This window comes from Pseudomonas sp. TSO6, assembly GCF_056098905.1.
Map to the genome: position 1 here is coordinate 1 of NZ_JBLZWV010000055.1, position 90,824 is coordinate 90,824.

Below are 90,824 nucleotides of genomic sequence, written 5' to 3' on the forward strand. Positions count from 1 at the left end.
GGCCCCAGCGATGCTAGCTGAGTGGCTGAAATCCTGGGGCCGCTATGCGGCCCTATCGCGACACAAGGCCGCTCCCACAGGCGCCAGCCTCAGACCAGGCGAGAGAGCATGTCCTCGGCTTCCTGGCGCTGGGTGTCGTCGCCGTCCTTGACTACTTCATCAAGGATGTCGCGCGCGCCCTGGTTGTCGCCCATGTCGATGTAGGCGCGAGCCAGGTCGAGCTTGGTGGCTACTTCGTCACTGCCGGAGAAGAAGTCGAAGTCCAGGTCGTCCAAGGGCTCCGGCTCAGGCTGCGCAACCGCGTCCTCGCTGGTGAAGTGCGGCTCCAGCGATGGCGATTCGAGGCTCTGCGACAGCTTGTCCAGCTCGGCGTTGACGTCGTCCAGCTCCGAGGCAAAGCTTTTGGCGGCCGGCGAATCGTCGTCCAGCGACAGTGACAGGTCGAAGTCCGACGGCATGTCGAACTCGGAAACCGGGTCAAACTCCGGCACGCTGTCGAAGACAGCCAGTTCAGCGGCGATGTCCACGGGGGCCTCTTCCACCGCTTGCGGGGCGGCCGGGGCAACCGGCTCAGTGACATCGAGGTCGAAATCGGACAGGTCCACGGCAGGCTGTGGCTCTGCCTGGGCCAGCATGGCCTCGAAATCAGCGTCGGCGTCGGCTTGCAGTTCGGCATCCACGGCAAACGGCTGCTCTTCTGGCTGAGCCTCTTCCAGCGCTGGCTCATCCAGCACAGGCTCGGCAATTACCAGCTCGTCGGGTACAGGTTCCTGTGCCGCCGGCTCGTCCAGCAACGGCGCTGCCAGCGGATCTTCTTCCGGCAGGTCTTCACCCAGGCTCAGGTCAAAGTCGCTGTCCAGGTCCGGTTCATCCAGACCCGGTGCATCAAGGATTGGCACTTCTTCGAAGGCGTCCAGCTCGGCTTCAGGCTCTGCTTGCGCCAAAACCTCCGGCTCAGCGTCTGCCTCTGGCGCGAACTCAGGCACCTCGTCAGGCACCACATCGGCAACCACCGGCGCCTCAGGCTCGTCGTGCAGCAGCTCCTGCACGTACTGCTCATCCATTTCGGCAGCCAGTGCCGCCGCACCCAGGCCGGCCGCGGCCAGGCCAAGCATGGCCGGGTAGCGCTCTTTCAGGTCGGCAACCTGGGCAGTGTTCTGCTCGCTGGCCGGCAGCTTGCGCTCCTGTTCGGCGAACGCGCTCTGGTCACCCTGGCGGGCGTACACATCCATCAGTTTCAGGCGCAGGTCGTCACGCTCTGGCGCGGCGGCCACAGCGGGCTCCAGCAGTTCGGTGGCGCGGTTCAGACGGCCCTCGGCCAGGCATTGATCGACTTCGGCCAACAGCGCGGCGTGCGGGTCTGCGTACGGCTCGATCTCGAGTTCTGCCTCGGCGGCTGGGGCTGCCATTTTCTCCGCAGCAACAGCAGCGGCAGCCGAAGCTGCGACCACAGCTGGCGACAGGGTCACGCTCGGCTCCGAGACTTCGACGCCGTCGAGGCTCTCGGTATCGGTGTCAAAACCTGGGGCTTGCTCTTCTTCCAGCGCCCGCGCCATGCGCAGGTGCTTTTCAGCTTCTTGCTGGGCCTTGCGCTTGCGCGCCAGCAACCACAGCAGCAACGCCAGCACCAGGATGCTGGAGCCGGCAATCAGCCAAAGCAGCCACGGGTTGCCCATGATCTGGTCGAGTGCACTGCCCGGCTGGCTGGCTGGCGCTTGATTGGCGGCTGGCTCCGGCTCGGGCGCGGTATCGACCGCAGCTGGTGCAGGCTCGACCGCGGGCCGAGCGGCTGCCGCCGGCTGGGCCGGAGCAGCACCAGCCACCGCCGGGGCGGTTGCACCCTGGGCTTCAAGGCGCGCCAGCTGGTCATTCTTCAGCTCGATCAGACGCTGCAGCTTGTCCAGCTGGCTCTGCAGGTCGGTCATGCGGCTTTTCAGTTCGTCGTTGTCGCGGCGGCTGGTGTCCAGGCTTTCCTGGGCCACGGCCAGCTTGTCGTTGAGTGCCTTGGCCTGGCCGGCAGCGGTCTGGTTACCCGGGCTTACCAGGCGCAGGTTGTCACCCTGGGCGATGCGCGCCGGGGCAGCTTCGGCGGCGCCACGGCGGGTAGCGTCGAGCTGGCGGGCACGCGGGCCCAGGCGGCGGCCTTCACGCCAGGCGGCATACTGTTCGGCCACCTCGCTGTTTGCCTCGCCCTGGGCAATGTTCTGGATCTGCTGCTGGTCGGGCAGGCGCAGTACCTGGCCAACTTTCAGCTGGTTGATGTTGTTGCCGATGAAGGCGTCGGGGTTCAGCGCCTGGATCGCGATCATGGTCTGCTGGATCGAGCCACCCTGGGTGTTGCGCGCCGCAATCTGCCACAGGGTGTCGCGGCGCTGGGTGGTGTAGCTGCTGGCACCGGTTGTGGCCGGTGTGACATTGCCTGCTGCTGGCTTGTCGCCCTGGGCCTTGGCCTGGTCAAGCAGCACGCTGTAGTCGCGCAGCAGGCGGCCCTGCGGCCACATCACCTGGACCAGGAACTTGACCACTGGCCCCGGCAGCGGCTGGCTGGAGGTAACCCGCAGCACGCTCTTGCCGTTGGGGTTGATCACCGGTGTGAAGGTCAGGTCTTCGAGGTAGGTCGGAAACGCCACCCCGGCCTTGCTGAACTCTTCCGGTGGCGCCAGGCTTGGCGCCACTTCGGCGGCCTTGAGGTCGCGCACGTCGAGCAATTCGATCTCGGCGTCCAGCGGCTGATTCTGTGCCGACTTCAGGGTCAGCTCCCCCAGGCCCAGCGCATTCGCCATGCCAGACGACAGCGCGGATGCTGCAGCCATGGCCAGAACCAGTTTGCGAATTCGAAGCATGACCTCTTCCCTTGTATGAATCGTCCCGAAACCTGCAAGCAGAGCAGGACAAAAGTGCTCGCCAGTATCTTTTACGGCATCTGTTTAATCAACAATTGTGCCACTTGCACGGCGTTGAGCGCGGCGCCTTTGCGCACGTTGTCGGTGGTCAGCCAGAGGTTGAGCTGCTGGTCTTCATCAACACCGTGACGTACACGACCAACATAGACCACGTCTTGGCCCACTGCGTCACCGACCGGGGTCGGATAATCATCACGTTCCACCAGTTCGACACTATCAGCTGCCTCCAGTGCCTGGTTGACCGCTGCCAGGTCGACCGGGCGACGGCTCTGCACGGCCACACTGAAGCTATCGCCGAAAAACACCGGGACTTGAACGCAGCTCACGGAGATCTTCAATTCAGGCATGCCCAGCAGCACGCGCAACTCGCTGACCAGGCGGCGCTCCGGCGCTGTATGGCCTTGCTCATCGGCGGCCCCCACCTGGGCCAGCAGGTTGAATGCCACCTGGCGGTCGAAGAAACGCGGCTCCAGTGGCCGGGCATTGAGCAGTTCGGCCGTTTGCCGGGCCAGTTCGCTGACCGCTTCGCGGCCTTGCGCGGACACCGCCAGCGACGCCATCACCTGCACCCGTTCAATGTCCAGCAGACCCTTGAGCGGTGCCAGCGCAACCGCCACGGCAACCGCGGCCGAGCATGGGCTGACGATGCGCGCCGGCAGCGTCAGGCCGGCCAGGCGCTCTGCGTTGGCCTCAGGCACCAGGGCCAGGGCGTCGTCCAGGCCACCAGACAGGTCGATGACCGTGCAGCCCGCCTGCAGCGCCTTGCTGGCGAAGCTGCGGCTGACTGCGGCGCCAGTGGCGAAGAAGGCCAGCTTGACCTGGGCAAAGTCGAAGCTGTCCACTTCACGCACCTTGAGCTTCTTGCCGGCGAACATCACGCTGCTGCCTGCCGACTCCATGCTGGCCAGCAGGTGCAATGTGCCGACCGGGAACGCCAGTTCTTCGAGGATCTGCACCAAGGCTTCACCGACGCTGCCGGTGGCGCCGACGACGGCGATGTCCAAAGGGTGTGTCATGGTAGGGATCCTCTTGCAGAAAACGGCGGGGGCGGCACTTTACTCGGATTGTAGGAGTTTGTCTGTGCTGGCCGTATCTTCGTCGCTGTGGGTTGCGTGAGGGCTAGCGGGGATGGCTTGGGATTTGCCGTGTTTGTGAGATCGAGCGCCGCCCGCGCGGCGCATCGCGACGCAAGGCCGCTCCCACATTTGTTTTGGGCCAGTTATTCCTGTGGGATTCGCGCGCGTACGCCTTGGCGCATGCATCGATATCGCGTCGTACATACAAGGCGGTCGCGCGCGCCTGGCGCAGGATGGACTGGCCCGAAACAAATGTGGGAGCGGCCTTGCGTCGCGATGCGCCGCGCGGGCGGCGCTCGATCTCACCGGCACTAAAAATGCTGTGGCGAACACTCAAAAAAAACCCGCGCTGTCGCCAGCGCGGGTTTTTAGTCAAAGCAGAACGATCAACGCTCCAGCAGAATCCGCAGCATGCGGCGCAGCGGTTCGGCAGCGCCCCACAGCAGCTGGTCACCCACGGTGAAAGCGCCCAGGTACTGCGAGCCCATGTTCAGCTTGCGCAGGCGGCCAACCGGAATGTTCAGGGTGCCGGTGACCTTGGTTGGGGTCAGTTCCTGCATGCTGATTTCACGCTGGTTCGGCACCAGTTTCACCCAAGGGTTGTGCTGGCTGATCATGCCTTCGATGTCGGCAATCGGCACATCCTTGTTCAGCTTGATGGTCAACGCCTGGCTGTGGCAACGCATGGCGCCGATGCGCACGCAGATGCCGTCGACCGGGATCGGGCTCTTGAAGCGGCCGAGGATCTTGTTGGTCTCGGCCTGGGCCTTCCACTCTTCACGGCTCTGGCCGTTCGGCAGTTCCTTGTCGATCCACGGGATCAGGCTGCCCGCCAGTGGCACGCCAAAGTTCTCGGTCGGGAAGGCTTCGCTGCGCATGGCCTCGGCAACCTTGCGGTCGATGTCGAGGATGGCGCTGGCCGGGTTGGCCAGGTCATCGGCAACGGCAGCGTGGGTGGCACCCATCTGCTTGATCAGCTCGCGCATGTTCTGCGCGCCGGCACCCGAGGCTGCCTGGTAGGTCATGGCGCTCATCCACTCCACCAGGCCGGCTTCGAACAGGCCACCCAGGCCCATCAGCATCAGGCTGACGGTGCAGTTGCCGCCGATGTAGTTCTTGGTACCGGCGTCCAGCTGCTGGTCGATGACCTTGCGGTTGACCGGGTCGAGGACGATCACGGCGTCATCCTGCATACGCAGGGACGAGGCAGCATCGATCCAGTAACCCTGCCAGCCGGCTTCGCGCAGCTTGGGGAAGACCTCGTTGGTATAGTCGCCGCCCTGGCAGGTCAGGATAACGTCGAGGGTCTTGAGTTCTTCAATCGAATACGCGTCCTTGAGCGGCGCTGTATCCTTGCCCACGTTCGGGCCTTGACCACCCACGTTGGAAGTAGTGAAGAACACCGGCTCGATAAGGTCGAAATCCTGCTCCTCCAGCATCCGCTGCATGAGCACGGAACCGACCATACCGCGCCAACCGATCAGACCTACACGTTTCATCGCAACTACACCTTTGCTAAAAGTGGGCCGCCACCGGGAATTGTGGGTGGCGGGCCAGAGAGATTACAGATTCCGCAGCGCTGCGACTACTGCGTCGCCCATTTCCTGCGTACCAACTTTACGGCAGCCTTCAGAGAAGATGTCGCCGGTGCGAAGGCCCTGGTCCAGAACCAGGCTCACCGCCTTCTCGATCGCTTCGGCGGCGACCGACTGATTGAAGCTGTAACGCAGCATCATCGACACCGACAGGATGGTCGCCAGCGGGTTGGCGATACCAAGGCCGGCGATGTCCGGCGCCGAGCCGTGGCACGGCTCGTACATGCCCTTGTTGTCAGCATCCAGCGACGCAGAAGGCAGCATGCCGATGGAACCGGTCAGCATGGAAGCTTCATCCGACAGAATGTCACCGAACATGTTGTCGGTCACCATCACGTCGAACTGCTTGGGTGCACGTACCAGTTGCATGGCAGCGTTGTCGACGTACATGTGGCTCAGTTCGACATCCGGGTAGTCCTTGGCCACGTCTTCGACCACTTCACGCCACAGCTGGCTGGACGCCAGGACGTTGGCCTTGTCCACCGAGCACAGCTTCTTGCCACGCACGCGGGCCATGTCGAAGCCGACACGGGCGATGCGGCGCACTTCGCTTTCACTGTACGGCAGGGTGTCGTAGGCCTGGCGCTCGCCACCTTCCAGCTCGCGCTGGCCACGTGGGGCACCGAAGTAGATGCCACCGGTCAGCTCACGGACGATGAGGATGTCCAGGCCCGAAACGATTTCCGGCTTCAGCGACGAGGCATCGGCCAGTTGCGGGTAGAGGATGGCCGGGCGCAGGTTGGCGAACAGGCCCAGTTGCGAACGGATTTTCAGCAGGCCGCGCTCCGGGCGGATGTCACGCTCGATCTTGTCCCACTTCGGGCCACCCACGGCGCCCAGCAGCACGGCATCGGCCTTGCGCGCACGCTCCAGGGTTTCGTCGGCCAGCGGCACGCCGTGCTTGTCGATGGCCGCGCCACCGATCACGTCGTGCTCCAGGCTGAAGCCGAGCTGGAACTTATCGTTGGCCAGTTCCAGCACCTTGACCGCTTCGGCCATGATTTCCGGGCCGATACCGTCACCTGGGAGAATCAGAATCTGCTTGCTCATGCTTTCCTCTATCCATTCACGCGGTGCGGCCAGACGGGCCCCACCGAAAAGTGCTTAACGCTCGGCCCACAACACCAGCACATCGGTGCTGAACGAGCCATCGGCCTCTATCTGGTAATACTGCCGTACTTCTTCACCCATGGCTTGCTGCAATTGGCGGATGGCCACGCGCATCGGCTCGGGGGTGCGCATGCGCTCGACCCAGCTGGTGAACTCCAGGCGCAGCGGCTGGCGCGTGTGGCTGCGCACATGCAGGCCGGCTTCGCTGACCTGGCGCTGCCATTCGGCGGCGGAGTAATCGCGCACATGGCTGGTGTCGCGCAGCACTTCGACCGTTTGCAGGTAGGTGTCGAGCAGCGGGCTGCCCGGCGACATCACATCGATGAACGCTGCCACGCCGCCTGGCTTGAGCACCCGGCGTACTTCGCGCAGGGCCAGGCCCAGGTCGCTCCAGTGGTGGGCCGAGTAGCGGCTGAAGACGAAGTCGAACGAGGCATCGGCGAACGGCAGGCGTTCGGCGGCGCCGCGCTCGGTGGTGATATTGGCCAGGCCGCGATCGGCGGCGGCGCTGGCGACCACGTCGAGCATGGATTGCGAAAGGTCGTAGGCGACCACTTCGGCAACCAGCGGGGCGACGTGGAAACTGACATGACCGGCACCGCAGCCCAGGTCCAGCACACGGGCATGGGCCTGCCCTGCCAGCTCGGCCTGCAGCAGGGCGAATTCACTGCCCTGGGCGTGCACGGCGCTGCTGAGGTAGGCGCTGGCCTGTTCGCCGAACTGGCGCTGGACCACGTCCGTATGTTGGGTGCTGGTCATGTCTGGATCCTTTAGGTTTTGGGTTAGCTCTACTGACCCTATCGCCGGCAAGCCAGCTCCTACAGGAAACCCACAGTATTCAGACCTGCGGTGACCCTGTGGGAGCTGGCTTGCCGGCGATGAGGCCAGCAAACTCACCTACATCACTCAGGCATCACGGAACAGCCAAGGCTGCCCGGCGCGGTGCTTGCCTTCGAAGGCCTTGATCGCATCGCTGTCCTGCAGGGTCAGGCCGATATCGTCCAGGCCGTTGAGCAGGCAGTGCTTGCGGAATGCATCGATTTCGAAGTGCAGCACCTTGCCATCCGGGCGGGTCACCGCTTGCGCCTGCAAGTCGATGGTCAGCTGGTAACCCGGGTTGGCTTCAACCTGCTTGAACAGCTCGTCCACTTCTTCATCGCTGAGGATGATCGGCAACAGGCCGTTCTTGAAGCTGTTGTTGAAGAAGATGTCGGCAAAGCTCGGCGCAATGATGCTGCGGAAGCCGTACTCATCCAGTGCCCACGGGGCGTGCTCACGGCTGGAGCCGCAACCGAAGTTCTCCCGCGCCAGCAACACGCTGGCCCCCTGGTAGCGTTCGTGGTTGAGCACGAAATCCTGGTTGACCGGGCGCTTGCTGTTGTCCTGGTACGGCTGGCCCACGTCCAGGTAACGCCATTCGTCGAACAGATTGGGGCCAAAACCTGTGCGCTTAATCGACTTCAAGAACTGCTTGGGGATGATCTGGTCGGTGTCGACGTTGGCACGGTCCAACGGCGCGACGAGGCCAGTGTGCTGGGTAAAGGCTTTCATGCTGCGCTCCCTTGGATCAACTCGCGGACATCGATGAAGTGGCCGGTCACCGCGGCAGCGGCCGCCATGGCCGGGCTGACCAGGTGGGTACGACCACCGGCGCCCTGACGGCCTTCGAAGTTGCGGTTGGAGGTGGACGCGCAGTGCTCGCCGCTCTCCAGGCGGTCCGGGTTCATCGCCAGGCACATCGAACAGCCTGGCTCACGCCATTCGAAACCGGCTTCGACGAAGATCTTGTCCAGGCCTTCGCGCTCGGCCTGGGCCTTGACCAGGCCCGAGCCCGGCACGACGATGGCCTGCTTGACGGTAGCGGCTACCTTGCGGCCCTTGGCGATTTCGGCTGCGGCGCGCAGGTCTTCGATACGCGAGTTGGTGCACGAGCCGATGAACACGCGGTCCAGCTGGATATCGGTGATCGCCTGGTTGGCGGTCAGGCCCATGTACTTCAAGGCACGCTCGATCGAACCACGCTTGACCAGGTCGGCTTCGGCAGCCGGGTCCGGCACGCGCTGGTCGACGGCCAACACCATCTCGGGCGAGGTGCCCCAGCTGACTTGTGGCTTGATCTGGCTGGCATCCAGCTCGACCACGGTGTCGAACACTGCATCGTCATCCGACACCAGGTCTTTCCACGACTCGACCGCTTGCTTCCACTGCTCGCCCTTCGGCGCATACGGGCGGCCTTCGACATAGGCAACGGTGGTGGCGTCAGTGGCCACCAGGCCCACACGGGCGCCCGCCTCGATGGACATGTTGCAGATGGTCATGCGGCCTTCCATCGACAATTCGCGGATGGCGCTGCCGGCGAACTCCATGGCGTGGCCGTTGCCACCGGCGGTGCCAATCTTGCCGATCACGGCCAGGACGATGTCCTTGGCGGTAACGCCGGCAGGCAATTGGCCTTCCACGCGCACCAGCATGTTCTTCATCTTCTTGGCGACCAGGCACTGGGTGGCGAGCACGTGCTCGACCTCGGAGGTGCCAATGCCGTGGGCCAAGGCACCGAAGGCGCCATGGGTAGAAGTGTGCGAGTCGCCACAGACCACGGTCATGCCAGGCAAGGTGGCACCCTGCTCCGGGCTGATGACGTGGACGATGCCCTGGCGTTCGTCATTCATCTTGAATTCGACGATGCCGTATTCGTCACAGTTTTCGTCAAGGGTCTGCACCTGCAGGCGCGACACCTGGTCGACGATGGCCTCGATACCGCCCTTGCGCTCTGGCGTGGTCGGCACGTTGTGGTCGGGGGTGGCGATGTTGGTGTCGATGCGCCACGGTTTGCGGTTGGCCAGGCGCAGGCCTTCGAAGGCCTGGGGCGACGTCACTTCGTGGATGATGTGGCGGTCGATGTAGATCAAGGACGAGCCGTCATCACGGCGCTTGACCTCATGGGCTTCCCAGAGTTTGTCGTAGAGCGTTTTGCCAGCCATCAGACTGTTCCTCATCAGCGTCTTTCTATGCCAAAGACCCCTTGGCTTGTACGGACGATGCTAGGGGGTTAGATTGAATAACTCAAATTCATAATTTTTATGCTTTGGATAACCCAAAGGAATAGGACTACATGGACCTGGCCAACCTCAGTGCCTTTATCGCCATTGCCGAAACCGGCAGCTTTTCCGGGGCCGCAGAACGGCTGTTCCTGACCCAGCCGGCCATCAGCAAACGCATCGCCGGGCTGGAGCAGCAACTGGGTGTAAGGCTGTTCGACCGCCTGGGCCGCGAGGTGACTTTGACCGAGGCTGGGCGCGCCCTGCTGCCACGGGCCTACCAGATCCTCAATGTCCTTGATGATACCCGACGGGCGCTGACCAATCTGACCGGGGCCGTGAGCGGTCGTCTGACCCTGGCCACCAGCCACCACATCGGCCTGCACCGCCTGCCGCCGCTGCTGCGGGCGTTCACCCGCCAGTACCCGGCCGTGGCGCTGGATATTCAGTTTCTGGATTCCGAACAGGCCTACGACGAAATTCTGCATGGCCGCGCCGAAATTGCCGTGATCACCCTGGCGCCCGACCCGCATCACCTGGTCAAAGCCGTGCCGGTGTGGGACGACGCCCTGGACTTCGTCGCCGCCCCCGAGCACCCGCTGGCCAACAACCATGAGGTCAGCCTGGCGGATGTCGCCCGCCACCCGGCGGTATTCCCTGGCGGCAACACCTTCACCCACCATATCGTCCAGCGCCTGTTCGAAAGCCAGGGCCTGACGCCGAACATCGCCATGAGCACCAACTACCTGGAAACCATCAAGATGATGGTGTCGATCGGCCTGGCCTGGAGCGTATTGCCGCGCACCATGCTCGACGAACAGGTTGCACCCATCGCATTGCCCGGCATACAGCTGTCGCGCCAGCTAGGCTACATTCTGCATACGGAGCGAACGCTATCGAACGCGGCCAGGGCATTCATGGCCCTGCTCGACAGCCACGCAGGGCCCGCCTGACCCGCCGTCAGCCCGGTACTTCCAATTCAAGGACGCGTCATACGCCAAAGGTCTGGTACCGATGCCCAAATCAGCAAACCGCTTTTTGCGCCTGCCGCGTATCCCAGCGGCCGATCCCCAAGAGTCGGAACAGGCCTGGCAAAACGCCCCACAACTGCTGGCCGCGCTCAACGGCGCGCGCCTGGGGGCGTGGCTATGGGATATCGAAAGCGGCCGGGTAAGCTGGTCACGGGGCACCCAGGCCCTGTTCGGCTTCGACCCGCAGCGGCCGTTGCCCGCCGATGTCGACTACCTCGACCTGCTGCCCGAGGAAGACCGCGCACGCACGCGCCAGGTATTCCAGGCGGTATTCAACGGCGAGCCGGTGGAACAGGCCATGCGCCACCGTATTCGCTGGCCGGACGGTAGCCTGCACTGGCTGGAGATCAACGGTAGCCTGACCCACGACCAGCATGGCCGGCCACAAATGATCGGGGTGATCCGCGAAATCACCCGCCAGCGCGAACGGGAAACAGCGCTGATCAATTCGGAAAAGCGCTTCGCCACCCTGTTCCACCTCAGCCCCAACGCCATTCTTCTCACCCGCCGCCACGACGGCATGATCTTCGAGGTCAACCAGCACTTCGAAGACATGTTCGGCTGGCCGGGCAGCCAGGTAATAGGCAAGACCAGCCTCGAGCTGGGCCTGTGGGTCAACCCCGAACAGCGCCACCAGGTGATGGAGTCGACCCGCGCCAGCGGCGGCCCGCTGATCATGGAGGTGCAGTTCCGTGCCTCCAGCGGCAAGGTGCACGACGGCATCCTGTGCACCCAGGGCATCGAACTGGAGGGCGTCACCTTCCTGATCAGCACCTTTGTCGACACCACCGAACGCAAGCGCGCCGAGCAGGCGCTGAAGGACAGCCAGGAGCGCTTGGACCTGGCCCTGGACTCGGCGCAGCTGGGCACCTGGGACTGGCACATCCCCAGCGGCATGCTCTACGGCTCGGCCCGCGCCGCGCAGCTGCACGGCCTGCCGCCCACCCCTTTTCACGAATCGTTCGATGCGTTTTTCGAGGGGGTGCCAGAGCAGGAACGCAACTCGATGCGCCAGGCCTACCGCAGCCTGCGCGAAGGGCCCGCCGGCAACTACCAGATCACCTACCGGGTCCAGCTGGAAAGCGGCATTTCGCGTTACATCGAAAGCCGTGCACGGCTGTACCGCGACGAGCAGGGCAACCCGCTGCGCATGGCCGGCACCCTGCTCGACATCACCGACCAGGTAGAGCGCGAGCAGCGCCTGAGCGCCTCGGAAGAGAAGTTTGCCAGCCTGTTCCAGGTCAGCCCCGACCCGATCTGCGTGACCCGCCAGGACACCGGCCAGTTCATCGAGATCAACCCGGCGTTCAGCCAGACCTTTGGCTGGGACAGCGGCCAGGTGATCGGCCGCACCGCCGAGGAAATCGGCCTGTGGGCCGAGTCCATCGAGCGTGCGCAACGTATCGAGCGGGTGATCCGCGAACAGGCCTTGAGCAACGTCGCCGTGGTGGTCAACCACCGCAACGGCGCGCCGTTGACCTGCGTGATCTCCAGCCGCCTGATCACCGTTGACGACCAGCCCTGCAGCGTTACCACCCTGCGCGACATCACCCAGCAGCAACGCGCCGAGGCGGCGCTCAAATCCAGCGAAGAGAAGTTTGCCAAGGCCTTCCACTCCAGCCCCGACGCCATCACCATCACCGAACGCCACAGCGGCCGTTACCTGGAAATCAACGACGGCTTCTGCCGCCTGACCGGCTACAGCGCCGCGGATGTGGTCGGCCACACGGTGTACGAAATCGGTATCTGGGCCGACGACAAGCAGCGCAGCGCGTTGCTGGCCGAATTGCGCGACCGCGGCCGGGTGCATCACCGGGAAATGCTCGGCCGTAACAAGCGCGGCGATATCCTCACCGTTGAAGTCTCTGTCGAGCCGATCACCCTCAACGAAGTCGACTGCCTGCTATTGACTGCCCGCGACGTCAGCCAGCTGAAGAACGCCCAGGCGCAGATCCGCCACCTGGCCTATCACGACCCGTTGACCAACCTGCCCAACCGCGCCCTGCTGATGGACCGCCTGAGCCAGCAGATCGCCCTGCTCAAGCGCCATAACCTGCGCGGCGCCCTGCTGTTCCTCGACCTCGACCACTTCAAGCACATCAACGACTCACTGGGCCACCCGGTGGGCGACACGGTGCTGAAGATCATCACCGCCCGCCTGGAAGCCAGTGTGCGCCTGGAGGACACCGTGGCCCGCCTGGGTGGCGACGAGTTCGTGGTACTGCTCAGCGGCCTGGAGGGCAGCCGTGAGCTGGTGGAGGAAAAAGTCCGTGAACTGGCCGACACCCTGCGTGAACTGCTCGCCGAACCGATGTCGCTGGATGGCCAGCGCCTGCAGGTAACGCCCAGCATCGGCGTGGCGCTGATCCCCGACCACGGCACCACCCCGGCCGATCTGCTCAAGCGTGCCGATATCGCCCTGTACCGGGCCAAGGACTCCGGGCGCAACACCACCCAGCTGTTCCACACCACCATGCAGAAAGCTGCCAGCGAGCGCCTGCGCATGGAAAACGACCTGCGCCTTGCCCTGGCCCGTGGCGAACTGGCGCTGCACTTCCAGCCGCAGGTGGATGCCCGCGACAACCGTATCGTCGGCGCCGAAGTGCTGCTGCGCTGGCACCACCCGCAACTGGGCCAGCAGCCGCCCGCACAGTTCATTCAGGTGCTGGAGGAAAGCGGCCTGATCCTGGAAGTTGGCAGCTGGATCCTGGATGAAGCCTGCGATGCTTGTGCACGCATGCTGACCGACGGCCTGATCGATGCGGATGATTTCAGCCTGTGCGTGAACATCAGCCCGCGACAGTTCCGCCAGAACAACTTTGTCGAGCGCGTGCTGCGCAGCCTGGACGATTACCGGCTGCCTCGGCACATGCTCAAGCTGGAGATCACCGAAGGCATCGTCATCCAGAACCTGGAAGACACCATCAGCAAGATGCGCGAACTGAAGCGTTACGGGGTAAGTTTCGCCATGGACGACTTTGGCACTGGCTATTCGTCGCTGACTTACCTCAAGCGCCTGCCGGTCGATGCGCTGAAGATCGACCAGACCTTCGTGCGCGATGCACCGATCGACCCCAACGACGCCGAAATCGTCCGCGCCATTGTCGCCATGGCCCGCAGCCTGGACCTGGCAGTGATTGCCGAGGGGGTGGAGCTGACCGAGCAACTTGAGTTTCTCGAACAGCTGGGCTGTCACCTGTACCAGGGTTACCTGCACAGCCGGCCGTTGCCGTTGCCGGAGTTTCGCAAACTGTTGCTGGAGGCGCCGGCAGACTACTGAAGCAGATGCAGCCGAGCACAAAAAAGGGCACCCGAGGGTGCCCTTCTTCATTGCAGCGTGATCAGTTCAGCGCTGGCTTGTCGCCATTGATCGGGATGCGCTTGGCCTTGGCTTCTTCAGGCACGATGCGCAGCAGGTCGATGCTGAGCAGGCCGTTGGCCAGGCCGGCGGCTTTCACTTCGATATGGTCGGCCAGGCGGAACGACAGCTTGAAGGCGCGTTGCGCGATACCCTGATGCAGGTAAGTCACTTCCGCCGCACCGTTGTCGCGCTTGCCACCGGTCACGGTCAGGACACCTTTCTCGACCTGCAGGTCGAGGTCCTGCTCCTGGAATCCAGCTGCTGCAACTACGATGCGGTAGTGGTCCTCACCATGCTTCTCCACGTTGTAGGGCGGGTAGCTGCTACCGGCCTCATTACGTGCCGCGGATTCGAACAGGTCGTTGAAACGGTCGAAACCAACGGAATGGCGGAACAGTGGAGCAAGAGAGAAAGCGGTAGTCATGGTCATAAACTCCTGAGATTCAGCAAGTAAGTCATTGCGCGACCCGACTTCGGCATCGCGTACTCAAGAGATATGGCCATGGGAAAAGCTTTCAAGGGGAGATTTAAAAAAATCTTCTTTTTCGCACGGGGTCTGATGGCCTCTTCGCGGGTAAACCCGCTCCTACAGGGCTGTGCATTACCTGTGGGAGCGGGTTCACCCGCGAAGAGGTCGGTTCAGGCAACACAAGCCTCGAATGTAGCCGCCTCAACCCCCAACAACCGGCTGATCCGCGCGCAGTCATCTTCCCGGCGCAACTCGGCAAACAACACCACCGCCTCGGGGTAACTGCGGGTCAGCATCGCCAACCACTGCTTCATCCGCCCCGGCGCATAGCGCGGTGACAGTTTGGCCTGGGCCTGACGCCAGAACTCGCGCAACAACGGCAGCAGGTCATCCCAGCTCATCGGCTGATAGTCGCGCCCGTCACGCGCGGCGGCAATCTGCAGGCCCAGGTCAGGGCGCGATACCAGCCCTCGGCCCAGCATGATGTCTTCGGCCCCACTGACCTCGCGGCAGCGGCGCCAGTCATCGACGGTCCAGATCTCGCCATTGGCGAATACCGGTACCTTGACCACATCCTGCACCCGCGCCACCCACTCCCAATGCGCCGGCGGCTTGTAGCCTTCGACCTTGGTCCGCGCATGCACCACCAGGTGCGCCGAGCCGCCCTCTGCCAGGGCCGTGGCACACTCCAGCGCGCCGTCCGGGCTGTCGAAGCCCAGGCGCATCTTCGAGGTTACCGGGATATGCGCCGGCACCGCGCGGCGCACCTCACGCACGATGGCGTGCAGCAACTCCGGCTCTTTGAGCAGCACGGCACCACCCCGTGACTTGTTCACGGTCTTGGCCGGGCAGCCAAAGTTCAGGTCGATCACGGGCGCACCCAGCTCACAGGCCAGCGCCGCGTTTTCCGCCAGGCATACCGGGTCCGAACCCAGCAACTGCACGCGCATGGGCACCCCGGCGGCCGTGCGCGCACCCTGGCGCAACTCGGGCGCCAGCTTGTCGAACGAGGACGCCGGCAGCAGGCGGTCGCACACGCGAATGAACTCGGTGACGCACCAGTCGATACCGCCCACGCGGGTCAATACGTCGCGCAGGATGTTGTCAACCAGCCCCTCCATGGGGGCCAGGGCAATTTGCATGTCGGGGTCTCGGCGGAAAAGCCGGCAGTCTAACAAAAATTGCCGGCGATTCAGGCGCCGATCAGCGCCGGACCGTAACCTTCGACGAATTCCGCCGGCATGCGCTTGGGCTTGCCACTGGACAGCTCGATGCAGGCAAAGGTGGTTTGCGCGCGCAGCAGGGTTACGCCGTCACGCGGGCGCTTGAGCTGGAAGCGCCGGGTCATGCGCAGGCGCTGGTCCCAGTCGATGATCCAGGTGGCCAGTTGCAGTTCGTCGTCCTCATAGGCGGCGGCCAGGTAGTCGATTTCGTGGCGCACCACAGCCATCGCCCGGTCCAGGCGCCGATACTCGGCCAGGTCCAGGCCTAACCGTTGGGAGTGACGCCAGGCGCACCGCTCCAGCCAGGTGACGTACACCGCGTTGTTTGCGTGGCCGAGGCCGTCGATGTCCTCGCTGCCGACGCGCAGGTCGATGACGAAGGGTGTTGCCAGGTCCCAGCTCATGTTCGCTTCCTTGGCAAAAAAGTCGATTTAGCAGCGACCTACGGGGCAATGTCCAGCCCCTGCGCAAGATTTACCGGCCTCATCGCCGGCAAGCCAGCTCCCACAAAAACGGCGCAGGACTCAAGCTTTGCGCCGTATCTGTGGGAGCTGGCTTGCCGGCGATGAGGCCAGTTCAGGCAACACCATCAGGCGGTTTGTCGCGCTGGCACGTCAGCCCGCCCCAGCAATTCGAGCACGGCCTCACCCAGCCGCGGATCGGACAGCACCCGCTGGTGCCCACCCTCCTCCAACAGCATCAGGCGGCTATCGAACCAGGCCTTGTGAATAACCTGGGCTTCATCGGCGGCCACCAGGGCATCATCGGCGGCATGCACCACCAACCCCGGCAGCTCCAGCTGGTAACCGGTCACATCCAGCCGCGCAATCTGCATGCCCACATCCCGCTCTACCTGGCGAATGAACGCCGCCCGCGCACGCGCCGGCATCCCCAGATGATGAGCAAAACCGCGCAGCACGCCCAGCAGCCGCGCCGGGGCAGCAATACTGACTGCTGCCTCTGTGCGCAGCCCCATCTGCAGGGCCAGCAATACACTGGCACCGCCCATGGAGTGGCCAATCACCGCCCGCAGCGGCGGCAGCTCGGCAGCGGCCTCCAGCAGCGCCCGGGCGAACAGCACCACATTGGCCTGTTCACCAGGCGAGCGGCCATGGCCCGGCCCCTCCAGCGACACCACCGTGTGCCCGGCCTGGACCAAGGTTTCGATCAAGGCGGCAAACTGGGTCGGGCGCCCTTCCCAACCATGCATCAGCAGCACCGTCGGCCCCTTCCCCCAGCGCAAGGCAGACAACCCGAAGCGCAGGGTGATGCGCTCGGCGCTGGCCAACACGGGCAGCTCCCAATCCCGAGGCGGCAGATTGCGCGGGGTCATGAAGGCACGGCGCATCTTGCCCGCGACATGCTCGGGGGCCAGGCGGCCCAGGGTGCCATTGACACCACGAATCCAGCTCAGGGTAGTCATCGCCATGCTCCAGGGTTAAAGCACCGCCGATTTGGCGGCGCGCAGAATACGGTCAGACAGCTCGCTGGCGCCCAAGGCGCGGGCCAAGGCAAGGCCACCGACCATGAGCGCCAGGTCGGCCAGGGCCTTGTCGGCATCTTCAGGGCGGTCGACCATGGCTGCAGTCATCAGCTCGATGTGCTCGGCCAATACCTCGCGGAAAACCTCCGGAAGGCGCTGCATCTCGCCCAGCGAGTTGGGCAGCGGGCAGGCATGCACCTCGGCATCTCGGTGTTTGCGCGACAGGTAGAAGGCACTGGCCAGCGCCCGGCGGCCCGCACCATCGAGGTTGGGGTCGATCTGGGCGAGCAAGGCGCGGCGCTCACCCAACAGCTGGCGGAAGGCTTCGAGCATCAGCTCGTCCTTGCTGTCGAAGTGGGCATAGAAACCGCCGACGGTCAGCCCTGCCGCCCCCATCACCTGGCTGACGCTGGGCTCGGCCGGGCCGTGCTGGATCAGCGCGCTGCGTGCCGCTTCCAGAATTCGCTCGCGGGTTCTGCTCTTCTTGTCGCTCATCAGGCACTCGCCATTCGAAATATGATGAACGAAATATTATCAATATCATATTTTTTGACAAGGGAAATTTCACGCCGCTTGTCAGCTGCGAAATGTTCGGGAGGGAGAAAAAACAAAAGGCTCATTCAATAAGCGAATGAGCCTTTAAAGTCCCGCAAAACGCGGGTAAATATGGCGTCCCCTAGGGGACTCGAACCCCTGTTACCGCCGTGAAAGGGCGGTGTCCTAGGCCACTAGACGAAGGGGACGTAACCTTCGCAAAGATTCACTTGCGTGAACCCTGGCAGAAATGGTGGAGCTAAGCGGGATCGAACCGCTGACCTCCTGCATGCCATGCAGGCGCTCTCCCAGCTGAGCTATAGCCCCGAAACAAAAGGCTCATCAATAATCGACGAGCCTTTTTAAGCCCTGCAAAACGCAGGAAAAAGTGGCGTCCCCTAGGGGACTCGAACCCCTGTTACCGCCGTGAAAGGGCGGTGTCCTAGGCCACTAGACGAAGGGGACGTAACCTTCGTGCCGGCCCGCTTACGCGAACCGCGGCAAAATTGGTGGAGCTAAGCGGGATCGAACCGCTGACCTCCTGCATGCCATGCAGGCGCTCTCCCAGCTGAGCTATAGCCCCGGATTTTTAGCCTCGCGGCCCAGCGACATAATGAAACATCGCTTGTGTAAAACTGGCGTCCCCTAGGGGACTCGAACCCCTGTTACCGCCGTGAAAGGGCGGTGTCCTAGGCCACTAGACGAAGGGGACGAACCTTCTTACCTTCAAGACCCGGTTACTGGACCCGGTCTTGCTTGCCAGCCGTGACTGACAAGCGGAATTTGGTGGAGCTAAGCGGGATCGAACCGCTGACCTCCTGCATGCCATGCAGGCGCTCTCCCAGCTGAGCTATAGCCCCACAATGTCGCCTTGAACTGAATCGCTGGCTGGGTGGCTGGCGTTTCGTTTTCGTTCATCGCTGTGGACGGGGCGCATATTAAGATCGGATTGCAGGGCTGTCAAACGAAATTTTGAAAATATTCAAAAGTTTTTTCACAGATAACAATCACTTACCGCCCTGCCCCAGTAAAACCTGAACAGTAAACCCTGTGGGAGCGGGTTTACCCGCGAATACGGTGATGCATGCCACATCGTATTCGCGGGTGAACCCGCTCCCACAGGTTCGACTATAGGCGCGGGAACGCGGTCAGCCGATCGAAGCCAGCAGCTTTTCCCACTCTTTGTTTTCTTTCTTCGACACACCACCCAGCAGGTCCAGGGCCTGGCGCAGGCGATAGCGGGTCAGGTCCGGGCCGAGGATTTCCATGGCGTCCAGTACCGACACCGAGCTAGCCTGGCCGGTAATGGCGGCGAACATCAGCGGCATGGCATCACGCAACTTCAATTCCAGCGCCTCGACCACGGCCTGGATGCAGCCGGTGATGCGCTCTTTTTCCCACTGGCGCAGGCTTTCGAGCTTCCACAGGATCAGCTGGATCACCTGGCGCACCTGGTCGGCCGACAGTTTCTTGCTTTCGAACAGCTTGGCATCCAGCTTCAGCGCACCTTCGAAGAAGAACCCGCCCAGCGGGGCAACCTGGCTGAAGGTCTCGACCCGGCCCTGCACGTGCGGGGCAATCTTCATCATGTAGTCGCTGTTGAATGCCCACTTCTGCAGGCGTGTGGCGAATTCCTCGACCGGCAGTTCGCGCAGCCACTGGCCGTTGAGCCAGGACAGCTTCTCGATGTCGAAGATCGGGCCACCCAGCGAAATACGCGACAGGTCGAAGTGCTCGACCATCTCGTCCAGCGAGAACTTCTCGCGCTCGTCCGGCATCGACCAGCCCATGCGGCCCAGGTAGTTGAGCATCGCCTCCGGCATGAAGCCCATGCGCTCGTAGAAGGTCACCGAGGTCGGGTTCTTGCGCTTGGACAGCTTGGACTTGTCCGGGTTACGCAGCAGCGGCATGTAGCACAGCTTGGGCTGCTCCCAGCCGAAGTATTCGTACAGCTTGATCAGCTTGGGCGCCGACGGCAGCCACTCTTCGCCACGCAGGACGTGGGTGATGCCCATCAGGTGGTCGTCGACCACGTTGGCCAGAAAGTACGTCGGCAGGCCGTCGTTCTTCATCAGCACCTGCATGTCCATGCGGTCCCACGGGATTTCGACATCGCCACGCAGCATGTCCGGCACCACGCAGATACCTTCGCTCGGCACCTTCATGCGGATCACGTGTGGCTCGCCAGCGTCCAGGCGGCGCTGCACTTCCTCGGCGCTCAGCAGCAGTGCGCGGCCGTCGTAGCGCGGGGTTTCACCGCGGGCCTGTTGCTCGGCACGCATCTGCTCCAGCTCTTCGGCGGTGCAGAAGCAATAGAAGGCGTGGCCGGCGTCAACCAGCTCCTTGGCATACTTCGCGTAGATCTCGCCACGCTCGCTCTGCCGGTACGGGCCGTGCGGGCCGCCCACATCCGGGCCTTCGTTCCATTCGATGCCGAGCCAGCGCAGGGCGTCGAAGATCTGCTGTTCCGACTCGCGCGTGGAGCGCAGCTGGTCGGTGTCTTCGATGCGCAGGATGAACTCACCGCCGTGCTGCTTGGCAAAGCAGTAGTTGAACAGGGCGATGTAGGCAGTGCCGACATGGGGGTCGCCGGTAGGCGATGGCGCGATACGCGTGCGTACGGTGGTCATGGAAGGTCTCGAACTGAAGATGAAACAAAGGCGGGATGTTAGCAGGAGGCAGGCACCGGGCTCCAGCAATGGCGCGAACGTCACTTGTCGACAGACCCTGCGGCACTGTTAAATTTGCTTACATTTCTGGATCGATAGTCCCCATGCCTGCCCAACTCAAACGCCGCCTAGCGATCTTCTTCACCCTGGTGGCCATCATCGCCCTCGCCTTCCTGGCCCACTGGTACTTCAAGGGCCGCTTCTACGAGAGCACCGACAACGCCTATGTACAGGGCGAGATCACCCGTATTTCCAGCCAGCTGGGCGCACGTATCGACGCGGTGCCGGTCGAGGACAACCAGCACGTCAACAAAGGTGACCTGCTGGTACGCCTGGAAGCGGCAGACTTTGACCTGGCGGTTGACCGCGCCCGCGCCACCCTGGCCACCCGTGAAGCGGAATACGCACAGGCACAAAGCCGCCTGACCCAGCAAGGTAGCCTGATCGCCGCCGGGCAGGCTCAGGTGGCTGCTAACCAGGCCACGTTCGACCGTTCTCGGGTGGACCTGAGCCGTGCCGAAAAGCTGCGCAAGCCAGGTTTCATATCCGAGGAACGGGTCACCACCCTGTCGGCAGACAGCCATGTTGCCGGCTCTCAGGTCGACAAGGCCCGCGCCGACCTGCAAAGCCAGCGCCAGCAGGTGAATGCCCTGAACGCCGACCTCAAACGCCTCAATGCACAAATCGCCAACGCACGCGCCGACCTGGCCCAGGCCAAGCTGAACCTGACCCGTTGCGAAATCCGCGCGCCGATCAGCGGCACCATCGGCCAGCGCAATGCGCGCAATGGCCAGGTGGTGCAGGCCGGTGCCTACCTGCTGTCGATCGTGCCCGACGAAGACATCTGGGTGCAGGCCAACTTCAAGGAAACCCAGATCGGCCACATGCAGCCCGGCCAGCGCGCCGAGCTGCTGTTCGACAGCTACCCGGACACCCCCATCGAAGGCCGGGTAAACAGTGTGTTCGCGGCCTCGGGGGCGCAGTTCAGCCTGCTGCCACCCGATAACGCCACCGGCAACTTCACCAAGGTGGTGCAGCGCATCCCGGTCAAGATCACCTTCAGCGCCGACAACCCGCTGCATGGGCGCATCCGCCCCGGCATGTCGGTGACCGCCACCATAGACCTGCGCAGCGAGAGCGAAGGCCACGATGGCCGGTGACCAACTGCTCAGGCCCAGCGACGAGCCTACCCGGCGCGACTGGATCGCGGTGATGAGGGTGATGCTCGGCGCGTTCATGGCGGTGCTGGACATCCAGATCACCAACTCGTCACTGAAGGACATTCAGGGTGCCCTGTCGGCAACCCTGGAAGAAGGCTCGTGGATTTCCACCTCGTACCTGGTGGCGGAAATCATCATGATTCCGCTGACCGCCTGGCTGGTGCAGCTGCTGTCTGCCCGACGCCTGGCCGTGTGGGTTTCCGGGGGCTTTCTGTTGTCGTCACTGCTGTGCTCGATGGCCTGGAACCTGGAGAGCATGAACCTGTTCCGCGCCCTGCAAGGCTTTACCGGCGGCGCGCTGATCCCACTGGCGTTTACCCTCACCCTGATCAAGCTGCCCGAACGCCACCGCGCCAAAGGCATGGCGATGTTCGCCATGACCGCCACGTTTGCCCCCTCCATCGGCCCCACCCTGGGCGGCTGGCTGACCGAGAACTGGGGCTGGGAGTACATTTTCTACATCAACATCCCGCCGGGCCTGGTGATGATTGCCGGCCTGCTGTACGGGCTGGAGAAGAAAGACGCGCACTGGGAACTGCTGAAAAGCACCGATTACGCAGGCATCGTCACCCTGGGCCTGGGGTTGGGCTGCCTGCAGGTGTTTCTTGAAGAGGGGCACCGCAAGGACTGGCTGGAGTCGCACCTGATCGTCGGCCTGGGCAGCGTCGCCTTGGTCAGCCTGATCAGCTTCGTCATCCTGCAGTTCTCCAAGCCACACCCGCTGATCAACCTGCGCATCCTCGGTAACCGCAATTTCGGCCTGTCGAGCATCGCCAGCCTGGGCATGGGCGTAGGCCTGTACGGGTCGATCTACCTGCTGCCGCTGTACCTGGCTCAGGTGCAGGGCTACAACGCCTTGCAGATCGGCGAGGTGATCATGTGGATGGGGGTGCCGCAGCTGTTTCTGATCCCGCTGGTACCACAGCTGATGAAAGTGGTGTCGCCCAAGCTGCTGTGCGCCCTGGGGTTCTGCCTGTTCGGCGCCGCGAGTTTCGGCTCGGGGGTGCTCAACCCGGACTTTGCCGGGCCGCAGTTCAACCATATCCAGATCATCCGCGCCCTTGGCCAGCCGATGATCATGGTGACCATTTCGCTGATCGCCACGGCTTACATCCAGCCGCAGGACGCGGGGTCGGCATCGAGCCTGTTCAATATCCTGCGTAACCTGGGCGGTGCGATTGGCATCGCCTTGCTGGCCACACTACTGGATGCGCGGACCAAGGTGTATTTCGACTACCTGCGCGAAGCGGTGGTGCCGAGCAACCCGCAGGTAGCGGAACGGCTGGCGCAACTGGCCGAGCGGCTGGGCAATGACAATGCGGCGCTGGGCAAGTTGAGCGAGATCACCCACCAGCAGGCCATGATCATGGCCTACAACGACGCGTTCCACTTTGTCGGGATCGGGTTGGCGGTGAGCATGGTGGCAGTGTTGCTCACCCGCAAGCTGCCGGCGGGGTTGAAGGCTGGGGAAGCTCATTGAGGCAACTCAGGGTGATACGCGGTACTTGTGGGAGCGGCCTTGTGTCGCGAAGGGGCCGCACAGCGGCCCCAGCAATTTGTGCCGTGACGCTGAAGTCCTGGGGCCGCTGCGCGGCCCTTTTCGCGACACAAGGCCGCTCCCACAGAGGGCTCAGCAGGCTTCAGCTGGTAATCAACCGCTCGCGCAGCTGGGTAATCTCGTCGCGCAGCTGCGCCGCAGCTTCGAACTCCAGGTCGCGGGCGAACTGCATCATCTTCTCTTCAAGCTGCTTGATACGCTTGGTGATCTCGCCCGGCGTACGCAGCTCGGCCTCGTAACGGGCGCTCTCTTCTGCCGCCTTGGCCATGCCCTTGCGCTTTTTGCTGCGCGCGCCAGGCACGGTGGCGCCTTCCATGATGTCGGTGATGTCCTTGACCACGCCCTTGGGCACGATACCGTTGGCTTCGTTGAAGGCGACCTGCTTTTCACGGCGTCGCTCGGTTTCGTCAATTGCCCGCTGCATCGAGCCGGTGATGTTGTCGGCGTACAGGATGGCCCGGCCATTGAGGTTACGCGCAGCGCGGCCGATGGTCTGGATCAGCGAGCGCTCCGATCGCAGGAAGCCTTCCTTGTCGGCATCGAGGATCGCCACCAGCGAAACCTCCGGCATGTCCAGGCCTTCGCGCAGCAGGTTGATGCCCACCAGCACGTCGAAGGTGCCCAGGCGCAGGTCGCGGATGATCTCTACCCGCTCCACCGTGTCGATGTCCGAGTGCAGGTAGCGCACCCGCACATCGTGGTCGGCCAGGTAATCAGAGAGGTCCTCGGCCATGCGCTTGGTCAGCGTAGTGGCCAGCACCCGCTCACCCAGCGCCACGCGCTTGCGGATTTCCGACAGCAAGTCATCCACCTGGGTCAGTGCCGGGCGTATCTCGACCTGCGGGTCTACCAGGCCGGTCGGACGCACCACCTGCTCCACCACGCGCCCGGAATGCTCGGCTTCGTAGGGGCCCGGGGTCGCGGACACGAAGATGGTCTGCGGGCTGACATCCTCCCATTCGTCGAAGCGCATCGGCCGGTTGTCCAGTGCCGAGGGCATGCGGAAGCCGTATTCGACCAGTGTTTCCTTGCGTGAACGGTCGCCCTTGTACATGGCACCGACCTGCGGAACGCTGACGTGTGATTCGTCGATCACCAGCAGTGCATCGGCTGGCAGGTAGTCGTACAGAGTGGGCGGTGGCGCACCGGCCGGGCGCCCGGACAGGTAGCGCGAGTAGTTCTCGATGCCGTTGCAGTAACCCAGCTCCATGATCATTTCCAGATCGAAACGGGTGCGCTGTTCCAGGCGCTGTGCTTCTACCAGCTTGTTGGCCTTGTGCAGGTACTCCAGGCGCTCCTTCAACTCTTCCTTGATGCCCTCCACGGCCTCCAGCAGGGTTTCCCGCGGGGTAACGTAGTGGCTCTTGGGGTAGAAGGTGAAGCGTGGCAACTTGCGGAAAACCTCGCCGGTGAGCGGGTCGAAGGCGGCGATGTTCTCCACCTCGTCATCGAACAGTTCGATGCGGATGGCTTCAAGGTCCGACTCGGCCGGGAAGATGTCGATCACATCACCGCGCACGCGGAAGGTGGCACGGGCAAAGTCCATTTCGTTGCGGGTGTACTGCAGGTCGGCCAGCCGGCGCAGCAGTGCGCGCTGATCGAGCTTGTCGCCGCGGTCCACATGCAGGACCATTTTCAGGTAGGACTCGGGGCTGCCCAGGCCATAGATGCACGACACGGTGGTGACGATGATTGCATCGCGCCGCTCCAGCAGCGCCTTGGTCGCCGACAGGCGCATCTGCTCGATATGGTCGTTGATCGAGGCGTCCTTCTCGATGAAGGTGTCCGACGACGGCACGTAGGCCTCGGGCTGGTAGTAGTCGTAGTAGGAAACGAAATACTCCACCGCGTTATTGGGGAAGAACGCCTTGAATTCGCCGTACAACTGCGCGGCCAGGGTCTTGTTCGGCGCCAGCACCAGGGTCGGGCGCTGCACCTGCGCGATGACGTTGGCGATGCTGAAGGTCTTGCCCGAACCGGTCACGCCGAGCAGCGTCTGGTGCGACAGCCCCGCCTCGATGCCTTCGACCATCTGGCGGATGGCCTCGGGCTGGTCGCCGGCCGGCTGAAAACGGGTGACGAGCTGGAACTCGGACATGTTTGACCTCGCGGTGTTGCAGCAACTGTAAATTTAGCCAGTAGTCTATACCCAAATGCGGCTATCCGGGGGCGCTTTCAAGGCCGGGCTGTGAGCGCTTGTTACAGTGGACACGGCAATTAGACCAATGGTCGAAAAATATTTGCGCAAATAGCTGGAAAAGCTGTGCCAGAGTGTCGCAGTGACCGGGCGGTATCACTATACTGACTCCCCGTTTGTGCACCGCTTCAGTGCATTCGGCTGGAGCGTGTACGCCCTATCACTCTCCAATCAGAGCCAAGGTAACAATGAGCCTGTTTTCCGCTGTCGAGCTGGCACCCCGCGACCCTATCCTGGGCCTCAACGAAGCATTCAACGCCGACCCACGTACCGACAAGGTCAACCTGGGCGTGGGCGTTTACTGCAATGAGGAAGGCCGCATTCCGCTGCTGCGCGCCGTGATCGAAGCCGAAACCCAGCGTGCCGCCCAGCACGCCTCGCGCGGCTACCTGCCGATCGACGGCATCGCCACTTACGACCAGGCCGTGCAAAAACTGATCTTCGGCGCCGAGTCGCCACTGCTGGCCGCTGGCCGCGTGGTCACCGTGCAGGCCGTTGGCGGCACCGGCGCGCTGAAGATCGGCGCCGACTTCCTCAAGCGCCTGTCGCCCAATGCCGTGGTTGCCATCAGCGACCCGAGCTGGGAAAACCACCGCGCACTGTTCGAGACCGCCGGTTTCCCGGTACAGAACTACCGCTACTACGACGCGCCTAGCAACGACGTCAACCGTGCCGGCATGCTCGAAGACCTGAACAACCTGCCGTCCGGCTCGATCGTCGTGCTGCATGCCTGCTGCCACAACCCGACTGGCGTCGACCTGGGCCTGGACGACTGGAAAAACGTCCTGGAAGTGGTCAAGGCCAAGGGCCATGTCCCGTTCCTCGACATGGCCTACCAAGGCTTTGGTGACGGCATCGCCGAAGACGCCTTCGCCGTGCGCCTGTTCGCCGAGTCGGGCCTGGACTTCTTCGTTTCCAGCTCGTTCTCCAAGTCGTTCTCGCTGTACGGCGAGCGCGTTGGCGCACTGTCGATCGTCACCGGCAACAAAGACGAAAGCACTCGCGTGCTGTCGCAGGTCAAGCGCGTAATCCGCACCACCTACTCCAACCCGCCGACCCACGGCGCGACCATCGTCGCTACCGTGCTGAACAGCGACGAACTGCGCCAGATGTGGGAAGCCGAGCTGGGCGAGATGCGCCAGCGCATCCACGGCATGCGCCAGCAAATGGTCAGCCTGCTGGCTGAATATGGCGCCAAGCGCGACTTCAGCTTCGTTGGCCGCCAGGCGGGCATGTTCTCCTACTCGGGCCTTACCGTTGAACAAGTGGCGCGCCTGAAGAACGATTTTGGCATCTACGCGCTGGACACCGGCCGCATCGCGGTTGCCGCGCTGAACCAGAGCAACATCCACGTGGTGACCAAGGCCATCGTCGAAGTGCTGTAACCTATTGATTTGCCTGGGAGAGGCTTGACATCTCCCGGGCAATCAGTAAGATATGGCGCAGATTCCGCGATAGCTCAGTCGGTAGAGCAAATGACTGTTAATCATTGGGTCCCTGGTTCGAGTCCAGGTCGCGGAGCCAAACATTGAAAAGCCCCCGGGTGCGCAAGCAACCGGGGGCTTTTTCGTTGTTCACCGGAAGCATGTCAGCGCTTGGTAAATCGAGCGCCGCGCGGGCGGCGCTCGATCTACCAGGCAGCACAAAACTCAAGACATGCGCCTTCCAGCCCCAGAGCCCTCAACTAATGCGCCCAATCGGGTAAAACTCCCCCCGGCTCCATACGCCCAACCATTCCTCCCCCTCGATCACATGTGGCACCGCCAGTTCCACCAGCTGGTAAAACACATTGCGATTTATCAGCGCTTCCAGGTTGCTGCGCATCAGCACATAGGGCGATGGCTCCTGCGTCACCGGGTCGATCACTACCCGCAGGGGATTATCCGGCCCGGCGTCAACCTGGTCCTCGACATTGCTGGTGAAGCGCAGCACCTGCTGCTCCCCCTCCCCCAGCACCTCCAGCGCCACTGCCACGAATGGGGCATCGTCGACGCGGATGCCAACCTTTTCTACCGGGGTAATCAGGAAGTAGTCATCGCCATCGCGGCGAATGATCGTGGAAAACAACCGCACCATCGGCTTGCGCCCAATCGGCGTACCCAGGTAATACCAGGTGCCATCGCGGGCAATGCGCATGTCGATGTCACCGCAAAAATCCGGGTTCCACAGATGCACCGGCGGCAGGCCCTTGGCCTTGGGGATCTGTGCCAGAAGATCATTGGCCTTGCCGGAATCACTCATCACGCCTGCCTCATTCGCTCATACCCAGAAGGCTACGAGCGTACTCGCGCATCGGCGCACCAAGCAAATCCTCCGGGGTGTTGTCGTGGAACGTCAACAAACCGCCACGGCTCTTGATGCGTGCGGTGTCGATCAGGTAGCGGGTATTGGTTTCGATCAACATCATCTGCACCACGCCAGTGTCCCACCCCAGCCGGTCGACGGCCTGTTCGTCATACCACTCATCGCCATTGCCGATGCGGTCGTCGGTACGGGCGAAGCGGGTGTACAGGACGTAGTCGGCACCCACCGAGCGGGCCTGAGCAATGGCGTCTTCCAGGCCCAATGGGCCTTGGGCGCGGCGCACCAACGGGAAATACTCGACAAAGCTCTTGAATGCCTCGTCAGCCACCGCGTTCTGCCGTGGCACCGGCCCCTTGCCCGGCGGCACGAATGCGCCCTGGCCGATGAAGATGAACGAGTCGGGCTGCAGGCGGATCGACAGGGTACGCCGGGTATCGCTGTGGTCCAGCAGACCGGCATCGCTCATGTGATAGCGGACGCCTTCGCCCATATCGCTGACATTCATGCAGCCGCCCAGCGCCATCAGCGCCAGCAGCAAGACCAGGCTACGCATCTTTCCTCCAGTGGCCGGCGACGAAAAACCGGCGAATAGCCGGCGGATGCAGCTTTTGCGCCAGCTTCAGCCGCCAATCACCTTCATCACCATCACATCACCGGAAAACGCCAGGTCCTGCTTGTCTGCCAGCGCCTTGACCAACAGGCGTTGCAGGGCCGGCAGGGCCTGATGACGCGGCTTTTCCAGCAGGTCACCGACGAAGTGGCGATTGCCCGAAGACAGGCAGCCATGCAACCAGCCCGTGGAGGAAAGGCGCAAGCGCGAGCAGGTACGGCAAAACGGCACGCTCTCGTTGGCGATGATACCAAAGTGGCCAATGCCCGGGACTTCATAGCGCAGGGCTGTGGCGTCCAGCGGCGCATCGACCTGGACATAGGTATATTTGCCGCCGATCAGCGCCAGCAACTGGTCGAGCCCGACGAACTGCTGCACAAAGGCATTGTGCTCACGGGCCAGGTGGCCCATGCGCATGAGTTCTATGAAGCGCAACTCGAAGCCGCGCTCCAGGCAGTAATCCAGCAGCGGCAATACCTGGTCGAGGTTGTGCCCGCGCATTGGCACCATGTTCACCTTGATTCGCATGCCCAGCGCACTGGCCTGCTCCATACCCGCCAGCACACTGGCCAGGTCGCCGCCCCGGGCAATGCGGCGGAAGGCCTGGGGGTCGAGAGTGTCGAGGGAAACATTCAGGCGTCGGATACCCGCCGCTTGCAGCTGAGGCAGCTTGCGCGCCAACAGCTGGCCATTGGTGGTCAGCGAGATATCGTCGAGGTCGAGCTTGGCCACGGCGGCCAGAAAGGCATCCAGGCGCGGGCTGACCAGCGGCTCACCCCCTGTGATGCGCAGGCGCTCGATACCAGCCGCTTCGATCAGGTAAGCCACGCCGCGGGCCAGGGCATCTGCCGAGAGTTCGTCTTGCGCCGCCACCAGGCGTTTGCCGTCGGGCACGCAGTAGGTGCAGGCATAATTGCAAGCAGCCGTCAGGCTGACACGCAGGTTGCGAAAGCGCCTGCCTTGACGATCGACAATCATGAATGACTCCGGCATGGGTGATAAGGGGCAGGCGAAACCTGACTCATAAATCAGGTTTTTGCAAGCCCCCGCACCCTGCCGGCTTCAGCGTTAAATGACGGAACGCTTCAGTTGGTCGGTTCCGGGTCACGTTTGCGCTTGTTGCCCATGCGCACACCGATGTCCATCAGGAACTGGAAGAAACCTTCCTGATCCTCAAGCACATTGCTCCAGAACGGCGAGTGGTACAGCGCAACGGCGCCGTGCACCAGCGCCCAGGCGGCGCAGTAATGGAAATACGGCGGTACGTCTTCGAGCTTGCCTTCGCTGATGCGGCCCTTGATCAGCTGAGTCAGGCGATCGAAGTTAGAGGCACGGATACTGTGCAGTTGCTCGACCATTTCCGGCACCTGGTTGCCCTTGACCACCTTCTCTTCCAGGCGGTCGAACAGCCGGTAACGTTGCGGGTCGCGCATGCGGAACTCGAAGTAGGCGCGTGACAGGGCTTCCTTGTCACGGTCGACGTCGGCCGAGTGCAACAGTTCGTTCAGGTCGCGCTCATAGTCGAGCATCAGGCGCAGGTAGATTTCCGCCTTTGACTTGAAATGCTTGTAGATCGTGCCTTTGCCGATACCCACGGCGTCGGCGATCATTTCGACAGTGACGCTGTCCTCACCCTGTTCGAGAAACAGCTTGAGCGCGGTGTCGAGGATTTCCTGTTCGCGACGGCGAAACTCACGGACCTTACGAGGTTCTTTCTGCATGGGAAGGACTGGATGACAATCGAAGCGGTTTATTATGCCTAACTTGCAAGAAATTGCACGGATCATCCACGCATGTCTGTGTTTCACCATGCTTACTGCCATGCGCTGCGGGAGGATTGAAACCTCGGCGTATTCCAAATTTGTTTAAAAAACGACCAATATAGGCTGGCACTGCGCCAAAGCTGACCAATACTTGAAGTGTTGGCGCGGCGCATCCCCCCCCAAGTGGCGCGCCGATAAAGGTGCTCAGGGACCGCGTACCTTTGTTTTACTCCTAATGGTCTTAACCCGGATTCCCCCCCCAGAACCCGGGTTTTTTTTGAGTGTTTGCAGAGGAAGGGATTTTTCGGAGGAGCATGAGGGCTGACAGGAGCCGGTCTCAAGTTTTGCAGCGCCTGTGAGCGCCAGCGCCGCGCGGGCGGCGCTCGATATAACAGGCGCTGAGAATGCTATGGCAGGCACATTGCGGCCCTCACACAACTCCAGTCGCCGAGAATCAAGCCACCCGCGCCAACGGGAACAACCGCTTGAAGTTGGCAGTGGTCTGCTCAGCCAGTTGCTCATAACTGGCGCCCCGCAACGAAGCCACATACTCCGCCACTTCCCGCACATACTGCGGCAAATTCGGCTTGCCACGGTGCGGAATGGGCGCCAGGTACGGCGAATCGGTCTCGACCAGCAAACGATCGACCGGCACCTGCCGAGCCACTTCGCGCAGGGCATCGGCATTGCGGAAGGTAACGATGCCAGACAGCGATATGTAATACCCCAGGTCCAGCGCGGCCTTGGCCATCTCCCAATCTTCGGTAAAGCAATGCAGCACGCCGGCCTGCGGCAGGTTGGCCTCACGCAGCAGTGCCAGGGTATCGGCACGTGCCGCCCGGGTGTGCACGATGACCGGCTTGTCGGTCTGCCGCGAGGCTTCCAGGTGCAGGCGGAACGAAGCCTGCTGCAGCTCGGCAGCTTCCGGCTCATAGTGGTAGTCAAGCCCGGTTTCGCCAATCGCCACCACATGGGGGTGGGCCAGCTCGCGCAGCAGCCATTCCAGCGCAGGGGTTTCACCCGGTGCCAGGTCCAACGGGTGCACACCCACCGAGCAATCGACGTCGGCATACTGGTCGCTCAACGCCTTCACCGCACCGGCGTTTTCGGCACTGACGCCAATACACAGGAAATGCCCGACCCCACGTTCACGGGCCGCCTGCAAGGCAGCATCGAGGGAGCCCTGGTGGGCGCTCAGGTCAAGACGGTCGAGGTGGCAATGGGAATCTACGAGCATGGGATAACGGCACACATGAAAAAATGAAAATCAGCGGGTACCCGGCAGTTGCAGCCAGTGAGCCAGCAGCGATTCGAGCAGCAGGGCACGGTTGAGGTTGGCCTTGCCCAGCACCTTCTGGCGCTGCTCCAGGATCCAGGCCTGCACCTCCAGCACCTTGGCCTGGCGGCTCTTCTGCGCCAGGTATTGCACCACCTTGCGCATATCGGCCAAGCCTAACCCCTCCTCGTCCTGGGTCAACTGGTAGCGCAGGATCAGATGCGACCAATCGCAGAACCAGTCGAACAGCAACAGCAGTGGCACGCCGTTCCAGGCATCGGCCAGCTGGCTGGGCGATTGCTGCTGCTTGATCAGCTTCTTCACCCCGTCAGTAACCAGCGCACGTTGCTCGCGCACACCTTGTGCCTGCAGGCTGACCGCCATCAATGGCGAACCGGCGGCCAGCGTCAGTAGCTCGTCACGCTCGGCCTCGTCACTGTCAGGCAACGCAGCGGCCAGCCAGGCCTGGCTCTGGGCCAGGCTTGGCTGCGGGCACGCCACCTGCTGGCAGCGGCTCTTGATGGTCGGCAACAAGCGGCTGGGCTGGTGCGTGACCAGCAGCAGCACCGTATCGCCAGATGGCTCTTCGAGGCTTTTGAGCAGCGCGTTGGAGGCGTTGACGTTCATCGCCTCGACAGGCTCGATCAGCACCACCTTGCGCCCACCCAATTGCGCGGTTTGCACCACGAATGCCACCAGCTCGCGCACCTGGTCGACCTTGATCGGCTTGTCGGCCTCTTCAGGCTCGAGCACAAAGTTGTCCGGGTGGCTACCGGCCTTTAGCAACAGGCAGGACTTGCACCCGCCGCAGGCATCCAGCCCTTGGGGCTGCTGGCACAGCAGGCGGGCCATCAGGCGCTCGGCCATGGCCCGCTTGCCGATACCCTGCGGCCCGTGCAGCAGGTAGGCGTGCGCGTGCTGGCTGCGGCCGGCCAGCTGCTGCCAGAGGGCCTGCTGCCAGGGGTAGGCGTCAGCCACGGCAACGCTCCACAATCGCCGGCAGCAGCGCATCGATGGCGCGCTGCACGGCTTCCAGCGTTTGCGCGGCATCGAGCAGGCTGTAGCGCTGCGGCTCGCGCTGGGCGCGCTGCAGGTATGCCTGGCGCACCGCTTCGAAAAACGCCTGGCCTTCTTGCTCGAAACGGTCCAGGCGGCCGCGGGCGGCAGCACGGGCCAAGCCCACTTCCACTGGCAGGTCGAAGACCAAGGTCAGGTCCGGGCGCAGGTCACCCTGGACAAATTGCTCCAGGGTGGCGATACGCTCGACCGACAAACCACGCCCACCGCCCTGATAGGCATAGGTGGCGTCGGTAAAACGGTCACACAGCACAACGGCCCCGCGCGCCAGCGCCGGGCGGATTACCTGCGCCAGGTGCTGGGCGCGCGCAGCGAACACCAGCAGCAGCTCGGTGTCGGCCGCCATGCTTTCATCGCTGGGCGCCAGCAGCAGCTCGCGGACCTTTTCGGCCAGCGGCGTACCGCCAGGTTCACGGGTCAGCACTACATCCAGGCCCTGCTCGCGCAAGCGCGCAGCCAGGTAGTCGCGGTTGGTGCTCTTGCCCGCGCCTTCGGGGCCTTCCAGCGTAATAAACAAGCCGCTCACAGGCAGTCCTTAATGTTGTTCGTCAGGCGTCGGCCGTTCGGCCGCTTGCGCGCCGCCAGCAGGGGCGTCCTGCACAGGCGGCTCTTCGGGTAAGGGCTGTGCAGCCGGCTCTTCGGGCAAGGGCTGTGCAGCCGGCTCGTCCGCTGCAGGCACCTGGGGCTGGGCGTCGTCAGCACCCGGCTCTACCTCTTGCTGCGGCGCGGGGCTGGAGCGGTAGCCTGCACGCCGCTTGAGCTGGAACTCGCGCACCGCCGAGTTATGGTCGTCGAGGTCGTCGGAGAACACATGGCTGCCATCGCCGCGGGCGACGAAGTACAGGCTGGTGCCATTGGACGGGTTGAGCGCTGCGTGAATCGCTTCGCGCCCGACCATGGCAATCGGCGTGGGTGGCAGCCCCGTCATGGTATAGGTGTTGTAGGGCGTCGGTTCGCGCAAGTCGGCGCGGGTGATCTTGCCGTTGTAGCGCTCACCCATGCCGTAGATCACCGTCGGGTCGGTCTGCAGCATCATGCCCAGGCGCAGGCGCCGTACAAATACGCCGGCAATCTGCCCACGCTCCTGGGGGATACCGGTTTCCTTTTCCACCAGCGACGCCATGATCAACGCCTGGTACGGGTCGCGATATGGCAGGTCGGTGGTGCGCACGGCCCATTCCTTTGCCAGCACTTCGTCCAGACGCATGTAGGCTTGCTGCAGCAACTCGACATCGCTCATGCCGCGCACAAAGCGGTAAGTGTCCGGGAAAAACCGCCCTTCGGGGAATACGCCAGTATGGCCGAGCTTGTCCATCACTTCGGAATCCGACAGGCCGTCCAGGGTGTGCTTGATCTTTTCATGCTTGGCCACAGCCGAGCGCACCTGACGGAAGGTCCAGCCTTCGACCAGGGTGAGGTTGTACTGCACCACATCGGCCCGGCGCCATGCGTCGAACAACTGTTCGACCGTCATGCCAGGGGTGAGGCGGTATTCGCCGGTGTGCAGGGCGGTGCCAGCCATGTTGAAGCGCCAGTACAAGCGCAACCAGACAGCATCGTCGAGCAACCCTTCTTGTTGCATGCGGTAGAACATGCGGTTGGGGTTGGTGCCATTGGGCACGTCGAGCAGGCGCTCCTGCGTCACGTGCAAGGGCTGCTCCAGCACCGAGTTGACCTTCCAGGCCGACCAGCCAAGTGCCAGCCCGGCAAGTATCAAGCCCATTTCCAGCAGTAGCAGGAATTTACGTCTCACGAATTCAGGTTTCCAGTAACGTACGGGCAACGGCCTGCAGTTTACGGGTGAGCGGGCCAGGCGACCAGTTTAGCGCGGCTACGCCCCGCACGGGCCAGATGCCGTAAACACTATTGCAAACAAATACTTCATCTGCCTGCTCCAGCGCGTCAAACGGCAGGTCAGCGACCTGCGCAGGGATGCCCAGCAGCGCGACCTGTTCCAGCAATGCAGCACGCATTACCCCGGCCACACCACAACGGCTGAGGTCGGCAGTGAGCAGCACGCCATCGCGCACCAGGAACAGATTGCTGTACACGCCTTCGATCACCCTGCCCTGCCCGTCACGCATCAGGCCTTCGGCATGCTCGCTGTCCTGCCATTCGGCACGCGCCAGCACCTGCTCCAGGCGGTTGAGGTGTTTGAGGCCGGCCAGCAGCGGTTGTTCCCCAAGCCGGGTCTGGCAAGGAAACAAGCGCACGCCGTGCTCGGCATGGTCCACAGGATAGCTGGGTAACGGGCTGCCCTGCAGGATTCGCCGTGGCACGGCACCGGCAACTGGCGCATAGCCACGCTGGCTGTCACCACGGGTAAGGATGAGTTTGGCTACACCTTCACCGAGCTGGCTGGCATAGCGCAGGAGCTCGTCGCGCACCAGCGCCATGTCGGCACTGATCGCCAGGCGCTGACAACCCAGCGCCAGGCGTGCGAGGTGGCCGTCCAGCAAGCTGGGCTGGCCACCGCGCACGGCAATGGTCTCGAACAGGCCATCGCCGTAGGCCAGGCCGCGGTTCTGCAGGTTGACTGCAACCGAGGGCTGGCCATCGACCCAGCTGTGCATCAACCGGCGAACCGGCGGAACACCAGCGAGCCGTTGGTGCCGCCAAAGCCGAACGAGTTGGACAACACCACGTCGATCGGCATGCTGCGCGCCTGGTGCGGCACGAAGTCGAGGTCGCAACCTTCGTCCGGTTCGTCCAGGTTGATGGTGGGCGGGGCCATCTGGCTGTTGATCGCCAGCACACTGAAGATCGCTTCCACCGCGCCCGCGGCACCCAGCAGGTGGCCGGTCATCGACTTGGTCGAACTGACAGCCAGCTTGTAGGCATGCTCGCCGAACACGCGCTTGATCGCGGCCACCTCGGCCACGTCGCCCGCAGGGGTCGAGGTACCGTGGGCGTTGATGTAGCTGACCTCTTCCGGCTGGATACCGGCATCGCGCAAGGCATTGGCCATGCAGCGGGCAGCGCCCTCGCCGGTGTCGGGTGGCGAAGTCATGTGGTAGGCGTCGCCGCTCATGCCAAAGCCAACCAGCTCGGCATAGATGGTCGCACCACGGGCCTTGGCGTGCTCCAGCTCTTCGAGCACCAGGGCACCGGCACCGTCGGACAATACAAAGCCGTCACGGCCCTTGTCCCATGGGCGGCTGGCCCGGCTTGGCTCGTCGTTGCGGGTGGACAGCGCACGCGAGGCACCGAAGCCGCCCATGCCCAGGCCACAGGCAGCCATCTCCGCGCCACCTGCAATCATCACGTCAGCTTCACCGTAGGCGATATTGCGCGCGGCCATGCCGATACAATGGGTGCCAGTGGTGCACGCAGTGGCAATGGCGTAGTTCGGCCCCTGCAGGCCCAGGTGGATCGACAGGAACCCGGAGATCATGTTGATGATCGAGCCCGGCACAAAGAACGGGGAAATGCGACGCGGCCCCGAATCGTGCAGCGTACGGCTGGTTTCCTCGATGTTGGTAAGGCCGCCGATCCCCGAGCCCATGGCCACGCCAATGCGCTCACGGTTGGCGTCGGTGACCTCCAGGCCGGCATTACGCACCGCCTGGAAACCGGCCGCCAGGCCGTACTGGATGAACAGGTCAAGCTTGCGGGCCTCTTTGGCCGACAGGTATTGCTCGACCTCGAAGCCTTTCACCGAGCCGCCAAAACGGGTGGAGTAGGCAGACAGGTCCGTGTGTTCGATCGGACCAATGCCACTGCGGCCAGCCAGAATGCCCTGCCAGGTGCTCGGTACATCGGTACCCAGTGGCGACAGCATACCCATACCGGTGACCACGACGCGTCTACGCGACACAGTACTCTCCTTTTCTAATAACAGAGTCTCTTGCGATTACATTCAAGCGCAGGAATGGAATGGCAACAGGCTCTTGGTGCGCGGTGAGCGAAGCCGGCTCGCCAAAAAGCAGCACGTTCGCAAAGAAAAAACCGCACGCCGGCAAAGGCAGTGCGGTTTTTCTCGTCAAGAAGCGACGACTACAGCGTCTTACGCCTTGTGGTTGTTGACGTAGTCGATAGCGGCTTGAACGGTAGTGATTTTCTCGGCTTCTTCGTCAGGGATTTCGGTCTCGAATTCCTCTTCCAGAGCCATCACCAGCTCAACGGTGTCAAGCGAATCGGCACCCAGGTCATCGACGAAGGACTTATCGTTGGTCACTTCATCTTCCTTCACGCCCAGTTGCTCGGCGACGATTTTCTTGACGCGTTCTTCGATGGTGCTCATACCTAGTTTTCACTCCTAATGGATATATGTCAGGCAGCTGGCCGGTGGCTAATTTTATAGAAAGACGTTCGCTTTTCAAGCGAAACACACCTTCGGGCAGTCACCGCACCCGCTGCCTGGAATCTGATTGCAGCTTTATAACGGATTTTAGGCTCGCAGTATGACTCTTTTTTTACGAAATCCGTCACATTGAGTTGCAGTGTTACATGTACATCCCGCCGTTGACCGGCACGGTAGCGCCGGTCACGTAGGCTGCACCGTCGGATGCCAGGAACGAAACCACCTTGGCAATTTCGTCGGCCTGGCCCAGGCGGCCCAGCGGAATCTGGGTTTGCAGGGCTTCACGCTGCGCTTCTGGAAGCTCGCGGGTCATGTCGGTGTCGATAAAGCCCGGAGTCACCGAGTTGACGGTGATGCCACGCGAGCCCACTTCACGCGCGAGGGCGCGGCTGAAGCCTTCCAGGCCAGCCTTGGCGGCGGCGTAGTTGGCCTGGCCAGCGTTACCCATTGCACCGACGACCGAGCCGATGCTGATGATACGACCCCAACGTGCCTTGGTCATGCCACGCAGCACGCCCTTGGACAGACGGTAGAGGCTGTTCAGGTTGGTGTCGATCACGTCGAACCACTCGTCGTCCTTCATGCGCAGCATGAGGTTGTCGCGAGTGATACCGGCGTTGTTGACCAGGATGGCCGGCGCGCCAAACTGTTCGGCGATGGCACCCAGAACAGCTTCAACGGATTCGGCGCTGGTCACGTTCAGCTCCATCCCGGTGCCGGTGATACCGTGCTCTTTCAGGGTGGCAGCAATGCGCTCGGCGCCGGAGGCCGAAGTGGCGGTACCGATCACGGTCGCGCCCTGGCGGCCCAGCTCGAGGGCGATGGCCTGGCCAATGCCACGGCTGGCGCCGGTGACCAGTGCAACTTTACCTTGCAGGCTCATGCAAGCTTCTCCAAATCAGGCCAGTGCCGCGCGGGTGGCGGCAACGGCGTCAGGGGTATTGAGGTTGTAGGTGGTCACGCCGTCGGCGCAACGCTTGTTCAGGCCAGCCAGGACCTTGCCCGGGCCGCACTCGACCAGGTTGACTGCACCGTTGGCAGCCAGGGTTTGCACGCACTCGACCCAACGCACAGGCTGGTACAGCTGGGCCAGCAGGTCATGCTTGAGGGCATCGAGGTCGGCGGCAATGGCAGCAGTGACGTTCTGCACCACCGGAATTTGCGGCGCCTTCCATTCGATGGCATTGACCGATTCGGCAAAGCGCTCGGCGGCCGGCTTCATCAGGGCACAGTGCGACGGGACGCTGACCGCCAGCGGCAGGGCGCGCTTGGCACCTTTGGCCTTGCACAGCTCCATGGCGCGATCTACCGCAGCCTTGTTACCGGCGATGACCACCTGGCCAGGCGAGTTGAAGTTGACGGCGCTGACCACTTGGTCTTCTGCCGCTTCGGCGCAGATTTCTACGACCACGGCGTCGTCCAGGCCAAGGATTGCAGCCATGGCACCGTGACCTGCCGGCACGGCCTCCTGCATCAACTGACCACGGCGCTCGACCAGGCGAACGGCGTCTTTCAGGCTGATGCTGCCAGCGGCAACCAAGGCGCTGTATTCACCCAGGCTGTGACCGGAAACGAAGGCCGGCTTGGCGCCACCCTCCTCCAGCCACAGGCGCCACAGCGCGATGGACGCGGTGAGGATGGCCGGCTGGGTCTTGTCGGTCTGGTTGAGTTGCTCTTCCGGGCCTTCCTGGATCAGCTTCCACAGGTCGTAACCGAGTGCGTCGGAAGCTTCCTTGAAGGTTTCGATGATCACTGGCTTCTCGGCGCCGAGCTCGGCGAGCATGCCCAGCGACTGGGAACCTTGACCGGGAAAGACAAATGCGAGGGATGCAGACATTGAACAAGCCCTTATGATCTTGTCGTCGGATAGGGTGCGCCAGGCCGCAGGCCAGGCGCGGAATCTGAAAACTTGGATGGAAACGCAGACCAAGCGGTCACATTTAAGCACTTCATCGCCGAAATGCCTAAGGCAACAGGTCTTCAAGGCGGCCATGCAGGCGCTGCGGCAGGTTTTCCTGAATTTCGATCAACGCCCGCTGGATGGCGCTCTGGAAGCCCTGCACGCCTGCCGAGCCATGGCTCTTGATGACGATACCCTGCAACCCCAGAAAGCTCGCACCGTTGTGCCGTGCCGGCGCCAGGTCGGCCTGCAGGCGCTTGAGCAGCGGCATCGCCACGGCCCCGGCAACGCGAGCAAATGCACCGCCCTTGAACAGCTTTTCGATGCGCGCACCGATCATCGTTGCCAGGCCCTCGCTGGATTTAAGCAGGATGTTGCCGACAAAACCGTCGCACACCACCACGTCCGCCTCCCCTCTGTACAGGCCATCCCCTTCGACGAAACCGACGTAGTTAAGGCCGCGGGCGTTCTGCAACAGCGTGGCCGCCAGCTTGACCTGCTGGTTGCCCTTGATGTCCTCGGTACCGATGTTCAGCAATGCCACACGCGGCCGATGCACACCCAGGGCCTGGGCGGCCACCGAGCCCATCACCGCAAACTGATAGAGGTTCTCGGCGCTGCAATCGACATTGGCACCCAGGTCCAGCAGCTGGCAGTAACCCGCCTGGGTCGGGATCGCCGCCACCATGGCTGGCCGATCGATACCCGGCAAGGTTTTGAGCACGAAGCGTGACAGCGCCATCAACGCCCCGGTATTGCCGGCACTGACGCAGGCCTGGGCCTTGCCATCACGCACCAGTTCGAGGGCGATGCGCATCGACGAGTCCGGCTTGCCGCGTAGCGCCTGGGAGGGCCGCTCGTCCATACCGATCACCTCACTGGCGGCGACAATCTGCAGGCGCGCGCGATCCGCAGCTGCAAGGCCGCTGACAAGATCTTCTAGGAGGGAGGGTTGACCGACGAGGGTCAGGTGCAGCGAGGGGGTAGCCGAAAGGCAGGCAATGCTAGCCTGGACAATGCTGCGGGGACCGAAGTCCCCGCCCATTGCGTCGATCGCGATGATCTGAGCGGACAAGGATTACTCGTCAGCGCCCTTATCGATCACTTTACGACCACGGTATACGCCTTCTGGCGAAACGTGGTGGCGCAGGTGAATTTCACCGGTGGTTTTCTCTACCGACAGCGCGTTTTCCGACAGGGCGTCGTGCGAACGGCGCATGTCACGGGCAGAGCGGGATTTTTTGTTCTGCTGAACAGCCATAATTGATTAACTCCTAAACGTTTGGGTCACGCTTTAACTGCGCCAAAACACTGAACGGGTTGGACCGCGATACCTCGTCCTTGCTCGATTCGGGCTCGTCTGCGCCCGCCGGCTGCTGGCATTCTTCCGGATGGTGAGCAGGCACGATTGGCAAGGCGAGCAGAAGCTCCTCCTCGACCAATGCCTGCAGATCCAAAGGATCTTCGCCCAGTTCCAGCACGTCATAGCCTTTCGGCAACGACTGGGTATTCGCACCCTCCTTCACCACAGCGTATGTACATTCGCTGTAGATCGGCAGGGTGACCAGCTCAAGACAACGCTGGCAAACCATCTTGACCTCGACGTTCAGCTCGGTGTGGATAACCACCACGTGCTGTTCATCTCGTTCAAAATCGAACTTCGCCTGCACCGTACCGACATTGTCGGAAAGCGGGTCGCAGAGTCTTTCCAAATCAGCGAGTTGCAGCGAACCGTTAAGGGTTACGCCACGATCGGCTAATTTGCGCGGGTCAACGTGAGGTGGAATCGGGTCATTCAACATAGGCGCAGCATTCTAGGGATGCCCCCCGTCCCTGTCAAAGGAAATTCGGCGGCATCGTGCGTGATAGGATTGGTTCAACCGAAACGGAGTCTACCATGCTTCCTTTGTTACTGGCTTCCAGCTCTGCCTATCGCCGCGAACTGCTGACACGCCTGCGCCTGCCCTTCACTTGGGCAAGCCCCGATATAGACGAAAAGCGACGGGATGACGAGCCCGCCGTGGAACTGGTGCGCCGGCTGGCCAGGCAAAAGGCCGAAGCTTTGGCGGGTAGCCACCCCGCGCACCTGATTATCGGTTCGGACCAGGTTGCAGTACTGGGCGAACAGGTGCTGGGCAAACCACACACGTTCGAGCGGGCTTGCGAGCAACTGCTGGAGTGCAGCGGGCAGCAGGTGAGCTTTCTGACCGGATTGGCATTGCTCAATAGCGCGACCGGGCACTGCCAGGTGGACTGCGTGCCGTTTACGGTGACGCTGCGCGAATTGAGCCGGGAGCGGGTGGAGCGCTATGTGACGGCGGAACAGCCACTGGATTGCGCAGGGAGCTTCAAGGCAGAGGGCTTGGGGGTGAGTTTGTTTCAGAGCACCCACGGGTGCGATGCGACCAGCCTGATCGGGCTGCCGCTGATTCGGCTGGTAGATATGCTGACCAAGGAAGGGGTCGTCATCCCTTAGTCCGTCTTGAGATTTTTTGCGCCTGATAGATCGAGCGCCGCAAATCGCACGACAAACACTCAACGCAACTGCGGCCCCTGGAACCCCATCCACATCGCCAGGTGCTCAGCGACACTGGCCCCCACGCGCTTGGAGAAGCGATCGAACGGCGACTCCTGCACAGTGAAGTCCACCAGCTCCTTCTCGCCTACTATTTCACGCGCCACGTAGCTGGCACTGCCCAGCCCATCCACCAGCCCCAGCGCCTTGGCCTGCTCGCCCGACCAGATAAGGCCACTGAACAACTCCGGGTGGTCCTTATCCTTCAGGCGCTCGCCGCGCCCTTGCTTGACCATGGCGATGAACTGGTTGTGCGTGGTGTCCAGCACCCCCTGCCAGAACCGGGTTTCTTCTGGCCTTTCAGGGGAGAACGGATCAAGGAAGGCCTTGTGCTCACCCGAGGTGTAGGCACGCCGCTCCACGCCCAGCTTCTCCATGGTGCCGACAAAGCCATAACCGGCCGCCGTCACACCAATGGAACCCACCAGGCTGGCTTTATCGGCGTAGATCTCATCCGCTGCACTGGCAATGTAATAGGCACCAGAAGCGCCGAGATCCGCGATGACTGCATACAGCTTGATAGCCGGGTATTCAGCGCGCAGGCGGCGGATTTCGTCATACACGTAACCCGCCTGCACCGGGCTGCCGCCCGGGCTGTTGATGCGCATGACCACGGCCTTGGTCTTGCTGTCCTTGAACGCGTCGCGCAGGCTCTTGACGATGTTGTCGGCGCTGGCGCTCTCCTGGTCGGCAATCACCCCGCGTACCTCGACCAGCGCGGTATGGCTGGCACTGCGCGATGCCGCCTTGTCCATGTCCATCAGCGGCGTGAACAATGCCAGGAAGCCGAAGAGGTAGATGAAAGTCAGCAGCTTGAAGAAGATCCCCCAGCGCCGCGCCCGGCGCTGCTCCTGCACACTTGCCAGCAAGGTCTTTTCCAGCAGTTGCCAGCTCTTGCGCTCTTCGCGCCCTTCGCGCTCCTCGGGTGCGGCCTCGGGGGCTTTCCATTCGTCTGCCATGCTTACCTACCTTGGAAGTGGAATTGCGGAACCGCCCAGCCACTCACGCAGCTGGGAAAAGTGATCGATGCACACCTGCGGACCAAACTCGGCCAGCGCCTGCAGCGACATGGCACCATAGCCCACCGCCACCGAATGCATGCCGGCATTGCTGGCCATCTGCAGGTCGAATGCCGAGTCTCCGACCATCAGCGCACGCCCCGGTTCGACGCCGCAATGGCCGAGAATTTCCTCAAGCATCAGCGGATGCGGCTTGCCGCGGGTTTCGTCAGCAGCGCGAGTGATGTCAAAGAACGCCTCCCAGCCATTGGCCTTGAGCACCCGATCCAGCCCACGACGCGCCTTGCCGGTCGCCACCGCCAGGCGGTAACCCTCGGCACGGAAGGCACCCAGCGACTCGACCACGCCCTCGAACAGCGGCGAAGGCTGCTGGTCCAGCGCCATGTAGATGTCGGCATAGTGCTGACGAAAGCGCTCGACCTGCCCAGGCGCCAGGTGCGGGTACAGGGTATGAATCGCCTCACCCAAGGCCAGACCGATGATGCCCTTGACCGCGTCGTCGCTGCTGGGCGCCTCGCCGGCACGCTCGGCGGCGGCATTCATGGCCTCGACAATACGCCCGATGGAATCGGCCAGGGTACCGTCCCAGTCGAAGATCAGTAGCTCATAGCCTTTATTCATGGGTCAGGACGCACTCAGACGTTCAATGGTTTTCGCCCAGACTTCATCCACAGGCGCTTCAAGCTTCAGCTCACCACCGTCCGGCAACGGCACGGTCAGCGCATAGGCATGCAGGAACAGGCGCTTGCCCCCCAAATCACGAATTTCGCGACTGAAGTCTTCGTCACCGTATTTGCTGTCACCGGCAATCATGTGCCCGGCATGCAGGGTGTGCACGCGGATCTGGTGGGTACGCCCAGTGATCGGACGGGCCTCGACAATGGTGGCGAACTCGCCAAAGCGGCGCAACACGCGGAACAGGGTCAACGCTTCCTTGCCCTCTTCGTTCACTTCGACCATGCGCTCGCCGGAGCGCAGGTTGCTCTTGAGCAACGGGGCGTTTACCTGCTTCTTCGAGGTCGGCCAGTGGCCGCGCACCAGCGCCATGTAGCGCTTGTCGACACCATCGCCACGCAGGGCGGCATGCAGGTGGCGCAGCATGCTGCGCTTCTTGGCGATCATCAGCAGGCCGGAGGTGTCGCGGTCCAGGCGGTGTACCAGTTCCAACTCCTTGGCGTCCGGGCGCAGCTGGCGCAGCGCTTCGATCACGCCAAAGCTCAGGCCGCTGCCGCCATGCACGGCAATGCCGGACGGCTTGTTCATCACGATCAGCGCCTTGTCTTCGTAGACAATGGCCGCCTCAAGGCGTTGCAGCAGGCCCTGGGCCACCGGCGCCGGCTCGTCACGCTCCGGCAGGCGGACGGGCGGTACCCGCACAATGTCGCCGGCCTGGATCTTGTACTCAGGCTTTACCCGACCCTTGTTCACCCGCACTTCACCCTTGCGCAGGATGCGGTAGACCAAAGTCTTGGGCACGCCCTTGAGGGCCGTGATGAGGAAATTATCGATGCGTTGGCCGGCAAGCTCCGGCGCGACTTCGATCAGCTGAACGCCGGAAGTCGGAGGGGTATTGGTCGTCATTGCGGGATCATAACAATTTTTTATGGAATTGAAGCACTTAATCATTGCTGCTATAGTCGCGAACGCCGCCAAAAGCGGCAGGCCAGCGGCACCAGGCTTTCAGCCGGCCCTGACCAACGCAATTCTCCAGGACGCGAGGCCGTCCTACGGGGTTTTCGCCAGTTTACCGAATTGCCTGGAATCGCCACCAGCGCTGTGTAGAGAAGAGCGAAAAAAAACGACAAGCGCGGTGTTTCACCTGCTTACCCGATTCTTTTCGCAGTACCTCTGCCCGCGAGTCGCTTCCACGCAACGCACGGCGAATGCTTCGGAAATACCTGCCTTGGACATGAATGGCGCCAGTGCAGTACCTGCAGTGGCGAAAAATGCAACCCGTTGCGGATTCAGCGCGCGGCAGCACCCGAATTATCAGGGATACGTGCAGGGTGGAGATGCACAGCCCTCGGACCGTGTAGCACCGCGTCCGGCCACCAGCCACTGACGGCTGGCGAGCGGATAAGGTCCTGAACAGATGCCCCCGGGCGTCCACGGCTGAAGGTTGATTCCTCCTCCTGACTGAGTGCACAAGGCCCGCTTGGTTGATTCGATATCCATTCGAAACCACCGGGGCCTTGTTGGCACCGCAGCAAACAGGACGCGTCGTCGCGACAACGGCAGGCTGGGCAACCGGCTGGTGCCGAACGTCGCTCGACACGGGGGTGGCCCGGCCACCCTTTGCGCACCTTGGCACCGACCATGAGACGTCGTGTGTGCCGAACGCCGTTTCCGGCAGCCCGGAAACCGACGGTACAACATGAAAAGAATGCTGATTAACGCAACTCAACCCGAAGAGTTGCGTGTAGCCCTGGTGGACGGCCAACGCCTCTACGACCTGGACATCGAGTCCGGCGCACGTGAGCAGAAAAAGGCCAACATCTACAAAGGCAAGATCACCCGCATCGAACCCAGCCTCGAAGCCGCCTTCGTCGACTTCGGCTCCGAACGTCACGGCTTCCTGCCGCTGAAAGAAATCTCCCGCGAATACTTCAAGAAAGCTCCCGAAGGCCGGGTGAACATCAAGGAAGTGCTCAGCGAAGGCCAGGAAGTCATCGTCCAGGTCGAGAAGGAAGAGCGCGGCAACAAAGGCGCCGCCCTCACCACCTTCATCAGCCTGGCTGGCCGCTACCTGGTGCTGATGCCCAACAACCCGCGTGCTGGCGGCATCTCCCGCCGCATCGAAGGCGAAGAGCGCAACGAACTGCGCGAAGCCCTGAACGGTCTGACCGTGCCGGGTGACATGGGCCTGATCGTGCGCACTGCCGGCCTTGGCCGCAGCAGCGAAGAAATGCAGTGGGACCTCGACTACCTGCTGCAGCTGTGGACCGCCATCAAGGAAGCGTCCCTGGACCGCGCCGCGCCATTCCTGATCTACCAGGAAAGCAACGTCATCATCCGCGCCATCCGCGACTACCTGCGCCAGGACATCGGTGAAGTGCTGATCGACAGCATCGACGCCCAGGAAGAGGCCCTGACCTTCATCCGCCAGGTGATGCCGCAGTACGCCAGCAAGGTGAAACTGTACGAAGACAGCGTACCGCTGTTCAACCGCTTCCAGATCGAAAGCCAGATCGAAACCGCCTTCCAGCGCGTGGTCGACCTGCCGTCCGGTGGTTCGATCGTGATCGACCCGACCGAAGCTCTGGTGTCTATCGACATTAACTCGGCGCGCGCCACCAAAGGCAGCGATATCGAAGAAACCGCCCTGCAGACCAACCTGGAAGCGGCCGAGGAAATCGCCCGCCAGCTGCGCCTGCGTGACATCGGCGGCCTGATCGTGATCGACTTCATCGACATGACCCCGGCGAAGAACCAGCGCGCTGTTGAAGAACGCGTGCGCGAATGCCTGGAAGCGGACCGTGCCCGCGTGCAGGTTGGCCGCATCTCGCGCTTCGGCCTGCTGGAAATGTCCCGTCAGCGCCTGCGCCCATCGCTGGGCGAAAGCAGCGGCATCGTCTGCCCACGCTGCTCCGGCACCGGCATCATCCGTGACGTCGAGTCGCTGTCGCTGGCCATCCTGCGACTGATCGAAGAAGAAGCCCTGAAGGACCGCACCGCCGAAGTCCGTGCACAAGTGCCGATCCCGGTGGCCGCGTTCCTGCTCAACGAGAAGCGCAACTCGATCACCAAGATCGAACTGCGCACCCGTGCCCGCATCATCATCCTGCCGAACGATCACCTGGAAACCCCGCACTTCGAAGTCCAGCGCCTGCGCGACGACAACCCGGAAGTGCTGAACAACCAGTCCAGCTACGAGATCGCCACCACCGAAGCCGAAGAGGCACCGCAGCAGACCGCCACCCGCACCCTGGTTCGCCAGGAAGCAGCGGTCAAGACCGCCCCGGCCCGTACCAACGCGCCGGTACCGGTTGCTGAAGAGCCTCAGGCTGCTGCCCCGGCCGCCCCGGCCCCGAGCGCCCCGGAACCAAGCCTGTTCAAAGGCCTGGTGAAGTCGCTGGTCAGCCTGTTCGCCGGCAAGGACGAACCTGCCGCTGCTGCACCGGTCGTCGCCGAGAAACCGGCCGCCGAGCGCAGCCCGCGCAACGAGGAGCGCCGCAACGGCCGTCAACAGAGCCGCAACCGCAACGGCCGCCGCGACGAAGAGCGCAAGCCGCGTGAAGAACGTGCCGAGCGCGCCCCGCGCGAAGAGCGCCAGCCACGCGAGGAGCGTGCACCGCGCGAAGAGCGTGCGCCACGTGAAGAGCGTGCACCTCGTGAAGAACGCGCCCCACGCCAGCCACGTGAAGACCGCCGCAGCAACCGCGGCGAAGAGCGCGTGCGCGAACTGCGTGAGCCGCTGGATGCCACCCCGCCAGCCGAACGCGAAGAGCGCCAGCCACGTGAAGAGCGTGTAGCCCGTGAAGAACGCGCTCCGCGTGAAGAGCGCGCACCTCGCGAAGAACGTGCTCCGCGTGAAGAGCGCGCACCCCGCGAAGAACGTGCTCCGCGTGAAGAGCGTGCCCCTCGCGAAGAACGTGCTCCGCGTGAAGAGCGCGCACCTCGCGAAGAACGTGCGCCACGCGAAGAACGCGCCCCGCGCCCACCACGCGAAGAGCGCCAGCCACGCGTAGCCGAAGAAGCGGCCGAGCAGGCTGCCGAACTGGCCGAAGAGCAACTGCCGAACGAAGAGCTGCTGCAAGACGAACAGGAAGGCACCGATGGCGAGCGTCCGCGCCGCCGCTCCCGTGGCCAGCGTCGTCGCAGCAACCGTCGTGAGCGCCAGCGCAACGCCAATGGCGAGCTGATCGACGGCGGCGAAGAGGAAGAAGGCAGCGAAGAGCAGCCACAACAGCACCAGGCTACCGAGCTGGGTGCCGAATTGGCCGCCGGCCTGGCCGTGACTGCCGCTGTTGCGAGCAGCAACATCAGCGCCGACGCCGAAGCCCAGGCCAACCAGCAGGCCGAGCGCGCCACCGCCGAAGTCGCCACCGTTGCAGAGACCGATAACAGCGAAGCCGCCCAGCCGGTCGAGCAAGCTGAAAAGGTCGAGCAGGTCGAGGCCGTCGCCAAGGCTGAAGAAGCTGCCGTGGCCCCAGTGGTCGAGCAGCCTGTCAGCCAGCCGGTAGTCGTGGCCGAGGTCACTGCCCAGCCAGTGGTCGAAGTCGCTCCGCAGCCAGTGGTTGAAGAAGTGCCTGCAGCGGAACCTGCGCTCGTCGTCGAGGCACCTGTTGAAGCGCCTGCCGTGGAAGCAGGTGAAATCGAACAGGCTCCGGCTGCGGTTGATACCGCTCCGGTCGCCGAGCAGCCAGCACCGGTTGTCGAAGCCCAGCCAGAAGTGGTAGCCGAGCCTGCACCAGTGGTAGTCGAGCCTGCGCAGGTTGAAGCCCCGGTTGAGGTAGAGCCTGCGACTGTCATGCTGGCCAACGGCCGCGCGCCGAACGACCCGCGTGAAGTGCGCCGCCGCAAGCGTGAGGCCGAGGCCGCCGCCAAAGCTGCGCAGCAAGCTGCTGCAACCTCCGAGGAGCCCGCCCTGGAAGCCGCCGATGAGCACAAACCTCATCACGGTTGATAGCCAAGGCTGAATGAAAAAGCCCCGCCAGTGCGAACTGGCGGGGCTTTTTCTTGTGTTCGTCGCTACTGCCGCATTGCCTATGAGATCGAGCGCCGCCCGCGCGGCGCTCGATTTCTGCCACCCCGCAATTCCAAAGCCGAACGCTCAGTAGAGGTTAGGCTCCATCTCCAGCTCAACCCCGAACCGCTCCAGGATATCCGCCTGGATCTGCCGTGCCAGCGCATGCATCTGCGCCCCGCTCGCATGCCCGTAATTGACCAGCACCAGCGACTGCAAGCGATGCACGCCCGCATCACCATCACGATGGCCCTTCCACCCGGCCTGCTCGATCAGCCAACCCGCCGCCAGTTTCGCCTGGCCACCGGCCTGAGGATAAGCCACCACTGCCGGGTATTGCGCACGAATACGCTCAACCAGCTCAGCCGACACCACCGGGTTCTTGAAAAAGCTCCCGGCGTTGCCGAGCTCCACTGGGTCTGGCAGCTTTTCACGGCGAATGCTGCAAATAGCATCACTGATCGCCTGCGCAGTCGGCTCGGCCACGCCCTGCTCCGCCAGGCGCTGACGCACCGGGCCATAATCCAGATGGGCCTGCAAGGTACGGCTCAAGGCAAAACGCACGCGCAGGATCAACCAGCGCCCGGGGTTGCGCTTGAACAGGCTGTCGCGATAACCGAAGGCACATTCTGCCAAACCGAAGTCATGCAGTTCGCCCGTCTCGCGGTCCAAGGCGGTCAGGCCGGCAAACACGTCCTTGATCTCTACCCCGTAGGCGCCCACATTCTGCATCGGCGCGGCGCCCACTGTGCCAGGGATCAGGCTGAGGTTTTCCAGCCCGCAAAAACCCTGCGCCAGTGTCCATTGCACGAACGGGTGCCACGGCTCACCGGCCTCGGCCTCGACCACGATATGTTCACCATCGTCGCTGAGCACGCGGCGGCCACGGCTGGCCATGTGCAGCACCAGCGCATCGATATCGCGGGTCAACAACAGGTTGCTGCCGCCGCCGATCACCAGCACCGGCAGGCCTTGCTGCTGGGCCTGGCCCAGCGCCAGGCGCACCTGCAGATCATCGTGCGCCTGGCTGAAAAAGCGCGCCTTCACATCGATGCCGAAGGTGTTGTAAGGCTTGAGCGATACCTGCTCCTGCCACTGCCCTGTCATAGCCGCCCCTTGATTTCCAACACCAGCGCCTGGCACGCCGCCTCGACCAGGTCGAGCACCTGCTCGAAGCCGTCGGCGCCGCCATAGTAAGGGTCAGGCACCTCATCGAGCACTGCGCCATAGCGGCGCAGGAACAGGTCGAGTTCGCCCACTGCGGTGTGTGGGCGCAGGGCGCGCAGATCGCGCAGGTTGCTCTCGTCCATGGCCAGGACCAGGTCGTACTCGGCAAAATGCGCCGCCTTGACCTGCTGGGCACGCTGCGCCGACAGGTCGTAACCGCGTGCCAGCGCAGCCTTGCAGGTGCGGCTGTCTGGCGCCTTGCCGACATGCCAGTCGCCAGTGCCGGCAGAAGCCACATGCACCCGGTCGGCAAGCCCGGCGGCCTGCAGTTGATGGCGCAGCACGCCCTCGGCGGTGGGCGAGCGGCAGATATTGCTCAGGCAGACGAACAGGACGCGCATCAAGCCTCCAGCAAGCGCCGTACGCGCTCCAGGTCTTCAGGGGTATCAACGCCCACGGCAGGCGCCTCGATGGCATCCTCGACGTGAATACGCACGCCGTGCCACAAGGCACGCAGCTGCTCCAGCGCTTCAGTCTGTTCAAGCCAGCATGGCCCCCAACCGACAAAATCCTGCAGGAAGCCGACGCGGTAGGCATACATGCCGATGTGACGGCGATACGGCACGCCTTCTGGCAGCACGTTGCGGTCCTTGGCAAAGGCATCGCGGGCCCAGGGCAGCGGCGCGCGGCTGAACGTCAGGGCCAGGCCGTTCTTGTCGCTCACCACCTTGACTGCGTTGGGGTTGAACACGGTTTCCGGCTCATCAATCGGCTCGGCCAGGGTGGCGATGCCAGCTTCCGGGTGCGCAGCCAGGTTGGCCGCCACCTGGTCGATGATCACCGGCGGGATCAGCGGCTCGTCGCCCTGCACGTTGACCACGATAGCATCAGCCGGCAAGCCCAGGTGCGCCGCCACTTCGGCCAGGCGGTCGGTGCCCGATTCATGGTCGGCACGGGTCATCAGCACTTCGGCGCCGAAAGCCTGGCAGGCTTCCAGGATACTGGCGTCGTCGGTGGCGATGACCACACGGCTGGCAGCACTTTGGCGCGCCTGCTCCCACACATGCTGCACCATCGGCTTGCCGGCAATCGCCAGCAGCGGCTTGCCTGGCAAGCGTGTGGAGCGCAGCCGGGCGGGGATCACCACGGTGAAGTCCAGGCTCATTTGTCCAGACGCTCGTCGTCAGTCAGGGTACGCGCCTCGCTTTCCAGCATGACCGGGATGCCGTCGCGGATCGGGTAGGCCAGGCCAGCGCCCTTGCTGATCAGCTCGGTCTTGTCGGCGCTGAGCTTGAGCGGGCCCTTGGTGATCGGGCAGGCCAGGATATCGAGCAGTTTGGTGTCCATTGGAGGCTTCCTTTAGGCCAGGTGGCCGAAAATTGAAAACGGGCTCAGGGCTTGCGCAGCAGACGCTGCAGCTGGGTGTCGAACCAGGCGCTGAAAGCCGGCGTGGGCTGCGCCTCGACGGCCAGGTACCACCAGTCGTCAGCGGCGAAGGCCCGGCATTTCACCGCATCCTTCTCGGTCATCACCAGCGGCAACGGCGGGCTGAAGGCCAGGCTTTGGACACTGAACCGTGCATGGTCGGCGAAGGGATGCGGCACCGGCTGCCAGTTTAGCCCCAGCAGGGTATTGAAGAAACGTTGCGGGTTGCCAATACCGGCCACCGCGTGCAGACGCTGGCCTGCGGGGAAATGGTCGAGGGCACGACGCTCGCCAGTGCGCAGGTTGACCAGGGCGGACGGCTGCAGGCAGAAGCCAAAACCATCGGCTCGGTCGGCACTGGCACCGTTGAACAGCACCGCGTCAGCATCCTGCAGGCGTTCGGCGGGCTCGCGCAAAGGGCCGGCTGGCAGGCAGCGGCCATTGCCCAGGCCGCGGGCGGCATCGACCAGCACCAGTTCGAGGTCGCGGGCCAGGCGGTAGTGCTGCATGCCGTCATCGCACAGGATCAGGTCGAGCGGTTCGCTGGCCAGCAACGCCTGCACAGCGCGGGAACGGTCGGGGTCGATCATCAGCGGCACGCCGGTGCGCTGCACGATCAGCAGCGGTTCATCGCCCGCCTGGTCGGCCGACTGGTCGGCCTGCACCCGCCAGGGCAGCTGCGGCGGCTTGGCACCATAGCCACGGCTGACCACGCCCACCTTCAGCCCCTGCTGGCGGCAGTGCTCGATCAGCCAGAGAATCATCGGCGTCTTGCCGGTGCCGCCCACGGTGATGTTGCCCACCACGATGATTGGCACTGGCGCCCGGTAGCTGGCACTTTCGCCACTGAGAAAACGTGCCCGCTTGCGCGTGACCACGCGGCGGTACAACGCCTCCAGCGGGCGCAGTAGCGCCAGCGCTGGGTGCCCGGTGTACCAGGCGGCGAGCAAACGGTCGGCGAGAGCCATCAAGGCGTGCCCTGGGCCGCCTCGACGGTGGTCATGCGCAACTGGCTGAAACCGAGCTTGCCGGCGGCGTCCATTGCGGTGACCACAGCCTGGTGCGGGGTCTTGCCGTCGGCGCTAATGGCCAGCGGCAGCTTGTTGTCACCGCCCGACTCACGCTCGATGGCCTCGCTCAAGGTGGCCAGGTCGCTCTTGGGCAGCAGGTGGTTGTTCACCGAATACACGCCTTCGGCGCTGATGGTGATTTCCACCAGCTTGTCCTGGTCGGCCGGCGCCTTCTCGGCGCTGGCAGCTTCGGGCAGTTCGACGCGCAGCTGGGTCTCGCGGGTGAAGGTTGTGGTGACCACGAAGAACAGCAGCAGGACGAACACCACGTCGATCAACGACGCCAGGTTGATGTCAACGTTCTCCCGCTGGCGATTGCGCCGGAACTTCACGCCTTGCCTCCGGCCACTTCCACTTCCCGGTCGCCCTGGATCACTTCCACCAGCTTGATTGCCTCCTGTTCCATGCCCACCACCAGCTCATCGATGCGGCGCAGCAGGAAGCGGTGGAAGAACACCGCCGGGATACCGACCATCAGGCCGGCCGCAGTGGTGACCAGGGCCTTGGAGATACCACCGGCCAGCACGGACGCATTGGCATTCATCTGCGAGCCCATGAAGGCGCTGAAGATGTCGATCATGCCCAGCACGGTGCCCAGCAGGCCCAGCAGCGGGGCCATGGCGGCGATGGTGCCGAGCGTGCTGATGTAGCGCTCCAGTTCGTGAATGACGCGCGAGGCGGCTTCCTCGATGCACTCTTTCATGATTTCGCGGCCATGGCGCGAGTTGGCCAGGCCCGCGGCAAGGATTTCGCCCAATGGCGAATCGGCGCGCAGGGCCTTGAGCTTGTCACTGGTCAGTTGCTTGTCCTTGATCCACATCCACACCTGGCCCAGCAGGTGCGGCGGGGTGACGCGACTGGCGCGCAGGGTCCACAGGCGCTCGACGACGATAGCCATGGCAGCGATGGAACTCAGAATGATCGGCAGCATCATCCAACCACCGGACTTGACCAATTCCCACACAGTAAACGCCCCTTCGCAAAAAGGCCGCCACTCTACCATAGGCACGCCGAGGGCTCATCTGCCGGAGGTCAGGGAATTGGGGTTGGGCGGGCATGTCTTGAGCTGGTATCAGGGCAGACAATTGCATACCTTGAGCTGGTGTCAGGGCAGACAAGTGCATGCCTTTGGTTTTTCAGGGCCTGTGAGATCGAGCGCCGCGCGGGCGGCGCGCGATCTCACAGGCGCTGAAAATGTCATGGTATGCACCTGCCTGCCTCCCCCTCACTCCGCTCGAACCCGCCAAAACCGCCGCTGCCCCCTCATACCCTCAACCTCTCCCTGCCGCCCCAACACCAACCGCAACGCCCCCTCCACCGCCGTGTCATGCACCGCCAGCCCATGCCGCTGATAACGCTCCATCACCTGAACATGCGGGTGCCCGAAGCTGTTGTTGCGCCCTCGCGAAATCAATACCCCACGCGGCGCAGTAGCCCGGATGAACGCCTCGGTGGACGAACTGCGGCTGCCATGGTGCGGTGACTGCAACCAGTCGATACGCGGCGTTTCATGGTCCGCCAGCCAAGCCCGTTCGGCAGCAGCTTCCATATCCCCCGCCAGCAGCAAGCGCTCGCCCTGCGCCTCTACCAACAGCACACAGGATCGGTCATTGCTGCTCTGCCCGGCCGCCCAGCGCCACAGCGAAAAGCGCACGCCATCCCAGTCCCATTGTTCGCCACTGGCACAAGGCTGCAATGGGACTTCTTCCAGCGCTTCCCCGCCGATCAGCCGCCTGACCGGCAGACCACGCTGTATGGCCGAGGCACCACCCGCATGGTCGGCATGCGCGTGGCTGATCACCATCGTGTCCAGGCTGCCCACCCCCAGCTTGCGCAACGTCGGTAACACCACCCGCTCCCCCAGGTCGCTTTCGCCTCTGGCCGGCCCGGCGTCGTACAGCAGGCTGTGATGTCGGGTGCGCAACAGCACCGCCAGCCCTTGGCCAACGTCCAGTTGCCAGACCTCGACCTGCCCGTGCGGCACCGGTTCTCTGGGCACCCACAAGGCCAGCAGCATCACCCCGCCCAACCCGCGCAGCGGTACACCACGGGGCAGCAAAACCAACAGAGCACCCAGACTCACCAATAGCCAGGCCCACAGTGGAAGGGCCGGCGCCACCCACGCCGGGCGCTGTTGCGCCACCAGCGCCAGCAGCCGGAACAGCCCATCCAGCAGGCCACCCGCCAGCCACAACAGCACTTCCCCTGCCCCGCCCAGTGGCAGCAGCAACGTACCCAGCAGTGCCAAAGGCAGCACCGCCAGGCTCACCCAAGGCACTGCGACAAGATTGGCAAGCGGCGCACTCAGGCTCACCGGCAAGCCCGTGGCCAGCAACACCGGCAGCAGGCCGATGGCGATCACCCATTGCGCGCGCGTCCAGGCCTGCCAAGGCCGCCAGCCCCCTAGCCGGGCACTGAAGCAATAGACAAGCGTGGCCACCGCCGTAAATGACAGCCAGAACCCAGGCAGCAGCGCTGCCAGCGGTTCGACCAGCAGCACCGCGACCAGCGCCAGCAACAGCGGCAGCGTCGCACCGAGGTGGCGAAAGCGCAGCCGCCAGAGCAACACCACCGCCAGCATCAGGCAGGCGCGCTGCACCGGTACACCGGCACCGGCCAGCCAGCCGTAGGCCAGCGCCGCCGCCATGGCCAGGCCACACGCCCAGGGCAGCCACGGCAACCGAGCGGGCCACAGGCCCCAACGCGCCAGTCCGGCGACCAGGCCGTACAGCAAACCGGCCACCAGGCCGATATGCTGGCCAGAGATCACCAGCAGGTGCACCGTGCCGGTGGCCTGCAACGTCTGCCAGTCCTCCCGGGCCAGGCCTGTGCCGTCGCCAAGCACCAGCGCCACCAACGCGGCCTGCCGGCCATTGGCTTCGACCGCCAGCAAACGCTGACGCAGCACATCGCGCCAACCACCGGTGACCGGCGCCAGCAGTTGCCCGGCTTTTACCGTACCGGTGGCACCCACCCGCCGCGCCAGCAGTTGCGCCTCCCGGTCGGGCCCATGTGGGTTGAGCAGCCCGGCCGGGCGCTGCAAGGTCACGGCCAGCCGCCACTGCTCACCGGCCCGCAGCGGCGGCCCGCCGAACCAGCTCAGTTGCAACCGTTGCGGCAGCTCGGCCCGCCGCGAGTGTGCTGCCTGCAGCTCGAAGCGCACGCCCTGCGCCGTTCGGGCTGGCAAGCCGACCACCCGCCCCTCCAGCCACAAGGTGCGGCCATCCAGGCCGGCATCCAGGCGATCATCAAGCGCCTGCTGAGCAGACCAGCACGCCCAACACAGGCCCAACAGAAAGCAGCCCACCGGCCAAACACGGGTAAACAAGCTGACGGCAGCACAGGCCGCCAGCGCTAGCAGCCACCCGACCGATGGCAATACGGGGAGAAAGCCCAGGCACAGCAGCCCAAGCGCGAGCGCAAACATCCCTGTGCGCATGAGGTAGAGCTCCAGAAGGTAAATCACCCCCTGAGGCATAGCTCAATTGCCGGCAAAGCTTGCTCAACAATTGTCACAAACTCTAAACGAGACTGCGCAGGATTAAGGGCATACTGCGCGGATCAACGCTCCGGGAGCCTACATGCCGCGCCGACTTTTCAAACGCTACATGCCGGACCCGACCAGCATTCGGGAACACAAGTCCTTACGCTTTTTCGGCAAGTTGCTGCACGATCCCAACCTCTGGCACCTGAACCGCCATTCGGTGGCACGGGCCATGGGCGTGGGCCTGTTCGCGGCGTTGATTCCTATCCCCATGCAGATGCTGCTGGCGGCGGCGCTGGCAATCCCGGTACGTGGCAACTTGCCGATCGCGGTCAGCCTGGTGTGGCTGACCAACCCGCTCACCATGCCGCCGGTGTTCTTCGTCACCTACATGACCGGCGCCTGGCTGATGCAGGTGCCGCCGCGCACATTGCCCGACGAACTGACGTTCGACTGGATCACCGACCAGCTTGCCACCGTGTGGCAGCCGTTCCTGCTGGGGTCGGTGGTGTGCGGGGTGGTGCTGGGCATTGCCGCCTACTTCACCACCCTGCTGTACTGGCGCTGGTGGATTGGCCGGCAGTGGCGCCGGCGCAAGCTCAGATGTTCACAACAGGGCTCATGCCCGCATGCCACGGCCGCTGACCAGCAGGCGGATGCACAACGTGTACAGCAGTGCGGTGGCCACCAGCATGAAGGTGATCGCCGTGCCAATGCTGATATCCGACACCCCTAGGATGCCGTAGCGGAACGAGTTCACCATGTGCAGCACCGGGTTGGCCAGCGACACGGTCTGCCAGAACGGTGGCAGCAGGTTAATCGAGTAGAACACCCCGCCCAGGTAGGTCAGCGGCGTCAACACAAAGGTCGGGATAATCGAGATATCGTCGAAATTGCGCGCAAAAACGGCGTTGACGAAGCCCAGCAGCGAGAAGATGGTGGCCGTCAGCAGCACCACGACCACGGTCACGCCCAGGTGGTGCACCTGCAGGTCGGTGAAGAACATCGACAGGATGGTTACGATCACCCCCACCGCCAAACCGCGCAGCACGCCGCCCAGCACATAGCCGACAAGAATGGTGTGCGGTGACACCGGTGACACCATCAGTTCTTCGATCGAGCGCTGGAACTTGCTGCCGAAGAAGCTCGACACCACGTTGCCGTAGGAGTTGGTGATCACCGACATCATGATCAGCCCCGGCACGATGTACTGCATGTAGGTGAAGCCACCCATATCGCCAATCTGTCGGCCGATCAGGTTACCGAAGATGACAAAGTACAAAACCATGGTGATTGCAGGCGGCAGCAACGTCTGCGGCCAGATGCGTAAGAAGCGCCGCACTTCGCGGTAGACGATGGTGTTCAGGGCGACCCAGTTGGTACGCAGTTCCACACTCATACGGCCACCTTCGACAGGTTTTTTTCCACCAGGGACACGAACAGCTCCTCGAGTCGGTTGGTCTTGTTGCGCAGGCTCTGCACCTCGATGTTCTGCAGCGCCAGCTGGCCAAACAGCGCGGTGATGCCGATGTCCTTGTCCACCTGCACCTCAAGGGTGTGCGGGGTCAGCAGCCGGCACGGGTAGCCTTGCAGCACCGGCGCACTGGCCAGGTCCTGCTTGATGTCGAGCACGAAGGTTTCCACATGCAGCTTGCCCAGCAACTGGCGCATGCTGGTGTTCTCGACGATGGTGCCGTGGTCGATGATGCCGATGTTGCGGCACAGCTGCTCAGCCTCTTCCAGGTAGTGGGTGGTGAGGATGATGGTGATGCCCTTCTGGTTCAGCTCGGTGAGAAAGCTCCACATCGAGCGGCGCAGTTCGATGTCCACACCTGCGGTAGGCTCGTCGAGGATCAACAGGCGCGGCTCGTGAATCAGCGCGCGGGCAATCATCAAGCGGCGCTTCATGCCGCCAGACAATGAACGAGACTGCACATCACGCTTGTCCCACAGGCCCAGCTGGGTCAGGTACTGCTCGGCGCGTTCCTTGGCCAGCTTGGGCGGGATACCGTAGTAGCCGGCCTGGGTGACGACGATGTCGAAGGTTTTCTCGAACTGGTTGAAGTTGAATTCCTGCGGCACCACACCCAGGCAGCGCTTCAGCGCTGAAGGCTCGCGGTCCAGGTCATGGCCGAACACGTTCACCGTGCCGCTGGTCTTGTTTACCAGGGTGGAGAGAATGCCGATGGTGGTGGATTTGCCGGCGCCGTTGGGGCCGAGCAAGGCGAAGAAGTCGCCTTCGGCAACATCGAGGTCGATGCCTTTGAGGGCCTGGAAGCCGTTGCCGTAGGTCTTGGTCAGCTGTCGGATGGACAGGGCGGAACTCATAGCGGGTCATTTACCGAAAAAAGGTGCAGGACACGCCAGGTAAAGTCACTGGCGCAGTGAGTGCGGCCAATGGTGCAAGGCCAGGCCGCACAAGTACAGTCACATCTATTGATAATGACTATCGAAGCAGGTTCAAGTGAGCGCAGTCATCACCGCGGCCTGGTAGGCCGGGCGTTGTTTCAGGCGTTCATACCAGGCTTCCAGGTTGTACATGGCCTGGCGCTCGATGGGCATTTCGAACCAGGCATAGATGAAGCTACCCAGTGGGATGTCGCCCATGCCGATCTGGTCACCGGACAGGTAGGGCTGTTCGGCCAGGGTTTCATCGGCAATGGCCAGCAATTGGGCGCACTGTTTGTGGGCGGCATTGATCGCCACCCAGTCGCGCTGGTCTTCCGGGGTGCGCAGCAAGCCCCAGAACAGCGGGCGGAAGGGAGTGGCGAAGGACGAGGTGGTCCAGTCCATCCATTTGTCGGCCAGGGCGCGTTGGCGCGGGTCTTCCAGGTACCAGCCCTGCTCGGCGCCGTACTCGGCGCACAGGTAGCGGACGATGGTGTTGGACTCCCACAGGGTCAAGTCGCCGTCTTCGAGCATGGGGACCAGGCCGTTGGGGTTGCGGGCGCGGTAGTGCGGCTCGTTGACCACGCCGAAAGCGCCACCGGCGTCGATGGACTCGTAATCAAGGCCCAGTTCCTGGGCAATCCACAGTGCCTTGCGCACATTGCTCGAATTCTTGCGGCCCCAGATCTTCAGCATGGCAACGTCCTTATGAAATGCGGTGGGGGTGCAGTCTACTCCAGACCTTCGCCGCCTGTACCGGCCTCTTCGCGGGTAAACCCGCTCCTACAGGTCGGTGGTGATCCCTGTGGGAGCGGGTTTACCCGCGAAGAGGCCGGTACAGGCGAACAATGAACTGAAACTCCCGCTGCCACACCCTGTCACTGTTCTGAAGCTGCCGTTCACAGCATTGCGTCTAAGCTGTCTGGGACGGCTAAAGCCCCCTGGTTCCAAGGAGGACCGATTATGTTGCTGTTGTGGTTGGTAGTGCTGGTGATTGGCGCGGCGTACCTCACGCACCGGCGCCTGGCGCCCTTGCAGATTCTCGGCATCATGGCGGCCTATGTGCTGCTCATGGGCATTTTCAGCAGTGCGCCCGGCTGGCTTCTGGCTGTGATCTGGATCGTACTGGCCTTGAAGATCGCCCTGGTTGCGCTGCCGGAGTGGCGCCGCAAAGTGTTCACCGGCCCGGTATTCAGCTGGTTCCAGCGCACCCTGCCGCCCATGTCGCAAACCGAGCGCGAGGCCATCGACGCCGGCACGGTATGGTGGGACGGCGAACTGTTCAGCGGGCGCCCCGACTGGCGCACCTTGCTGGCCTACCCGGCACCGAAGCTGACCGAAGAAGAACAGGCCTTCATCGACGGCCCCACTGAGCACCTGTGTGCCATGGTCAGCGACTGGCAGATCGGCCAGGACCTGGACCTGCCGCCCGAAGCCTGGGACCACATCAAGCAGCATGGTTTCTTCGCGCTGATCATCCCCAAGGAATATGGCGGCAAAGGCTTCTCTGCCTACGCGCATTCGCAGGTGGCGATGAAACTGGCCACCCGCAGTGGCGACCTGGCTTCCACGGTGATGGTGCCCAACTCATTGGGCCCGGCCGAACTGCTGCTGCACTACGGCACCGACGAACAACGCAACCACTACCTGCCACGCCTGGCTCGCGGCGACGAAATCCCCTGCTTCGCCCTGACCGGCCCGCTCGCTGGCTCTGATGCCGGCGCCATGCCCGACACCGGCATCATCTGCAAAGGCCATTGGAATGGCGAAGAAGTGCTGGGCCTGCGCCTGAACTGGGAAAAGCGCTACATCACCCTGGGCCCGGTCGCTACCCTGCTGGGCCTGGCCTTCAAGGCCTACGACCCTGAGCACCTGCTGGGCGAAGAGGAAGAACTGGGCATCAGCCTTGCGCTGATACCCACCGACACTCCCGGTGTCGAAATCGGTAAGCGCCACCTGCCGCTGGGCGCCGCGTTCATGAACGGTCCCAACAGCGGCAAGGACGTGTTCGTGCCGCTGGACTTCCTCATCGGCGGGCAGGCCATGCTTGGCAAGGGCTGGATGATGCTGATGAACTGCCTGTCGGTGGGCCGTTCGATTTCCCTGCCTGCGGTTGGCACTGGCGCGGCCAAGTACACCAGCCTGGTGACCGGCCAGTACGCGAATATCCGCGAGCAGTTCAACGTGCCGCTGGCGGCCTTCGAGGGCATCCAGGAATCGCTGGCACGCATCGGCGGCAACGCCTGGCTGATGGACAGCGCCCGCCTGCTCACCGCCAAGGCCGTGGACCTTGGCGAAAAGCCTTCGGTGCTGTCGGCAATTCTCAAGTACCACCTGACCGAACGGGGCCGCGAATGCATCCAGCACGCCATGGATGTGCACGGCGGCAAGGGCATCATCATGGGCCCCAACAATTACCTGGGGCGCAACTGGCAAGGGGCGCCGATCTTCATCACGGTCGAGGGCGCCAACATCCTTTCGCGCAACCTGATGATCTTCGGCCAGGGCGCCATTCGCTGCCATCCGTTCGTGCTCAGGGAAATGGCCCTGGCCGGCCGTGAGGACCGCGACCAGGCGCTGAAGGAATTCGACGACCTGCTGATGAAACACATCATGTTCGCCGCCGGCAACGCCGCCAGCACGTTGGTCTTCAACCTGGGGCTAGGCCGTTTCGAGCCAGTGCCCGGTGATGCCTTGAGCCAAGGTTACTTCCGTGCCCTCAATCGCCAGGCAGCCGCCTTCGCCCTGCTGGCCGACCTGTCGATGATGCTGCTGGGTGGTGCGCTCAAGCGCCGCGAGCGCCTGAGTGCGCGCCTGGGCGATGTGCTCAGCTACCTGTACCTGGCCAGCGCCGCACTCAAGCGCTACCACGACCTGGGCTCGCCCGAGCACATGCAGCCACTGCTGCGCTGGGCCATGGAAGAAAGCCTCGGCCAGGCGGAAAAGGCGCTGGACCGGCTGCTCGACAACTTCCCCAACCGGTTTGTCGGTTGCGCATTGCGCGTGCTGGTGTTCCCCTTCGGCCGCCGTCATACCGGGCCGAGCGATGAGCTGGATGCCGAAGTGGCGGCGCTGATTGGCCGCAGCAAGGGCGACCCGGCGCTGGAGGAGTTGCTCGCCGGCTGTTTCCGGCCGCAGGCCGAGGGTGACCCGGTGGCGGCATTGCAGCGGGCCAGCAACCTGCTGGACGAGACTGCGCCACTGCACAAAGTGCTGCATCAGGCGATCAAGGAGGGCAAGGTACAGCCAGTACCAGGGCAGTCGGCTATCGATGCGGCAGTTCAGAGCGGTGCACTGCAAGGCGAAGAGGGGCAACGGCTGCATGCAGCCGAAAACGCACGCAGGGCCGTGATCGATGTGGATGCATTCGACAAGGAGCAATTACTGCCTGAGCAAGGCAAGGTGCGCTGAATGCAGGGGGCCCTTTTGCGGCCCCCTGCCCACCGGCGTATACTCCGCCCCCGTTTCAACCACCTCGAGGACCATCCACATGGCCAACCCCCACCTGGAATACCACCTGCAACTGCTGAACCACCTGCGCACCATTTTGGTGGCGCTGGGTGAGGCCGACCAGGTACCGGAGGAAAGCCACGCCCTGTTCCTCGAACGCTTCGACGAACTGCTGACCCTGCTGCCGCAAGACCCGCTGCAAAGCCAGTACCTGGGCCAAGACCTGATCTGCCAGGTAATCCAGCGCTATCCGCAGATCGCCCATCTGGTGCCACGCGACCTGCTTTGGTTCTTCGCTGGCGACTGCCTGCACTTCATGCCTGATGAAGAGCTGGATCTGTATCAACGCCTTGAAGAGCGCCGGTACGAGGCCGAACAGAACGATGAGCCGTTCGACTGGCACCAGGTAAAGCAACTGCTCAATGGGCAACCGGGTAGCCAACACTAGCCTGGGCTTGCACTGGGCAAAGTTGAATGTGACAACACACTTGAGCTTTGCTGTAGCCGCAATACATCGCGTAGAGTCAGTAACGGCATAGGAATGATCGTCACCGCGAATCGCCACTCTTTGGGCCAGCGAAGATCTTCTGCCATCAGGATTGTTACAGGGCTTGGTGCTGCCGACCGGGGTGTGAATATCCCTTGCCTTACCTCACCGTTGCCGGCAAGGATATGCCACTGGACATGCTCCGGCTGTAACTCCACCTCCTCCTGATCGCGGTTGAAATAGCAACAACTCAACCGCAAAGCGGTGCCCTCAGCGTGAAATCTGATGAAGTGCGTCGGCCCGACGAACATCGTGACGTAAAGTGCTGAGGCCTGGGCCCCTCCTGCAGCAGCCGTCACCACATCGGTGCGCGCAGGTAGCCGTGGATAGCTGGATTTCAAGACAGCGGGTATCAGCGTTTCCCCCGGTAGGCTGAACAAGAGGTCTGGCGGCTTTGTTGCGGGCTCATAAAAGTGGTCGCTGCCTTCTTTGACAATACGCCCCCCTGCCTCACCCGCCACACTCCATTCGGCACCCGTTATGGGAGCGCCTGCAAACCCCAATTGCTGCCTTAGCTCACCAGCGGGAAAAATCCGTGCCTGCGGAGCGATTTTGTGCACTTCACCAGCACTCGCAACCGTTGAGGGATTCCACGGCCTTTTAGGGCCTATCTTGTAGTTACTATTCCACCCGCCTGGGAGCTGCGTTCCTCCATTCGGCACGCAGGCCCCCGGTGGAGTAACCAGATGGCTGAACCACGCATTGTCTGTGGGGGGATTACCTGCAGCGACTTCTGGAAAATCGGTTGTTGAAAACTCCGCATACAAGACATCCTGCTCTTCAGGCGTAGGGGCCTGTGAAGTCCGATCCGCAAGGCTTCTGTATGCTAGAGGTTGTTGACAAATAAAGAAAAGGTGATCTCGCAGGCTCTGGGTCGTAACCGTGTAAATGTAGAGGTCTTGGAGCTGTGAATCGACAGCCCGCGGCATCATCGCGATCTCGATTTTCTTGCGCCGATCGTAGTACTCCCCATACTCCGGGGGCACCGTTGTAGGGGTCCTTGAATCCTTAGGGTAGTAATAGGCGTAAGAGGCGGCCCCGTCCCACTCAAGACTCAGCACACTTTGATCTTGCGCCCGGTACCTGCGGTAGCTGCTATCGAGACGCACCTGCACCCTCAACCTCCCTTCGGGAAGCGGCACCTCGGTCAACCGATAGATCTGTTCGACACCGAGGTTATTGAGCTTCTTCGTGTCGGTGACAACGTCATACCCTGGATAAAGATTAGCTTGAATATAAACAGCTCCCGTACCAATTAATTCAATACGCTTAAACTTTCTCATCGTAGTTTCCATGAACCCACCCGGCATAGGGGTGGCCATAACCATCGACTCGATCAAAAAGTCTTCATAATTGTTATATCTCCACCACGTATTGACAGTGACCAAATCCACCCACATGGGCAGTAGTACTGAGCCCGCAGACGCTGGGTCAGCCCCATCACTCATCGGCTTTTTCATATGCATAGTCCGCCTGTGAACAAGACTTGATTGAACCCCCTTGAGCAAGGCCTGAAAACTAGCATTTTTGTCAGTTGCCCTGAACGTTGAAGTTGACCACTCCGATTAAAAATCAGTAACAAGCTGTCTGCCAGATCACTGGACGCCACATCATCAAACGCCAGCCTGATGAATTTACCAGGACATAATCAGGCTTTTCCTACACAAATCAATTGCTTCTCGGCCTAATCTCGTGTCCTCCCTGCCGGCCAGTTGTTCGGCAGAAACTCAAGGGACCAGAACGTCCTGCCTACAACTGCTGCACTGGAGTTAAACATGAAAAAGACGCTTATCACGCTTGCCATCGGGCTTGGCCTGGCCAGCAACGCATCCGCCAACAACGGTTCGATCCACTTCCACGGCCATGTCTATGCTGGTACCTGTCCGATCGTAATCATCGACCCATCAACAGACCTGCCGATGTCTCGTGTCAACATGGGTAACGTCAACGCTTCACAGTTCAAAGCAACAGGCGATGAAGCGGGTACGCGCGCCTTCGGCATGCGTATCACTCCAGGCGGCGGCTGTGTCGTCGGCGCAGGTACCGCCAGCGTCACCTTCACCGGTGGCTACGGCGGCGCTGGTACAGGTGGTGCGTTGTATGCGCTGGCGCCAGGTGGGGCCAAAAATTTGGCCTTGACCATCAAGGACGATACCGACACACCGGTGGCCAACGGTACGTCTTCGAAGGATTACATAGTGGATACCTCGAAAGAAACCACCATGATTTTCTCTGCGGCATACAAATCCATTGACAACACCGTCACTGGCGGTGCCGCCAACACCGATGTGCAATTCCTTGTCACCATCCCGTGAGAAGGTGGCCCAGGCGTGCTGAAGCCGCCTGGGGTCAACTCGTCCCGTTCAGCAGGTATCGCCAGATGAAGACTCACTTGCGCCGCCTTGGCTGGGGTATTTGCCTCGCAGCCATCCTGCAACCCGCTCAGGCAGCGCTCACCGTCAACACCACACGTATCGTTTTCGACAGCGACAAACGCAGCACTTCTGTGGTGATCGCCAACCCCAGCCCCCGCCCCTACGCGGTACAAAGCTGGGTCAACACCACCAAGGACGATACCGACAAAGCCATGCCTCTGGCGGCTTCGCCCGGGTTGTTTCGCCTGGACCCCGGCAAGGAGCAGATGGTGCAGATCAGCCGTCTGCCCAACAAGCTGCCGCAGGATCGTGAAACACTCTTCTACCTTAATGTTCAGGAAATTCCCGAAGCAAACCCTGAGGACGTAAACGTACTCAATATTGGCTTGCATACGCGCCTCAAGCTTTTCTACCGCCCCAGCGAATTGAAAGACCGGCCCGTCGACCGCATCAGTGAGCTGAAATGGTCCGTGCGCCAAGGCCTTGGGCGTGTCCAGCTAGTGGTAGACAACCCGACGCCCTACCATTACACGTTCGGCCGCCTGGAGGTCAGTACTGCAGGTAAAACGGAAGCTATACAGGCCATGGCAATGGCGCCGCCGTTCGGGCAGCAGGTTTATGACCTGGCCCGTATCAAATCGGTAAATGCCTTGCAGTTGACCTTTACCACCATCAATGACTACGGGGTCGCCACTCCGGCGATGCACAAAGCACTGTCTAGCGCCCCCTGAAACTGCCTGCCATTCCCTATGATCGAGCCCTGCGGGCTCGTTCACTATCGTCATTCAAAAAATCAAGGAGCCTTCCATGAAGCCGCTAGTCATCGCATTTGGACTCGCCATGGCGAGTCAACACGCGCTGGCAAACACTGGGTCGATCAACTTCTTCGGCCAGATCAACAGTGGGACCTGTTCGATTGAAATCATCGACCCTTCGACTGGCCTGCCCACCAGCCGAATCTTTATGGGCAACGTGAACGCTGCCCAGTTCAACGACGCGGATGACGAGGCTGCAAACCGCGCCTTCGGCTTGCGCGTTACACCCGGGAGCGGCTGCATATTGGTGCCCGGTGCCAATGCCAGCGTAACCTTTACCGGAAATTACGGCGGCGCTGGCGCCACTGGCACACTGTATGCCTTGGAACCTGGTGGCGCCACGGGTCTGGCCTTGACCATCAAGGACAACGTAGGCACACCGGTGGATAACGGGATCGCCTCCAAACAGTACCCCCTGCATGACGACATGTTGTTCTCTGTCGCGTACAAAGCAATCGCTACCCCGGTCACCGGCGGTTCCGCCAACAGTGATGTCCAGTTCAGCGTGGACATACGCTAAGCCCGCAAAAAAAATCGGGCCTCAGCGCCTAATGCCAGTTAGTTAAGCTGACTGGCATTTTTATTTTCGGGTCGGGTATTTTGCTGGTCGTTGTGCACCACCTCGTACTGAGTGCCCTTTTTCAAGGGGATCAGCCAGTGCCGATGCTCGCCTTGCGATTGCCAGTGGTGCAGTAAGCCCAACAAATAGAAACCTTTGTCGAACAGGGTCACCCGTGACAACCAGCAAGTGCTGCTGGAAACCTTCGACTACGATGCACTCGACCGGCTGGAGCAACACAGCTGCCAAGGCACCACCCTGCCCCGCAACACTGCTGGCCGTGCTATCAAGAGTCAGTTTTTTGTCTACGACGAGCTGAACAACCTCACTGATTGCTACACCGATTTTGCCGATGGCGCATCGGACGAGGCCTTTTACACCTACGACGGCTTCATCCTGAAACTGGCGGAGCACTCCCTGCAGCCTGATTACCCGGTCTGCCAAACGTTCGAGCACGATGCCGAAGGCAACCTGGAGAACGACGAACAAGGCAACAAGCTGGTGTACGACGACCATGGTCGCCTGAGCGAAGTGCAACGGGCCAGCGATGGGCAGCCTCTGTATCGCTACCGCTATGACGGCCACAACGACCTGATCGGCGTACGTCATGAGCAAGCCCCGGAAGTGTCGCGCCGTTACCAAGGCTACCGGTTAAGCAGTACCCGCGATGCCGACTTGCTCACCGAGTACCTGTACGCAGGCGACCGCCCTCTGGGGTTGCAACGCCCGGGCCAAACCGCAGACAACCGGCTGTACGCGACCGACGCGGCAAACAGTGTGCTGGGTGAATGCAGCAGTGATGAACTGCACGATAACGCGTACACGGCCTATGGCGATTCACCTGACAACGACCAACTGGTGGGCCTGCTAGGCTTCAATGGTGAAGCCCGCGAACGAGCCTTGGGCTGGTCGCTACTGGGGCGCGGCTACCGTGCCTACAACCCTGGGCTGATGCGCTTCCATAGTCCGGACACGACGGCGCCAGAAGACGCCGGTATCAACCCGTATGTGTACTGCGGCGGCAACCCCGTCAACTGGCGCGACCCAAGCGGCCATTACGGCGTGCGCCACAGCATGGAGGCGCCGTATATCCCGCCCAAGCCGATGCCCAAAGCCGACTGGCGATCCTGGCTTGGCTGGGCCGTGGGTCCTGTCTTTGCAGTGATTAGCTTCATGTTCATGCCGCCGATAGGCCTGACCCTGGCCTTCGCAATGGGCGCAGCCAGCCTTGTCATTGACGTGGCCGCTGTGGTGGTCGGTGCAGTGGGACTGATGACAGGGGGCGAGGCGATTAATAACTGGGCGTTCTGGCTGGGGATTGCCAGTGCGGTGACTACGCTGGGGGTCATGGCCCATAGCAGGTTTGCGGCGAAGGCGGCGGCCAGAAAAACTGCAGAAGCAGCTGTCAACGCGGAATTGCCAGGCAAGTTGTTTGCCTCTGGCGAGCTCGTCACTACTACTACCACGGTTACTATAAACATCTATCCAACCACCAACAACACAATCAATGTATACATGACCACCAACAATTATAAGACGATTACAAAAGCCGCCCCAAGAACTACTGCCACACTAGACTTTTCAGACAACTTCATCTTGAGAAGAAACCCTCTCTTCGATGACGTTCCGACTATGGCCACATCCAGCAATCTTCCGGAAACTGTCATGGTCAATTCCCGTGTAGAAAAAGAAATATTCATTGCCGCTTCACATCCAGCCCCCAAATCAGCAACTGTAGAAACAGGCAAGACCAAAGGTGGCTACACGAAAAACGCGGAAGGGAACTGGGATTCCACCTCTACATTTCGTGATTTCAGAAATGGTAGACTTGTCGCAGGCACACCATAGACATGCCATAGGCACGTAACTTTATAGGCGGCCTTCTACGAAGGCCGCCACCGCATACAAGGAACCAGATAAAAGGTCATATTCACCGGACTTTTCCTACAGAATATGAGCCGTTTTTCACGCTATCTTCAGCCGCCTTAACTGGAATGCTCCTTGAATCGTATTCCAAATTGCACAACTAGCGCTGCAGGGCCTATCAGACGGCGCAAACCAACGGTTCCTTCTTATGCGTAACACCATCCGAAACCGGCAGTTACCTGCAAGCCACTGCTTAGTTGTATTTTTGTCTGCCGCAAGTATTAGCCTGTTATTCATAGCTGTCGCTCCCGCTACAGCCGATGACCGCACCGTTCAATTCAACCCCAACTTCATGCGCCAAACACCAGGCCAGTCCATCGACGCCAGCGTAGCCGCCCTGAGCACCTTGGCCACTGAAGCCTCCCTGGCGCCCGGCCGCTACCGGGTTGAAGTGCTGGTCAACCTGGCGCCTGCGGGCAAGCATGAAATCGATTTCCGTGGACGCAGCGATGGCAAGGGCCTGGAGCCCTGCCTCAGCGCCAGCCTGCTGCGCGAACTGGGTCTGCGTGAACAGGGCCTGGCCGAGCCACTGCCCAGCAACGAGCGCTGCATCGACCTGCCCGGGCTGGTGCCCGACGCCACCTACGACCTGGACCCCGGCCAACTTCAGCTGGCGCTGTCCATCCCGCAGATCGCCCTGCGCCGGGATGTGGCCGGCAGCGTTGCACCAGAGCGCTGGGACAACGGCATCAATGCCGCCTTCGTCAGCTACCAGGCCTCCGCGCAGCATTTCAGCGGCAACACCGGCACCTCCAACAGCAGCCAGGACCTGTCCCTCAATGGCGGGATCAACCTGGGCGGCTGGCGCCTGCGCAGCAGCCAAAGCTGGCGCGACGACGGCGAAGGCCGGGATTGGGTACACTTCAACACCTACGCCCAGCACGACCTGCCTGGGAAGTGGGGCACGCTGACCCTGGGCGAAACGTTCAGCAGTGGCGATGTGTTCCGCAGCCTGCCCATCAAAGGGGTACAACTGGCCACCGACATGGGCATGCTGCCAGACGTGATGCAAAGCTACGCGCCGGTGATCCGCGGCGTGGCCCAGAGCCGGGCCAAGCTGGAAGTACTGCAGAACGGCTACCCGATCTACTCCACATACGTTGCCGCCGGCCCTTACGAGATCAATGACTTGGGCATTGGCGGTAGCGGCGACCTGGAAATCGTTCTTACCGAGGCCGATGGCCAGGTGCGCCGTTTCATCCAGCCCTACTCCACCCTCAGCAACCTGCTGCGCGAAGGCGTGTGGCGCTACAACCTGGTGGCCGGGCGCTATGACGGCGCCGATGGCATCGACAACCCCGCACTGTGGCAAGCCACCCTGGCCCGTGGCGGCCAGTGGAGCACTACACTGTATGGCGGGCTGCTAGGCAGCGAGTACTACGATGCCGCCAACCTTGGCATCGCACGCGACATCGGCAACCTTGGCGCGGTGTCGCTGGACGTGACCCAGGCGCGTACCGACCTGGGCGAACAAGGCGGCCAGGTGCAAGGGCAGAGTTACTCTGTGCGCTACGGCAAAGCCTTTCAGACCGGCACCAGCCTGCGCTTCGCCGGCTATCGCTACTCCACCGAAGGCTATCGCGAGTTCGCCGAAGCGGTGCAGCAGCGCAATGCCTCCAGCCGCTATCAGGGCAACCGCCGCAGCCGCCTGGAAAGCTCGATCTACCAGACGCTCGGCAACCGCAACTCACTGAGCCTTACCCTTTCCCAGGACGATTACTGGGGCACCAACCGCCAACGCCGCCAGTACCAGTTCCAGTTCAATACCCAGTACCGCCGGGTCAGCATCAACCTGTACGCCTCGCAGTCGTTGAGTGACGACAGCGGCAGCGACCGTATCGTTGGCCTGGGGGTCACCATCCCGCTGGGCTGGGGCACGTCAACGACTGCAAGTTTCGATGTGCAGGAAAGCAATGGCCACTTCAGCGAACGCGCCACGTTGAATGGCGGTTCGCAGGACAACCGCCTGGGCTACCTGGCATCGCTGGCCAACGACGAACAGCAGCGCAAGACCGCCTCGGCGTCAATGAGCTATCAGACGCAGAAGCTAAACGTGGGTGCCGGCTACACCGAAGCGGATGACTTCCGCAGCGTCTCGGTCAATGCCAGTGGCGCGGTGTTGGCGCATGCCGGCGGCATCGTCCTGGGGCAATACCTGGGCGAGACCCCTGCGCTGGTGCATGTGCCCGATGTGCCCGGCGTGGGTGTCGACAACGTGCCCGCTGGCAGCACCGACAGCAGTGGCTACATCCTCGCCCCGCACATGCGCCCCTACCGGGTCAACCAGGTAACCCTGCAAACCGACCAGCTCAGCCCTGATGTGGAAATCGAAAATGGCGTCACCCAGGTTGTCCCCCGTCGAGGCGCGGTCGCCCTGGCAGCCTTCAAGGCGCGGCAGGTCAGCCGCCTGATCCTCACCTTGCAACATGCAGACGGCCGCCCGATGCCCTTCGGTACCCAGGTCAATGACCAGCAGGGCAAGCAGTTAGCGGTAGTGGGCCAGGCTGGTCAGGTGCTGATTGCAACAGATGCCCAGGCACAAACGCTAGAGGCGCGCTGGGGCGACCGCGCCGAACAGCACTGCCTGTTGAAAATCGACCCGGCAACCATGCCTGAAGACGAAGGCTACCGCCTGCAGACCTTGCGCTGTCCTACCCCATGACCCAGCCCGTGCGACGACGCCGCAGGCTTGCAACAGGAACCCACCATGCCCCATTTTTCGCGTTCTTTAATCGGCATCGCTGCTGCGGCGACGATGATGACACTGTCAAGCCAGGCCCATGCCCTGGGCTGCGAATGGCCAACCACCCCAGGCCCGTTGCAGTTCACGCACAACATCACCGGCGTTAAGTGGGTGGCACGTGATGCGCCCGTGGGTAGCAAAATCTACTCTGCCACTAGCACTGGAGTGGTAGGCCCTGGCTTTGCCTTGAAGTGCGATAACGACGGGACGCTGAGCCTGACGGCCAACATGGGTACGCCATTACCTGTCGCCTCCGGCACCTTCCCTCCCGTCGACGGGAGGGATGTGACGGGCAAAGTGCTACAAACCAGCATTCCGGGTGTCGGGCTGTATCTGGAGCTGGGTGGTTTCCTCAACGCCGGGGCTAGCAACGCGTTCCTGGCGAACGATGGTGGTATCGGCGCCATTCCCTATGTGGGTGAAAACGCGAGGAACATGACGCCCTCGGACTTGGAAATGAAAAATCTCATCATCAAGTATATGGCCTTGATCAAGACCGGCCCCATCCCGGCTGGTAGGAGTTCATTCAACCAGGAGGTCGTCAGGGGTGTCGTCAGCGATGTCGGGGATGCCGTAAGACTGACCTTGGGCGGGGGAGTCCAGCAGGCCCAGTGCACGATCGGGGCCGATGCCGTCAGTGCCAACCCGGTACAACTTGGAACCCACGACATTGCTGACTTCACAGGCCCAGGCAGCCACAGCGATCCGGTTGATTTCTACATCACCCTCAACAACTGCAAGGACGACGAGGCTAGTAGCGTTGCCCGTGCGTTCATGCGCCTGGACGGCGTGGACGGCTCGGTGCCAGTGGATCGTGACCGGGGATTGTTCACCCTGACTAGCGGCTCGAGCGCCAGCGGCATCGGTATCCAGGTGCTGCGCCGCGACGATAACCCACTAAAACTCGAAGAGTTCGTGGATATGGTGCCCCTTACCCGCGACATCACACGCATCGATCTGCGTGCCCGGTATTATCAGACCGAAGCAACGGTGACGCCCGGCTCGGCTAAAGGCGCATTGAACTTCACCATCGAATACCGCTAAGGGGCGGCCATGGCGGTATAGCCATGGCCCCGCTATTCCGGACCCAAAAAAAAACGCACCAAAGGAACTTAAGAATTCCTTGGTGCGTTTTGTATTGGAGCGGGAAACGAGACTCGAACTCGCGACCCCGACCTTGGCAAGGTCGTGCTCTACCAACTGAGCTATTCCCGCATTTTAAACTTTTACAACCTACTACACCGTCATGAACGCCATAGTTTTAAAAACTGGAGCGGGAAACGAGACTCGAACTCGCGACCCCGACCTTGGCAAGGTCGTGCTCTACCAACTGAGCTATTCCCGCAAATGGCGTCCCCTAGGGGACTCGAACCCCTGTTACCGCCGTGAAAGGGCGGTGTCCTAGGCCACTAGACGAAGGGGACACACAACACTTTTCAGTGCACCAGACTTGAACCTCACGATTCACCCTGGATTTTCTTTTCCTGCCCCGCCGTCAAGCGTTGCCGGAGAAACTGGAGCGGGAAACGAGACTCGAACTCGCGACCCCGACCTTGGCAAGGTCGTGCTCTACCAACTGAGCTATTCCCGCATTGGCGTCCCCTAGGGGACTCGAACCCCTGTTACCGCCGTGAAAGGGCGGTGTCCTAGGCCACTAGACGAAGGGGACACGCTGCTGGCATTACTGCCTGCTTTCACTCCCTGCCGCGTTTCGCTGTGTGCTTTACGCTGCAAGTGGCGCGCATTCTATGGATGGTTCGGGAAGGCGTCAACCCCTTTGTAGAAATTTATTTAAATCAATGACTTCCGGGTGGGTTGGGGTGCAGATGCGGGCCGGGGTGTCGATATAGAGAGAAGTCTTCCTGCACAGGCCTGTGCAGTACCTGTGGGAGCGGCTTTAGCCGCGAAAGGGCCGGCACAGGCATACAGCCGCTGTTCGCCCCTTGGCAAACTCACTACACTCAAAGCTGTAATTCTTCTTCAATGAGGCATTAACGGTGACACCACTTCTGATCACCCTGCTCATCGTGGCAGGCATCGCGTTGCTGATCGTGATCGGCTACCTAAACAATGTGGTCGAAAACGGCAAGATCGAACGCGTCCGGACGAGGATCGAACTGGCCGACCGCCTGCGCCGCTGTGGCGAAATCACCGAGACCTTCCCCGGCCAGTTCATGACACCGGCCCTTAAACTGCTGCTGACCCGCCTGGAACTGAACCTTAATCAGCGCCAGTTGGCGGTGGACAAGCACAATGCCGAACTCAAGGCGCGCATCGCCGAGCTGGAAGGGCTGATCGCCCTGGGCGACAAGATACCGGTGAACAACCCGCCCAACCCGATCCACACCGAGGTCAAGGCCAAGGATGTGCGCTTCTTGCTGGAGGCCATGCACAACCAAGTGACCCGCGCCGCTCAGGAAGGCTTTTTACCTGCCGTGGAAGCCAAGCACTGGGTGAAGGAAATCCGCCACATCCTGGTATTGCTGCATATCGAGTTCTTCAACAACCTCGGCCAGCAGGCCCTGCAGAAGAACCAGCCGGGCCAGGCACGCCTGGCGTTCGAGCGCGGCGTGCAGTACCTGCGCAAGCAGCCGGAGCCGAAGGTGTATGAAGAGCAGCTGACGTATCTGGAGAAGTTGCTGGCCCGTGCCAATGCCCAGGTGCTGGACCGCATGGCACCGGCGGAGGACGAGCACAACGAATTGACCGACGGGCTCAAGACCGACGAGGAAGAGACCTGGAAGAAGAAGGTGATTTACGACTGACGCTTGAACCTGTGCTGGCCTCTTCGCGGCTAAAGCCGCTCCCACAGGGATCACACCAGGCCTGAGGGCGATGCAGTACCTGTGGGAGCGGCTTTAGCCGCGAAGAGGCCAGCACAGGCGATGCAACACTTAGCAGTCGGTCAGCTCCAGGAAGACCGCCGCCAACCGTTCCAGCCCCACCTGGTCCGCCTCGCTGAACCGCCCAACCTTCGGGCTATCCAGGTCCAGCACGCCAATCAGCCTGCCCTCCTTCACCAGCGGGATCACCAGCTCGCTGTTGGACGCACTGTCGCAGGCAATGTGCCCCGGGAACGCATGCACGTCCTCTACCCGCTGAGTCTGCCGCGTTGCCGCCGCTGCCCCGCACACGCCCCTGCTGAACGGAATGCGCACGCACGCCACCTGGCCCTGGAACGGGCCCAGCACCAGTTCTTCGTTGCGGTTAAGGTAGAACCCGGCCCAGTTCAGGTCGTCCACCTGGTTGTACAGAAACGCCGAAAACTGCGCGGCATTGGCGATGAAATCACGCTCGTCGGCAAACAGCGCCTGCACTTGCGCCGCCAGCAGGTTGTAGCCGTTCAGGCCGGCGCCACTGGCATTGAGGTCGATCATTTACTTTTGCTCCAGCAATTGCAGCCCGACCCAGTAGCGGGCGAACTGATAGGCACAACGGCCATTACGGTTACCGCGGCCGGTGGCCCAGCGCACGGCGAGGATGTCGAGCTGTTCGTCACGCTGCCAGACCAGGCCCGCAGGGCGCGCCAGCTGGCCGATCCAATGCTCGACAACATTCAGGAAGTGGTCCTGGGTAAACGGGTAGAACGACAGCCACAGACCAAAGCGGTCAGACAAGGCAATCTTGTCTTCCACCGCTTCGCTGGGGTGCAGCTCGCCGTCCACGCGCTTCCAGTTCTCGTTGTCGCTCTCTTTCTCGGGCACCAGGTGGCGGCGGTTGGAGGTGGCGTACAGCAGCACGTTGTCCGGCGCCTGCTCCAGCGAACCATCCAGCACGCTCTTGAGCACCCGGTAGTCGCCCTCCCCGGCTTCGAACGACAGGTCGTCGCAGAACAGGATGAAGCGTTGTGGCAGCTTTTGCAGTTGCTCGACCACCCGTGGCAGGTCGGCCAGGTGGTCACGTTCGATTTCGATCAGGCGCAGGCCGGCGCCGGCATGTTCGGCCAGCAAGGCGCGCACCAGCGACGACTTGCCGGTACCGCGCGAGCCCCACAACAGCGCATGGTTGGCTGGCAGACCGTTGATGAACTGGTGGGTGTTGCGGCCCAGCTGGTCGCGCTGTTTGTCGACGCCGATCAGGTCGGTCAGGCGGATGTCCAGGCTGACTTCCAGCGGCAGCAGGTAGCCGCTGCGGCCATCGCGCTGCCAGCGGGCGGCCAGGCTGGTGCCCCAGTCGATGGTCGGGCGTTGTGCGGGCAACAAGGGTTCAAGGCGCGCCAGTACCGATTCGGCGCGGTCCAGGAAAGCAATCAAGCGAGCGTCCATCAAGGCTCCTGCAAATTCAGATTCGTGGCTGCTGTACCGGCCTCTTCGCGGCTAAAGCCGCTCCCACAGGGACCGCACCAGGCCAGAGAACGGCGCAGTACCTGTGGGAGCGGCTTTAGCCGCGAAGAGGCCGGCACAGCCAGTTGAGCAATCAAGGCTGAATGTGTGACAGGCCCACCAGTAGCCGGGGTTGATCGGCTATGCTTGCGCAGCGCAAGGAACGGGAAACAGGCTCGGGACTCATGGATATCAAGTTCACCAATCGCCTGTCATACAAGCAAGCCCGGCTGACAGTCCTGGTCGGCTTCATCCTGGGAACATTGCTCAGTCTCATCCAGATCGGCATCGATTATGCCAGCGAAGACGCGTCCATCAACCGTGAAGTGAACGCGTTGCTGCAAATCAGCCACAACCCGGCCTCGCGTATCGCCTACAACATCGACTCGGAACTCGCGCTGGAGCTGACCCGCGGCCTGTTGCAGTCGCCGGCCGTCATCCGTGCACGGCTGATCGACAACAACGAAACCGTGCTGGCCGATGTCGAGCGGCCCAGGCTGCAGGACCGCTACCGGCCGCTGAGCGACTTCCTGTTCGGCGAGCAGCGCCAGTTCAAGGCACGCCTGTACCTGACGCACATGCCGGAGGAATACCTGGGCACGCTGTACCTGGACGTCGACACCTTTGCCTTCGGCAGCCGCTTTCTCGACCGCGCCGGCATCACCCTGCTGAACGGTTTTGCCCGCAGCCTGGTGCTGACCGGCATCCTGCTCGCGCTGTTCTACATGATGCTGACGAAACCGCTGGTCACGGTGATCGGCGCGCTCAGCGGCAGCGACCCGCGCAAACCCCGGCAAACCCGCCTGGACTGCCCACACGGCCACGAACACGACGAAATCGGCGTGCTGGTGAAAGTCGCCAACCAGCAGTTCGTCAGCATGGCCACCGAGATCGAGCAGCGGCGCACTGCGGAAAACCGCCTTACCCAGTACCTGAACGAACTGGAAGACATCGTCTCGGCACGCACCAACGAACTGAAGGCCAGCAACAGCAGCCTGAGCCTGTCCAACCAGGAGCTGGAACAAGCGCGCCGCCGTGCACTGGACATGGCCCAGGCGCGTGCTGCCTTTTTGGCCAACATGAGCCACGAAATCCGCACCCCACTCAACGGCATGCTCGGCATGATCGCCCTGGCGCTGGACAGCCCGCTGCCCAGCGAGCAGCGCCAGCAACTGGCGATTGCCCACGACTCGGGCAAAGTGCTGGTGGAGTTGCTGAACGATATCCTCGACCTGTCCAAGTTCGATGCGGGCCAGCTGGAGCTGGAACGCATCCCGTTCGACATGGGCTCGATGGTGGAAGACACCGCCAACCTGTTGTCGCAAAACACGGCGCAAAGCGTGGAGCTGACCTGCCTGATTGCCCGCGACTTCCCCAGCAGTGTGCTCGGTGACCCCACGCGGGTACGGCAGATCGTCAGCAACCTGCTGTCCAACGCGTTGAAGTTCACCCGCTTTGGCCGTGTCGATGTGCGCCTGGTGAGCATCGTCGGCGGTGTGCGCCTGGAAGTGCGCGACACCGGCATCGGCATACCCGAAGAGGCCCAGGCGCGGATCTTCCAGCCTTTCACCCAGGCCGGCGCCGGCATCACCCGCCAGTACGGCGGCACGGGCCTGGGCCTGGCCCTGACGCGCAACCTGTGCAAGGCCATGCAAGGCCATTTGCACATTCGCTCCGAAGCGGGGTTTGGCAGCTGCTTCAGCGCCGAACTGCCGCTGGCCGAGCACACCGAAGCCATCGCCCCGGCGCCGCTGCACGGGCGCGTAGCCGCCCTGAGCGCTGCAGGCAGTGGGCTTAACGAACTGTTGCAGGGCCTGCTGCCCGCCTGGGGCCTGGCCTACCAGCGGCATGACAGCAGCGCGACGCTGGACGCCATGGCGATGGACCTGCTGATTACCGACGATGTCGACCGCCTGTTCGACTTGCGCCAAACGCTGAAAACACCCATCTTGCTGGTGACCGCTTACGGCAACTTCCTGCCCAGCGAGCAATCGGCCGCCCTCGCCCCGCTCCATCAACTGGCCCGGCCGCTGGCGCGCAACGCCCTGTACCAGACCCTGCGTCGCACCCTGCAAGGCTTTGACCCCGAACACCCGCTGGCCAGCCCGGCCATCACTCTGGAGGCAGGCCGTGCGCGGATTCTGCTGGTGGAAGACAACCCGGTGAACCAGTTGGTGGCCAAGGGCATGCTGGCCAAGCTCGGCTGCCAGGTGCAACTGGCCACCCAGGGCGCCGAGGCCCTGGAGCTGCTGGAGCGGGATGATTTCGACCTGGTGCTGATGGACTGCAACATGCCGGTGATGGACGGTTACGAAGCCAGCCGGCGCATCCGCCAGAGCGGCCGCTGGCCCGACCTGCCAATCGTCGCGCTCACCGCCAACGCCATGCCCGAGGAACGCGAACGCTGCCGGGCAGCGGGCATGAACGACTACTTGGCCAAGCCGTTCCGCCGCGAAGAGCTACTGGCGCTGGTCGAGCACTGGGTGCCGCTCAACGGCTGAGCAGGCGCTCGATGTCTGCTTCCAGGGCCTGTGGCTTGGTAGTGGGGGCATAACGCGTCACCTGGCCGCTGGCCGGGTCGACCAGAAACTTGGTGAAATTCCACTTGATCTTCTGGCTGCCGAGAATGCCCGGTGCGCGCTGCTTGAGCTCGACGAACAGCGGGTGGGCGCCCGGGCCGTTGACCTCGACCTTGCGAAACAGCGGGAAGCTCACGCCGAAGTTGCGCTCGCAAAACTGCGCAATGTCCCGCGCATCGCCCGGTTCCTGCTTGCCGAACTGGTTGCACGGGAAGCCCAGCACCACCAGGCCACGCTCGTGGTAGGCCTGCCACAGTTGTTCCAGGCCCTTGTACTGCGGGGTAAAGCCGCACTGGCTGGCGGTATTGACCACCAGCAACGCCTTGCCCGGGAAATCGCCGAGCTTCTTGTGCTCGCCGCCCAGGGTCACGCAGGGGATGTCCAGCATCGATCCAGCCATGTTCGGGCTCCGGTCAGTCGCGCGGGCGCAAGTCTATGCACACCGAGTTGATACAGTAGCGCAAGCCAGTCGGTGGCGGGCCATCGGGGAACACGTGGCCCAGATGCGCGTCGCAGCGGGCGCAGGTGACTTCGGTGCGGATCATGCCGTGGGAGGTGTCACGGATCTCGATCATCGCGCTGTCTTCGATCGGCGCGTAGAAGCTTGGCCAGCCGCAGCCGGAGTCAAACTTGGTCTGCGCATCGAACAGTTTCGAGCTGCAGCAGATGCAGTGGTAGATACCATCGCGGCGCTCGCTGTTGTATTTGCCGCTGAACGGCCGCTCAGTGCCTTTGAGGCGGCATACCTGGTACTGCTCGGGGTCAAGCATCGACCGCCATTCATCCAGGGTTTTTTCAATCTTTTTCATGTGGAAACCTCGGCAGGCTGAATTTCACCCCGCACCGTCTTTTCCGGGGCGCGGGTGGCACGTATATTAGTTGGCTTCGTGTGCCAGGCGTTCAGTCTGGCACCCGCTTCCTGCCGTTTCAAACCTTTCGGCGGGGCGTAGCGCGTTTTCTCATATCGGGATCCCATCATGCAGTTCAGCAAATCGAACAAGCTCGCCAATGTCTGCTACGACATTCGCGGCCCAGTGCTCAAGCACGCCAAGCGCCTGGAAGAGGAAGGCCACCGCATCCTCAAGCTGAACATCGGCAACCCGGCGCCGTTTGGCTTCGAAGCGCCTGATGAAATCCTCCAGGATGTGATCCGCAACCTGCCTACCGCCCAGGGCTACAGCGACTCCAAAGGCCTGTTCAGCGCACGCAAGGCGGTGATGCAGTACTGCCAACAGAAGGAAATCGAAGGCGTCACCATCGAGGACATCTACCTCGGTAACGGTGTGTCCGAGCTGATCGTCATGTCGATGCAGGCACTGCTGAACAACGGCGACGAAGTGCTGATCCCGGCCCCCGACTACCCGCTGTGGACTGCCGCAGTGAGCCTGGCTGGCGGCAAGCCGGTGCACTACCTGTGCGACGAGCAGGCCGACTGGTTCCCTGACCTTGAAGACATCAAGGCCAAGATCACCCCGAACACCAAAGCCCTGGTGATCATCAACCCGAACAACCCGACCGGCGCGGTGTACTCCAGGGAGCTGCTGCTGGGCATGCTGGAGCTGGCCCGCCAGCACAACCTGGTGGTGTTCTCCGACGAGATCTACGACAAGATCCTGTACGACGAAGCCGTGCACATCAGCACCGCCTCGCTGGCCCCCGACCTGCTGTGCCTGACCTTCAACGGCCTGTCCAAGTCGTACCGGGTGGCGGGTTTCCGTTCCGGCTGGCTGATCATCTCCGGGCCCAAGCACCACGCGCTAAGCTACATCGAAGGCATCGACATGCTGGCCAACATGCGCCTGTGCGCCAACGTGCCGGCCCAGCATGCCATCCAGACCGCACTGGGCGGCTACCAGAGCATCAACGACCTGGTGCTGCCGCCAGGCCGCCTGCTTGAGCAACGCAACCGTACCTACGAGCTGCTCAACGACATCCCGGGCGTAAGCTGTGTGAAGCCGATGGGTGCGCTGTATGCATTCCCGCGGATCGACCCGAAGGTGTGCCCGATCCTCAACGACGAGAAGTTCGCGCTTGACCTGCTGCTGTCGGAAAAGCTGCTGATCGTACAAGGTACGGCGTTCAACTGGCCGTGGCCGGACCACTTCCGCGTGGTGACCTTGCCGCGGGTGGATGACCTGGAAGCGGCGATTGGCCGGATCGGCAATTTCCTGCGGACTTATTCGCAGTAGGGTTCGACGGGATTTTTGTGGTGGCGCGTAGACCGCGCGCCGCCCACGCGGCGCGCGATCCCGACATCACTGCAAACCTCAAGGCATGCGGTGTTTCTTACATCCTGCAACGCTCTATCCCACTGCCCCCGCGCCATCCTCTGCCATACTCCGCCGTACACAGTTTGAAATAGTCGCACGATTGAATCCACGCGACAGGCCCCTTATATACCCCGCAGTAAGCGACAATTCATCCGTCAGGAGAACGTAACAACCATGATGCGCATTCTGTTGTTTGTGGCCACCAACCTTGCGGTGGTGCTGGTTGCAAGCATTACCCTGAGCCTGTTCGGTTTCAACGGGTTCATGGCCGCCAACGGGGTCGACCTGAACCTCAGCAGCCTGCTGGTGTTCTGCGCCGTGTTCGGCTTTGCCGGCTCCCTCGTCTCGCTGTTCATCTCCAAGTGGATGGCGAAGATGACCACCGGCACCCAGATCATCAGCCAGCCGCGCACCCGCCACGAGCAGTGGCTGCTGCAAACGGTCGAAGAGCTGTCCCGTGAAGCGGGCATCAAAATGCCCGAGGTGGGTATCTTCCCGGCGTACGAAGCCAACGCCTTCGCCACCGGCTGGAACCGCAACGACGCGCTGGTAGCCGTGTCCCAGGGCCTGCTGGAGCGTTTCTCGCCCGATGAAGTGCGGGCAGTGCTGGCCCACGAGATCGGCCACGTAGCCAACGGCGACATGGTCACCCTGGCGCTGGTGCAAGGCGTGGTGAACACCTTCGTGATGTTCTTTGCACGTATCATCGGCAACTTCGTCGACAAGGTCATCTTCAAGAACGAAGAGGGCCAGGGCATTGCCTACTACGTGGCGACCATCGTTGCCGAGCTGATCCTGGGCATCCTGGCCAGCATGATCGTGATGTGGTTCTCGCGCCGCCGCGAGTACCGCGCCGACGAAGCCGGTGCACAGCTGGCCGGCACCTCGGCCATGATCGGCGCGCTGCAGCGCCTGCGTGTGGAGCAAGGCCTGCCGGTGCACATGCCCGACACCATGAAAGCCTTTGGCATCAACGGTGGCCTCAAGCACGGCCTGGCCGGGCTGCTGATGAGCCACCCGCCACTGGAAGACCGTATCGAGGCCCTGCGCCGTCGCGGTTGATCCATCGGGTAATACAGAAAGGGCGACTTCGGTCGCCCTTTTTCGTATTACCGGCCAAGCCGGTACACCCGCTCCAACAGACTGGAAACCCCGGCCTGCACAAACTTGGGGCTCTCCTGAATCATCTCCACCGCCTCCAGTTCATTCAGCTGCCACCCTGCAAACCCCTGCCGCACCTCTGCGTCCCCGACTGAAAACGGCGGCCCGGCCAGCAGTGACTGGTCATAATCCAGGGTCACCACCAAACCCTGGCAATTCGCCGGCAGCAAAGCCGTCAGCACCTGCATGTACATCGCACGCATTTGCGCCGGCAGCGCAATCAGCGCCGCCCGGTCATACAGCCCCACGCAGTCGCCGATATCCTGCGCACGCAACGCAAAGAAATCACCACACCACAGCTCCACGTCACCACTGCACCAAACCTCGAAGCCCCGGCGTTGCTGCACCTCGGCTTCAAGCCCATGCTCGCGGAAGAAATCTTCCACCGCCCGCCGCGACAGCTCCACACCCAACACGCGGTACCCCTGCCCGGCCAGCCAGACCAAATCCAGGCTTTTGCCGCACAGCGGCACCAGCACTCGGCTGCCAGGCGCCAGGCCCAGTGCCGGCCAGTGCGCCTGCAGGTACGGATTGACCTGCCCCTGATGAAAGCCGATCTGGTTATCGGCCCACCGCTTGTGCCAGAACGCTGGCTCCATGGTTGCTCCTTGTTTATCGAGTAAACCGATAGAAAACGCGTAAAACTTGCGATGGATATCGATCAGTTTCTGATCGAAGATGAGTGCATCTTAACCTTCAGGACCTTGCCATGCTGCCCAGCCTGTTCATTTCCCATGGTTCCCCCATGCTCGCCCTGCACCCGGGTGCCAGCGGGCCGGCCTTGGCCGGGCTGGCCAACAGGCTGCCACGCCCAAAGGCAATCGTGGTGGTGTCGGCGCACTGGGAGAGCCGTGAGCTGCTGGTGAGCAGCAGCGCACAGCCAGAAACCTGGCACGACTTCTACGGCTTTCCACCGGCATTGTATGCGGTGCAATACCCGGCGCGGGGCGAGCCTTCCCTGGCAGGCCAGGTCAGCGAGTTGCTGAAGGCTGCCGGGCTGCCAGCCCGGCTGGACGCTCAGCGACCCTTCGACCACGGCGCCTGGGTACCGCTGTCGCTGATGTACCCGGACGCGAGCATTCCCGTGGTGCAGGTTTCCATGCCCAGCCACATGGGGCCGGCGCTGCAGGTGAAGGTGGGCCAGGCGCTGGCAAGCTTGCGCTCCGAGGGCATCTTGCTGGTGGGTTCGGGCAGCATCACCCATAACCTTGGGGAACTGGACTGGCACGCGGGGCCGGATGTGATCGAGCCGTGGGCGCTGGCGTTCAGGGATTGGGTGGTGGAGCGGCTACAGGCTGATGACCAGGCGGCATTGCTGGATTACCGGAAGCAGGCGCCGTTTGCGGTGCGTAACCACCCCAGTGATGAGCATTTGCTGCCGCTGTTCTTTGCCCTGGGGGCTGGGGGCAAGTTTGGGGTGGTGCATCAGGGGTTTACTCTGGGGGCGCTGGGGATGGACATCTATCGGTTTGACTGAAGAATGCCGGGGGCGCTTTGCGCCCCTATCGCGGCACAAGGCCGCTCCTACAAGGGACCGCGTACCGCCATGGGCCTGTAGGAGCGGCCTTGTGCCGCGATAGGGCTGCAAAGCAGCCCCAAAATCCCACAGGCAAAAAAAATCCCCGACCTGGGCCGGGGATTTTTTTAGTGCGCCAGGATCAATCCTCGCGGTAGCGACGCAGCTTCAGCTGCTTGCCAGCCACGCGGGTGTCCTTGAGCTTGGACAGCAGCTTCTCGAGGCCGTCTTCCGGCAGCTCGACCAGGCTGAAGCTGTCGCGTACCTGGATACGGCCAATGGCGTCACGCGCCAGGCCACCTTCGTTGAGGATCGCGCCCAGCAGGTTCTTGGCAGCGATACCGTCACGGGCACCCAGGGCGGTACGGCAACGTACACGGCCTTCGGCCAGTGGCAGCGGCGCACGGCGCTCGCGGTCACCACGGTCAGGACGCTCGCCACGATCAGGACGCTCGCTACGCTCGCCACGCGGGGCACCAACGCCCGGCACCAGCGGCTGCTCACGCTCTACCGCAGCCAGGTCCAGCGCCTGGCCATTGGTGGCTTTGCGCAGCAGGGCCGAAGCCAGGGCACGCGCGCTGCAACCCAGGTCAGTGGTGAGGCGGTCGAACAGTTCGCCATGGGTGGCTTCTGCTTCGGCTACCAGCGGCGCCAGGCTCGAGGTCAGCTTCTTGATACGGGCATCCAGCACGGCCTGGGCATTCGGCAGGCGGGCTTCGGCAACTTTCTGCCCGGTCACACGCTCGATCACCTGCAGCATGCGGCGCTCACGCGGGGTGACCAGCAGCAGCGCACGGCCTTCGCGACCGGCACGGCCAGTACGGCCGATACGGTGCACGTAGGACTCCGGGTCGTACGGCATGTCAACGTTGAACACGTGAGTGATGCGCGGTACGTCCAGGCCACGGGCAGCGACGTCGGTGGCGACGACGATGTCCAGGCGGCCATCCTTGAGCGAGTCGATCACGCGCTCACGCTGGTTCTGGGCGATGTCACCGTTCAGCGCAGCAGCCTTGTAGCCTTTGGCTTCCAGCGCGGCGGCCAGGTCCAGGGTGGCTTGCTTGGTACGCACGAAGGCGATCAGCGCGTCGAACTCTTCCACTTCCAGCAGACGCAGCACAGCCGGGATCTTCTGGTCGGCGTGGACCATCAGGTGAGCCTGGTCGATCGCGGTAACGGTCTGGGTCTTGGTCTGGATCTTGACGTGCTTGGGCTCGCGCAGGTGACGTTCGGCGATCGAGCGGATCGACGACGGCAGGGTAGCGGAGAACAGTACGGTCTGACGGGTAGCCGGGATTGCGTCGAAGATCACTTCGAGGTCATCCATGAAGCCCAGCTTCAGCATCTCGTCGGCCTCGTCCAGTACCAGGTACTGCACGGTGGACAGGACTTTTTCGTCACGACGCAGGTGGTCGCACAGACGGCCTGGGGTGGCCACGACGATTTGCGCGCCGTTGCGGATTGCACGCAGCTGTGGGCCCATCGGGGCACCACCGTATACGGCAACCACGTTTACGCCCGGCATCTGCTTGGCGTAGGTTTCGAAAGCGGTAGCAACTTGCAGCGCCAACTCACGGGTTGGCGCCAGGATCAGGGCTTGCGGTTCGCGCTTGCTCACATCGATCTTGTTGAGGATCGGCAGGGCGAAGGCAGCGGTCTTGCCGGTGCCAGTCTGCGCCTGGCCGATCATGTCGTGACCGGCGAGGATGATCGGGATCGATTGTTGCTGAATGGCGGACGGCTCTTCGTAGCCGGTAGCCACAACAGCAGCAACAATGTTCGGATTAAGATCGAGAGCGGCGAAGCCGCCGGTTTCCTGGGTCATGGGTCTGCCTCTAGGTGCATCCGCAAAGACCCATGCTCCAAAGCTGCACATGCCTTGAAAGACCGTCAGGTCACCCAGGCAGCTTTGGCGGCGGGGATTTGCGAAAACGATTGAAAAAGAAAACGTGGGAAGGTCCGCCTAGCGGACGTGCAGCCGAAGCTGGACTCGGAGGATTTGCACCACCTGATTTTGCGGCCCGCTAAAAGACCGGCGCGTACTATACCCGAAATAGCGGAAGCCGTGAGGAATTTTTTCAGGGTGCAAAGCCATTACCGGGCCATCAATCAATCCACGCTGAATCGATAATTCCCAGAAGCCTCACCCGATCTGTGTGGGAGCGGCCTTGCGCCGCGAAGGGGTGCGAAGCGCCCCCAGGATTTTAGCTACGCCGCATAGATTGCCGGGGCCGCTCTGCGGCCCTATCGCGACACAAGGCCGCTCCCACAAATGACCGCGTCAGGCGTTCAAGTTGCTGGTCGAATCTCGCGGATCAACCCTTCGAGGCTATACCCCAACCGCGGCGCCAGCGCTTCGGCCCGGGCCCGCAGCCCCTCCAGGTCCAGCGTCTGCTCAAGGTCAGCCGGCACCAGCAAGATCACATTGCCCTCCTTCACCGGCAGCTCCCAGTAATGCCGGTGGTACAACCCGCGCAGCAACGCTGCGCCCAGCGGCCTGCCGTCGTCGGTGGCCCACTGGTTGATCACCAGCCAGCCACCCCGGTTCAGCTGCTGCTGGCAGTTTTCCAGAAAATTCCACGCCAGGTGCCCCACGCCCGGCCCGTGGTCGGTGTACAGGTCGACAAACAACAAGTCAGCCTTTTCTGCCGTGGGCAGCAACTCGATGGCGTCACCGATGCGCACATACAAACGAGGGTCGTCATCCAGGCCTAGGTGTTCCATGGCCAGGCGCGGTACGTCCGGGCGCAGTTCGATGGCCTCGATGTCTTCAAGCGGCAGAAACTTCATGCACGCCTGGGTCAGCGTGCCGGCACCCAGGCCGAGAAACAACGCGCTCTCCGGCTGTTCATGGCACAGCGCCCCCACCAGCATGGCGCGGGTGTAGTCGTACTCCAGCCAGCTGGGGTCGGCCGTGAACACGCAGCTCTGCTCGATGGCATCGCCGAATTCCAGAAAGCGGTAGTCGTCTACTTCATACACGCTGATGACGCCAAAAGCGTCCTCTACCCGTGCCAGTAGCCGCTCTTCCCGTTCCGCCGTCATGCTTACCACCTACCCGCGCAAAAACGCGCATTGTCCGTCAACGCCCTTGATGCAACAAGCGCAGCGCCAACTGTTACCATGGCCTATAGCCTATAACCTACAAGACCGAGCCCGAGATGAACCAACCGTGGAGCCCTGACAGCTGGCGCGCACTGCCGATCCAGCAGCAACCGACCTACCCCGATGCCGCGCACCTGCTGAAGGTCGAACAGACCCTGGCCAGCTACCCGCCGCTGGTGTTTGCGGGCGAGGCGCGCGAACTGCGCAGGCAGTTTGCCGAGGTTACCGAAGGCCGCGCCTTCCTGTTGCAAGGGGGCGACTGCGCCGAGAGCTTCGCCGAGTTCTCGGCGGCCAAAATCCGCGACACCTTCAAGGTGCTATTGCAGATGGCCATCGTCATGACCTTTGCTGCCGGCTGCCCGGTGGTCAAGGTCGGCCGCATGGCCGGGCAGTTTGCCAAACCACGCTCCTCGGGCGATGAAACCATTGGCGACATCACCCTGCCCGCCTACCGCGGCGACATCGTCAACGGCATTGGCTTCGACCCGAAAAGCCGCATCCCCGACCCGGAGCGCCTGCTGCAGGCCTACCACCAGTCCACTGCCAGCCTCAACCTGCTGCGCGCCTTCGCCCAAGGTGGGTTTGCCGACCTGCACCAGGTGCACAAGTGGAACCTGGACTTCATCGCCAACTCGGCGCTGGCCGACAAGTATCACCAACTGGCCAACCGCATCGACGAAACCCTGGCATTCATGCGTGCCTGCGGCCTGGACAGCGCGCCGCAACTGCGCGAAACCAGCTTTTTCACTGCCCACGAAGCGCTGCTGCTGAACTATGAAGAAGCCTTCGTGCGCCAGGACAGCCTGACCGGCGACTACTACGACTGCTCGGCGCACATGCTGTGGATCGGCGACCGCACCCGCCAGCTCGACGGCGCCCACGTGGAGTTTTTGCGCGGCGTGCACAACCCGATCGGGGTCAAGGTCGGCCCCAGCATGAACCCCGAAGAGCTGATCCGCCTGATCGACACACTGAACCCGGCCAACGACCCCGGGCGCCTGAACCTGATCGTGCGCATGAGCGCAAGCAAGGTGGGCGATCACCTGCCGGGGCTGATCCGCACCGTCGAGCGCGAGGGGCGCAAGGTACTGTGGAGCTCCGACCCGATGCACGGCAACACCATCAAGGCCAGCAGCGGCTACAAGACCCGCGACTTTGCGCAGATTCTGGATGAGGTGAAGCAGTTCTTCCAGGTGCACCAGGCCGAGGGCAGCCATGCTGGCGGCATTCATATCGAGATGACCGGGCAGAACGTCACCGAATGCATCGGCGGCGCCCGGCCGATCACCGAAGATGCGTTGTCTGACCGGTATCACACCCATTGTGACCCGCGGATGAATGCCGATCAGTCGCTGGAACTGGCGTTTTTGATTGCCGAGACGTTGAAGCAAGTACGGCGGTGAGGCTGGGGCGCATGTCTTGAGGTTTGTGGCGCCTGGGAGATCGAGCGCCGCCCGCGCGGCGCATCGCGAGCTGCGCTCGCTCCTACGTTTGTTTCGGGCCAGTAACGCCTTTGACAGGCGCGCGCGACCGCCTTGTCTGTACGACGCGACATTGAGCCATGCGCCAAGGCATTCGCGCGAAAATCGCACAGGAATCATTGGCCCGAAACAAACGTAGGAGCGAGCGCAGCTCGCGATGCGCCGCGCGGGCGGCGCTCGATCTCCCGGTCGCCACAAAACTCAAGCCAGGCGCCCCGCCCCACACTCACTTCCTCAGCGGATCATCCCAGAAATGCCGCTCGGCCTCTTGCTGGATATCCGCCCGGCTCAACCCCAGGTCGTGCAAGGTTGCGTCACTGAGGCTGGCCAGCTCCTGGCGCTGGCGGTAAAGCTGCAGCCAGCGCGCCGGGCGTTGCAGGGCCGCATGCCACAGGTGGTTCAGGGAAAAGGCAGGTTGCTGGATGCTGCTGACATGACCTTTCATCGTGAAGCCCTCCGTGTTGGATGGCCTCAGTCTCGCGCCGGGCTTAAGATCAATCCAACGAATGTTTCTGATGCCATGCATCTCGGAGATTGATGCAATGTCCCAGTACCAGAGCCTCGATGCGGACGTTTTGCGCACCTTCGTCGCCATTGCCGAGCAAGGCGGTTTCACCCGCGCCGGCGAAGTGGTCAACCGCACCCAGTCGGCGGTGAGCATGCAGATGAAGCGCCTGGAGGAGGACATCCTGCAGCGCCAGCTGTTCAAGCGCGACGGCCGCCAGGTACGCCTTACCGCCGAGGGCCAGGTACTGCTGGGCTATGCCCGGCGCATCCTCAAGCTGCATGGCGAGGTATTCAACACCCTGCGCATGCCGCACATGGTCGGGCTGGTGCGCATTGGCACGCCCGACGACTATGCCATGCGTTTTCTGCCGACCATTTTGTCGAGCTTTGCCCAGGCCTACCCCCTGGTGCAGGTAGAGGTGCATTGCGACTCGTCCAAACAGCTGATGCTACGCCAGGACCTGGATCTGACCATTGTCACCCGTGAGCCAGGTAACGAGATCGGCCAACTGTTGCGCCAGGAGCGCCTGGTATGGGCCGCCGCCGAAGGCTTTTGCCCGCAGGAACAGCGGCCGATGCCCGTGGCACTGTTCAATACCGACTGCTTCTGCCGGGCCTGGACATGCAATGCCCTGGAAGCACAAGGTATCGACTATCGCATTGCCTATACCAGCCCCAGCCTGGCGGCGATCTTTGCCATTGTCACGGCAGGGTTGGCAGTGACGGCGCAGCTGCAAAGCCTGATTACCGGGAACATCCGCATACTAGGTGAACAGGACGGCCTGCCGCAGCTGCCGGTGGCCAATGTGATGCTGGTACGCAGCACACAGAACCCATCGCCTATTACCGACTGCATGGCCGGTTACATCATTGAAGGGTTCAAGTAATTACCGTGTGGGAGCGGCCTTGCGTCGCGATGGGCCGCAACGCGGCCCCACATTCTCACAGTTCAAACCCCAGCATCACCGCACACACCACCAAAAACACACAGAACATCGCCCGCAATACCTTCTCCGGCAACGCATGGGCCAGCTTCACCCCCCAGCTGATGCTGAGCAAGCCGCCCACCGCCAGCGGAATCCCCACGCCCCAGTCAACACTGTGGTGCACGCCATAGGTCACCAACGTCACCAAGGTACTCGGCGCAGCCAGCGCCAGCGAAAGCCCCTGCGCCACCACCTGGGTGGTACCGAACACACTGGTCAGGATCGGCGTGGCCACCACCGCCCCGCCCACTCCGAACAAGCCGCCCATGGTACCGGCAAAGCTGCCCAGCACGCCCAGCCATGGCCAGGCATGACGCAGCTCGGCACTGGGCGGCGACACTTTCATGAACATCCGCGCCACATTCCACACCGCCAAGGCCACCAGAAAGCCGACAAAGCCCAAGCGCATGGAGTGCGCATCCAGCCCCACGGCCCAGATCGACCCCAGCCAGGCGAACAGGAAACTGCACGCCGACAACGGCAAGGCATGGCGCAATTCGATGCGGTTGCGCTGGTGATAGCGCCATAACGCCAGCAGCACGTTCGGCACCACCATTACCAACGCCGTACCCTGCGCCAACTGCTGGTCCAGGCCAAACAGCACACCCAGCGCGGGAATCGCGATCAGCCCGCCACCAATGCCGAACAAGCCCCCCATGGTGCCCAGGGCAGCGCCCAGCACGATATACAACAACCACTCAATCATCAGGGCCTCGTTCGCCTGTACAGATAATGCGAGCATGCTAACGGCTGGGTGCTGGCGGGGAAACGCACAGCAGCGCACAATGGCTGTGCGTTTTTCGCAAAACCAAGGCAGCCATGAGCCCCGATACCCTCACCGACCAGTTGAGCCTGTTCCTCGATGTGCTGGAGACCGGCAGTTTTTCCGCCGCCGCCCGGCGCCATCCGCTGACCCCGTCCGCGGTGGCCCGGCGCATCGATAACCTGGAAAATGCCGTCGGCAGCCGCCTGTTCACCCGCAGCACCCACGCGGTGCGCGCCACACCCGCCGGCAATGCCTTTGCCGAACGGGCCAGGCGCATCATCGAGGAGCTGCGCCTGGCCCGGGCAGAGGCGGTATCGCTGAGCAACGCCCCTGAAGGCCTGATCCGCATCGACGCGCCCGCCGCGTTCGGCCGTCGCCACCTGGCCCCGGCCATCGCCGACTTCCTGGTGGCCTACCCAGGCCTGGACGTGCAACTGCGCCTGATCGACAGCTTCGTCGACCTGCATGGCAGCCACTTGGGCGAAGTCGACCTGGTGCTGCGCGCCGGCCCCTTGGCCGACACCCGGCTGGTTGCCACGCCACTGGCCTACATGGTGCGCATCGCCTGCGCCAGCCCGGCCTACCTGGCCAGCCGCGGTGTGCCCACATGCCCCAGCGAACTGCCCGGGCACGATGGCCTGGACTGGGACGGCCTGGCACCGCCGTTCGCCTGGCGCTTCAACGTGGCCGGGCAAACCCGCCTGTACCGCCCCGCGCGCATGCGCATGGCCGCCAACAATGCCGAAACCCTGTTGTTCGGCGCCCTCGCCGGCTTAGGTGTTGCCCACCTGCCCACCTGGCTGATCAGCGAATACCTGCTGCGTGGCGAGTTGATGCCGCTGTTTTGCGACGGCGGCCTGCCGGAAGCCGAGACCAGCGGCATTTACGCACTACGCCTGGAACATGAAACGAACTCTCGCAGCCGTTTGCTGCTCGAATTCCTCAAGAGCCGCTTCAGCCCGATTCCACCCTGGGACCTGGCCCTGCGCAGTGAACTGCGTGAGTGATGTGCGCACTAACGATCAGCGTGCCAGAATTTCCCATTGATTACTTTCAAGGACCTGCATGAACGCCGACACCCAAGCCTCCTGTGACGAGCTGCTGCTGGACAACCAGGTCTGTTTCGCCCTGCACTCCACCTCGTTGCTGATGACCAAAGTCTACAAACCGCTGCTGCAGGCCCTGGGCCTGACCTATCCGCAGTACCTGGCCATGCTGGTGCTGTGGGAGCGCGACGACCTGACCGTGGGCGAAATCAGCCAGCACCTGCTGACCGACCCGGGCTCGCTCACGCCACTGCTCAAGCGCCTGGAAAGCGAAGGCCTGCTGCAGCGTAACCGCAGCCGGGAAGACGAACGGGTGGTGATGGTGCAACTGACCGACAAGGGCCGCGCCCTGCAACAGCAAGCCAAAGCAGTGCCGCAGTGCATCCTCAAGGCCAGCGGGCGCAGCCTGGAGCAGTTGCAGCAGCTGCAGGCCGACCTGCTGAACCTGCGCGAGAACCTGCAGAAAAACCTCTGACAGCTATGCTGTGCAATGGCCGTTCGGACGAGCGGTGATGATTTATCTTGCGCACTAATTAATTGCGCGCTAATTTAAATCCCACACCAACCCGCGCCCTCCTTCAACCGGGAGCGCACAGCACATTAGCGAGGCTCAAGATGCAAAAGGTCACTCCGCTGTACATCGCAGAAGCTACCTCCACCGGTGGGCGCGACGGCAAATCCAAGTCCAGCGACGGCAAGCTGGTCGTCAGCCTGAGCACCCCCAAGGAACTGGGCGGCGCTGGCGGTGACGGCACCAACCCCGAGCAACTGTTCGCCGCCGGTTACTCGGCGTGCTTCATCGGCGCCCTCAAATTTGTAGCCGGGCAAGAGAAGAAAGCCCTGCCGGCCGATGCCTCGATCACCGCCAAGGTGGGCATTGGCCAGATCCCGGGCGGTTTCGGCCTGGACATCGACCTGCACATCAACCTGCCGGGCCTGGCCCAGGCCGATGCCGAAGGGCTGGTGGAAAAGGCGCATCAGGTGTGCCCTTACTCCAATGCCACACGCGGCAATGTGGATGTACGGCTGCATGTGAGCGTCTAAGGCGGTAAATCTGATGGCTTGCGCGATTCTCTGTAGGAGCAGCCTTGTGCTGCGAAGAGGCCGGTAGGGCTAAAGATCACCTTCGGCTGCAATGGCCTCTTCGCAGCACAAG

At 62.6% G+C, this 90,824-nt stretch carries 81 protein-coding genes and 12 tRNA genes; 27 read left to right on the top strand and 66 right to left on the bottom strand.

Translation table 11 applies throughout. The features are described 5' to 3' along the window. Positions 1-89: 89 nt before the first annotated feature. The 7 genes from ACN6NG_RS21735 to leuC all read right to left on the bottom strand — a co-directional run bounded on the left by ACN6NG_RS21735 (position 90) and on the right by leuC (position 9,665). A complete protein-coding gene (locus tag ACN6NG_RS21735; RefSeq protein WP_474316147.1) occupies positions 90-2,843 on the bottom strand; it encodes a motility hub landmark protein FimV in 2,754 nt (917 codons plus the stop codon). 71 nt (positions 2,844-2,914) lie between these two features. Beyond that, positions 2,915-3,919 (bottom strand): aspartate-semialdehyde dehydrogenase, encoded by a 1,005-nt coding sequence (locus ACN6NG_RS21740; RefSeq protein WP_049272861.1) that lies wholly within the window; start codon positions 3,917-3,919, stop codon positions 2,915-2,917. Positions 3,920-4,365: 446 nt separating this feature from the next. Beyond that, positions 4,366-5,478 carry an aspartate-semialdehyde dehydrogenase gene (asd, locus tag ACN6NG_RS21745; protein WP_019473016.1) on the bottom strand — a complete coding sequence of 371 codons (1,113 nt, stop codon included), beginning with the start codon at positions 5,476-5,478 and terminating at the stop codon, positions 4,366-4,368. 63 nt (positions 5,479-5,541) lie between these two features. After that, complete coding sequence (leuB, locus tag ACN6NG_RS21750) at positions 5,542-6,624, bottom strand: 3-isopropylmalate dehydrogenase (protein WP_063425019.1); 1,083 nt, start codon at positions 6,622-6,624, stop codon at positions 5,542-5,544. Positions 6,625-6,678: 54 nt separating this feature from the next. Further along, positions 6,679-7,443: a class I SAM-dependent methyltransferase gene (locus tag ACN6NG_RS21755; protein WP_063425017.1), complete on the bottom strand. Its 765-nt coding sequence runs from the start codon at positions 7,441-7,443 to the stop codon at positions 6,679-6,681. Between the two features lie 147 nt (positions 7,444-7,590). After that, entirely contained in the window at positions 7,591-8,235 is a 645-nt protein-coding gene (leuD, locus tag ACN6NG_RS21760; protein WP_063425015.1) for a 3-isopropylmalate dehydratase small subunit, read from the bottom strand. Then, positions 8,232-9,665 (bottom strand): 3-isopropylmalate dehydratase large subunit, encoded by a 1,434-nt coding sequence (leuC, locus tag ACN6NG_RS21765; RefSeq protein ID WP_016500870.1) that lies wholly within the window; start codon positions 9,663-9,665, stop codon positions 8,232-8,234. The genes leuD and leuC overlap by 4 nt, the downstream gene beginning before the upstream one ends. Before the next feature lie 131 nt (positions 9,666-9,796). Between leuC and ACN6NG_RS21770 the strand changes: the two genes are divergently transcribed. Both ACN6NG_RS21770 and ACN6NG_RS21775 read left to right on the top strand, forming a co-directional pair. Then, positions 9,797-10,675 (top strand): LysR family transcriptional regulator, encoded by an 879-nt coding sequence (locus ACN6NG_RS21770; protein ID WP_016500871.1) that lies wholly within the window; start codon positions 9,797-9,799, stop codon positions 10,673-10,675. A gap of 61 nt (positions 10,676-10,736) precedes the next feature. Then, a complete protein-coding gene (locus ACN6NG_RS21775; RefSeq protein WP_063425013.1) occupies positions 10,737-14,033 on the top strand; it encodes a PAS domain S-box protein in 3,297 nt (1,098 codons plus the stop codon). Positions 14,034-14,094: 61 nt separating this feature from the next. Here ACN6NG_RS21775 and ACN6NG_RS21780 read toward each other — a convergent pair whose 3' ends face one another. The 12 genes from ACN6NG_RS21780 to gltX form a co-directional block, all read right to left on the bottom strand. Then, a complete protein-coding gene (locus ACN6NG_RS21780; RefSeq protein ID WP_019473804.1) occupies positions 14,095-14,538 on the bottom strand; it encodes an Hsp20 family protein in 444 nt (147 codons plus the stop codon). A 215-nt stretch (positions 14,539-14,753) separates the two neighbouring features. Further along, a complete protein-coding gene (locus ACN6NG_RS21785; protein ID WP_049274400.1) occupies positions 14,754-15,725 on the bottom strand; it encodes a tRNA dihydrouridine synthase in 972 nt (323 codons plus the stop codon). Between the two features lie 50 nt (positions 15,726-15,775). Further along, entirely contained in the window at positions 15,776-16,210 is a 435-nt protein-coding gene (locus ACN6NG_RS21790; RefSeq protein ID WP_016500875.1) for an acyl-CoA thioesterase, read from the bottom strand. Positions 16,211-16,395: 185 nt separating this feature from the next. Next, positions 16,396-17,229 (bottom strand): alpha/beta fold hydrolase, encoded by an 834-nt coding sequence (locus ACN6NG_RS21795; protein ID WP_258655750.1) that lies wholly within the window; start codon positions 17,227-17,229, stop codon positions 16,396-16,398. A gap of 15 nt (positions 17,230-17,244) precedes the next feature. Further along, complete coding sequence (locus ACN6NG_RS21800) at positions 17,245-17,784, bottom strand: TetR/AcrR family transcriptional regulator (protein ID WP_138737744.1); 540 nt, start codon at positions 17,782-17,784, stop codon at positions 17,245-17,247. Positions 17,785-17,956: 172 nt separating this feature from the next. After that, positions 17,957-18,032: transfer RNA gene (locus ACN6NG_RS21805), tRNA-Glu, on the bottom strand. A 42-nt stretch (positions 18,033-18,074) separates the two neighbouring features. After that, positions 18,075-18,150: transfer RNA gene (locus tag ACN6NG_RS21810), tRNA-Ala, on the bottom strand. A gap of 62 nt (positions 18,151-18,212) precedes the next feature. After that, positions 18,213-18,288 (bottom strand) — tRNA-Glu (locus ACN6NG_RS21815). Positions 18,289-18,330: 42 nt separating this feature from the next. Further along, positions 18,331-18,406: transfer RNA gene (locus ACN6NG_RS21820), tRNA-Ala, on the bottom strand. Between the two features lie 53 nt (positions 18,407-18,459). Beyond that, positions 18,460-18,535, bottom strand: a tRNA-Glu gene (locus ACN6NG_RS21825). Between the two features lie 72 nt (positions 18,536-18,607). Further along, a tRNA-Ala gene (locus ACN6NG_RS21830) sits at positions 18,608-18,683 on the bottom strand. Positions 18,684-18,971: 288 nt separating this feature from the next. After that, positions 18,972-20,453, bottom strand: coding sequence for a glutamate--tRNA ligase (gene gltX / locus ACN6NG_RS21835; RefSeq protein ID WP_061203740.1), 1,482 nt, complete (start codon positions 20,451-20,453; stop codon positions 18,972-18,974). 143 nt (positions 20,454-20,596) lie between these two features. On the opposite strand from gltX, the gene ACN6NG_RS21840 reads away from it, so the two are divergent. Both ACN6NG_RS21840 and ACN6NG_RS21845 read left to right on the top strand, forming a co-directional pair. Continuing rightward, positions 20,597-21,652, top strand: a complete 1,056-nt coding sequence (locus ACN6NG_RS21840) for an HlyD family secretion protein (protein WP_353456885.1) — start codon at positions 20,597-20,599, stop codon at positions 21,650-21,652. Continuing rightward, complete coding sequence (locus ACN6NG_RS21845; RefSeq protein ID WP_474316157.1) at positions 21,642-23,192, top strand: MDR family MFS transporter; 1,551 nt, start codon at positions 21,642-21,644, stop codon at positions 23,190-23,192. Before ACN6NG_RS21840 ends, ACN6NG_RS21845 begins: the two co-directional genes overlap by 11 nt. A gap of 160 nt (positions 23,193-23,352) precedes the next feature. Here the strand turns inward: ACN6NG_RS21845 and uvrB are convergent, their stop codons facing one another. Further along, entirely contained in the window at positions 23,353-25,368 is a 2,016-nt protein-coding gene (gene uvrB / locus ACN6NG_RS21850; protein ID WP_016500881.1) for an excinuclease ABC subunit UvrB, read from the bottom strand. 287 nt (positions 25,369-25,655) lie between these two features. Here uvrB and ACN6NG_RS21855 point away from each other — a divergent pair, with 287 nt between their 5' ends. Both ACN6NG_RS21855 and ACN6NG_RS21860 read left to right on the top strand, forming a co-directional pair. Continuing rightward, on the top strand, positions 25,656-26,852 hold the full coding sequence (locus ACN6NG_RS21855) for an amino acid aminotransferase (protein WP_063425001.1): 1,197 nt from the start codon (positions 25,656-25,658) through the stop codon (positions 26,850-26,852). Between the two features lie 63 nt (positions 26,853-26,915). Then, a tRNA-Asn gene (locus ACN6NG_RS21860) sits at positions 26,916-26,991 on the top strand. A gap of 156 nt (positions 26,992-27,147) precedes the next feature. On the opposite strand, the gene ACN6NG_RS21865 is transcribed toward ACN6NG_RS21860, so the two are convergent. From ACN6NG_RS21865 to ACN6NG_RS21940, 16 genes are all read right to left on the bottom strand, one after another. Continuing rightward, entirely contained in the window at positions 27,148-27,708 is a 561-nt protein-coding gene (locus ACN6NG_RS21865; protein ID WP_474316160.1) for a DUF1285 domain-containing protein, read from the bottom strand. 10 nt (positions 27,709-27,718) lie between these two features. Next, positions 27,719-28,324 carry a DUF4823 domain-containing protein gene (locus ACN6NG_RS21870; protein WP_016485497.1) on the bottom strand — a complete coding sequence of 202 codons (606 nt, stop codon included), beginning with the start codon at positions 28,322-28,324 and terminating at the stop codon, positions 27,719-27,721. Positions 28,325-28,390: 66 nt separating this feature from the next. After that, complete coding sequence (locus ACN6NG_RS21875; protein WP_063424997.1) at positions 28,391-29,359, bottom strand: GTP 3',8-cyclase MoaA; 969 nt, start codon at positions 29,357-29,359, stop codon at positions 28,391-28,393. Positions 29,360-29,466: 107 nt separating this feature from the next. After that, positions 29,467-30,102 carry a TetR/AcrR family transcriptional regulator gene (locus ACN6NG_RS21880; RefSeq protein ID WP_016485495.1) on the bottom strand — a complete coding sequence of 212 codons (636 nt, stop codon included), beginning with the start codon at positions 30,100-30,102 and terminating at the stop codon, positions 29,467-29,469. 496 nt (positions 30,103-30,598) lie between these two features. After that, a complete protein-coding gene (locus ACN6NG_RS21885; protein WP_474316164.1) occupies positions 30,599-31,381 on the bottom strand; it encodes a TatD family hydrolase in 783 nt (260 codons plus the stop codon). A 30-nt stretch (positions 31,382-31,411) separates the two neighbouring features. Beyond that, entirely contained in the window at positions 31,412-32,398 is a 987-nt protein-coding gene (locus ACN6NG_RS21890) for a DNA polymerase III subunit delta' (protein WP_063424993.1), read from the bottom strand. Next, positions 32,391-33,023 carry a dTMP kinase gene (gene tmk / locus ACN6NG_RS21895; RefSeq protein WP_063424991.1) on the bottom strand — a complete coding sequence of 211 codons (633 nt, stop codon included), beginning with the start codon at positions 33,021-33,023 and terminating at the stop codon, positions 32,391-32,393. The genes ACN6NG_RS21890 and tmk overlap by 8 nt, the downstream gene beginning before the upstream one ends. Before the next feature lie 9 nt (positions 33,024-33,032). Further along, positions 33,033-34,250, bottom strand: coding sequence for an endolytic transglycosylase MltG (mltG, locus tag ACN6NG_RS21900; RefSeq protein ID WP_474316167.1), 1,218 nt, complete (start codon positions 34,248-34,250; stop codon positions 33,033-33,035). A gap of 4 nt (positions 34,251-34,254) precedes the next feature. Beyond that, positions 34,255-35,070, bottom strand: coding sequence for an aminodeoxychorismate lyase (gene pabC, locus ACN6NG_RS21905; protein WP_063424987.1), 816 nt, complete (start codon positions 35,068-35,070; stop codon positions 34,255-34,257). Then, positions 35,070-36,314, bottom strand: coding sequence for a beta-ketoacyl-ACP synthase II (fabF, locus tag ACN6NG_RS21910; RefSeq protein WP_012271164.1), 1,245 nt, complete (start codon positions 36,312-36,314; stop codon positions 35,070-35,072). The genes pabC and fabF overlap by 1 nt, the downstream gene beginning before the upstream one ends. A 189-nt stretch (positions 36,315-36,503) precedes the next feature. Further along, positions 36,504-36,740: an acyl carrier protein gene (gene acpP / locus ACN6NG_RS21915; protein ID WP_063424985.1), complete on the bottom strand. Its 237-nt coding sequence runs from the start codon at positions 36,738-36,740 to the stop codon at positions 36,504-36,506. Between the two features lie 202 nt (positions 36,741-36,942). Beyond that, the gene (gene fabG / locus ACN6NG_RS21920) at positions 36,943-37,683 is read right to left on the bottom strand and encodes a 3-oxoacyl-ACP reductase FabG (protein ID WP_016500893.1); all 741 of its coding nucleotides are present in this window, start codon (positions 37,681-37,683) and stop codon (positions 36,943-36,945) included. 15 nt (positions 37,684-37,698) lie between these two features. Beyond that, on the bottom strand, positions 37,699-38,637 hold the full coding sequence (gene fabD / locus ACN6NG_RS21925; protein ID WP_081238007.1) for an ACP S-malonyltransferase: 939 nt from the start codon (positions 38,635-38,637) through the stop codon (positions 37,699-37,701). A gap of 127 nt (positions 38,638-38,764) precedes the next feature. Continuing rightward, positions 38,765-39,775: a phosphate acyltransferase PlsX gene (gene plsX / locus ACN6NG_RS21930; RefSeq protein ID WP_016500895.1), complete on the bottom strand. Its 1,011-nt coding sequence runs from the start codon at positions 39,773-39,775 to the stop codon at positions 38,765-38,767. Between the two features lie 3 nt (positions 39,776-39,778). Further along, positions 39,779-39,961, bottom strand: coding sequence for a 50S ribosomal protein L32 (gene rpmF / locus ACN6NG_RS21935; protein ID WP_016485486.1), 183 nt, complete (start codon positions 39,959-39,961; stop codon positions 39,779-39,781). Positions 39,962-39,974: 13 nt separating this feature from the next. Next, the gene (locus ACN6NG_RS21940; protein ID WP_016500896.1) at positions 39,975-40,502 is read right to left on the bottom strand and encodes a YceD family protein; all 528 of its coding nucleotides are present in this window, start codon (positions 40,500-40,502) and stop codon (positions 39,975-39,977) included. Between the two features lie 95 nt (positions 40,503-40,597). Between ACN6NG_RS21940 and ACN6NG_RS21945 the strand changes: the two genes are divergently transcribed. Further along, entirely contained in the window at positions 40,598-41,176 is a 579-nt protein-coding gene (locus tag ACN6NG_RS21945) for a Maf family protein (protein ID WP_063424981.1), read from the top strand. Positions 41,177-41,235: 59 nt separating this feature from the next. On the opposite strand, the gene ACN6NG_RS21950 is transcribed toward ACN6NG_RS21945, so the two are convergent. The 3 genes from ACN6NG_RS21950 to rluC are packed head-to-tail and all read right to left on the bottom strand — an operon-like array spanning position 41,236 to position 43,875. Continuing rightward, on the bottom strand, positions 41,236-42,234 hold the full coding sequence (locus ACN6NG_RS21950) for a S49 family peptidase (RefSeq protein ID WP_474316172.1): 999 nt from the start codon (positions 42,232-42,234) through the stop codon (positions 41,236-41,238). A 6-nt stretch (positions 42,235-42,240) separates the two neighbouring features. Beyond that, positions 42,241-42,915 (bottom strand): HAD family hydrolase, encoded by a 675-nt coding sequence (locus tag ACN6NG_RS21955; RefSeq protein WP_353456653.1) that lies wholly within the window; start codon positions 42,913-42,915, stop codon positions 42,241-42,243. A gap of 3 nt (positions 42,916-42,918) precedes the next feature. Beyond that, positions 42,919-43,875, bottom strand: coding sequence for a 23S rRNA pseudouridine(955/2504/2580) synthase RluC (gene rluC, locus ACN6NG_RS21960; RefSeq protein ID WP_016500900.1), 957 nt, complete (start codon positions 43,873-43,875; stop codon positions 42,919-42,921). Between the two features lie 793 nt (positions 43,876-44,668). Here rluC and rne point away from each other — a divergent pair. Next, the gene (gene rne, locus ACN6NG_RS21965; protein WP_474316175.1) at positions 44,669-47,920 is read left to right on the top strand and encodes a ribonuclease E; all 3,252 of its coding nucleotides are present in this window, start codon (positions 44,669-44,671) and stop codon (positions 47,918-47,920) included. 147 nt (positions 47,921-48,067) lie between these two features. Here rne and murB read toward each other — a convergent pair whose 3' ends face one another. From murB to ACN6NG_RS22005, 8 genes are all read right to left on the bottom strand, one after another. Next, positions 48,068-49,087 (bottom strand): UDP-N-acetylmuramate dehydrogenase, encoded by a 1,020-nt coding sequence (gene murB, locus ACN6NG_RS21970; RefSeq protein WP_197899156.1) that lies wholly within the window; start codon positions 49,085-49,087, stop codon positions 48,068-48,070. Then, entirely contained in the window at positions 49,084-49,548 is a 465-nt protein-coding gene (locus ACN6NG_RS21975; protein WP_474316180.1) for a low molecular weight protein-tyrosine-phosphatase, read from the bottom strand. Before ACN6NG_RS21975 ends, murB begins: the two co-directional genes overlap by 4 nt. After that, positions 49,548-50,312, bottom strand: coding sequence for a 3-deoxy-manno-octulosonate cytidylyltransferase (kdsB, locus tag ACN6NG_RS21980; RefSeq protein WP_474316182.1), 765 nt, complete (start codon positions 50,310-50,312; stop codon positions 49,548-49,550). The genes ACN6NG_RS21975 and kdsB overlap by 1 nt, the downstream gene beginning before the upstream one ends. After that, positions 50,309-50,494 carry a Trm112 family protein gene (locus ACN6NG_RS21985; protein WP_003247142.1) on the bottom strand — a complete coding sequence of 62 codons (186 nt, stop codon included), beginning with the start codon at positions 50,492-50,494 and terminating at the stop codon, positions 50,309-50,311. The genes kdsB and ACN6NG_RS21985 overlap by 4 nt, the downstream gene beginning before the upstream one ends. Positions 50,495-50,538: 44 nt before the next feature. Then, entirely contained in the window at positions 50,539-51,540 is a 1,002-nt protein-coding gene (gene lpxK, locus ACN6NG_RS21990) for a tetraacyldisaccharide 4'-kinase (RefSeq protein WP_353456651.1), read from the bottom strand. After that, positions 51,540-51,974: an ExbD/TolR family protein gene (locus ACN6NG_RS21995; RefSeq protein WP_016500906.1), complete on the bottom strand. Its 435-nt coding sequence runs from the start codon at positions 51,972-51,974 to the stop codon at positions 51,540-51,542. Before ACN6NG_RS21995 ends, lpxK begins: the two co-directional genes overlap by 1 nt. Then, positions 51,971-52,606, bottom strand: a complete 636-nt coding sequence (locus ACN6NG_RS22000; RefSeq protein WP_016500907.1) for a MotA/TolQ/ExbB proton channel family protein — start codon at positions 52,604-52,606, stop codon at positions 51,971-51,973. Before ACN6NG_RS22000 ends, ACN6NG_RS21995 begins: the two co-directional genes overlap by 4 nt. A gap of 261 nt (positions 52,607-52,867) precedes the next feature. After that, positions 52,868-55,081: a DNA internalization-related competence protein ComEC/Rec2 gene (locus ACN6NG_RS22005; protein WP_474316186.1), complete on the bottom strand. Its 2,214-nt coding sequence runs from the start codon at positions 55,079-55,081 to the stop codon at positions 52,868-52,870. Between the two features lie 142 nt (positions 55,082-55,223). On the opposite strand from ACN6NG_RS22005, the gene ACN6NG_RS22010 reads away from it, so the two are divergent. After that, a complete protein-coding gene (locus ACN6NG_RS22010; protein WP_155737846.1) occupies positions 55,224-55,862 on the top strand; it encodes a DUF2062 domain-containing protein in 639 nt (212 codons plus the stop codon). On the opposite strand, the gene ACN6NG_RS22015 is transcribed toward ACN6NG_RS22010, so the two are convergent. From ACN6NG_RS22015 to ACN6NG_RS22025, 3 genes are all read right to left on the bottom strand, one after another. After that, positions 55,746-56,525 (bottom strand): ABC transporter permease, encoded by a 780-nt coding sequence (locus tag ACN6NG_RS22015; protein ID WP_063424963.1) that lies wholly within the window; start codon positions 56,523-56,525, stop codon positions 55,746-55,748. The two genes, ACN6NG_RS22010 and ACN6NG_RS22015, sit on opposite strands and share 117 nt — an antisense overlap. After that, positions 56,522-57,454, bottom strand: a complete 933-nt coding sequence (locus ACN6NG_RS22020) for an ABC transporter ATP-binding protein (RefSeq protein ID WP_016500911.1) — start codon at positions 57,452-57,454, stop codon at positions 56,522-56,524. The genes ACN6NG_RS22015 and ACN6NG_RS22020 overlap by 4 nt, the downstream gene beginning before the upstream one ends. 132 nt (positions 57,455-57,586) lie before the next feature. Then, the gene (locus ACN6NG_RS22025) at positions 57,587-58,210 is read right to left on the bottom strand and encodes a glutathione S-transferase (RefSeq protein ID WP_474316188.1); all 624 of its coding nucleotides are present in this window, start codon (positions 58,208-58,210) and stop codon (positions 57,587-57,589) included. A 267-nt stretch (positions 58,211-58,477) separates the two neighbouring features. Here ACN6NG_RS22025 and ACN6NG_RS22030 point away from each other — a divergent pair, with 267 nt between their 5' ends. Both ACN6NG_RS22030 and ACN6NG_RS22035 read left to right on the top strand, forming a co-directional pair. Beyond that, the gene (locus ACN6NG_RS22030; RefSeq protein ID WP_474316192.1) at positions 58,478-60,925 is read left to right on the top strand and encodes an acyl-CoA dehydrogenase; all 2,448 of its coding nucleotides are present in this window, start codon (positions 58,478-58,480) and stop codon (positions 60,923-60,925) included. 79 nt (positions 60,926-61,004) lie between these two features. Next, the gene (locus ACN6NG_RS22035; RefSeq protein ID WP_474316195.1) at positions 61,005-61,412 is read left to right on the top strand and encodes a PA2817 family protein; all 408 of its coding nucleotides are present in this window, start codon (positions 61,005-61,007) and stop codon (positions 61,410-61,412) included. Here the strand turns inward: ACN6NG_RS22035 and ACN6NG_RS22040 are convergent. Next, positions 61,409-62,971, bottom strand: a complete 1,563-nt coding sequence (locus ACN6NG_RS22040) for a hypothetical protein (protein ID WP_474316197.1) — start codon at positions 62,969-62,971, stop codon at positions 61,409-61,411. The two genes, ACN6NG_RS22035 and ACN6NG_RS22040, sit on opposite strands and share 4 nt — an antisense overlap. Before the next feature lie 315 nt (positions 62,972-63,286). On the opposite strand from ACN6NG_RS22040, the gene ACN6NG_RS22045 reads away from it, so the two are divergent. The 3 genes from ACN6NG_RS22045 (at position 63,287) to ACN6NG_RS22055 (ending at position 65,221) form a co-directional block, all read left to right on the top strand. After that, positions 63,287-63,826 (top strand): fimbrial protein, encoded by a 540-nt coding sequence (locus ACN6NG_RS22045; protein WP_474316199.1) that lies wholly within the window; start codon positions 63,287-63,289, stop codon positions 63,824-63,826. Between the two features lie 65 nt (positions 63,827-63,891). Next, the gene (locus ACN6NG_RS22050) at positions 63,892-64,617 is read left to right on the top strand and encodes a fimbrial biogenesis chaperone (protein WP_197899165.1); all 726 of its coding nucleotides are present in this window, start codon (positions 63,892-63,894) and stop codon (positions 64,615-64,617) included. Positions 64,618-64,693: 76 nt separating this feature from the next. Next, a complete protein-coding gene (locus ACN6NG_RS22055; protein ID WP_063426286.1) occupies positions 64,694-65,221 on the top strand; it encodes a fimbrial protein in 528 nt (175 codons plus the stop codon). Between the two features lie 38 nt (positions 65,222-65,259). On the opposite strand, the gene ACN6NG_RS22060 is transcribed toward ACN6NG_RS22055, so the two are convergent. Then, a complete protein-coding gene (locus ACN6NG_RS22060) occupies positions 65,260-65,433 on the bottom strand; it encodes a hypothetical protein (protein ID WP_474316232.1) in 174 nt (57 codons plus the stop codon). A gap of 16 nt (positions 65,434-65,449) precedes the next feature. Between ACN6NG_RS22060 and ACN6NG_RS22065 the strand changes: the two genes are divergently transcribed. The 3 genes from ACN6NG_RS22065 to ACN6NG_RS22075 all read left to right on the top strand — a co-directional run bounded on the left by ACN6NG_RS22065 (position 65,450) and on the right by ACN6NG_RS22075 (position 70,973). Continuing rightward, positions 65,450-67,108 (top strand): RHS repeat-associated core domain-containing protein, encoded by a 1,659-nt coding sequence (locus ACN6NG_RS22065; protein ID WP_474316202.1) that lies wholly within the window; start codon positions 65,450-65,452, stop codon positions 67,106-67,108. Positions 67,109-67,334: 226 nt separating this feature from the next. Beyond that, positions 67,335-69,848 carry a fimbria/pilus outer membrane usher protein gene (locus ACN6NG_RS22070; protein ID WP_474316205.1) on the top strand — a complete coding sequence of 838 codons (2,514 nt, stop codon included), beginning with the start codon at positions 67,335-67,337 and terminating at the stop codon, positions 69,846-69,848. A gap of 45 nt (positions 69,849-69,893) precedes the next feature. After that, positions 69,894-70,973, top strand: coding sequence for a fimbrial protein (locus ACN6NG_RS22075; RefSeq protein WP_474316208.1), 1,080 nt, complete (start codon positions 69,894-69,896; stop codon positions 70,971-70,973). Between the two features lie 95 nt (positions 70,974-71,068). Here ACN6NG_RS22075 and ACN6NG_RS22080 read toward each other — a convergent pair. The 5 genes from ACN6NG_RS22080 to ACN6NG_RS22100 all read right to left on the bottom strand — a co-directional run bounded on the left by ACN6NG_RS22080 (position 71,069) and on the right by ACN6NG_RS22100 (position 71,598). Continuing rightward, positions 71,069-71,144 (bottom strand) — tRNA-Gly (locus tag ACN6NG_RS22080). Positions 71,145-71,198: 54 nt separating this feature from the next. Next, a tRNA-Gly gene (locus ACN6NG_RS22085) sits at positions 71,199-71,274 on the bottom strand. A 3-nt stretch (positions 71,275-71,277) separates the two neighbouring features. Further along, positions 71,278-71,353, bottom strand: a tRNA-Glu gene (locus ACN6NG_RS22090). Positions 71,354-71,444: 91 nt separating this feature from the next. Continuing rightward, positions 71,445-71,520 (bottom strand) — tRNA-Gly (locus ACN6NG_RS22095). Between the two features lie 2 nt (positions 71,521-71,522). Continuing rightward, positions 71,523-71,598, bottom strand: a tRNA-Glu gene (locus ACN6NG_RS22100). Positions 71,599-71,926: 328 nt separating this feature from the next. Between ACN6NG_RS22100 and ACN6NG_RS22105 the strand changes: the two genes are divergently transcribed. Then, complete coding sequence (locus tag ACN6NG_RS22105; RefSeq protein ID WP_049277899.1) at positions 71,927-72,694, top strand: hypothetical protein; 768 nt, start codon at positions 71,927-71,929, stop codon at positions 72,692-72,694. A 129-nt stretch (positions 72,695-72,823) separates the two neighbouring features. Here ACN6NG_RS22105 and ACN6NG_RS22110 read toward each other — a convergent pair whose 3' ends face one another. Both ACN6NG_RS22110 and ACN6NG_RS22115 read right to left on the bottom strand, forming a co-directional pair. After that, positions 72,824-73,306, bottom strand: a complete 483-nt coding sequence (locus ACN6NG_RS22110; protein WP_197899297.1) for a GAF domain-containing protein — start codon at positions 73,304-73,306, stop codon at positions 72,824-72,826. Continuing rightward, positions 73,307-74,194, bottom strand: a complete 888-nt coding sequence (locus ACN6NG_RS22115) for an ATP-binding protein (RefSeq protein ID WP_063425497.1) — start codon at positions 74,192-74,194, stop codon at positions 73,307-73,309. 200 nt (positions 74,195-74,394) lie between these two features. On the opposite strand from ACN6NG_RS22115, the gene ACN6NG_RS22120 reads away from it, so the two are divergent. After that, positions 74,395-76,752 (top strand): hybrid sensor histidine kinase/response regulator, encoded by a 2,358-nt coding sequence (locus ACN6NG_RS22120; protein ID WP_474316213.1) that lies wholly within the window; start codon positions 74,395-74,397, stop codon positions 76,750-76,752. On the opposite strand, the gene ACN6NG_RS22125 is transcribed toward ACN6NG_RS22120, so the two are convergent. After that, the gene (locus tag ACN6NG_RS22125; RefSeq protein ID WP_016500927.1) at positions 76,742-77,230 is read right to left on the bottom strand and encodes a glutathione peroxidase; all 489 of its coding nucleotides are present in this window, start codon (positions 77,228-77,230) and stop codon (positions 76,742-76,744) included. The genes ACN6NG_RS22120 and ACN6NG_RS22125 overlap by 11 nt on opposite strands. Before the next feature lie 13 nt (positions 77,231-77,243). After that, entirely contained in the window at positions 77,244-77,639 is a 396-nt protein-coding gene (gene msrB / locus ACN6NG_RS22130; RefSeq protein ID WP_063425501.1) for a peptide-methionine (R)-S-oxide reductase MsrB, read from the bottom strand. Between the two features lie 168 nt (positions 77,640-77,807). Between msrB and ACN6NG_RS22135 the strand changes: the two genes are divergently transcribed. Together ACN6NG_RS22135 and htpX are read left to right on the top strand one after the other, a co-directional pair. Next, positions 77,808-79,019, top strand: a complete 1,212-nt coding sequence (locus ACN6NG_RS22135; RefSeq protein ID WP_016485452.1) for a pyridoxal phosphate-dependent aminotransferase — start codon at positions 77,808-77,810, stop codon at positions 79,017-79,019. Between the two features lie 255 nt (positions 79,020-79,274). Further along, on the top strand, positions 79,275-80,162 hold the full coding sequence (gene htpX / locus ACN6NG_RS22140; RefSeq protein ID WP_016500929.1) for a protease HtpX: 888 nt from the start codon (positions 79,275-79,277) through the stop codon (positions 80,160-80,162). A 47-nt stretch (positions 80,163-80,209) separates the two neighbouring features. Here htpX and ACN6NG_RS22145 read toward each other — a convergent pair whose 3' ends face one another. Beyond that, positions 80,210-80,860 carry a thiopurine S-methyltransferase gene (locus ACN6NG_RS22145; protein ID WP_474316217.1) on the bottom strand — a complete coding sequence of 217 codons (651 nt, stop codon included), beginning with the start codon at positions 80,858-80,860 and terminating at the stop codon, positions 80,210-80,212. A 110-nt stretch (positions 80,861-80,970) separates the two neighbouring features. Here ACN6NG_RS22145 and ACN6NG_RS22150 point away from each other — a divergent pair, with 110 nt between their 5' ends. Continuing rightward, complete coding sequence (locus tag ACN6NG_RS22150; RefSeq protein WP_197899293.1) at positions 80,971-81,738, top strand: DODA-type extradiol aromatic ring-opening family dioxygenase; 768 nt, start codon at positions 80,971-80,973, stop codon at positions 81,736-81,738. Between the two features lie 181 nt (positions 81,739-81,919). Here ACN6NG_RS22150 and ACN6NG_RS22155 read toward each other — a convergent pair whose 3' ends face one another. After that, positions 81,920-83,602, bottom strand: a complete 1,683-nt coding sequence (locus ACN6NG_RS22155; protein ID WP_016500932.1) for a DEAD/DEAH box helicase — start codon at positions 83,600-83,602, stop codon at positions 81,920-81,922. Positions 83,603-84,066: 464 nt separating this feature from the next. Further along, positions 84,067-84,822, bottom strand: coding sequence for a spermidine synthase (locus ACN6NG_RS22160; protein ID WP_474316221.1), 756 nt, complete (start codon positions 84,820-84,822; stop codon positions 84,067-84,069). 116 nt (positions 84,823-84,938) lie between these two features. Here ACN6NG_RS22160 and ACN6NG_RS22165 point away from each other — a divergent pair, with 116 nt between their 5' ends. After that, positions 84,939-86,285 (top strand): class II 3-deoxy-7-phosphoheptulonate synthase, encoded by a 1,347-nt coding sequence (locus tag ACN6NG_RS22165; RefSeq protein ID WP_474316223.1) that lies wholly within the window; start codon positions 84,939-84,941, stop codon positions 86,283-86,285. Between the two features lie 304 nt (positions 86,286-86,589). On the opposite strand, the gene ACN6NG_RS22170 is transcribed toward ACN6NG_RS22165, so the two are convergent. After that, positions 86,590-86,808, bottom strand: coding sequence for a DUF1127 domain-containing protein (locus tag ACN6NG_RS22170; protein ID WP_013971536.1), 219 nt, complete (start codon positions 86,806-86,808; stop codon positions 86,590-86,592). Between the two features lie 97 nt (positions 86,809-86,905). On the opposite strand from ACN6NG_RS22170, the gene ACN6NG_RS22175 reads away from it, so the two are divergent. Continuing rightward, positions 86,906-87,757 carry a LysR substrate-binding domain-containing protein gene (locus ACN6NG_RS22175; protein ID WP_474316226.1) on the top strand — a complete coding sequence of 284 codons (852 nt, stop codon included), beginning with the start codon at positions 86,906-86,908 and terminating at the stop codon, positions 87,755-87,757. 55 nt (positions 87,758-87,812) lie between these two features. On the opposite strand, the gene ACN6NG_RS22180 is transcribed toward ACN6NG_RS22175, so the two are convergent. Further along, complete coding sequence (locus tag ACN6NG_RS22180) at positions 87,813-88,562, bottom strand: sulfite exporter TauE/SafE family protein (protein WP_049275060.1); 750 nt, start codon at positions 88,560-88,562, stop codon at positions 87,813-87,815. Positions 88,563-88,675: 113 nt separating this feature from the next. Here ACN6NG_RS22180 and ACN6NG_RS22185 point away from each other — a divergent pair, with 113 nt between their 5' ends. The 3 genes from ACN6NG_RS22185 to ACN6NG_RS22195 all read left to right on the top strand — a co-directional run bounded on the left by ACN6NG_RS22185 (position 88,676) and on the right by ACN6NG_RS22195 (position 90,712). Continuing rightward, positions 88,676-89,629, top strand: a complete 954-nt coding sequence (locus ACN6NG_RS22185) for a LysR family transcriptional regulator (RefSeq protein WP_474316228.1) — start codon at positions 88,676-88,678, stop codon at positions 89,627-89,629. A 58-nt stretch (positions 89,630-89,687) separates the two neighbouring features. Beyond that, positions 89,688-90,143: a MarR family winged helix-turn-helix transcriptional regulator gene (locus tag ACN6NG_RS22190; protein WP_016500938.1), complete on the top strand. Its 456-nt coding sequence runs from the start codon at positions 89,688-89,690 to the stop codon at positions 90,141-90,143. 140 nt (positions 90,144-90,283) lie between these two features. Continuing rightward, the gene (locus tag ACN6NG_RS22195; protein WP_474316230.1) at positions 90,284-90,712 is read left to right on the top strand and encodes an organic hydroperoxide resistance protein; all 429 of its coding nucleotides are present in this window, start codon (positions 90,284-90,286) and stop codon (positions 90,710-90,712) included. The last annotated feature ends 112 nt before the right edge of the window (positions 90,713-90,824 follow it).

Excerpts from the sequence above, each read along its gene's own strand:
- ACN6NG_RS21735 (WP_474316147.1), bottom strand. The coding sequence starts at position 2,843 with ATGCTTCGAATTCGCAAACTGGTTCTGGCCATGGCTGCAGCATCCGCG.
- ACN6NG_RS21740 (WP_049272861.1), bottom strand. The coding sequence starts at position 3,919 with ATGACACACCCTTTGGACATCGCCGTCGTCGGCGCCACCGGCAGCGTC.
- asd (WP_019473016.1), bottom strand. The coding sequence starts at position 5,478 with ATGAAACGTGTAGGTCTGATCGGTTGGCGCGGTATGGTCGGTTCCGTG.
- leuB (WP_063425019.1), bottom strand. The coding sequence starts at position 6,624 with ATGAGCAAGCAGATTCTGATTCTCCCAGGTGACGGTATCGGCCCGGAA.
- ACN6NG_RS21755 (WP_063425017.1), bottom strand. The coding sequence starts at position 7,443 with ATGACCAGCACCCAACATACGGACGTGGTCCAGCGCCAGTTCGGCGAA.
- leuD (WP_063425015.1), bottom strand. The coding sequence starts at position 8,235 with ATGAAAGCCTTTACCCAGCACACTGGCCTCGTCGCGCCGTTGGACCGT.
- leuC (WP_016500870.1), bottom strand. The coding sequence starts at position 9,665 with ATGGCTGGCAAAACGCTCTACGACAAACTCTGGGAAGCCCATGAGGTC.
- ACN6NG_RS21770 (WP_016500871.1), top strand. The coding sequence starts at position 9,797 with ATGGACCTGGCCAACCTCAGTGCCTTTATCGCCATTGCCGAAACCGGC.
- ACN6NG_RS21775 (WP_063425013.1), top strand. The coding sequence starts at position 10,737 with ATGCCCAAATCAGCAAACCGCTTTTTGCGCCTGCCGCGTATCCCAGCG.
- ACN6NG_RS21780 (WP_019473804.1), bottom strand. The coding sequence starts at position 14,538 with ATGACTACCGCTTTCTCTCTTGCTCCACTGTTCCGCCATTCCGTTGGT.
- ACN6NG_RS21785 (WP_049274400.1), bottom strand. The coding sequence starts at position 15,725 with ATGCAAATTGCCCTGGCCCCCATGGAGGGGCTGGTTGACAACATCCTG.
- ACN6NG_RS21790 (WP_016500875.1), bottom strand. The coding sequence starts at position 16,210 with ATGAGCTGGGACCTGGCAACACCCTTCGTCATCGACCTGCGCGTCGGC.
- ACN6NG_RS21795 (WP_258655750.1), bottom strand. The coding sequence starts at position 17,229 with ATGACTACCCTGAGCTGGATTCGTGGTGTCAATGGCACCCTGGGCCGC.
- ACN6NG_RS21800 (WP_138737744.1), bottom strand. The coding sequence starts at position 17,784 with ATGAGCGACAAGAAGAGCAGAACCCGCGAGCGAATTCTGGAAGCGGCA.
- gltX (WP_061203740.1), bottom strand. The coding sequence starts at position 20,453 with ATGACCACCGTACGCACGCGTATCGCGCCATCGCCTACCGGCGACCCC.
- ACN6NG_RS21840 (WP_353456885.1), top strand. The coding sequence starts at position 20,597 with ATGCCTGCCCAACTCAAACGCCGCCTAGCGATCTTCTTCACCCTGGTG.
- ACN6NG_RS21845 (WP_474316157.1), top strand. The coding sequence starts at position 21,642 with ATGGCCGGTGACCAACTGCTCAGGCCCAGCGACGAGCCTACCCGGCGC.
- uvrB (WP_016500881.1), bottom strand. The coding sequence starts at position 25,368 with ATGTCCGAGTTCCAGCTCGTCACCCGTTTTCAGCCGGCCGGCGACCAG.
- ACN6NG_RS21855 (WP_063425001.1), top strand. The coding sequence starts at position 25,656 with ATGAGCCTGTTTTCCGCTGTCGAGCTGGCACCCCGCGACCCTATCCTG.
- ACN6NG_RS21865 (WP_474316160.1), bottom strand. The coding sequence starts at position 27,708 with ATGAGTGATTCCGGCAAGGCCAATGATCTTCTGGCACAGATCCCCAAG.
- ACN6NG_RS21870 (WP_016485497.1), bottom strand. The coding sequence starts at position 28,324 with ATGCGTAGCCTGGTCTTGCTGCTGGCGCTGATGGCGCTGGGCGGCTGC.
- ACN6NG_RS21875 (WP_063424997.1), bottom strand. The coding sequence starts at position 29,359 with ATGATTGTCGATCGTCAAGGCAGGCGCTTTCGCAACCTGCGTGTCAGC.
- ACN6NG_RS21880 (WP_016485495.1), bottom strand. The coding sequence starts at position 30,102 with ATGCAGAAAGAACCTCGTAAGGTCCGTGAGTTTCGCCGTCGCGAACAG.
- ACN6NG_RS21885 (WP_474316164.1), bottom strand. The coding sequence starts at position 31,381 with ATGCTCGTAGATTCCCATTGCCACCTCGACCGTCTTGACCTGAGCGCC.
- pabC (WP_063424987.1), bottom strand. The coding sequence starts at position 35,070 with ATGCACAGCTGGGTCGATGGCCAGCCCTCGGTTGCAGTCAACCTGCAG.
- acpP (WP_063424985.1), bottom strand. The coding sequence starts at position 36,740 with ATGAGCACCATCGAAGAACGCGTCAAGAAAATCGTCGCCGAGCAACTG.
- fabG (WP_016500893.1), bottom strand. The coding sequence starts at position 37,683 with ATGAGCCTGCAAGGTAAAGTTGCACTGGTCACCGGCGCCAGCCGTGGC.
- fabD (WP_081238007.1), bottom strand. The coding sequence starts at position 38,637 with ATGTCTGCATCCCTCGCATTTGTCTTTCCCGGTCAAGGTTCCCAGTCG.
- rpmF (WP_016485486.1), bottom strand. The coding sequence starts at position 39,961 with ATGGCTGTTCAGCAGAACAAAAAATCCCGCTCTGCCCGTGACATGCGC.
- ACN6NG_RS21940 (WP_016500896.1), bottom strand. The coding sequence starts at position 40,502 with ATGTTGAATGACCCGATTCCACCTCACGTTGACCCGCGCAAATTAGCC.
- ACN6NG_RS21945 (WP_063424981.1), top strand. The coding sequence starts at position 40,598 with ATGCTTCCTTTGTTACTGGCTTCCAGCTCTGCCTATCGCCGCGAACTG.
- ACN6NG_RS21950 (WP_474316172.1), bottom strand. The coding sequence starts at position 42,234 with ATGGCAGACGAATGGAAAGCCCCCGAGGCCGCACCCGAGGAGCGCGAA.
- ACN6NG_RS21955 (WP_353456653.1), bottom strand. The coding sequence starts at position 42,915 with ATGAATAAAGGCTATGAGCTACTGATCTTCGACTGGGACGGTACCCTG.
- rluC (WP_016500900.1), bottom strand. The coding sequence starts at position 43,875 with ATGACGACCAATACCCCTCCGACTTCCGGCGTTCAGCTGATCGAAGTC.
- rne (WP_474316175.1), top strand. The coding sequence starts at position 44,669 with ATGAAAAGAATGCTGATTAACGCAACTCAACCCGAAGAGTTGCGTGTA.
- murB (WP_197899156.1), bottom strand. The coding sequence starts at position 49,087 with ATGACAGGGCAGTGGCAGGAGCAGGTATCGCTCAAGCCTTACAACACC.
- ACN6NG_RS21975 (WP_474316180.1), bottom strand. The coding sequence starts at position 49,548 with ATGCGCGTCCTGTTCGTCTGCCTGAGCAATATCTGCCGCTCGCCCACC.
- kdsB (WP_474316182.1), bottom strand. The coding sequence starts at position 50,312 with ATGAGCCTGGACTTCACCGTGGTGATCCCCGCCCGGCTGCGCTCCACA.
- ACN6NG_RS21985 (WP_003247142.1), bottom strand. The coding sequence starts at position 50,494 with ATGGACACCAAACTGCTCGATATCCTGGCCTGCCCGATCACCAAGGGC.
- lpxK (WP_353456651.1), bottom strand. The coding sequence starts at position 51,540 with ATGGCTCTCGCCGACCGTTTGCTCGCCGCCTGGTACACCGGGCACCCA.
- ACN6NG_RS22005 (WP_474316186.1), bottom strand. The coding sequence starts at position 55,081 with ATGCGCACAGGGATGTTTGCGCTCGCGCTTGGGCTGCTGTGCCTGGGC.
- ACN6NG_RS22010 (WP_155737846.1), top strand. The coding sequence starts at position 55,224 with ATGCCGCGCCGACTTTTCAAACGCTACATGCCGGACCCGACCAGCATT.
- ACN6NG_RS22015 (WP_063424963.1), bottom strand. The coding sequence starts at position 56,525 with ATGAGTGTGGAACTGCGTACCAACTGGGTCGCCCTGAACACCATCGTC.
- ACN6NG_RS22020 (WP_016500911.1), bottom strand. The coding sequence starts at position 57,454 with ATGAGTTCCGCCCTGTCCATCCGACAGCTGACCAAGACCTACGGCAAC.
- ACN6NG_RS22025 (WP_474316188.1), bottom strand. The coding sequence starts at position 58,210 with ATGCTGAAGATCTGGGGCCGCAAGAATTCGAGCAATGTGCGCAAGGCA.
- ACN6NG_RS22030 (WP_474316192.1), top strand. The coding sequence starts at position 58,478 with ATGTTGCTGTTGTGGTTGGTAGTGCTGGTGATTGGCGCGGCGTACCTC.
- ACN6NG_RS22035 (WP_474316195.1), top strand. The coding sequence starts at position 61,005 with ATGGCCAACCCCCACCTGGAATACCACCTGCAACTGCTGAACCACCTG.
- ACN6NG_RS22040 (WP_474316197.1), bottom strand. The coding sequence starts at position 62,971 with ATGAAAAAGCCGATGAGTGATGGGGCTGACCCAGCGTCTGCGGGCTCA.
- ACN6NG_RS22045 (WP_474316199.1), top strand. The coding sequence starts at position 63,287 with ATGAAAAAGACGCTTATCACGCTTGCCATCGGGCTTGGCCTGGCCAGC.
- ACN6NG_RS22050 (WP_197899165.1), top strand. The coding sequence starts at position 63,892 with ATGAAGACTCACTTGCGCCGCCTTGGCTGGGGTATTTGCCTCGCAGCC.
- ACN6NG_RS22055 (WP_063426286.1), top strand. The coding sequence starts at position 64,694 with ATGAAGCCGCTAGTCATCGCATTTGGACTCGCCATGGCGAGTCAACAC.
- ACN6NG_RS22070 (WP_474316205.1), top strand. The coding sequence starts at position 67,335 with ATGCGTAACACCATCCGAAACCGGCAGTTACCTGCAAGCCACTGCTTA.
- ACN6NG_RS22075 (WP_474316208.1), top strand. The coding sequence starts at position 69,894 with ATGCCCCATTTTTCGCGTTCTTTAATCGGCATCGCTGCTGCGGCGACG.
- ACN6NG_RS22110 (WP_197899297.1), bottom strand. The coding sequence starts at position 73,306 with ATGATCGACCTCAATGCCAGTGGCGCCGGCCTGAACGGCTACAACCTG.
- ACN6NG_RS22115 (WP_063425497.1), bottom strand. The coding sequence starts at position 74,194 with ATGGACGCTCGCTTGATTGCTTTCCTGGACCGCGCCGAATCGGTACTG.
- ACN6NG_RS22120 (WP_474316213.1), top strand. The coding sequence starts at position 74,395 with ATGCTTGCGCAGCGCAAGGAACGGGAAACAGGCTCGGGACTCATGGAT.
- ACN6NG_RS22125 (WP_016500927.1), bottom strand. The coding sequence starts at position 77,230 with ATGGCTGGATCGATGCTGGACATCCCCTGCGTGACCCTGGGCGGCGAG.
- msrB (WP_063425501.1), bottom strand. The coding sequence starts at position 77,639 with ATGAAAAAGATTGAAAAAACCCTGGATGAATGGCGGTCGATGCTTGAC.
- ACN6NG_RS22135 (WP_016485452.1), top strand. The coding sequence starts at position 77,808 with ATGCAGTTCAGCAAATCGAACAAGCTCGCCAATGTCTGCTACGACATT.
- htpX (WP_016500929.1), top strand. The coding sequence starts at position 79,275 with ATGATGCGCATTCTGTTGTTTGTGGCCACCAACCTTGCGGTGGTGCTG.
- ACN6NG_RS22145 (WP_474316217.1), bottom strand. The coding sequence starts at position 80,860 with ATGGAGCCAGCGTTCTGGCACAAGCGGTGGGCCGATAACCAGATCGGC.
- ACN6NG_RS22150 (WP_197899293.1), top strand. The coding sequence starts at position 80,971 with ATGCTGCCCAGCCTGTTCATTTCCCATGGTTCCCCCATGCTCGCCCTG.
- ACN6NG_RS22155 (WP_016500932.1), bottom strand. The coding sequence starts at position 83,602 with ATGACCCAGGAAACCGGCGGCTTCGCCGCTCTCGATCTTAATCCGAAC.
- ACN6NG_RS22160 (WP_474316221.1), bottom strand. The coding sequence starts at position 84,822 with ATGACGGCGGAACGGGAAGAGCGGCTACTGGCACGGGTAGAGGACGCT.
- ACN6NG_RS22165 (WP_474316223.1), top strand. The coding sequence starts at position 84,939 with ATGAACCAACCGTGGAGCCCTGACAGCTGGCGCGCACTGCCGATCCAG.
- ACN6NG_RS22170 (WP_013971536.1), bottom strand. The coding sequence starts at position 86,808 with ATGAAAGGTCATGTCAGCAGCATCCAGCAACCTGCCTTTTCCCTGAAC.
- ACN6NG_RS22175 (WP_474316226.1), top strand. The coding sequence starts at position 86,906 with ATGTCCCAGTACCAGAGCCTCGATGCGGACGTTTTGCGCACCTTCGTC.
- ACN6NG_RS22180 (WP_049275060.1), bottom strand. The coding sequence starts at position 88,562 with ATGATTGAGTGGTTGTTGTATATCGTGCTGGGCGCTGCCCTGGGCACC.
- ACN6NG_RS22185 (WP_474316228.1), top strand. The coding sequence starts at position 88,676 with ATGAGCCCCGATACCCTCACCGACCAGTTGAGCCTGTTCCTCGATGTG.
- ACN6NG_RS22190 (WP_016500938.1), top strand. The coding sequence starts at position 89,688 with ATGAACGCCGACACCCAAGCCTCCTGTGACGAGCTGCTGCTGGACAAC.
- ACN6NG_RS22195 (WP_474316230.1), top strand. The coding sequence starts at position 90,284 with ATGCAAAAGGTCACTCCGCTGTACATCGCAGAAGCTACCTCCACCGGT.